99 protein-coding genes (2 of these 99 cut by a window edge) are annotated in these 115,343 nt (G+C 71.6%); 49 read left to right on the top strand and 50 right to left on the bottom strand.

All coding sequences use genetic code 11. The annotated features are described in order from the left end of the window. The 3 genes in view from HD597_RS45315 to HD597_RS45305 are tightly spaced (at most 48 nt apart) and all read left to right on the top strand, a layout consistent with a single transcriptional unit that may run on beyond the window. Positions 1-1,223 carry the 3' portion of a glycosyltransferase family 2 protein gene (locus HD597_RS45315; protein WP_253752577.1) on the top strand. 220 nt of this gene lie to the left of the window's left edge, so 1,223 of the gene's 1,443 nt are visible here — the last part of the coding sequence; its start codon lies beyond the left edge, outside the window; the stop codon is at positions 1,221-1,223. Positions 1,224-1,271: 48 nt separating this feature from the next. Further along, positions 1,272-2,198 (top strand): CDP-alcohol phosphatidyltransferase family protein, encoded by a 927-nt coding sequence (locus HD597_RS45310; protein WP_253752574.1) that lies wholly within the window; start codon positions 1,272-1,274, stop codon positions 2,196-2,198. A gap of 21 nt (positions 2,199-2,219) precedes the next feature. After that, positions 2,220-3,257: a sulfotransferase family protein gene (locus HD597_RS45305; protein ID WP_253752571.1), complete on the top strand. Its 1,038-nt coding sequence runs from the start codon at positions 2,220-2,222 to the stop codon at positions 3,255-3,257. Positions 3,258-3,326: 69 nt separating this feature from the next. On the opposite strand, the gene HD597_RS45300 is transcribed toward HD597_RS45305, so the two are convergent. The 8 genes from HD597_RS45300 to HD597_RS45265 all read right to left on the bottom strand — a co-directional run bounded on the left by HD597_RS45300 (position 3,327) and on the right by HD597_RS45265 (position 13,584). Then, positions 3,327-4,385, bottom strand: coding sequence for a glycosyltransferase (locus HD597_RS45300; RefSeq protein WP_253752568.1), 1,059 nt, complete (start codon positions 4,383-4,385; stop codon positions 3,327-3,329). Next, positions 4,382-7,015 carry a CDP-glycerol:glycerophosphate glycerophosphotransferase gene (locus tag HD597_RS45295; RefSeq protein WP_253752565.1) on the bottom strand — a complete coding sequence of 878 codons (2,634 nt, stop codon included), beginning with the start codon at positions 7,013-7,015 and terminating at the stop codon, positions 4,382-4,384. The genes HD597_RS45300 and HD597_RS45295 overlap by 4 nt, the downstream gene beginning before the upstream one ends. Positions 7,016-7,105: 90 nt before the next feature. Further along, complete coding sequence (locus HD597_RS45290; RefSeq protein ID WP_253752562.1) at positions 7,106-7,795, bottom strand: SRPBCC family protein; 690 nt, start codon at positions 7,793-7,795, stop codon at positions 7,106-7,108. A gap of 76 nt (positions 7,796-7,871) precedes the next feature. After that, positions 7,872-8,726 carry an FAD binding domain-containing protein gene (locus tag HD597_RS45285; protein ID WP_253752558.1) on the bottom strand — a complete coding sequence of 285 codons (855 nt, stop codon included), beginning with the start codon at positions 8,724-8,726 and terminating at the stop codon, positions 7,872-7,874. Beyond that, positions 8,723-11,056 (bottom strand): xanthine dehydrogenase family protein molybdopterin-binding subunit, encoded by a 2,334-nt coding sequence (locus HD597_RS45280; protein ID WP_253752555.1) that lies wholly within the window; start codon positions 11,054-11,056, stop codon positions 8,723-8,725. The genes HD597_RS45285 and HD597_RS45280 overlap by 4 nt, the downstream gene beginning before the upstream one ends. After that, on the bottom strand, positions 11,053-11,535 hold the full coding sequence (locus HD597_RS45275; RefSeq protein WP_253752552.1) for a (2Fe-2S)-binding protein: 483 nt from the start codon (positions 11,533-11,535) through the stop codon (positions 11,053-11,055). Before HD597_RS45275 ends, HD597_RS45280 begins: the two co-directional genes overlap by 4 nt. 71 nt (positions 11,536-11,606) lie before the next feature. Next, positions 11,607-11,810: a hypothetical protein gene (locus tag HD597_RS45270; protein ID WP_253752549.1), complete on the bottom strand. Its 204-nt coding sequence runs from the start codon at positions 11,808-11,810 to the stop codon at positions 11,607-11,609. Continuing rightward, entirely contained in the window at positions 11,800-13,584 is a 1,785-nt protein-coding gene (locus HD597_RS45265) for a PspC domain-containing protein (RefSeq protein ID WP_253752546.1), read from the bottom strand. The genes HD597_RS45270 and HD597_RS45265 overlap by 11 nt, the downstream gene beginning before the upstream one ends. A 114-nt stretch (positions 13,585-13,698) precedes the next feature. Between HD597_RS45265 and HD597_RS45260 the strand changes: the two genes are divergently transcribed. From HD597_RS45260 to HD597_RS45250, 3 genes are all read left to right on the top strand, one after another. Next, positions 13,699-14,907, top strand: coding sequence for an ATP-binding protein (locus HD597_RS45260; protein WP_253752543.1), 1,209 nt, complete (start codon positions 13,699-13,701; stop codon positions 14,905-14,907). Further along, on the top strand, positions 14,904-15,536 hold the full coding sequence (locus HD597_RS45255) for a response regulator (protein WP_080043096.1): 633 nt from the start codon (positions 14,904-14,906) through the stop codon (positions 15,534-15,536). Before HD597_RS45260 ends, HD597_RS45255 begins: the two co-directional genes overlap by 4 nt. Positions 15,537-15,778: 242 nt before the next feature. Further along, entirely contained in the window at positions 15,779-16,753 is a 975-nt protein-coding gene (locus HD597_RS45250; protein WP_253752540.1) for a L,D-transpeptidase, read from the top strand. Between the two features lie 55 nt (positions 16,754-16,808). Here the strand turns inward: HD597_RS45250 and pcrA are convergent, their stop codons facing one another. Continuing rightward, positions 16,809-19,040: a DNA helicase PcrA gene (gene pcrA, locus HD597_RS45245; RefSeq protein ID WP_253759746.1), complete on the bottom strand. Its 2,232-nt coding sequence runs from the start codon at positions 19,038-19,040 to the stop codon at positions 16,809-16,811. 124 nt (positions 19,041-19,164) lie between these two features. Here pcrA and HD597_RS45240 point away from each other — a divergent pair, with 124 nt between their 5' ends. Further along, on the top strand, positions 19,165-19,884 hold the full coding sequence (locus HD597_RS45240) for a PIG-L deacetylase family protein (protein WP_253752537.1): 720 nt from the start codon (positions 19,165-19,167) through the stop codon (positions 19,882-19,884). A gap of 20 nt (positions 19,885-19,904) precedes the next feature. On the opposite strand, the gene HD597_RS45235 is transcribed toward HD597_RS45240, so the two are convergent. From HD597_RS45235 to HD597_RS45205, 7 genes are all read right to left on the bottom strand, one after another. Continuing rightward, positions 19,905-20,333, bottom strand: a complete 429-nt coding sequence (locus HD597_RS45235; RefSeq protein ID WP_253752534.1) for a PIN domain-containing protein — start codon at positions 20,331-20,333, stop codon at positions 19,905-19,907. Next, positions 20,315-20,539 (bottom strand): type II toxin-antitoxin system VapB family antitoxin, encoded by a 225-nt coding sequence (locus HD597_RS45230; RefSeq protein WP_253752531.1) that lies wholly within the window; start codon positions 20,537-20,539, stop codon positions 20,315-20,317. The genes HD597_RS45235 and HD597_RS45230 overlap by 19 nt, the downstream gene beginning before the upstream one ends. 256 nt (positions 20,540-20,795) lie before the next feature. Then, positions 20,796-21,512 carry a CPBP family intramembrane glutamic endopeptidase gene (locus HD597_RS45225; protein WP_253752528.1) on the bottom strand — a complete coding sequence of 239 codons (717 nt, stop codon included), beginning with the start codon at positions 21,510-21,512 and terminating at the stop codon, positions 20,796-20,798. Between the two features lie 10 nt (positions 21,513-21,522). Continuing rightward, positions 21,523-22,647 (bottom strand): NAD(P)/FAD-dependent oxidoreductase, encoded by a 1,125-nt coding sequence (locus HD597_RS45220; protein ID WP_253752525.1) that lies wholly within the window; start codon positions 22,645-22,647, stop codon positions 21,523-21,525. A gap of 202 nt (positions 22,648-22,849) precedes the next feature. Next, a complete protein-coding gene (locus HD597_RS45215) occupies positions 22,850-23,290 on the bottom strand; it encodes an iron chaperone (RefSeq protein ID WP_253752522.1) in 441 nt (146 codons plus the stop codon). 60 nt (positions 23,291-23,350) lie between these two features. Beyond that, a complete protein-coding gene (locus tag HD597_RS45210) occupies positions 23,351-23,962 on the bottom strand; it encodes a VOC family protein (RefSeq protein WP_253752519.1) in 612 nt (203 codons plus the stop codon). 50 nt (positions 23,963-24,012) lie between these two features. Further along, positions 24,013-24,369 (bottom strand): VOC family protein, encoded by a 357-nt coding sequence (locus tag HD597_RS45205; RefSeq protein ID WP_253752516.1) that lies wholly within the window; start codon positions 24,367-24,369, stop codon positions 24,013-24,015. Positions 24,370-24,550: 181 nt separating this feature from the next. Between HD597_RS45205 and HD597_RS45200 the strand changes: the two genes are divergently transcribed. Further along, on the top strand, positions 24,551-27,631 hold the full coding sequence (locus HD597_RS45200; protein WP_253752513.1) for an ATP-binding protein: 3,081 nt from the start codon (positions 24,551-24,553) through the stop codon (positions 27,629-27,631). 416 nt (positions 27,632-28,047) lie between these two features. Here the strand turns inward: HD597_RS45200 and HD597_RS45195 are convergent, their stop codons facing one another. The 3 genes from HD597_RS45195 to HD597_RS45185 all read right to left on the bottom strand — a co-directional run bounded on the left by HD597_RS45195 (position 28,048) and on the right by HD597_RS45185 (position 30,504). Then, on the bottom strand, positions 28,048-28,305 hold the full coding sequence (locus HD597_RS45195) for a WhiB family transcriptional regulator (RefSeq protein ID WP_253752510.1): 258 nt from the start codon (positions 28,303-28,305) through the stop codon (positions 28,048-28,050). A gap of 98 nt (positions 28,306-28,403) precedes the next feature. Continuing rightward, complete coding sequence (locus HD597_RS45190; RefSeq protein ID WP_253752507.1) at positions 28,404-29,075, bottom strand: neutral zinc metallopeptidase; 672 nt, start codon at positions 29,073-29,075, stop codon at positions 28,404-28,406. Positions 29,076-29,094: 19 nt separating this feature from the next. After that, a complete protein-coding gene (locus tag HD597_RS45185; RefSeq protein ID WP_253752504.1) occupies positions 29,095-30,504 on the bottom strand; it encodes a glutamate-cysteine ligase family protein in 1,410 nt (469 codons plus the stop codon). A 332-nt stretch (positions 30,505-30,836) separates the two neighbouring features. Between HD597_RS45185 and galE (HD597_RS45180) the strand changes: the two genes are divergently transcribed. Then, positions 30,837-31,814, top strand: coding sequence for a UDP-glucose 4-epimerase GalE (gene galE / locus HD597_RS45180; protein ID WP_253752501.1), 978 nt, complete (start codon positions 30,837-30,839; stop codon positions 31,812-31,814). A gap of 51 nt (positions 31,815-31,865) precedes the next feature. On the opposite strand, the gene HD597_RS45175 is transcribed toward galE (HD597_RS45180), so the two are convergent. From HD597_RS45175 to HD597_RS45165, 3 genes are all read right to left on the bottom strand, one after another. Continuing rightward, positions 31,866-32,645, bottom strand: coding sequence for a hypothetical protein (locus HD597_RS45175; RefSeq protein ID WP_253752498.1), 780 nt, complete (start codon positions 32,643-32,645; stop codon positions 31,866-31,868). A gap of 66 nt (positions 32,646-32,711) precedes the next feature. Further along, positions 32,712-33,593 carry a hypothetical protein gene (locus tag HD597_RS45170; protein ID WP_253752495.1) on the bottom strand — a complete coding sequence of 294 codons (882 nt, stop codon included), beginning with the start codon at positions 33,591-33,593 and terminating at the stop codon, positions 32,712-32,714. Positions 33,594-33,664: 71 nt separating this feature from the next. After that, positions 33,665-34,477, bottom strand: a complete 813-nt coding sequence (locus HD597_RS45165) for a hypothetical protein (protein WP_253752492.1) — start codon at positions 34,475-34,477, stop codon at positions 33,665-33,667. A 280-nt stretch (positions 34,478-34,757) separates the two neighbouring features. Here HD597_RS45165 and sucC point away from each other — a divergent pair, with 280 nt between their 5' ends. The 3 genes from sucC (at position 34,758) to HD597_RS45150 (ending at position 38,826) form a co-directional block, all read left to right on the top strand. After that, positions 34,758-35,939 carry an ADP-forming succinate--CoA ligase subunit beta gene (gene sucC / locus HD597_RS45160; protein ID WP_253752489.1) on the top strand — a complete coding sequence of 394 codons (1,182 nt, stop codon included), beginning with the start codon at positions 34,758-34,760 and terminating at the stop codon, positions 35,937-35,939. 3 nt (positions 35,940-35,942) lie between these two features. After that, complete coding sequence (gene sucD / locus HD597_RS45155) at positions 35,943-36,818, top strand: succinate--CoA ligase subunit alpha (RefSeq protein WP_253752486.1); 876 nt, start codon at positions 35,943-35,945, stop codon at positions 36,816-36,818. A gap of 382 nt (positions 36,819-37,200) precedes the next feature. Beyond that, complete coding sequence (locus HD597_RS45150; protein WP_253752483.1) at positions 37,201-38,826, top strand: cell division protein PerM; 1,626 nt, start codon at positions 37,201-37,203, stop codon at positions 38,824-38,826. 146 nt (positions 38,827-38,972) lie between these two features. Here HD597_RS45150 and HD597_RS45145 read toward each other — a convergent pair whose 3' ends face one another. Next, positions 38,973-39,392, bottom strand: coding sequence for a hypothetical protein (locus HD597_RS45145; RefSeq protein ID WP_253752480.1), 420 nt, complete (start codon positions 39,390-39,392; stop codon positions 38,973-38,975). A 74-nt stretch (positions 39,393-39,466) separates the two neighbouring features. On the opposite strand from HD597_RS45145, the gene purN reads away from it, so the two are divergent. From purN to HD597_RS45130, 3 genes are all read left to right on the top strand, one after another. Continuing rightward, a complete protein-coding gene (gene purN / locus HD597_RS45140) occupies positions 39,467-40,096 on the top strand; it encodes a phosphoribosylglycinamide formyltransferase (RefSeq protein WP_253752477.1) in 630 nt (209 codons plus the stop codon). Then, a complete protein-coding gene (purH, locus tag HD597_RS45135) occupies positions 40,093-41,646 on the top strand; it encodes a bifunctional phosphoribosylaminoimidazolecarboxamide formyltransferase/IMP cyclohydrolase (protein ID WP_253752474.1) in 1,554 nt (517 codons plus the stop codon). The genes purN and purH overlap by 4 nt, the downstream gene beginning before the upstream one ends. A 130-nt stretch (positions 41,647-41,776) precedes the next feature. Continuing rightward, positions 41,777-41,959: a hypothetical protein gene (locus tag HD597_RS45130; RefSeq protein WP_253752471.1), complete on the top strand. Its 183-nt coding sequence runs from the start codon at positions 41,777-41,779 to the stop codon at positions 41,957-41,959. Positions 41,960-42,209: 250 nt separating this feature from the next. Here the strand turns inward: HD597_RS45130 and HD597_RS45125 are convergent, their stop codons facing one another. Genes HD597_RS45125 through HD597_RS45115 form a run of 3 tightly spaced genes read right to left on the bottom strand, consistent with a single transcriptional unit; the run spans position 42,210 to position 48,573 of the window. Beyond that, entirely contained in the window at positions 42,210-43,307 is a 1,098-nt protein-coding gene (locus HD597_RS45125; protein ID WP_253752468.1) for an ROK family protein, read from the bottom strand. Next, positions 43,307-44,251, bottom strand: a complete 945-nt coding sequence (locus HD597_RS45120; RefSeq protein WP_253752465.1) for a peptidylprolyl isomerase — start codon at positions 44,249-44,251, stop codon at positions 43,307-43,309. The genes HD597_RS45125 and HD597_RS45120 overlap by 1 nt, the downstream gene beginning before the upstream one ends. Then, complete coding sequence (locus HD597_RS45115) at positions 44,248-48,573, bottom strand: glycoside hydrolase family 38 N-terminal domain-containing protein (RefSeq protein ID WP_253752462.1); 4,326 nt, start codon at positions 48,571-48,573, stop codon at positions 44,248-44,250. The genes HD597_RS45120 and HD597_RS45115 overlap by 4 nt, the downstream gene beginning before the upstream one ends. A 210-nt stretch (positions 48,574-48,783) precedes the next feature. Between HD597_RS45115 and HD597_RS45110 the strand changes: the two genes are divergently transcribed. The 6 genes from HD597_RS45110 to HD597_RS45085 all read left to right on the top strand — a co-directional run bounded on the left by HD597_RS45110 (position 48,784) and on the right by HD597_RS45085 (position 54,809). Further along, a complete protein-coding gene (locus HD597_RS45110) occupies positions 48,784-49,635 on the top strand; it encodes a bifunctional methylenetetrahydrofolate dehydrogenase/methenyltetrahydrofolate cyclohydrolase (protein ID WP_253752459.1) in 852 nt (283 codons plus the stop codon). A 122-nt stretch (positions 49,636-49,757) separates the two neighbouring features. Then, positions 49,758-50,678: an SDR family NAD(P)-dependent oxidoreductase gene (locus tag HD597_RS45105; protein WP_253752456.1), complete on the top strand. Its 921-nt coding sequence runs from the start codon at positions 49,758-49,760 to the stop codon at positions 50,676-50,678. A 29-nt stretch (positions 50,679-50,707) separates the two neighbouring features. After that, entirely contained in the window at positions 50,708-52,015 is a 1,308-nt protein-coding gene (locus tag HD597_RS45100) for an MFS transporter (RefSeq protein ID WP_253752454.1), read from the top strand. Between the two features lie 10 nt (positions 52,016-52,025). Further along, positions 52,026-53,156, top strand: coding sequence for a C45 family autoproteolytic acyltransferase/hydrolase (locus tag HD597_RS45095; protein WP_253752452.1), 1,131 nt, complete (start codon positions 52,026-52,028; stop codon positions 53,154-53,156). Continuing rightward, entirely contained in the window at positions 53,149-53,976 is an 828-nt protein-coding gene (locus tag HD597_RS45090; protein WP_253752449.1) for a polysaccharide deacetylase family protein, read from the top strand. The genes HD597_RS45095 and HD597_RS45090 overlap by 8 nt, the downstream gene beginning before the upstream one ends. Next, positions 53,976-54,809 carry an SDR family NAD(P)-dependent oxidoreductase gene (locus tag HD597_RS45085; protein ID WP_253752446.1) on the top strand — a complete coding sequence of 278 codons (834 nt, stop codon included), beginning with the start codon at positions 53,976-53,978 and terminating at the stop codon, positions 54,807-54,809. The genes HD597_RS45090 and HD597_RS45085 overlap by 1 nt, the downstream gene beginning before the upstream one ends. On the opposite strand, the gene HD597_RS45080 is transcribed toward HD597_RS45085, so the two are convergent. Genes HD597_RS45080 through HD597_RS45050 form a run of 7 tightly spaced genes read right to left on the bottom strand, consistent with a single transcriptional unit; the run spans position 54,741 to position 62,770 of the window. Next, positions 54,741-56,462 carry an ABC transporter substrate-binding protein gene (locus HD597_RS45080; RefSeq protein ID WP_253752444.1) on the bottom strand — a complete coding sequence of 574 codons (1,722 nt, stop codon included), beginning with the start codon at positions 56,460-56,462 and terminating at the stop codon, positions 54,741-54,743. The genes HD597_RS45085 and HD597_RS45080 overlap by 69 nt on opposite strands. A gap of 22 nt (positions 56,463-56,484) precedes the next feature. After that, a complete protein-coding gene (locus tag HD597_RS45075; RefSeq protein WP_253752442.1) occupies positions 56,485-57,945 on the bottom strand; it encodes a benzaldehyde dehydrogenase in 1,461 nt (486 codons plus the stop codon). 19 nt (positions 57,946-57,964) lie between these two features. Then, positions 57,965-59,542, bottom strand: a complete 1,578-nt coding sequence (locus HD597_RS45070; protein WP_253752438.1) for a thiamine pyrophosphate-dependent enzyme — start codon at positions 59,540-59,542, stop codon at positions 57,965-57,967. Then, positions 59,529-60,308, bottom strand: a complete 780-nt coding sequence (locus tag HD597_RS45065; protein ID WP_253752435.1) for an ABC transporter ATP-binding protein — start codon at positions 60,306-60,308, stop codon at positions 59,529-59,531. The genes HD597_RS45070 and HD597_RS45065 overlap by 14 nt, the downstream gene beginning before the upstream one ends. Further along, positions 60,301-61,050, bottom strand: a complete 750-nt coding sequence (locus HD597_RS45060; protein ID WP_308210827.1) for an ABC transporter permease — start codon at positions 61,048-61,050, stop codon at positions 60,301-60,303. Before HD597_RS45060 ends, HD597_RS45065 begins: the two co-directional genes overlap by 8 nt. Then, on the bottom strand, positions 61,047-61,835 hold the full coding sequence (locus HD597_RS45055; RefSeq protein ID WP_372513554.1) for an ABC transporter permease: 789 nt from the start codon (positions 61,833-61,835) through the stop codon (positions 61,047-61,049). Before HD597_RS45055 ends, HD597_RS45060 begins: the two co-directional genes overlap by 4 nt. After that, a complete protein-coding gene (locus HD597_RS45050; protein WP_253752432.1) occupies positions 61,832-62,770 on the bottom strand; it encodes an ABC transporter substrate-binding protein in 939 nt (312 codons plus the stop codon). Before HD597_RS45050 ends, HD597_RS45055 begins: the two co-directional genes overlap by 4 nt. 102 nt (positions 62,771-62,872) lie before the next feature. Here HD597_RS45050 and HD597_RS45045 point away from each other — a divergent pair, with 102 nt between their 5' ends. Further along, the gene (locus HD597_RS45045; RefSeq protein WP_253752429.1) at positions 62,873-63,643 is read left to right on the top strand and encodes an IclR family transcriptional regulator domain-containing protein; all 771 of its coding nucleotides are present in this window, start codon (positions 62,873-62,875) and stop codon (positions 63,641-63,643) included. A 13-nt stretch (positions 63,644-63,656) separates the two neighbouring features. Here HD597_RS45045 and HD597_RS45040 read toward each other — a convergent pair whose 3' ends face one another. Together HD597_RS45040 and HD597_RS45035 are read right to left on the bottom strand one after the other, a co-directional pair. Continuing rightward, a complete protein-coding gene (locus HD597_RS45040; RefSeq protein ID WP_253752425.1) occupies positions 63,657-64,517 on the bottom strand; it encodes a MurR/RpiR family transcriptional regulator in 861 nt (286 codons plus the stop codon). Next, a complete protein-coding gene (locus HD597_RS45035; RefSeq protein ID WP_253752422.1) occupies positions 64,514-65,944 on the bottom strand; it encodes a glycoside hydrolase family 3 protein in 1,431 nt (476 codons plus the stop codon). Before HD597_RS45035 ends, HD597_RS45040 begins: the two co-directional genes overlap by 4 nt. A gap of 87 nt (positions 65,945-66,031) precedes the next feature. Here HD597_RS45035 and HD597_RS45030 point away from each other — a divergent pair, with 87 nt between their 5' ends. Continuing rightward, positions 66,032-67,564, top strand: a complete 1,533-nt coding sequence (locus HD597_RS45030) for a glycoside hydrolase family 10-like protein (protein WP_253752419.1) — start codon at positions 66,032-66,034, stop codon at positions 67,562-67,564. A gap of 215 nt (positions 67,565-67,779) precedes the next feature. On the opposite strand, the gene HD597_RS45025 is transcribed toward HD597_RS45030, so the two are convergent. Beyond that, entirely contained in the window at positions 67,780-68,430 is a 651-nt protein-coding gene (locus tag HD597_RS45025; RefSeq protein WP_253752417.1) for an FHA domain-containing protein, read from the bottom strand. 181 nt (positions 68,431-68,611) lie between these two features. On the opposite strand from HD597_RS45025, the gene HD597_RS45020 reads away from it, so the two are divergent. From HD597_RS45020 to HD597_RS45000, 5 genes are all read left to right on the top strand, one after another. Next, positions 68,612-69,733, top strand: a complete 1,122-nt coding sequence (locus tag HD597_RS45020) for a citrate/2-methylcitrate synthase (RefSeq protein WP_253752415.1) — start codon at positions 68,612-68,614, stop codon at positions 69,731-69,733. Then, positions 69,730-70,038: a DUF3017 domain-containing protein gene (locus tag HD597_RS45015; protein ID WP_253752412.1), complete on the top strand. Its 309-nt coding sequence runs from the start codon at positions 69,730-69,732 to the stop codon at positions 70,036-70,038. Before HD597_RS45020 ends, HD597_RS45015 begins: the two co-directional genes overlap by 4 nt. 53 nt (positions 70,039-70,091) lie before the next feature. Continuing rightward, on the top strand, positions 70,092-71,309 hold the full coding sequence (locus HD597_RS45010; RefSeq protein ID WP_253752397.1) for an NADP-dependent isocitrate dehydrogenase: 1,218 nt from the start codon (positions 70,092-70,094) through the stop codon (positions 71,307-71,309). Between the two features lie 233 nt (positions 71,310-71,542). Then, a complete protein-coding gene (locus HD597_RS45005; protein ID WP_253752394.1) occupies positions 71,543-77,005 on the top strand; it encodes an ATP-binding protein in 5,463 nt (1,820 codons plus the stop codon). A 133-nt stretch (positions 77,006-77,138) separates the two neighbouring features. Next, positions 77,139-78,167 carry a polysaccharide deacetylase family protein gene (locus tag HD597_RS45000; protein ID WP_253752391.1) on the top strand — a complete coding sequence of 343 codons (1,029 nt, stop codon included), beginning with the start codon at positions 77,139-77,141 and terminating at the stop codon, positions 78,165-78,167. On the opposite strand, the gene HD597_RS44995 is transcribed toward HD597_RS45000, so the two are convergent. Continuing rightward, positions 78,161-79,291: a saccharopine dehydrogenase family protein gene (locus HD597_RS44995; protein WP_253752389.1), complete on the bottom strand. Its 1,131-nt coding sequence runs from the start codon at positions 79,289-79,291 to the stop codon at positions 78,161-78,163. The genes HD597_RS45000 and HD597_RS44995 overlap by 7 nt on opposite strands. Before the next feature lie 163 nt (positions 79,292-79,454). Between HD597_RS44995 and HD597_RS44990 the strand changes: the two genes are divergently transcribed. After that, entirely contained in the window at positions 79,455-81,578 is a 2,124-nt protein-coding gene (locus HD597_RS44990; RefSeq protein ID WP_253752386.1) for a protein kinase domain-containing protein, read from the top strand. A 58-nt stretch (positions 81,579-81,636) separates the two neighbouring features. Further along, complete coding sequence (locus HD597_RS44985) at positions 81,637-82,623, top strand: malate dehydrogenase (RefSeq protein ID WP_253752383.1); 987 nt, start codon at positions 81,637-81,639, stop codon at positions 82,621-82,623. Positions 82,624-82,684: 61 nt separating this feature from the next. Here HD597_RS44985 and HD597_RS44980 read toward each other — a convergent pair whose 3' ends face one another. Both HD597_RS44980 and galE (HD597_RS44975) read right to left on the bottom strand, forming a co-directional pair. Continuing rightward, positions 82,685-82,837 (bottom strand): hypothetical protein, encoded by a 153-nt coding sequence (locus tag HD597_RS44980; protein ID WP_253752381.1) that lies wholly within the window; start codon positions 82,835-82,837, stop codon positions 82,685-82,687. 37 nt (positions 82,838-82,874) lie between these two features. Beyond that, a complete protein-coding gene (gene galE, locus HD597_RS44975) occupies positions 82,875-83,822 on the bottom strand; it encodes a UDP-glucose 4-epimerase GalE (protein ID WP_253752378.1) in 948 nt (315 codons plus the stop codon). An 86-nt stretch (positions 83,823-83,908) separates the two neighbouring features. Between galE (HD597_RS44975) and HD597_RS44970 the strand changes: the two genes are divergently transcribed. The 6 genes from HD597_RS44970 to HD597_RS44945 all read left to right on the top strand — a co-directional run bounded on the left by HD597_RS44970 (position 83,909) and on the right by HD597_RS44945 (position 92,257). Further along, a complete protein-coding gene (locus HD597_RS44970) occupies positions 83,909-85,222 on the top strand; it encodes a hemolysin family protein (RefSeq protein WP_253752375.1) in 1,314 nt (437 codons plus the stop codon). A 14-nt stretch (positions 85,223-85,236) separates the two neighbouring features. Beyond that, on the top strand, positions 85,237-86,241 hold the full coding sequence (gene trpS, locus HD597_RS44965) for a tryptophan--tRNA ligase (RefSeq protein ID WP_253752372.1): 1,005 nt from the start codon (positions 85,237-85,239) through the stop codon (positions 86,239-86,241). A 143-nt stretch (positions 86,242-86,384) separates the two neighbouring features. Beyond that, entirely contained in the window at positions 86,385-87,560 is a 1,176-nt protein-coding gene (locus HD597_RS44960; protein ID WP_253752368.1) for an MFS transporter, read from the top strand. Positions 87,561-87,572: 12 nt separating this feature from the next. Then, positions 87,573-89,009, top strand: a complete 1,437-nt coding sequence (locus tag HD597_RS44955) for a serine hydrolase domain-containing protein (RefSeq protein ID WP_253752365.1) — start codon at positions 87,573-87,575, stop codon at positions 89,007-89,009. Between the two features lie 96 nt (positions 89,010-89,105). Next, positions 89,106-91,487: an ABC transporter permease gene (locus tag HD597_RS44950; RefSeq protein ID WP_253752361.1), complete on the top strand. Its 2,382-nt coding sequence runs from the start codon at positions 89,106-89,108 to the stop codon at positions 91,485-91,487. Continuing rightward, complete coding sequence (locus HD597_RS44945; protein ID WP_253752357.1) at positions 91,484-92,257, top strand: ABC transporter ATP-binding protein; 774 nt, start codon at positions 91,484-91,486, stop codon at positions 92,255-92,257. The genes HD597_RS44950 and HD597_RS44945 overlap by 4 nt, the downstream gene beginning before the upstream one ends. Here HD597_RS44945 and HD597_RS44940 read toward each other — a convergent pair. Beyond that, complete coding sequence (locus HD597_RS44940) at positions 92,221-92,880, bottom strand: response regulator transcription factor (RefSeq protein ID WP_253759740.1); 660 nt, start codon at positions 92,878-92,880, stop codon at positions 92,221-92,223. The two genes, HD597_RS44945 and HD597_RS44940, sit on opposite strands and share 37 nt — an antisense overlap. An 11-nt stretch (positions 92,881-92,891) precedes the next feature. Further along, positions 92,892-93,989, bottom strand: a complete 1,098-nt coding sequence (locus tag HD597_RS44935) for a sensor histidine kinase (RefSeq protein ID WP_253752353.1) — start codon at positions 93,987-93,989, stop codon at positions 92,892-92,894. Between the two features lie 77 nt (positions 93,990-94,066). On the opposite strand from HD597_RS44935, the gene HD597_RS44930 reads away from it, so the two are divergent. Continuing rightward, positions 94,067-94,879 (top strand): alpha/beta fold hydrolase, encoded by an 813-nt coding sequence (locus HD597_RS44930; RefSeq protein ID WP_253752350.1) that lies wholly within the window; start codon positions 94,067-94,069, stop codon positions 94,877-94,879. Positions 94,880-94,924: 45 nt separating this feature from the next. Here the strand turns inward: HD597_RS44930 and HD597_RS44925 are convergent, their stop codons facing one another. The 4 genes from HD597_RS44925 to HD597_RS44910 all read right to left on the bottom strand — a co-directional run bounded on the left by HD597_RS44925 (position 94,925) and on the right by HD597_RS44910 (position 97,192). Next, positions 94,925-95,179, bottom strand: coding sequence for a hypothetical protein (locus HD597_RS44925; RefSeq protein ID WP_253752347.1), 255 nt, complete (start codon positions 95,177-95,179; stop codon positions 94,925-94,927). Further along, complete coding sequence (locus tag HD597_RS44920) at positions 95,176-95,370, bottom strand: hypothetical protein (protein WP_253752344.1); 195 nt, start codon at positions 95,368-95,370, stop codon at positions 95,176-95,178. The genes HD597_RS44925 and HD597_RS44920 overlap by 4 nt, the downstream gene beginning before the upstream one ends. 91 nt (positions 95,371-95,461) lie before the next feature. Beyond that, complete coding sequence (locus HD597_RS44915; protein WP_253752341.1) at positions 95,462-96,652, bottom strand: helix-turn-helix domain-containing protein; 1,191 nt, start codon at positions 96,650-96,652, stop codon at positions 95,462-95,464. 81 nt (positions 96,653-96,733) lie between these two features. After that, positions 96,734-97,192, bottom strand: coding sequence for a MarR family winged helix-turn-helix transcriptional regulator (locus HD597_RS44910; RefSeq protein ID WP_253752338.1), 459 nt, complete (start codon positions 97,190-97,192; stop codon positions 96,734-96,736). Between the two features lie 82 nt (positions 97,193-97,274). Here HD597_RS44910 and HD597_RS44905 point away from each other — a divergent pair, with 82 nt between their 5' ends. Then, a complete protein-coding gene (locus HD597_RS44905; RefSeq protein WP_253752335.1) occupies positions 97,275-98,132 on the top strand; it encodes a haloalkane dehalogenase in 858 nt (285 codons plus the stop codon). A 39-nt stretch (positions 98,133-98,171) separates the two neighbouring features. Here the strand turns inward: HD597_RS44905 and HD597_RS44900 are convergent, their stop codons facing one another. Beyond that, positions 98,172-98,675 (bottom strand): MarR family winged helix-turn-helix transcriptional regulator, encoded by a 504-nt coding sequence (locus HD597_RS44900; protein WP_253752332.1) that lies wholly within the window; start codon positions 98,673-98,675, stop codon positions 98,172-98,174. A 61-nt stretch (positions 98,676-98,736) separates the two neighbouring features. Here HD597_RS44900 and HD597_RS44895 point away from each other — a divergent pair, with 61 nt between their 5' ends. Beyond that, the gene (locus tag HD597_RS44895) at positions 98,737-100,017 is read left to right on the top strand and encodes an amidohydrolase family protein (RefSeq protein WP_253752329.1); all 1,281 of its coding nucleotides are present in this window, start codon (positions 98,737-98,739) and stop codon (positions 100,015-100,017) included. A 25-nt stretch (positions 100,018-100,042) separates the two neighbouring features. Next, positions 100,043-101,047: a YihY/virulence factor BrkB family protein gene (locus HD597_RS44890; RefSeq protein ID WP_253752314.1), complete on the top strand. Its 1,005-nt coding sequence runs from the start codon at positions 100,043-100,045 to the stop codon at positions 101,045-101,047. A gap of 79 nt (positions 101,048-101,126) precedes the next feature. On the opposite strand, the gene HD597_RS44885 is transcribed toward HD597_RS44890, so the two are convergent. Further along, on the bottom strand, positions 101,127-102,272 hold the full coding sequence (locus HD597_RS44885; RefSeq protein WP_253752309.1) for a D-alanyl-D-alanine carboxypeptidase family protein: 1,146 nt from the start codon (positions 102,270-102,272) through the stop codon (positions 101,127-101,129). Between the two features lie 83 nt (positions 102,273-102,355). Here HD597_RS44885 and HD597_RS44880 point away from each other — a divergent pair, with 83 nt between their 5' ends. Next, entirely contained in the window at positions 102,356-102,574 is a 219-nt protein-coding gene (locus HD597_RS44880; RefSeq protein ID WP_253752305.1) for an SCO4848 family membrane protein, read from the top strand. Here the strand turns inward: HD597_RS44880 and HD597_RS44875 are convergent. Continuing rightward, the gene (locus HD597_RS44875) at positions 102,546-103,898 is read right to left on the bottom strand and encodes a peptide ligase PGM1-related protein (protein WP_253752302.1); all 1,353 of its coding nucleotides are present in this window, start codon (positions 103,896-103,898) and stop codon (positions 102,546-102,548) included. The two genes, HD597_RS44880 and HD597_RS44875, sit on opposite strands and share 29 nt — an antisense overlap. A gap of 538 nt (positions 103,899-104,436) precedes the next feature. Here HD597_RS44875 and HD597_RS44870 point away from each other — a divergent pair. After that, positions 104,437-105,660, top strand: coding sequence for a M20 family metallopeptidase (locus HD597_RS44870; protein ID WP_253752299.1), 1,224 nt, complete (start codon positions 104,437-104,439; stop codon positions 105,658-105,660). A gap of 51 nt (positions 105,661-105,711) precedes the next feature. Here HD597_RS44870 and HD597_RS44865 read toward each other — a convergent pair whose 3' ends face one another. Continuing rightward, positions 105,712-107,595, bottom strand: a complete 1,884-nt coding sequence (locus HD597_RS44865; protein WP_253752296.1) for a Xaa-Pro dipeptidyl-peptidase — start codon at positions 107,593-107,595, stop codon at positions 105,712-105,714. Between the two features lie 289 nt (positions 107,596-107,884). On the opposite strand from HD597_RS44865, the gene HD597_RS44860 reads away from it, so the two are divergent. The 6 genes from HD597_RS44860 (at position 107,885) to HD597_RS44835 (ending at position 114,658) form a co-directional block, all read left to right on the top strand. Then, positions 107,885-108,952 carry a BMP family lipoprotein gene (locus HD597_RS44860; RefSeq protein ID WP_253752293.1) on the top strand — a complete coding sequence of 356 codons (1,068 nt, stop codon included), beginning with the start codon at positions 107,885-107,887 and terminating at the stop codon, positions 108,950-108,952. 82 nt (positions 108,953-109,034) lie between these two features. Next, positions 109,035-110,579 carry an ABC transporter ATP-binding protein gene (locus tag HD597_RS44855; protein ID WP_253752290.1) on the top strand — a complete coding sequence of 515 codons (1,545 nt, stop codon included), beginning with the start codon at positions 109,035-109,037 and terminating at the stop codon, positions 110,577-110,579. Then, positions 110,579-111,721: an ABC transporter permease gene (locus HD597_RS44850; protein ID WP_253752285.1), complete on the top strand. Its 1,143-nt coding sequence runs from the start codon at positions 110,579-110,581 to the stop codon at positions 111,719-111,721. Before HD597_RS44855 ends, HD597_RS44850 begins: the two co-directional genes overlap by 1 nt. After that, entirely contained in the window at positions 111,718-112,986 is a 1,269-nt protein-coding gene (locus HD597_RS44845; protein WP_253752282.1) for an ABC transporter permease, read from the top strand. Before HD597_RS44850 ends, HD597_RS44845 begins: the two co-directional genes overlap by 4 nt. Continuing rightward, positions 112,983-113,378, top strand: a complete 396-nt coding sequence (locus HD597_RS44840) for a cytidine deaminase (protein ID WP_185110143.1) — start codon at positions 112,983-112,985, stop codon at positions 113,376-113,378. Before HD597_RS44845 ends, HD597_RS44840 begins: the two co-directional genes overlap by 4 nt. After that, on the top strand, positions 113,378-114,658 hold the full coding sequence (locus HD597_RS44835; protein WP_253752279.1) for a thymidine phosphorylase: 1,281 nt from the start codon (positions 113,378-113,380) through the stop codon (positions 114,656-114,658). The genes HD597_RS44840 and HD597_RS44835 overlap by 1 nt, the downstream gene beginning before the upstream one ends. Before the next feature lies 1 nt (position 114,659). On the opposite strand, the gene HD597_RS44830 is transcribed toward HD597_RS44835, so the two are convergent. Next, positions 114,660-115,046, bottom strand: a complete 387-nt coding sequence (locus tag HD597_RS44830; protein WP_253752276.1) for a MarR family winged helix-turn-helix transcriptional regulator — start codon at positions 115,044-115,046, stop codon at positions 114,660-114,662. Positions 115,047-115,181: 135 nt separating this feature from the next. Here HD597_RS44830 and HD597_RS44825 point away from each other — a divergent pair, with 135 nt between their 5' ends. Beyond that, positions 115,182-115,343: the beginning of an MFS transporter gene (locus HD597_RS44825; protein ID WP_253752273.1), read on the top strand. Its footprint extends 1,200 nt past the window's final position; only the first 162 of its 1,362 coding nucleotides appear in the window; its start codon is at positions 115,182-115,184; its stop codon lies beyond the right edge, outside the window.

The raw sequence follows: 115,343 nt of genomic DNA, 5'->3' as shown, positions 1-115,343 counted from the left end.
GCAACCAGGGGATCAGGCAGGCGCGGGGCTCGTACCTGGCCTTCGCCGACGGTGACGACGTGGTGCCGCCCGAGGCGTACGAGCTGCTCGTCGGCAGGCTCTCCGAGACCGGCTCCGACCTGGCGTGCGGCGCGGTGCGGCGGCTGCTGGACGGCGAGCTGGAGGAGTCGATCCTGCACGAGAAGGTGTTCAGGCGCCCGCAGCTGTGCACGCACATCACCGACAAGCAGGTGCTGGTCAGGGACCGCACGGTGTGGAACAAGGTCTACCGGCGCGACTTCTGGGAGCGCGCCGGCCTGGCGTTCCCCTCGGGCATCTACGAGGACGTGCCGGTCGCCATGCAGGCCCACGTGCTCGCGACCAGCGTGGACATGGTGGGCGAGGTCGTCTACCACTGGCGCAAGCGCGAGGAGGGGGAGACCTCGATCACCCAGCGCCGCTCCGAGCTGCCCAACCTGGGCGAGCGGCTGGCGGCCATCCGCTCGGTGCGCGCCTTCCTGGACGACCGGGCGCCCGAGCTGCTCGACGGCTTCGACGCGCTCGTGCTGGAGAAGGACACCGTCTTCCTGTTCCAGGCGCTGGAGCACTGCGAGGGGGATCCGGGGCCGCTGCTGGAGCTGGCGCACGAGTGGCTGGCCGCGCTGGGGCCGCACGTGCTGGGCTCCGCGCCGTCGCTGCGCCGCCTGGAGCTGCACCTGCTCAGGCGCGGCCTGCTCGCGGAGCTGCGCACGGTGCGCGAGTTCCGGCGCGGGCGCGAGGACGTCACGCGCGTGGTGCCGCGCGGGATGCGCACCACCAACTGGTACGGCGACTACCCCTTCTTCCGCGACCGCCGCCTGCGCATCCCCGACGAGGTGTTCGACGCCCGCGAGGAGCTCAAGCTGATCGCCAGGGTCGAGTCGTGCGAGTGGACCGGCGCCGAGTACCGCCTGCGCGCGTACGTGGGCATCCACCGCGTCGATCGCAAGGTCCCCAAGGTCGGCCTGTGGCTCAGCGACGGCCGTCGCCGGGTCCCCCTGGAGACGCGGCGTCGCGGCCGCTACGGCGTCGTGGCCGCCGTCGATCCGCACCGGCTGGAGGGCGGCGGCCCCTGGAAGCTCCAGGTGCGGGCCGAGATGCGCGGGCTCGTCCTCAAGAACTGGTGCAGGGACGCCACGGGCGGCGCCGTGTGGCGGTTCTCCGTGCCGGGTTGGTCAAGAAGCGGCATGGACATCCCCCAGTAGTTCCAGACAGTAATCGTTCCGGCGCGTCGCGTGGTCATGCTGGGAGGCATGAGGACCTATTCGCTGGATGACGTCTACGAGACACGCAAGCGGAGAGACTCCTGGTGGACCGTGTATTTCGTGGACCCGGTCGCCTGCCGGGTCGCACTTCCCGTCGCCAACCGCACCCGGATGACACCCAACGGACTAACGGTGCTCTCACTGGTCCTCGGCATGGTGTCGGCCGCCTGTTTCGCGGCGAACCACCTCATAGCAGGCGCAGGCTTCTTCTATCTGAGCTTCATGATCGACTGCGTGGACGGCAAAATCGCCCGGCTCAAGGGCACCGGGACGCCGTTCGGTCTCTGGCTCGACTACGTGGGCGATCGCATCAGGGTGGTGCTGTGCGCGGGGGGCCTGGCCTACGGGCAGTACGCGCTGACCGGCGATGTGAGCTACGTCGTGCTCGGCGCGGCGGTGGCGGTCCTGGACCTGTTCAGGTACGTCAACGCGCCGCAGATGAAGCGCGTGCGCGAGGCGGTCAGGGAGGAGCGTCAGGAGCCGGATCTCCTGGCGGATGCGGATCCTCTCCTGGGCCCGGATCCTCTCCTGGGCCCGGATCCCCTTCTCGGCCCGGATCCCCTGCTTCACCCGGACCCTCTCACCGGGCCGGATCCCCTTCCCGGTCAGGAGTCCGAGCGGGCGGGGCTGGGGCGGACCTCCCGGCCGCGCGCCTTCTTCCGGCTCTTCAGGCGGCTCAACAGGTTCCTGGCCCGGCACCGCGTGCGATCGCACCTGGTGAGCGGCATCGAGTTCCACGCGGCGGTGTTCGTGATCGCGCCCATAGCGGGGGCATGGGCGCTGATCCCGCTCGCCGCGCTGTCGGGGCTCCTGCTGCTCGCCAACGAGGTCTTCCTTGTCTACCGGATGTGGCTCTTCACGCGCAGGCACGGCGCGGGCTCGCCTCAGGAGAGCCGAGAGCACGTTCTCGTCTAGATTTTCGGGGGTTAGTACGACATGTCCGACCGACCAGTCTTCGTCATCGGATGTCCGCGGTCCGGCACCACGATGCTCCAGCTCATGCTCCACTCGCACCCCCGTCTGGCGGTGCCTCCGGAGACGCGCTTCCTCGTTCCCGCTTATTACCGCCGCCGCACGTGGGGCGACCTCCGGGTCGCCCAGCGGCGCCGCGCCCTGGCGGAGTGGATCGCGACCGACCGCAGCACCAAGTTCCGCGAGCTCAAGATCGACAAGAACGAGTTCGTCCGGCAGTCCATCGAGGGCCCCGGCTCGCTCGGCTCGGTCATCGGCACCGCCTTCCGCATGTACGCCGACCGCTTCGACAAGGCCCGCTGGGGCGACAAGCGGCCCAGCTACGTCAAGCAGGTGGACCTCCTCCTGCGGCTCTTCCCCGACGCCCAGTTCATCCACCTCATCAGGGACGGCCGCGACTGCGTGGCCTCGCTGAAGGAGATGCCCTGGTACACCCTGGACTCCTTCCACGCCGTCTCCACCTGGGCGGAGGCCATCGACGCGGGCGGCAGGCTGAAGCGCACGCTGGCCTCGGACACCTACTACGAGCTGCGCTACGAGGACCTCACGGACGACCCGATGACCGAGCTGAAGAAGCTCTGCCACTTCCTGGAGGAGGACTTCTCGCCGGCCATGATCTCGCCGCGCGAGGCGGCCAGCGTGGCGGTGCCGCAGCACAAGGTCTGGCACAGCAACACGCACCGCGAGGTCACCCGCAGCCGTGTCGGGAGCTGGGCGAACCGGCTCGACGACTGGGAGATCGCGCTGTGCGAGCACATGCTGGGGGATCGGCTGGAGTCCATGGGCTACGAGCTGAGCGGGGTGCCCAAGCCGTCCAAGGAGCACGTGGTGGCGTGCCAGAAGACGATGCAGAAGCGCAAGGCGTCGCGCATGCGCAAGAGCATGCGTGACCGCTTCAACCGGCTCCGCGAGCCGAGCCCGGTCGCCGCGCTGCTCACCACCCGCCAGCGGTCGCTGGCCGGTGTCCCGCAGCAGCGCAGGGAGCTCACCGAACCCGTCTGACGGGCGGCGCTGGGAGTCGGCGCTCGACGTGCGCGAACAGCGGTCAGCGCTCGATGGCGCGAACAGCGGTCAGCGCTCGATGTGCGCGAACAGCGACTCCCAGCGGTCCAGCACGTGCCCCAGGCGGAAGGCCTCGACGCGGGCGCGGGCGTCGGCGCCCAGCCGGCGCCGCTCCTCCTCGTCGTCCACCAGCCGCCCCAGCTCCACCGCGAACGCGTCCACGTCCCCCGGCGGGACCAGCACGGGCCCCGCCGACCGCACGCCCCCCGACACGTCGAAGGCCACGGCGGGCACCCCGTGCGCCGCCGACTCCAGCAGCACCACGGGCAACCCCTCGTACTCGCTGGTCAGCCCCAGCACGGAGGCGCGGAGGTACTCGGCGGGCAGGTCGGCGGCCGGCACCCGCCCCCGGAACACCACCCGATCCGCCACCCCCTGCGAGCGGGCGTGCGCGCGCAGCCGTTCGAGCTCGCCGCCGTCCCCGATGAGGTGCAGCTCCCACGGCTCGGGCGCGCCCGACCGGGCGAACGCGGTGATCAGCCGGTCGAAGCGCTTGACGGCCTCCAGCCGCCCCACCCCCAGCACCCGGGGCGACTCCAGCACGGACATCTCCGCGGGCCAGGCGGCCAGCGGGTTCGGCAGCGCGCTGGCGTTGGGCAGCAGCGCGTGCTCCGAGAACAGCCGGGCGTCGTCCTCGCTCAGGAAGACCGCCTGGTCGAGGCCCGGGTAGTGGCGCCTGATCGAGGCCAGGTGCCAGCAGTCGCGAGCGTGGTCGTAGGACCCGTGGTACTGCCCGATCGGCCGCAGGGAGCCGGGCAGCAGCCGCGCGGCCCTGGCCACCACGGACGGCGAGGTCATGACCGCGTAGCCGGGCCCGATCTCCCCGAGCAGCGCCCTGAGCCGCCGGTCGGCCCGCCTGCGCGCCAGAGCGCCCGCCGCCGGCCGGCCGCCGACGACGTGGTGGTGGTAGAGCGGCCGGTCCACGTACCGGAACGGCGCGGCGGCCCGCTGCAGCCCGATCACGTGCACCTCGTGGCCGCGCCGCGCCAGCCCCTGGGCGAGGGTGTGGGTGACCTGCTGGACGCCGCCGAGCGTGTCGGCGTCCAGGCAGGTGAACACGACGGTCATCGCACGGCCTCCTCGAAGAAGTCGGAGACGATCCTGGCCGCCGCGTCCCCGTGCTCGTCGGCGCACCACAGGCGGTGGAAGGCCGCGTAGCGCTCGGCGTACGCCTCGTGCACGGCGGGCAGCGCGCGCAGCACCGCCACCAGGTCCTCGCTCGTGGTCAGGCACGGGCCCGGCGCGATGGCGGGCAGGTCGTGATAGACGCCGCGTTCGGAGAGCCGGTAGTCGTCCCAGTCGTCGATGAAGAAGATCATCGGCTTGCCCGTCAGGGCGTAGTCGCACATGACGGAGGAGTAGTCGGTCAGCAGCGCGTCCGAGGCCAGCATCAGCTCGTTGATGTCGGGGTAGGACCCGGCGTCGCGGACGAAGTGCCGCAGATGCTCGGGCGGGCTGTACCGCTCGACCGGATGCGTGCGCAGGACGACCACCCAGTCGTCGGCCAGCTCCTCGGCCAGCAGCTCCAGGTCCACCCGCACGGACCTGCCGCTGTGCTTCGCGCGGTCCCGGTAGGTGGGCGCGTAGAGCAGGACCTGGCGCCCGGGGGGCACCTCCAGCCGCCGCCGCACGTCGTCGGACGGCCGGGCCTGGACGAGCGCGTCGCACCGCGGCGTCCCGCACCGGTACACCTTGCCCGAGTACCCGTTCGACGGCAGGAACACCCGCGAGAACTCCTCGCTCGGCGACACCAGCGCGTCCCATCGCGCCACGGCGGCCCGCCATCGCGCGCGCGGCCCGTCGAAGTCGCCGCGCAGGTCCGGCGCGTCGAACCCGATCGACTTGATCCCCTGCCCGTGCCAGGTCTGCAGGTAGCGGGTGCCGCGCGGCTTGGGGTAGTCCAGCGGGAAGCCGTGGCTGTCGACCCAGATCCCGGCCCTGGCCATGGTGTAGACGTAGCGCCAGCTTCCCCGGCGCACGAGCCGGGCGTCGGCGGGGAAGTTCCCGCGCCCCCTGGCCACCGACCAGACGGCCTCGATGGGCAGGCCGCGCCGCCGGATCTCCTCGTAGATGGCGCGGGGGCTGCCGCTGTACCCCTTGCCCACGTCCGACTCGAACAGCGCCAGGTTCCGGCGCCTCGGCAGCACCCTGATCAGCACCTTGTACGCGCGCAGCTTGTTCGCCGGCGTGCTGACCCGCTTCATCAGCCGCCGCCTGACCCGCCGCCACAACACCCGGGGAGCGGGGTCGGGCCGCACGCACAGGTACGCGGCGTACCCCTCGGCCCTGAGCGTGCACCCGGGCAGCTCGATCGGCTCGGTGCGCGGGTCGGCGATGATCCGGTCGGTGGTGGTGTGCCCGTCGGAGGTCCTGGTGAAGCCGATGCGCGGCTCGCACCTGCCGCTGGGCGTGAACGTGACGTGGGTGACGTACCCGCCCTCGCCCGACGGCTCGGGCCTGATCGGCACGCGTTCCCTGCCGAGCAGCAGGAACGCCGTCCAGTCCACCGGCAGCGCGCCGAACGGGTCGTACGTGCGCACGGTCATCCGCACCCGCTCGCCGTCCGAGGACAGGGCGGCGACCTCGTGCCGCAGCCTGGAGGCGCTGAAGGGCAGCTCGGCCAGCCGCAGCGCGGTGATGTCCAGGCGGGGGGAGACCGCCGTGCCCCAGTACGTGCGCCCGTCGAGCTGCACCGCCGCCCGGGGCGCGGCCCGCGGCCCGGTCAGCGAGGCGGCCGCGACCCGCAGGTCCTCGGTCCGGTCGTCCAGGATGAGCTGGCAGCAGACCCGGTCCAGCGGGTCGACCCGCTCGAACACCTCGTCCGGGATCTCCTCCAGGTACGGCCGCACGATCGCGGCGAACTCCTTGACCCACACCGCGTCCCGCAGCGGCAGCGGGTTGAGGTAGACCCGCAGGTCCTGGCGGAGGAACCGGTACTGCCGGTGCGGCACCAGGTCCGCGGCCCCGTGCTCGCGCAGCAGGTCGTCGCTCAGGCGGGCCGCGATCATCCGCTGCCGCACGTTCGCCAGGTCGTCGATGCTCAGCGAGATGGAGTCGTTCGTGGGGGCCCGGTGCCAGTGGTAGACCGTCCACGGCACGATCGCGAACCTGCGCGCCACCGCGTACAGCTCGGCGGCGAAGACGTGGTCCTCGTAGTGGATGTCCTCGGGGAAGCGCAGCACGTGCTCGCGCAGGAAGTCCACGCTGTAGAGCTTGTTGGTGCTGAAGCAGTCGAGGAACAGCTCCGGCTCCTGCCTGATGCCCTCGACCACCCGCCGCCGCTCGAACAGCGACGGGTAGTACGGCCGCAGCCGCCCGCTCGGCTCGAACAGCCGGGAGATCTGCCCCGACACGAAGTCGGCCCCGGTCCGCTCGATCTCCGTGAGCAGGCTCTTGCACGCGTGCCTGGGCAGCTCGTCGTCGCTGTCCAGGAACATCACGTACGGCGAGGCGGCCGCGTCGATCCCGTCGTTGCGCGGCGCCCCGCAGCCGCCGCTGTTGACCGGCCTGCGCAGGTACCGCACGCGCGGATCGGCCCGCGCGAGCCGCCGTGCCACCTCCGGCGTGCCGTCCGTGCTGGCGTCGTCGGAGATGATCACCTCCAGGTCGCGCAGCGACTGCCGGAGCACGGAACGCACGGCCCTGGGCAGGCGGTCCGCGTCGTTGTAGGTGATGACGACAACGGTGCAGTCCGGCATCCGCAAGTCCTCCCCCTAGTTCCCCAGCGGGAGTGACACTTCCCCCAGAGCAGCGGAAGCGTCCGGACTTTAGGGAGTATTTGCTGAAAATCAGCGCATAAGCCGACGTATGACCCAAATAACGACAAATAGCAGCGCGAGGCCGCCCACGACGGGCGCCAGCCGCTTCAGCAGCGGCTGTCCGGCGATCTCCAGCAGGTCGAGCGCCTCCTCGTCGGGCGAGCGTGACGTGCGCAGCGTGCCCGCCGGCCTGGCGTCCTCCTGCTCCGGCACCGCGCTGAGATGCCGCTCCTCCTGCTCGTCCTGGGCGGGCGCCACCGGCTCGACCGTGGGCTCCGAGAGCAGGTCGGCCAGGTTCGCCGCGAACTTCTCGATGAGCCTGCCGCCGACCTCGGCCATCACGCCCCGGCCGAACTGGGCGGGCCTGCCGGTCACGTTGAACGACGTCTCCACCGTCACCAGCGTGGCGTCCTCGCGCGCCTCCATGCGCGCCCTGACCGTGGCGGAGGCCGTGCCGGAGCCCCGGGCCTCCTTGCCCGACGCCTGGATGGTGAGCGAGTAGGAGTCCTTGTCCACGTCCTCGAATCTGGCCGTGCCGCGATAGGTGACCGTGATCGGGCCGACCTTGACCTTCATCCTGCCGGTGAACTCGTCACCCTCGAAGATGTCCAGCGTCGCGCCGGGCAGGCACGGCGCGACCCGCTCGACGTCGAGCAACACGGCCCAGGCCTGCTCGATCGGTACGGGAACAGTGAACTCGTGCTCGAACCGCATCGCCATCGATCCGCTCCTTCTCCGATGCCAGTGACCCTACGACGGCACGGGGGCGCCCCGGAAGAGGCGCCCCCGACACAGATCAGGGCGATCCGGCCGCCGCCCGTACCGCGCGGTCGGTCAGCACCCTGGCCAGGTGCCGCCGGTAGTCGGGCTGGGCGTGCAGATCGGCCGGCGGCGAGGTGTCCGCCGCCGCCTCCGCGCACGCCCTGCGCACCTGGTCGCCCAGCTCCACACCCTCCAGAGCCGACTCGGTGGCACGCGCGCGCAGCGGCGTCGGGCCCATGTTCGTCAGCCCGATCCTGGCCTCGGAGATCGAGCCGTTCGAGCGCCTGACCGCCGCCGCCACGCCGACGATCGCCCACGCCTGCGCGGTCCGGTGGAACTTCTCGTAGTGGAAGCCCCAGCCCTCGCCCAGCTTCGGAATGCGCACCCCGGCCAGGATCTCGCCCTGCCGCAGCGACGACTCCAGGTAGTCGACGAAGAACTCCGCCGCCGGGATCTCCCGCTCGCCGTCCGCCGAGGCCGCCACGAACACCGCGTCCAGCGCCAGCACCACGGCCGGCAGGTCACCGGCCGGGTCCGCGTGCGCCAGCGAGCCGCCGAACGTGCCGCGGTGCCGGATCGCCGGATCGGCCACGTGCGCCGCCGCCAGCGCCACCAGCGGGCAGCCCGCCGTCACCACGGGCGAGCGCATGACCTCGTCGTGCGTGGTCATCGCGCCGATGTAGACGTGGTCGCCGCGGTCGTGCACGCCCTTCAGGTCGGCCAGCCGGCCGATGTCCACCAGCTTCGACGGGTAGGCCAGCCGCAGCCGCAGGAACGGCAGCAGCGACTGCCCGCCCGCCAGGACCTTGGCGTCCTCGTCGGAGCCGAGCTCCCGGCACGCCTCGGCCAGCGAGCCGGGCCGCACGTACTCGAACTGCGCGGGAATCATCGCCTGACTCCTTCCAGGGCACGCCAGACGCGCTCGGGCGTGCAGGGCATCCGGACGTCGGCCACGCCGCGCGGGCGCAGGGCGTCCACGATCGCGTTCACCACGGCGGGGGTCGAGGCGATCGTGCCCGCCTCGCCCACGCCCTTGACGCCCAGCGGGTTGCTGGTCGCCGGGGACTCGGTCCTGTCGAGGGCGAAGTCCGGCAGGTCGGCGGCCGAGGGGAGCAGGTAGTCGGCCATCGTGGCGGTCAGCAGGTTGCCGTCGGCGTCGTACACGGCCTCCTCGAACAACGCCTGCGCGATGCCCTGGGCGATGCCGCCGTGCAGCTGGCCGTCCACGATCAGCGGGTTGACGACCTTGCCGACGTCGTCCACCGCCACGTACGAGCGGATCTTCACCATGCCCGTCTCGGTGTCCACCTCCACGGCGCACAGGTGGGTGCCGTGCGGGAAGGAGAAGTTCTCCGGGTCGAACGTGACGTCGGAGTCCAGCCTAGCCTCCACCCCGTCGGGCAGGTCGTGCGCCGCGAACGCGGCCAGTGCCAGCTCCTGGATGGTCTTCTGCGAGCCGGTGCCCCGCACCGTGAACGCGCCCGCCTCGAACTCCAGGTCGTCCGGCGAGCATTCGAGCACGTGCGCGGCCAGCTTGCGGGCCTTGTCCGTGACCTTGTCGCACGCCTTGAGCACCGCGATGCCGCCGATCGTCAGCGAGCGCGAGCCGTAGGTGTCCAGGCCCTTGGGCGAGATCGCCGTGTCGCCGTGCAGCACCGTGACGTCCTCGAACGGCACGCCGAGCGCGTCGGCCACGATCTGGCTCCACGCCGTCACGTGGCCCTGCCCGTGCGGCGAGCTGCCGGTGACGACCTCCACCTTGCCGGTGGGCAGCACCCGCACCGAGCCGTGCTCCCAGCCGCCCGCTCCCGCGTTGTTCTCGCCGAACCACCGGGACGGGCCCAGCCCGCACATCTCCGTGTACGTGCTGACACCGATCCCGAGCTGGACGGGGTCGCCCCTGTCACGCCGGTCGTTCTGTTCCGCGCGCAGCTTGTCGTAGCCGAACAGGGCCGTCGCCCGGTCCGTCGCCGCCTCGTAGTTGCCCGAGTCGTAGGTCAGGCCCGAGATCGTCGTGTAGGGGAACTCCTCGTGCTTGATCCAGTTGCGCCGCCGCACCTCCAGCGGGTCCATCCGCAGCTCGGCGGCCAGCTCGTCCATCATGCGCTCGATGCCGAACGTGGCCTCGGGGCGTCCCGCGCCGCGGTAGGCGTCCGTCGGCATCTTCGTGGTGAACACGCCCGTGCAGGCGAACTCGTAGGCGTCCATCTTGTAGATGGCGTTGAACATCTGCGCCCCGAGCAGCGGGACCGCCGGCGTCAGCAGCACCAGGTAGGCGCCCATGTCGGCCAGCAGCTCCACCTGGAGGCCGCGGATGCGCCCGTCGGCGTCGGCCGCCAGCCGCAGATGCTGGATCTGGTCACGGCCGTGGTGCACCGTCAGGTTGCCCTCGGAGCGCGACTCCGTCCACTTCACCGGCCTGCCCAGCTTGCGCGCCAGCAGCAGGCACAGCACCTCCTCTGCGGTGACCTGCAGCTTCGAGCCGAAACCGCCGCCCACGTCGGGCGCCACCACGCGGAGCTTGTGCTCGGCCACGCCGGTCACCAGCGCCAGCATGGTGCGCAGGATGTGGGGGATCTGGGTGGACGTCCACATCGTGAACGAGTCGCCGTCGGTGTCGCACAACACCGCCCGCGGCTCCATCGCGCTCGGGATCAGCCGTTGCTGCACGAACGTGCGGTCGATCACCACGGGGGCGTCCCTGAACGCGGCCTCCAGGTCACCCGAGGTCTCCCTGAAGGTGAAGGCCTGGTTGCCCGTCTCGTGCACCTTGGCGGCGGAGTCGCCGAGCGCCTCGTTCATGTCGAGGACCGCGGGAAGCTGCTCGTAGTCGACCTCGATCGCCTCCAGGGCGTCCGCGGCGCGGTACCGGTCGGTGGCCACCACGCAGGCCACCGCCTCGCCGACGTAACGCACCTGCGAGACCGCCATCGGCGGGTGGTCGGGGACGACCGTGTCGCCGCTGCGCGGCCACGCGCACGGCAGGCTGCCCTGCTCGGCCTCGAAGTCCTGGCCGCTGAAGGCCGCCACGACCCCCGGCAGGCCGCGTGCCCCCGACACGTCGACCCTGGTGATCCTCGCGTGCGCCATCGGGCTGCGCAGGAACATCACGTGCAGCGTGCCCGGCCGCGAGAGGTTGTCCGTCCACTGCGTGCGCCCCGTCAGCAGCCTGGCGTCCTCTTTCCGCTTGCGCGGCCGTCCTACCTCCTGCGTGGTCATGGCGTGCGCACCGCCTGACCCATCTCCTGCGCGCCCCTGCGTACCGCGCGCACGATGTTGCAGTATCCGGTGCAGCGGCAGAGGTTGCCCTCCAGCCCCTGCCTGATCGTCTCCTCGGACGGATCCGGATCTTCCCTGAGCAGGTCTATCGCTGCCATGACCATGCCGGGCGTGCAGTAGCCGCACTGCAGCGCGTGCTCTTCGTGGAAGGCCTGCTGCATCGGATGCAGGGCGCCGTTGGCGCCCAGGCCCTCGATGGTGACGACGTCGCAGCCGTCGGCCTGGACGGCGAGCACCGAGCAGCTCTTGACGCTCTTGCCGTCGAGCATGACCGTGCAGGCGCCGCAGTTGCTGGTGTCGCAGCCCACGGGGGTGCCGGTCTTGCCCAGGCGTTCTCGTAGCAGGTGAACGAGCAGGAGCCGCGGCTCGACGTCCTCCTCGTAGTGGATACCGTCGACAGTGACGGAGATTCGGGGCATACGTCCTCCCTCAGGAGCAGGGGGAAAGGCGGACACTCCGAACCTACGCCGGTGTTTTTCCCGGTCAAGGGTTACTTACCGCGGACCACCCGCGCGACGATCGCCACCAGCCCTGCGAAGGCCAGTCCCAGCACCATCACCCCGACCAGGACCAGCGGATCCCTGATCGCGCGTGTCACCACCAGAATGCCCAGAACGACGAAGAGCACGCCGCTCAGCAGGGCCATCCAGTCCGTCCGGTGCAGGCGACGGGGCCGCTCGACGTCACGCGGCACGCCGCACCTCCATGTCGCCGAGGCCGCCCCTGAGGTTGAGCACGATGGTGGCGGCCTTGCCCTTCGGCTTCACCTCCGGCTCCAGAACCTTGTCCGTACGCACGTCCACGCCGCCCCGCAGGGACTGGTCGATCACGATGTCGCCGATCTTGTTGCTCGCGTGCACCTCGACCCTCGCCGTCGGCGGCACGATCACCACCAGCTCGCCGGCCGAGATCGCGGCGTTGACCGTCACGTTCGCGCCCGGTGGCAGCTCCAGCTCCGACAAATCCAGCGTGCCGTCGCCCACTCCCACGTCGAAGACCCGGCTCACCTCCGCGAGGCTGGTCGGGGTCCATTCCGCCGTGCCGATGTTCCTCGGCACGCCGCCGAGCATCAAGCCCATGCCCACGATCAGCGTCACCGCCGTGCCCGCGGCCACCAGCCCCGCGCCGCGGCCCCACCAGGCGGCCACCAGCAGGCCGGCGCCGATCGTGATGAGCATGGCGCCGCCGACGATGGTCGGGCTCACTCCCGCCGCAGACCTTGCTTGGACGGCCACGACGATCCCTCCGGTGATCAATGTCAGCAGGATGGTGATGAGGCCGATGAACGACCTCGGCCGCCGCCGCTTCCGGACGGGACGGACGTACATGCTCGGGTCGTACGGCGAGTAGCCGCCCGGCCTCCTGGCCGGGTCGAGCGGCCGGTAGGGGCCGTTCGGGGCGAACGGCTCGCCGTAGCTGCCGTAGTCGACGGTGGTGGGAGGGGCGGGGCGGTAGGTCGAGGCGGAGGGCACCTGGTGTTCCGCGGTGATCGCGTACGGGGAGACCGGCTCCTCGTCCCGCCGCTCCCGCCCTGCCGCTTCGGCGGCCGGCGGTGAGGTCGGCGCGTCCTGATCCGGTACGCCCTGGGCCGGTACGTCCTGGTCCGGCGCGTCCTGGGCCGGTGTGCCCTGCTCGGCCGGTACCTCCTGCTGGTCGGGGCGCCTCGCCTCGCCTACCGGCGTCACCGGCTCCCCGGCCGCGACCGCGTCAGGCACCGGCGCGGCGTGCGCGGCTTCTGCGGCCTGCGCGGCTTCTGCGGCCTGCGCGGCTTCTGCGGCCTGCGCTGCCTGGCCGGCAGGTGCGGCCTGCGCGGGCGACGGCGCCTCGGCCCTGGGCACGAAGGCGGTCGGCGGCGACTCGGGTGCGGCCGGCGCCCGCGGCGGCTCGGGCGGCGCCTGTGGAGGCTCGGGGGGTGCCTGCGGCGGCTCGGGTGCGGCCGGTGCCTCGGGCTGCTTGGGGGCGCGTACGGGCGGGGCGGCGCTCTCGTACGAGGCCGCGGGCCGCTCCGCGCCCGGCCGCCGGCTCAGCCGCTCGGGCATCGACCGGGCCAGCCCCCGCAGGTCCACCCCGCTGGAGTGCGCGGCCAGCAGCGACACGGCCAGGAACACCCCCACCACCAGCGTGCCCGTGTCCAGCCACACCGTCGCCAGGTTGATCGCCAGCCCGAACCCCAGCACCGCCGTCAGCAGCGCCATCACGGTCTCGGCGTCGAAGTCGCGCCGTGTCCACTGCTCGATGATCCCCGGCCGCCCGTTCGGCTCCTTCATCAGCAGGAACGCCGCGATGTAGAGGAACAGACCGATGCCGGAGCCGAGCAGGAGCACCGTGAAGCCCGCGCGGAACACCACGGGGTCGATGCCGGTGTGCCGCCCGAGGCCCGCGCACACTCCCATGAGGAAGCGCCCCTCGCTGCTGCGTCGCAGCTCCCGGGGAGGAGAGGCCGGCTGCCTGGGCGGAGCTTCTGTCATGCCTACCATCGTGGACCTACGCGTACGGTGCTCGCATCCGGGACACCCCTGAGCCGACCCGGGGGTTGTTCCCTGATGCCCGTATGGCCCCCGACATGTGACTATGGCCATGTTATGGCTGACCAGAAGACACTCGCCGAGCAGAGCGGCGACAAGCCCTACCGCCGGATGATGCGCCCCATGGAGGGGCGCCTGCTCGGCGGCGTCGCCCAGGGGCTGGCGGCGCAGCTCAAGCTTGATCCGGTGGTGATCAGGCTCATGTTCGTGCTGCTCACCGTCGTCCAGGGGGCCGGGGCGGTGGCGTACGCGGTGTTGTGGATGGTGACGCCGCGCCAGCCGTACCAGGGGCAGGCACCGCAGCGCGACTGGAGCCAGCTCGCCGCGTTCAGCGCGATCGGGGCGGCGCTGTTCTCGTTCGGCTGGCTGACCGGGGCCAACCAGGGCGGCATCGGCATGCTGCCGTTCGCGGTGGGCGGGATCGGCGCGCTGATCCTGTGGCAGCAGGCCGATCCGGAGCGCCGCAGCAGCTGGGTGAGCGGCGCCTCGCGCAGCATCAGCAAGAATCGCGTGCGCACGCTGCTCGGCATCATCCTGGTCGTGGTCGGCGCGACCGGCTTCCTGGCCGCGGAGGGCGAGCTGCCTCAGGTCAGGGACAGCCTGCTGTTCACGGTCGTGGTGGTCGGCGGCCTGCTGGTCATCGCCGCGCCCTGGCTGGCCGGCCTGTGGAAAGAGCTGCAACTGGAGCGGCGCGAGCGCATCAGGCAGGAGGAGCGGGCCGAGGTGGCCGCCATGGTGCACGACTCGGTGCTGCACACGCTCACCCTGATCCAGCGCGTCGCGCACGACCCGCGCGAGGTCTCCCGCCTGGCCCGCTCCCAGGAACGCGAGCTGCGCAACTGGCTCTACCAGCCGAAGCAGGACGCCGACGCCACGGTGGCGGCCGCCGTGCGCAGGATCGCGGCCGAGGAGGAGGATGCGCACGGGGTGCCCATCGAGGTCGTCTGCGTCGGCGACATCGCGCTCGACCCGTCCGGCAAGCTGGCGGCGATGCTGAAGGCGTCCCGGCAGGCGATGGTCAACGCCGCCAAATACTCTGAGAGCCCGTCCATTTCCGTCTACGCGGAAGTAGAGGGTGAAGAGGTCACGATTTTCGTGAAGGATCGGGGCAAGGGGTTCGACCTCGAGGCGGTGCCGCTCGACAGGATGGGGATCAGGGAGTCCATCATCGGGAGAATGGAACGTCACGGAGGTTCGGCCCGGGTGCGTACCGAGCCCGGCGAGGGCACGGAAGTGATGTTGACGATGAAGGTGGAGAAGGCATGACGCGCGTACTGATCGTCGATGACCACCGGTTGTTCCGATCGGGCGTGCGCGCCGAGCTGGGCGACTCGATCGAGGTCGTCGGCGAGGCCGAGGACGTGGAGACGGCCGTCCAGGCGATCGCCGCGCACCAGCCCGACGTGGTCCTGCTCGACGTGCACATGCCCGGTGGCGGCGGCCAGGAGGTGCTGCGCCGGGTGCTGGGCTCCGGCTCGCAGGTGCGGTTCCTGGCGCTGTCGGTCTCCGACGCGGCCGAGGACGTCATCGGCGTGATCAGGGGCGGGGCCCGCGGCTACGTGACCAAGAACATCAGCGGCAAGGAGCTGACCGACGCCATCAACCGGGTGGCCGAGGGCGACGCGGTGTTCTCGCCGCGGCTGGCGGGCTTCGTGCTGGACGCGTTCGCCTCGTCGGAGGCGCCGTCGATCGACCCCGAGCTCGACTCGCTGACGCAGCGGGAGCGCGAGGTGCTGCGGCTGATCGCGCGGGGGTACGCGTACAAGGAGATCGCCAAGGAGCTGTTCATCTCCGTCAAGACGGTGGAGACGCACGTCTCGTCGGTGCTGCGCAAGCTGCAGCTCTCCAACCGCCACGAGCTGTCCCGCTGGGCCACCGCGCGCCGGCTCGTCTGACCCTTACGTGCTTGATCTTCTACGCGCTGCCGTGGCTCGCCGCCCGCCGCACTCCGGCTGACGGCCCTCCAGGGAAACGGCCTCTGACCCTTCAGCGGTGACCCGCCGTTACGCGAGCCCAAGTTGGCCGATTACGCGGCTTTGGACCGTTACAGGATAGTTATCCCTATTACGCGCACGAATCAGTGCTCACAGTTGTCACACAAGGAGGTAGTCGAAGCACAAGTCCAGGAGTAACCCCTTTGAAGCGCGTCACCCGGATGCTTCCGGCACTGGTCGCACTGGTCGCCGCGACAGCGTGCGCGGCGGAGAGCGCCCCCGTCCCGCGGCCCCACGCGAGCATCGTCCAGGCCGCCGCAGTGGCCCCCACGCCGTCCCCCACTCCGACCTCGACTTCCTCCGGGAAGAAGATCAAGGTCGGCATCGCGGACATCACCCCGATGGGGGAGAAGACCGAGAAGGTGGGCGTCGGGTTTCCGATCATCGTCACGTTCGACCGGGACGTGAAGGACAAGGCGGCCGTCGAGGCGGTGCTGAGCGTCGAGTCCGAGGAGGCGCACGAGGGCGCGTGGCGCTGGGTGTCCGCCCGCAAGGTGATCTACCGGACGAAGACGTACTGGAAGCCGTACCAGAAGGTGCTCTTCACCGCGCGGCTGTCGGAGCTGCCCGGCAACACCGGCGCCAAGAACGTCTCCCGCAGGTTCGCCGTCGGCTCGAAGAACATCTCCGTGGTCGACACCCGCAAGCACACGATGAAGGTGTACAGGAACGGGAAGCTGGCCAAGAAGATCCCGATCAGCGCCGGCAAGGGCGGTCTCATCAGGAACGGCGTGGACGTCTACCTGACCACCAGCGGCGTGCACCTGACCATGGGCAAGAAGGCCGTGGAGACCATGACCTCCTCCTGGATGGGCGTGACGGATCCGAAGGACCCGCGCTACTACAAGGAGGAGATCCCGTGGGCGGTGCGCATCTCCGACAGCGGTGAGTACGTCCACCAGAGCGCCGGCTACTACCAGTACCTCGGCCGCTCCAACCAGAGCCACGGCTGTGTCCGCGCCACCCCCGCCGGGGCCAAGTGGTTCTACACGATCGCCCAGCGCGGCGACGTCGTGAAGATCACCGGCACCAAGCGCAAGCTCCAGTGGAACAACGGCTGGAGCTACTGGCAGCTCAGCTACAGCCAGTGGAAGAGGGGCAGCGCGCTGAAGGGCTGACGAAGCAGGCGACGATCGGGGGCCGCTCACCCGCGTGAGCGGCCCTCGGGCTGTCTCAGAGCTTCTCCAGCGGCGCGTACGCCAGCAGCAGCGTCTTCTCCCCGCCACTGCCGAAGTCGATCTTGACCTTGGTCTTCTCCGCGACCCCGTCCACGGACACCACCGTGCCCAGCCCGAACGCGTCGTGCGAGACCCGGTCGCCGGGCGACAGCGAGGGCACCTTGCGCCCGCCGCCCGAGGAGCTCTTGGCCGGAGCGGCGGGACGGGCGGGCTCGCGCCGCGTGGCCGCGTTCCAGGCCGACTTCTCCGGGTCGGTGCGCCAGTCCATGAGCTGGCCGGGCACCTCGTTCACGAACCGGGAGGCCGGGTTGAACGACGGCGCGCCCCAGGAACTGCGCACGGCGGCCCGCGTGAGGTAGAGCCGCTGCTGCGCCCTGGTGATGCCGACGTAGGCCAGCCGCCGCTCCTCCTCCAGCTCCTTCGGCTCGCCCAGCGAGCGGACGTGCGGGAACACGCCGTCCTCCATGGCCGTCAGGAACACGACCGGGAACTCCAGCCCCTTGGCGGTGTGCAGGGTCATCAGCGTGACGACCCCCTGCCCGCCGTCGGCGTCGGGGATCTGGTCGGCGTCGGCCACCAGCGACACCTGCTCCAGGAACTCCACCAGCGTGCCCTCCGGATTGGCCTCCTCGAACTCGGAGGCCACGGAGACGAGCTCGTTGAGGTTCTCCAGGCGGGACTCGTCCTGCGGATCCTCCGACGCCTCCAGCTCGGCGCGGTAGCCGGTGGCCACCAGCACCTCCTCCGCCAGCGCCGACGGCGGCACGCCCGCGCCCTTGGCGATCAGCTCCTCGATCAGCGCGACGAACTCCTTGACCGCGTTGAGCGAGCGCGTGGCCATGCCGTACGCCTCGTCGGCCCGGCGCAGCGCGTCCCAGAACGTGATGCCCTCGCGCGAGGACAGCGCCTCGATCATGGCCTCGGCGCGGTCGCCGATGCCGCGCTTGGGCACGTTCAGGATGCGCCGCAGCGACACCACGTCGGCGGGGTTGGCCAGCACCCGCAGGTAGGCCAGCAGGTCCTTGACCTCCTTGCGCTCGTAGAAGCGCACGCCCCCGACCACCTTGTACGGCAGCCCGGTGCGGATGAAGATCTCCTCGAACACGCGGGAGGCGGCGTTGGTGCGGTAGAAGACCGCGACGTCGCCCGGCTTGACGCCCTCCTCGTCGCTGAGCCGGTCGACCTCCTGGGCCACGAACATGGCCTCGTCGTGCTCGTTGTCGGCGACATACCCCACGATCTTGGGGCCGTCGCCCTGGTCGGACCAGAGGTTCTTCGGCTTGCGCGACTCGTTGCGCGCGATCACGGCGTTGGCGGCGGCCAGGATGTTCTGAGTGGAGCGGTAGTTCTGCTCCAGCAGGATCGTGCGGGCGTCGGGGTAGTCGCGCTCGAACTCCAGGATGTTGCGGATCGTCGCGCCGCGGAAGGCGTAGATGGACTGGTCGGCGTCGCCCACCACGCACAACTCCGACATGTCGGCACCCGAGCGCACCAGCTCGCCGTCGTTCGTGCGCAGCTCGGGATGCCCGACCAGCTCCCTGATCAGGATGTACTGGGCGTGGTTGGTGTCCTGGTACTCGTCGACCAGCACGTGCCTGAACCGCATCCGGTAGTGCTCGGCCACGTCGGGGAAGAGCTGGAACAACGTCACCGTGTTCATGATGATGTCGTCGAAGTCCATCGCGCCGGCCTCGGTCAGCTTGAGCTGGTAGGCCTTGTACGCCTGCGCGAGCGTCTTCTCCAGGTGCGAGCCGGCCCGATCGATCGCCGTCTCGTAGTCGATCAGCTCGTTCTTGAAGTTGCTGACCTGCGCCGAGAACGAGCGCGGCGGGTAACGCTTCGGGTCGAGCTCCATCTCCCGGCAGACCATGGCCATCAGCCGCTGCGAGTCGGCCTGGTCGTAGATCGAGAAGCTGGACGGGAAGCCCAGCCGCTTGGCCTCGCGCCGCAGGATGCGCATGCAGGCGCTGTGGAACGTCATCACCCACATCGCCTTGGAGCGCGGCCCGACGAGCTTGTCGATGCGCTCCTTCATCTCCCTGGCGGCCTTGTTGGTGAAGGTGATCGCCAGGATCTCGCCCGGATGCGCCTCGCGCTCGGCCAGCAGGTAGGCGATGCGGTGCGTGAGCACCCGCGTCTTGCCCGACCCTGCTCCGGCCACGATGAGCAGCGGACTGCCATGATGGATCACGGCCTCGCGCTGCTGCGGGTTGAGGCCATCGAGCAAGGGGTGGTCAACAGAGACTTGGGTCGGCACCCACCTAGGTTAAGACGCTCCACCGACAATCGGCGCCCGGAATGCCGTCGGCGGGGTTCCGGTTGTCCTCCACGTAAGATCCGAAAGGGGAGTCATGCTGCCGGAGAGCGAGATCAACCGCGTACTCGTCGTGACCGCCCACCCCGACGACGCCGACTTCGGCGCCGCGGGAAGCGTGGCACTGTTCGCCGACAGGGGCGTGGAGGTCACCTACCTGCTGGTCACCGACGGTGACGCGGGCGGCAACGAGCGCACCTTGGACAACTCCGGCATGGCGGAGCTGCGCAGGACCGAGCAACTGGCCGCCGCCAAGGCGGTCGGCGTGACGGACGTGCGCTTCCTCGGCTACTCCGACGGCCAGGTGGTGCCCTCGCTGGAGCTCAGGCGGGCCATCGCCAGAGTGATCCGCCAGGTCAGGCCTGACCTGGTCATCACCCACCACCCCGACCGCAACTACCAGTTCATCGCCCCCAGTCACCCTGACCACCGCGCCGTGGGCGGCGCCACCCTGGACGCGGTCTATCCGGACGCGCGCAATCCGTACGCGTTCCCGGAGCTGATCAAGGAGGAGGGGCTGGAGGCGTGGACCGTACGTGAGGTGTGGCTGAACGGCGGCTCCACGCCCAACCACTGGGTCGACATCACCGAGTCCATGGACCGCAAGCTCGCGGCCTTGCAGTCGCACGTGAGCCAGGTCGCGCACGTGGAAGGCTTCACCGACTTCGTCCGGAGCCGCTTCGCCGCCTGGGCCGAGCAGGCCGGGCTCGGCGAGGGCCGCTACGCGGAGGGCTTCCAGGTGGTCCCGACGGCCTGAGCTCCCGAGGCCCGCGGGGGCTAGGGCACGGAGCCGGGCGGCACCACCCACAGTGAGGGCTGCCCCGTCACCTCCGAGATGATGTCGAAGGAGTGCCCGTAGTGCAGGATCGTCGCCCCGTGCACCTCGGCGCAGGCGGCGATCAGCAGCTCGTTCGGGCCGATGCCACGGTGCTGGGAGATCTCCACGAGCTGCCGCTGCACGGCCATGGCGCGCGCCTGCACCTCCTGGTCCACGGGGAGCAGGACGCACTGGCGCTGGGCGTGCAGGATGCGCAGGTAGTGGGCGTAGTCGCGGGCGCTGTAGAGCACCTCCAGGTCGATGACGCTGCAGGTCGCCACCGACCGCGCGGCGAAGAGCGGCTGCAGCGCCTTGGAGATCACCTCACTGACGCGGATGCGAGCCAGGGCGCTCCTGTCGAGGAGGTACATCAGTCCTGTCGTCGCCACGCATGCTTCGTGATCTCCGGATCCAGCAGATCCGGGCTCCCCTCCGTGCGCCAGAACTCGAACGCTCTGATCGCACACGCTCTTTCCGCGTCCCGGTCCACGACCGCCCGCAGTGCGGCGTGGACCGTTTCTCTCATGGTCGGCGTACCCAGCGCTTGCTGAGCCGCTTCCAGGAGCTCCTTGTCGATGTCGATTACCGTACGCATGCAGCACCACCTCCGTACCTCCGGCTTGACGAGAACTGCGCTATATGAGGGCAGGCGCGCATCCCAAGGGGCGCGGCCTTGAAATGAGGCGCCTCGGAGACGGTAAGGCCTGCGGCGCAGCAGGCCACGGCCCGATGCGGGGGCGGGGGGAGAAAACGATGCCGCGGGGCGAAAACCTTCATCCCGCGCCGGTCGAATGATCCACCGGATCGTTACGTTTCGTGTTCGCAATCCCGGGCCGGGCGGGATGGACCGCTCATTTCGGGTGCGAAATCTTCTCGGCCCCGGGGTCCGGCAGCTTGGCCGCGAGCCGCGCGAAGGCGTAGCCGAGCGAGTTGGTGGCCAGATGCAGCATGACCGGGGTCACCAAGCCGCGGCGGCGGCGCAGCTCGCAGAACAGCACCCCGGCCGCCGCCGTGGAAACCACGCTCCCCGCCACCACCCGCGCGGTGTCCAGCCGCCCGGGGGACTCGCCGGCGGTCAGGGCGCCCAGGGCGGGGTTGGCGCGGGCCATGTCGATCGCGGGCAGGATGTGCCAGAGGCCGAACAGGGTGGAGGAGACCGCCGTGGCCGCGGCCGTGCCGTGCCGCCGGCGCAGCATCCCGTACAGCGCGCCGCGGAAACCCACCTCCTCCAGCAGGACCGTGCCGAGCGGAACCTGGATCAGCGCCTCCTCCAGGACACGGGCGCGGGAGAGCGACAGGGCGCGGTCGTCGTGGAAGAGCGGCCTGGTGCGGGGCATGGCGACGCCGGCCGCGTAGACCCCGGCCACCGCCGCCGCCAACACGCCACCGGCGACGGCGCCGCGCCGGCCGTGCTCGAAACCGAGCTCCTTCCAGGACACGCCGGACCTGCGCGCCATCGCGACCAGCGCGGCCGTGGCGACGGTGGAGGTCAGGGGCCCCAGCCGGGGGGCGATCTTGTTGTTCAGGATGTTCGCGGCGGTGAGGACGGCGATCGAGCGCAGCAGCACCCTTGCAAGGCTACGTCCCGCTCGCCACTCGATCGAGCCGGACGTCGGGGAACGAGCCGTCGCCGAACAGCACCCGCGCCGCCAGGGCCCGGCCGGCACGGCCGCGCAGCACGGTGATCGCGGCCTCGGCCGCGGCGGGGGAGCGGATGCCGGTGAACGCGCGGCGCAGCAGCAGCCGGCCGCGGAAGCGGGCTCTCAACGCGTTCCCGTCGTAGTGGCCCAGCACGCTCCGGTCGCCCGTACGCAGGTAGTCGGCCGTGACCGCCGCGGCCAGGTCGGACATGCGCAGGCACGGGTCCAGCCCGCCGGCCGTCAGCGGCGACACCGCGCCCGCGGCGTCTCCGACGAGCAGCCCGGCCGGGCACGCCAGCCGCCGCAGCACGCCGCCCACCGGGATGGGGCCGCCGCGACGCTCGACCGGACCGGCCGGCGGCGCGTGACCGGGGGCGTCCGCGGCGAAGGCGTCCAGCAGGCGGCGGACGCCGCCGCGCATCGCGGCCGGATAACCCGCGACGCCGACGTGCGCGTGCCGGCCGTCGTCCACGGCCCACCCCAGGTAACCGGGAGCGATCCGGGGGTCCAGCACGCAGTGGAAGGCCGGGGCGGTCGTGCCCGGCGCGATCGGGTGGACGAGCTCGGCGCCGACGATGAAGCGCCGGTTGAGGTCGAGGCCGAGATCGCGCGCCACCCGGGAACGGGCGCCGTCCGCGCCGACGACGAACCGCGCCGTCACCGGCTCCGCGCCTGCCAGCCGCACCAGGCCCGCCGAGGCCCCGGCGTACCGTACGCCCAGCAGGACCCGCGCCCCCGCCGACTCCGCCTCGTGGCGCGCGTGCCGGTAGACGGCCGCCATGTCCGCCACGCGGAACTCGTCACGGTCGCTGGTGAGCCGGATCGGCGCCCGCCTCGACGGCGGATACAGCAGCACGTCGCGGATGCCGGGGCCGAGCAGGTGATCCGGCAGGTCGAAGTCGTCGAGGGTGCGCCGCACGAAGATCCCCGTGGTGCGGATGCCCGCCGACAGCGACCTGCGACGGTCGACCACCAGCACGTCGAGCCCGCGGCGGGCGAGCAGGCACGCCGTACGCAGACCGGCCAGGCCCGCACCCACGACCAGTACGTCCACTCCTTGCATACCTGGCGACGCTAGGCGGGACTCCGTCACCTGCGCGATGCTTTGCACGGTACCTCCACACAGCTGCACTGAAAGGCAGGCGTTTCACCACCGCCGCACCCCGGACGGCGCGTTCTCCCTCGCCCTCGCGGGCACGTGGCCTTCGCGGGGCACGTAGCGCTCACGGGCACGCCGTCTTCGCGCCGCCGTCGCCGGGCGGGTCTCAGCTGACCGCCCGCTTGACCAGCTCGCTGATCCGCGCCTCCACCGCGGGCGTCACCTCGGTCAGGGCGAAGGCGGCCGGCCACATCGTGTCGTCGTCCAGGCGCGCCTGGTCGCTGAACCCGAGGGTCGCGTAACGCGTCTTGAACTTCGTCGCCGGCTGGAAATGGCAGACGATCTTGCCGTCGAGCGCGTACGCGGGCATCCCGTACCAGAGCCTCGGCGCCAGCGCCGGGGCGCTCTCCAGGACGACGGCGTGGACGCGCTCGGCCATGACCCGGTCGGAGTCTCCCATCTCCGCGATCTTCGCCAGGACGTCCGCGGCGGCCTCCGCCGCCTTGTCCGCCTGGGACGCGCGGCGCGCCGCCTTCTTCTGGTCCTGGGCGTGCTCCTTCATCGCGGCCCGCTCCTCGGCCGAGAATCCCTGGTACGTGTCGCTCATGGCAGTTTTCTCCCTCTTGCGGATGTGCTCGGGTGTTCGAAGTCGTGGATGATGCCTGGCTCAGGCGGACGCGCTCTCCCAGACGAACCCGTCCAGGTCGGTGAAGGCGCCGGTGCCGCCGCCGAGGACGATCCGGTGCGAGCCGGTGCCCTCCTGGGTGACGCCGGTGTCCTTGGCCAGGGCCCGGCGCGGGTAGAGCGCCAGCTTGACGTCCGTGGACGGGGCGTCGAACTCGACGTACTTGCCGCCGAAGCTCTTCGCCACGGCCAGGCCCTGCTCGACGTAGAAGCGCTTGCTCGCCTTGACGTCCGCCACGCCCAGCAGGAGCGCGACCTGGTCGATGCGCCGGGTGGCGGGGCCCGAGTCCTTCTTGCTGGAGGTGGCGACCTTGCAGATCGTCCCGTCCGGGGCACGGACGACGCCGCCGTAGCCCCAGAAGCTCTTCGTGGCCGGCTTCAGCGTGGTGGCGCCGGCGTCGACGGCGGCGGCGATGAGGGCGTCGACGTCGCCCGGCTGGGACGCCACGAGCGACAGGGCGAAGCCGCGGAAGCCGGTCGTCGGCGCGTCCGAGGCGCGTACGCGGACGTAGGGGTCCAGGCCGAAGGCCTGGTAGAAGGCCTGGGCGGCGGTGGCGTCGGGAACTTCCAGGGTGACGGACGCGAAGGAGGTCATGGCGGATCCTTGGGGAGAGCGAAGGGAGTCGGTCGGTCGTTCGGCGGGGCTCAGCGGTCCTGCAGGAGGCCGAGGACGTTGCCGTCGGGGTCGAGGACGGTGGCCACCACGCGGCCGGCGCCGACCTCGTGCACGGCCTCCTTGACGGTGCCGCCCGCGGCGATCACCTCGGCCAGCGTCGCCTCGATGTCGTGCACGTGCCAGTACGTCACGGGCGAGGTCATGCCCTGCGGGCCACCGTCCGGCACCAGCCCGATGTGCTGGCCCTCGGCCTCGAAGCCGACGTAGTAGGCGGTGTCGACCTGCGGCGCGAGGCCGAGCAGGGCCGCGTACACCGCCTTGGCCTTGCCCAGGTCGGACACGGGGTGCAGGACGGTCTTGATGCCCCGCGTGGAAGAGCCGGTCACGGTCGCTCCTGTCGGTCGTGGGTCTCGTCGACCCGCCGGGTAGGTGCTCACAGCTTCGCGTCCGGGCCCTGCGGACCACATCCGTGGCGGCCACGGATTCGCTCCACGGATCGGCACCACGGACCACGTACGGTGGCCGTCACGGATGGGCACTACGCAGGGGATAGGGCAAACTGGGACAGTGTTGGCAGCAGTGGACATCTCGCCCCGCGAGGCCGAGGTACTGGAACTGGTCGGCGCCCATCTGAGCAACGCCGAGATCGCCGCCCGGCTGTGCATCTCGGTGCGGACCGTGGAGAGCCACGTCTCCTCCCTCCTGCGCAAACTGGACGTACCGGACCGGCGGGCGCTCGCCCAGCGGGCGCCCGAGCCAGCCGGCGGCGCCGCCTCGCCCCACCCGGCGCCGGTGCTGCCGTCCCTGCTGACCTCGTTCATCGGCAGGGCGAGCGAGCGGGCCGAGCTGGCCGAGCTGATGAGGGCCCACCGCCAGGTGACCGCGGCCGGTCCCGGCGGCGTCGGCAAGACCCGGCTCGCGCTGGCCGTGGCCGCGCAGGCGGCCGGCGACCACTCCGACGGGGTGTGGTTCGTCGACCTCGTCCCGGTCACCGACCCCGGCATGGTCGCGACCGCGGTCGCGGGGGCGCTCGGCCTGGGCGAGCAGCCCGGCCGCGACATGACCGAGTCCGTGGTCGCCGCGCTGGCCGACCGCCACGCGCTGCTGGTGCTGGACAACTGCGAGCAGGTCGCGGACGGGGTCGCCCTGTTCCTGGAGCGGCTGCTGGCGGCGTGCCCCCGGGTGACCGTGCTCGCGACCAGCCGGGCCCGGCTGATGGTGCCGTTCGAGCGGGTGTATCCCGTGCCGCCGCTGTCACTGCCCGCCGAGGGCGGGTCGGACGCGGTCACGCTGTTCATGGAACGGGCGGCGGCGGTCGGCTGGCCGCTGGACCCCGCGCTGCGCGACCAGGTCGCCGCGATCTGCGAGCGGCTGGACGGCATGGCGCTGGCGATCGAGCTGGCCGCCGCCCGGTATCCCACGCTGGGCCTGGACGGCATCACCGCCGCCCTGTCCCACCCCCTGCGCATGCTCACCGGCGGCTCCCGGGCCGATCAGCGGCACCGTTCGGTGCGGGCGGCGCTCGACTGGAGCCACGCCCTGCTGGAGCCGGACGACCGGGCGCTGCTGCGCCGGGTGTCGGTGTTCGCGGCGCCGTTCACCGCCGCCGCGGCGGCGGAGGTGACCGGGGACGACGAAGGCCTGGTCATCGACGGCCTGGCCCGGCTCGCCGAACAGAGCCTGCTGGTGGTGTCGGCGTCCCCGGGCGGCACGGAGTACCGGGCGCTGGAGACCATCCGCCAGTACGGGAGGGAACGGCTGACCGAGGCCGGTGAGCTGGCCGACATCCGATCCCGGCACCTTCGCTGGTGCCTGGCCAAGGCCGCCGGGCTGGCGGTCGTCCGCGAGGACTGGCGGGCCGCCTTCGACCTGGTGGCCAACGACCTCCGCGCGGCCCTGGCCTGGGCGGCCGACCAGGCGGAGCATCGCGCGGAGGCGTACGAGCTGGCCCGGCACCTGGCCGGGCTGACCTTCACCCGCAACCTGGTCGGCGAGTCCCAGCGGCGCCACGAACAGGCCGCCGCGCTCGCCGAGGACCCGGGCTCGGCCGCCCCGGCGCTCCGGCACGCCGCCGTCGTGGCCGGCTGCCGGATGCGCGGCGACGACATGTTCCGCCTCCGCCGCGCGGCCGCGGACGCCGCCCGCCGGTCCGGCGACACCGCCGGCGCCGCCGCCGACCTCGCGGTCGCCGCCATCGCCACGTTCCGGTTCTCGACCATCTTCGTGCGCCTGCCGGAGCCTGAGGAGGTGCTCGGGCTGATCGATGAGGCGCGGGAGCTGGCGGGGGACGACCCGGCCGCCCGGGCCGCGGTGGCCACGGCCGAGGCCGGATGGACGCTCAACGCCGCGGTCACCGCCGGCGGCCAGGAGCCGGGTGAGGCGGGGGATGGCGGACGGGGGCGCGACGACGGTGCGGACGGCGGAGGGACACGCGGCGACGCCGTAGGCGGCGGGCCGGTGCGTGGCGGCGCGGGCCCTGCCGGACAGTCGCTCGGTGAGGCCGCCGTGGACGCCGGGCCGGTGCCCGGCGGTGAGGCCGCTGCCGGACAGATGCCGGGTGGCGGGTCGGTGCCCGGTGGTGAGGCCGTTGCCGGGCAGATGCCGGGTGGCGGGTCGGTGCCCGGCGACCCCGGCGTCGGGGGCGGTCAAGGCGGGCCTGACGGCTCCGTGCCGGAGACGATCGCGCGTGCGGAACGGGCCGTCGAGCTGACCCACCGTACGGGCGACCCCCTCGCCGAATCCACCGCACTCGACGTGCTGACCGGAGCCCTGAGCTGGGCGGGTGACACGTACGCCGCCGCCGCCACGACCCAGCGCCGGATCACGCTGCTGACGTCCGCCCCCGCGACGCCGGCCGCCACCCACGAGCTGATCGAGGCCCTCGGCGAGGCCGCCGAGGCCGGCCTCGGCACCGGCGACCTGCCCGCGGCCCGCCGGTGGGCACGACAGCTCACCGAACATCCGCTCCTGGCCGAGGTCGGTCACCGCGCCACGAACTGGCTGCTGGTCGCCGACGCCCTGGCGGGCAACGTGGACCAGGTGCTCGCCGGCAGCGTCCGCTTCCTCGACTCGTGGCACCGGGCAGGCAGCCCCGCCCAGTCGTACCTCGGCCGGGCGATGGCCGCCGTGGCGATGGTCCACGGCCTGCGCGACGACCATGACGCCCAGCGCGCATGGCAGGAGGCCCTGAACCAGCTCGGCCCCCTCCCCGCGCACGCCTACGGCTACGGCGCGATCTTCGACGCGATGCTCCTGCTGCACCGTGGCCAGGCCACGCAGGCGCTGGAACGGATGGCACCGGAGCCCGGCCAGGTGTGGAAGTGGGTCACCTGGATCTGGCACCACTGGTATGTCGCACTGCGCACCGAAGCCGCCGTACTCGCCGGAAGCCCGGACGCTCGCGACCACGTGACGCAGACCCGGGCCATCGTGGCCGGCAACCCGGTCGCCGGCGCCATCGTGGAGCGGGCCGCCGCCCTGCTCGACGGCGACGGTCAGGCGCTGCTCGCCACGGCGGACGCGTTCGAGGCCGCCGGCTGCCGCTACCAGTCGGCCCGCACCCTGGTCCTCGTCGGCGGCGACCACGCCGAGCGCGGCGCGACCATCCTCGCCGACCTCGGCCTCGCCCCCATGTCCCCTCACCGCTGACGTTCATCGTGATCGGGCCGGGATGCAGCCAGGACAGGCATGTCATCGCCCAAGCCCCGGGGTCCGAGCTCCGAGCCCGAGCGCGTGAGGCCTCAGGGCCTGAGGGCCTGAGGGCCTGAGGGCCTGAGGGTTTGAGGCACGGGGCCGAGGCCTGCGGGCTTGGGCGGCTTGGCGCGCGCCGGATCGGCGGGCGCGCGCCCGGCCGGGCAGCGGTGCTCACGGCATGGCCTTCCTCGGGCACGGCGAGCCACATGAGCCGCTGCGCCTGCGGGCCGATGAGCCGTGTGCCCTTGAGTCGTCGGCCCGTGAGCCCGCCCACCGTGAGCCTATGAGCCGTGAGCCTGCCCACGGTGCGCCTATGAGCCATGAGCCCGTTCGGCCTTCCGAGCTTCGGAGCCTTCCGGCGGCGCGGGGTGTCAGGAGGCGGCTGGGCGGCGCCAGCCTTCGGGGAAGCGGGTGCGGCGGCGTTCCTCAGGGGTGAGGCCGCCCCAGATGCCCTCCGCCTCCCCTGCGCGTAAGGCGTAGGAGCGGCACTCCTGCGCCACCTGGCAGGCCGCGCAGACCGCCTTGGCGCGGGCCTCCTGCAAGGGGGTGGGGGCGAGAGGGAAGAAGAGGTCGGGGTCGCTGGATCTGCATGCGCCCCTGCGCAGCCAGCTGATCTCCTCCGGTGCCATGGGTCAAAGGTAGAGCCAGGTCATGATCGGTGACATCATCCTGTGGGTTGACCTGTCGATACAACCGCAGGTTCGATCGGACCGAGGCTCGTACGCCCTCAGCAGGCCCCCACCCCGCCCCGGTACCCTCGCACGAACGCCGTCTGCCGTTGTTCCGCCGTCCCGTGGGCCGCCGGGTCGAGCCAGTCGTCCGTCGGGTCGCCCGCCGCCGCAAGGCTCGCGAACAGCTCGTACTCGTCCCCCTCGTCCGTCGTCAGCGCGCCCGAGGCGACCAGCGCCGACAGGGCGCCGCCCGCGTAGCAGTCGGCCTGGAGCTCCATCTGGACGTTGAGCGAGAAGTCGGTACGGAGCTGCGCCTGCACAGCATGCCCGAACTCATGCGGGATGATGACATAGACCGACCCGTCGCCCATCTCGTTCCACAGCGCCTCCATCCAGTTCTGGTCGAAGGCGATGAAGTGGCCGAGCGGGCAGTAGAAGGCGTTGTTCGGGACGGCGGGCTGCCCGCCGCAGCTCGGACCGGCCTCGCCCGAGTACGGGATGAAGTCGCTGATGGGGCGGTACGTGCGGCCGAGCTGCTGGAACTGCCGGCTCCAGAACTCCTCCGTGAGCGTGCGCGCCGTGACGATGTCGTCCTCGAACGAGTCGGCCCCCCGCTGGTCCATGGACGGCGAGCGGACGACACCGCAGGCGGCGACCAGGGCGATGGCGGCCAGACCGGCGAACAGCCTGGTGAGCGGGGGCAGGGCACGGGTCACGGCTTCACGCATCCGAAGAGGTCACGGGGCTTCAAACGTCCCAGGTGTGTACGGGTTCGTTGGTGTGCATGCGCTCGATGTACTCCAGTGTCATGCCCCGCAGAGCCTCGTGCCGGTCATCGCCGGAGGCGGTCTGCGCCCGTACCCGGTCGACCTGCCAGCTCGCCCCCGTGCGGCCGGATAGGCAGCGGCCCTCGATGACGGACAGCAGCCGGTCGGCGACCAGGCCGTGCACACCCCACTTGGCCAGCCCCTCCCGGGCCATGGGCAGCAGCCGCCGCAGGATCAGCTCGGCCGCCGGCACCTCGCCCGTCCCCGGCCAGTACAGCCGCGCGTCCAGCCCGTGCCGCGCCGCCGCCGCGAGGTTGTCCTCGGCGGCCCTGAACGACATCTGGCTCCAGATCGGACGCTCGTCGTACGGCAGCACCCGCATCAACCCGTAGTAGAACGCGGCGTTGGCCGCGATGTCGGCGACGGAGGGCCCGGCGGGCAGCACGCGGTTCTCCACCCGCAGGTGCGGCACTCCGTTCACCACCGCGTACACGGGACGGTTCCACCGGTAGACGGTGCCGTTGTGCAGGGTCAGCTCGTGGAGCTGGGGGACGCTGCCGCGTTCGAGCTCGGCGCGCGGGTCCTCCTCGTCGCAGAGGGGCAGCAGGGCGGGGTAGTAGCTGACGTTCTCCTCGAACAGGTCGAAGACGCTGGTGATCCACCGCTCCCCGAACCACACCCTGGGCCGTACGCCCTGCGCCTTCAACTCCGCCGGCCGCGTGTCCGTGGCCTGCTCGAACAGCGCGATCCTGGTCTCCCTGTGCAGCTCCCTGCCGAACAGGTACGGCGAGTTGGCCGCCACCGCCACCTGCGCGCCCGCGATGGCCTGGGCCGCGTTCCAGTGGGCGGCGAACGTCTCCGGGCTGACCTGGAGATGGAGCTGCACGCTGGTGCAGGCCGCCTCGGGGGCGACGCTGTCGGCGTGGGTGTCGAGGCGTTCGACGCCCTCGATGGCCAGGTGCAGGTCCTCGCCCCTGGCCGCGAAGATCTGCTCGTTGAGCAGGCGGTAGCGCGGGTTCGCGGAGAGCGTGCCCTCGCCGATGTCCTGCTCGCGCAGGGTGGGCAGGATGCCGATCAGGACCAGGTGGCCGCCCTCGGAACGGGCGCGTTCCTCGGCGTGGTTGAGCCGGGCCCGGACGTCGTTCTCCAGGCGCAGCGCGCCGTCTCCCGCCAGGCCCTGGGGCTCGATGTTGATCTCGACGTTGAACTGGCCCAGCTCCGTCGCCCAGTCCGGCTGCGCGATCGCGGCGAGCACCTGGGCGTTGCGCATGGCCGCCTCGCCGCGCGAGTCCACGATGTTGAGCTCGATCTCCAGGCCCGCCAGGGGCTGCTCGAACTCGAAACGTGATTCGCGCAGCATCTGGGCGAAGACGTCGAGGCATCGGTGCACTTTTTCGCGATATTTCCGGCGGTCTTCCCTGCTGAACACGACTACTGGAACGTCCCTGCCCATAGCTCGAAATGTCGCATGCAAATGCCGACTAGGCCATAGTGCGAGCGCCACAGGATCCGACTCGGGAGGCGCGGGGCGCTGGACCTGGCCGGGCCGGGACCCCACGGACGGCGAGGCCGAGGGCGTGGGCTGCGGGGAACGGCGTGGTGCGGGATCCGGACCACCGCGGAGGGGCGATCGGAGGACGGGACCCCTGGCGCGGCGCTGCCGTCGCCGACGTTGTCCACAGGCTGCTCACACCGATGGCCGCGGCTGGCTAGGGTTCAGGAATGCGCGTTTTGATTACCGGCGGAGCTGGTTATATCGGCAGCACGATCGCGTCGGCGTGCCTGGACGCCGGGATCGATCCCGTGATTCTCGACAGCCTCGTGACGGGGCGGCGGGAGTTCGCCGACGGGCGGGTGTTCTATGAGGGCGATATCAGCGACGGCCCACTGATTGACAAGGTATTCGCTGAAAATCCGGATATCGAGGCCGTCATCCACTGCGCGGCTCTCATCGTGGTGCCCGACTCGGTGGCCGACCCCATCGGCTACTACCGCGCGAACGTCACCAAGAGCCTCGAGTTCGTCGACCACCTGCTCCGCAACGGCTGCACCCGGATGATCTTCAGCTCCTCCGCGTCGATCTACCGCGCCGGCGCCGACCACACGGTGGACGAGGAGTCCCCGCTCGACCCCCAGAGCCCGTACGCGCGGACGAAGGCGGTCTGCGAGGGCATGTTCGCCGACATCGCCACCGGCCGCCCCATCAGGATCCTGTCCCTGCGCTACTTCAACCCGATCGGCGCCGACCCGGAGATGCGCACGGGCCTGCAGCTCCGCCGTCCCAGCCACGCCCTGGGCAAGATGATCGAGGCGTACGAGGACGGCGTCCCGTTCCAGATCACCGGCACCGGATGGCCCACCGGCGACGGCACCGGCATCCGCGACTACATCCACGTGTGGGACCTGGCCACCGCCCACGTGGCGGCGCTGCGGCGCTTCGACGAGCTGGAGGCCGACGTGATCAACCTGGGCACCGGCGCGGGCACCACGGTCCGCGAGCTGGTGGACGCGTTCAACCGCGTCGTCGAGCGCCCCATCGACGTAGCCGAGGCCCCGGCCCGCCCTGGCGACGTGGCCGGCGCCTACACCCGCAGCGACCGTGCCCACCGCCTGCTGGGGTGGCGGGCCCGCTACTCGATCGAGGAGGGGATCAGGCACTCGCTGGAGTGGGCGGGCATCCGCGACTCCCGGCTGGGCTGAACGACGGCACCCCGGGCCCTGCCCGGCTCCGGGGTGCGGCATCGTGGGGAGCTACCGGCGGGCGGAGGCCACCGCGTCGTCGGCGATCTCCAGATACTCCTCAAGCTCCCACTCGAGGGAGGAGGCGAGCTCGTCGAGGCCGACGACTTCGTGGTCGGGCGGATCGGTGATCGTGACGCTGTGCCCCCAGGCGCTGTACCTGGTGTCGACGTGCTCCAAAGGCCCGGAGTCGAAGTCCTGGGTGGTGGTGTGCAGGCGGGTGGGCAGACCGGTGGAGTCGGTGCTGAGCCGGAAGTCGAAGGTACCCGTGACCCGGCCCTCGCTGATCCGGTACCCCTGCTTGCCGGTGACCGTGCCCCGGCGAACCCCGTTCCGCACGGACTCGGCGTAGGAGAGCAGACCCTTGAGCTGAGGGGGCCGGAAAAGGTCCACAGGCTGGCTGGAGGGCGTTCGCAGGCTCTCGTCGTCCTCCATGCGCACCCAGGTCTTCCCTTCGGGAAGGTGGTCCTGTATGGCGTCGCTCCGCATGTAGGCACGCTTTCCCACCATGAGGAGGCGCATGGACGTCGGCTTGTCGCTGATGAGCGTGGTCCGGAGGGTGAGGTCCGCGGCGACGACGCCGGACGTGCCGAACCCGAAGGTGCCCGCCGTCTGGAAGTACACGTCCTTCTTGCCCTTGACCTGCGCCGAGACGGTCTCGGAGATCTTCACCCCGTGGCCCACCACCAGTTGCCTCTTCACCGCCCGTACCGGATCGGGAGCGGCCGCCTGCGCGGGGGCGGCGCCGAGCAGGGTCGCGGCGGCCACCGCCGCCGCCAGTGTCCTCTTCATTCGATGTCCTCAGCGAAGAAAAAGCCCTCCCCCGCCGGGCGGCAGGGGAGGACTCGATCGATCAGGTCAGCCGGCGATGCTGCCGAGCGGCAGGTCGAGGGTCTCGGAGATGTCGTCCTCGCCGTCCTTGAACTTGGAGGTGACCTCCTCCGCGGGCGGCGCCTTGATCGACACGGCGGAGCCCCAGCCGGTGTAGCTGGTGTCCACGCTCACGGTGCCCTTGCCGCCGGCCCCGAGCGCGGCCATCGGGAACGTCGTCACGAGCCGGGTGGGCAGGCCCGCCTTGTTCACGGTGATCCGCCAGCTGATGGCGGTCTTCTGTGCCTTGGCGGAGGGCTTGTCCAGCCAGGTGGCGCGCAGCCAGGGGGACGTCTTCCACAGGTCACCGAGGAGCGTCTTGCCCGTGTAGCCGCTGCCGGTGGTCTTGGCGCCCTTGAGCAGCGTCTTCAGGGTGGCAGGCTCGGCGAGGTTCAGTGGCTGGCCGAACGTGCCGAGGAACCCGCCGGTCGGGCCCTTCGGCGCCTTGAACCAGGTCTTGCCCTCGGGCATCTGGAGCGCCCAGATGTTGCCGGAGAGGTACGACGTGGTGCCGATCCTGATCGTGCGCTCGGGCTGGGCCATGGCCTTCAGCATCGAGGCGAGCTCGGCGTTCTCGCCGCTCTCGTCGAGGCCCTGGAGGTCGCTGGCCGAGATGTTCAGCTTGCCGGTGATGTCGGACGCGGCGATCCCCGACTTGCCGAACTGGAGGGTGCCCGAGCGGCGCAGGAACACCTCGCGCATGCTGCCGTCGTCCACGGTCGTGCGCTCGGTGAACTTCACGCCCTTGCCGGCGACGAGCTGCTTCTTGACGGCCACCACCGGGTCCTTGGGCGCTGCGGCCAGCGCCGGAGTGGCGGTCACCAACGCGGCGGTCGTGACTAACGCCACGCCCGTCAGGATTCGCTTCATGCGGATTTCCTTGAATGTTGAGGGGGAGTTGAGGTGTCGCCGGGGCCGGGGAGCCGGTCCCGGCGAACGGCTCAGCGGGCCGAGGGGGCCTCGACCTTGCCGAGCGAGTTCAGCGAGCCGTTCGGGATCTCCTGCGGGACATCCGTCTCGGTCCCGAGGTCGCTGTAGTCGACCACCTGGTCGGATGGCGGGGCCTTGACCGTGATCTTGGCGCCCCAGCCCGTGAACCGGGTGTTCACGGTGGCGGTCGTGCTCCCGAGAATGCCGAAGTCCATCGTGTACTCACTGCGGACCGAGGTGATCAGGCCCTTGGAGTTGAGGCCGAGGGCATAGTTGATCTTGATCTTGCCCAGCCTCTTGTCGATCTTCTCGCCGTAGAGCTTGCTGACGTCGGCGAACGTCAGCGTGCCCCGGTACGTTCCACCCTTGGAGCTCTTGGCCTTGGAGACGAGCGCCTTGAGCACCTTGGAGTCGAAGACGTCGAGCGGCTGGCTGGTGTAGATCACCGAGGGGTCCGCGTACCGGACCCACTTCTTGCCCTCGGGCAAATCCTGCGTGTATATCCCGCCCTGGACATACGTGTGCTTACCCACGGTGATACTCCGCGACGGCGAGAGGCCGGCCGCCCCGCCCTTCTCCCTGAAACGAAGATCGGCGGCGACGACTCCCGACTTACCGAATCCCAGGGCGCCGGTGGTCGTCCGCACCGTTCCGGTCTTCCCGTTCATGGTCGTTCGGGCCGTCTCCGAGACCCGCACTCCATGCCCGGCCACGTACTGCTTCTTCAGGGCCTTCACCGGGTTCACGGGCGCGGCCTGCGCCGGCGTGGCGGCCATGAGCGCGGCGCACGACGCCAGCGTCAGACCCGCGAGAATTCGCTTCATTCGGGTTTCCTTCAGCATTACCAAGAGGAGCGGGGGGCAAGCCTGCCATTGGAAGATCACGACCATATATCGAGCGCCGGGTCATATGGCGACTAATTCATGCAATTTCCGTGCAGATGCCATGCTGAGGAAGTGAGATCACCGTCACATAGCGGAAGAACCGCGACCCGGTGACCTGGGCAGGTCAAGCTTCGGGCTAGGCTTCACTGGCGGAAACGCCCGGCACGCACGGGTTGCCCGGGGCGTCGAACATCAGTCGGATAAGCAAGGACGGACCCTCGTGGACCTGTTCGAACATCAGGCGAAGGAGCTCTTCGCTGACTACGGCATCCCTGTGCCGCGCGGCATCGTCGCCCACACTGTGGAGGAGGTCCGGTCGGCCGCCGAGGAGCTGACCGGGCGCGTTGTCGTCAAGGCCCAGGTCAAGACCGGTGGCCGCGGTAAGGCCGGCGGCGTGAAGGTGGCCGACGACGCCGCCGACGCCGTGACCAAGGCCGAGGTCATCCTCGGCATGGACATCAAGGGCCACACGGTCCACAAGGTCCTCATCGAGGAGGCCAGCGCGATCGCGGAGGAGTACTACTTCTCCTTCCTGCTCGACCGCGCCAACCGCACGTTCCTCGCGATCTGCTCCGCCGCCGGCGGCATGGACATCGAAGAGGTCGCCCACACCTCCCCGGACAAGGTCGCCAAGGTCCCGGTCTCCGCCCTGGCGGGCATCGACCGCGCCAAGGCCCGCGAGATCGCGGTGGCCGGCGGCCTGCCGGAGAAGGCGCTCGACGGCGCCGCCGAACTCATCGAGAAGCTCTGGTGCTGCTTCGTCGACGAGGACGCCACGCTCGTCGAGGTCAACCCCATGATCCTGTCGGCCGACGGCCAGGTGAAGGCCCTCGACGGCAAGGTCACCCTCGACGACAACGCCGGCTTCCGCCAGGCCGACCACGAGGCGCTGGCCGACAAGGCCGCCGAGGACCCGCTCGAGGCCAAGGCCAAGGAGAAGGACCTCAACTACGTCAAGCTCGACGGCAACGTCGGCATCATCGGCAACGGCGCGGGCCTGGTCATGTCCACCCTCGACGTGGTCGCCTACGCCGGCGAGGCGTTCCCCGGCAAGCCGTCCCCCGCCAACTTCCTCGACATCGGCGGCGGCGCCTCGGCCGAGGTGATGGCCGCGGGCCTGGAGATCATCCTCTCCGACCCGAGCGTCAAGTCGATCTTCGTGAACGTCTTCGGCGGCATCACCGCCTGCGACGCCGTCGCCAATGGCATCGTCTCGGCGTTCAAGCTGCTGGAGAGCCGCGGCGAGGCCGTGACCCACCCGCTGGTGGTCCGCCTCGACGGCAACAACGCCCTGCTCGGGCGGCAGATCCTGGCCGACGCCGCGCTTCCGCGCGTCGAGCTGGTAGACACGATGGACGAAGCGGCCAAGCGCGCCGCCGAGCTCGCTGCGGTAGGTGCGTGACCCATGGCCATCTGGTTGACTGAGAACAGCAAGATCATCGTTCAGGGCATGACCGGTGGCGAGGGCACCAAGCACACCCGCCGCATGCTCGCCTCCGGCGCCAAGGTCGTCGGCGGCGTGAACGCCCGCAAGGCCGGCACCACGCACGAGGGCCTGCCCGTGTTCGGCACGGTCGCGGAGGCCATGGAGGCCACCGGCGCCGACGTGTCGGTCGTGTTCGTGCCGCCGAAGTTCACCAAGGACGCGGTCAAGGAGGCCATCGACGCCGAGATCCCGCTCTGCGTCGTGATCACCGAGGGCGTGCCCGTTCACGACTCCACCGAGTTCTGGGCGTACGCGGTCGAGAAGGGCAACAAGACCCGCATCATCGGCCCCAACTGCCCCGGCATCGCCTCGCCCGGCGCCTCCAACGCCGGCATCATCCCCGCCGACATCACCACCGCCGGCCGCATCGGCCTGGTCTCCAAGTCGGGCACGCTCACCTACCAGCTCATGTACGAGCTGCGTGACTTCGGCTTCTCCACGGCCGTGGGCATCGGCGGCGACCCCGTGATCGGCACCACGCACATCGACGCCCTCCAGGCCTTCCAGGAGGACCCAGGCACCGACGCGATCGTCATGATCGGCGAGATCGGCGGCGACGCCGAGGAGCGGGCCGCGGCCTACATCGAGCAGCACGTCACCAAGCCGGTCGTGGCCTACGTGGCGGGCTTCACGGCCCCCGAGGGCAAGACGATGGGCCACGCGGGCGCCATCGTGTCCGGCTCCGCCGGCACCGCCCAGGCCAAGAAGGAGGCCCTGGAGAAGGTCGGCGTCCGCGTCGGCAAGACCCCCTCCGAGACGGCCCGCCTCATGCGCGAGATCATGCAGGCCCGCTGACGGCCTTTCTCTCCGCGAAGCCCCGCCCGGCCTGGCCGAGCGGGGCTTTCGCGTGCGTGGGGGTGGCGGACCGGCCGATGCGGGTGGGGCGTCGCCTGGAAGTCCTCGCGGGCGGTTCGGGGGTTTCGTGCGCCCATGGCTCAGAGGTCGCCACGGCACCGGCCCACTGCGCGTCGTGACGGCGGCGCGCCACTGAACGGGTCAGAGGCGTCTCCCTGGACAGGGGCGAGCCCGCGACGGCGTGTGGGGTGAGCCCGCGAAGCCGTAACGGATGGAAGCGGGCGCGCCGTGACAGATGGAAACAGGCGCGCCGTAACAGATGGAGGGCCCATCCCGGCGCGTCAACCAAGCTTTGGTTGGGAAAGATTGAGAAAATCGCCGTGTGACGGCGATCCTCGACCAGCTTCGTACAGGCCCCCGGTCGATGCTTGGCAAGCTCGCGGGCGACGACGACGAGACCAGGCGGCCGCTGCCGGTCTCAGGCATGCTGGCCGCCGTCTTCACGCTGGGCGTCGGCCTGGCCGCGCTCACCACGCTCACCCTGGTCGGGTGGATCGCCGCGCCGCGCGGCACGCTGGGCGCCGGGCTGCCGGGAGTGTTCCGTACGGCGGCGCAGCTGTGGCTGGCCGCGCACCACGCCGGGTTCGCCATCCCCGGGGGGCGGGTCGGGCTGCTGCCTCTCGGGCTGATGATCCTGCCCGCCGTGCTGCTCTACCGCGCGGGCCGCTGGATGGCCCGTGACGCCGACCTGCGGCTGCGTCTGCCCGCCCGGCTGCCGAAGAACAGCCCCAAGGAGCAGGCGGGGGCTCGCCGCCGCGCCCAGCTCGTGCTGGTGGTGCAGGCCGGGGTGTCGCTGGCGGCCCCGTACGCGCTGCTCGCGGGCCTGATCGCGCTCGTGACGAGCAACGAGATCACCCAGCCGTTCATCGGGGAGGCGCTGCTCAGCCACTTCGTGCTGGCGTTCCTGGCGGGCTCGCTGGCCACGGCGCGCATGATCGGGCCGTGGCGGGTGATGTTGCGGCTGCTGCCCGAGCGCGTGCGCGCCCTGACGGTCGGCACGGCGGTCGCCACGGCGCTGCTGCTCGTGGCCGGGTTCGTGCTGGTGCTGATCGCCTTCGTGCTCAACTTCGACCAGGTCGAGGAGCTGTCGGGCGTGCTGTCGCCCGGATTCGTGGGCGGCGTGCTGCTGGCGCTGCTCCAGCTGCTCTACCTGCTGAACGCCGTCGTCTGGGCCTTCTCCTACATCGCCGGGCCCGGGTTCGCCATCGGCGCCGACACCCTGGTCGCGCCCACCGGCGTGCAGCTCGGCACCGTGCCCAGCCTGCCCCTGCTCGGGGCGCTGCCGGAGAGCGGCCCCGTGCCGGCGTGGATGATGGCGGTGGTCGCGGTGCCGTTCGCGGCCGGGGCCGTGGCGGGGGTGATGGTCGCCAGGATCTCGCCGTCGCCGTCGTACGAGGCGGCCCCGCTGTGGGGGTTCCTCACCGGGGTCACGACGGGGCTCGTCGCCGGGCTGCTGGCGGCGCTGTCCGGCGGGCCCATCGGCGGCGGGCGGCTGGCGACGGTCGGGCCCTCGCCGTGGGAGGTGGCCCTGTCGGTGGCGCTGGAGGCAGGCGTCGCCGCGGGCATCTCGGCGGGCGTGACGAACCTGCTGCTGCTCAACAAGAAGGCCAGGGCGCCGCTCGACAAGGCCGCCGCTCCCGTACGCAAGGCGGGCGCAGCGCTGGCGAAGGCGGCCAGCAGGGTGGGCCTGGCCGAGTCGGACCCGCGCCCGCTGCCCGGCCACTGGATGGACGCCACGGAGGCCGACACCCAGGAGATCCCGGTCATCAGGGACGACTGGCAGGACGAGCACGCGTCGGCCGAGGCGGAGACGCAGGCCCAGGCCCGTCCGCGCCCGCCGGAGCCGGCACCGGCCGCCCGGCCGCCGCGCAAGGACATCGTGGACGAGTCGGACGACCGCGGGGGACACGTGATCTACGTCGATCCGTATGCGTGGGACCGCGACTGATCTACGTCGATCCGTATGCGTGGGACCGCGACTGATCTACGTCGATCCGTGCGCGTGGGACCGCGACTGATCTACGTCGGCCCGTGCGCCTGGGCCGCGACTGGTCGCCCGTTGCGGGCTGATCGGACGTCGCGGCCTCAGGCTGATCACGGCTGCATGGCTCCGAGGACTTCGAGCACGTCCGCCGGCAGCTTGCGCTGCGCGGCGTCCCTGAACTGGGTGAAGCACTCGCCCTGAGCGGACACCGTGCCGGCGCCCTTCATGCACTCCTGGTAGGCGGAGTATTCGTCCATGAGGTAGAGCTGCATCCCCGTGGCCCCGGCCGACAGGGCCAGCGCGAGCGCAGAGACGGTGATGCCGCCCACCGCCACGCCCGTGGGCCGGCCCGCGCCCTTCAGCAGGGGCAGCGCCCGGACCCCGGCCACCAGCGCGAACGCCGCCATGACCAGGCCGGCCAGCGGCAACATGAACGTCATGGCCAGCGCTGCGATGGACAACCAGATCGCTCGGCGGCCCGCTGACTCCGCGGGCTGCTGGCCTGCCGGTGCCTTCACCGGTGTCGACACCTGACCTCCTCTGCGTCGCCGGGCGATGAACAGATACCCTGTGACCCCCACCCTGTTTCCTCATTGGAGTGTGTGTGTCTAAGGCTGGGCGGCTCGTCGTCCTCGTCTCCGGCTCTGGAACCAACCTACAGGCCCTGCTGGACGCTTCCGCCGACCCGTCGTACGGGGCTCGTGTGGTCGCGATCGGTGCCGACAGGGATGGGATCGAGGGGCTGGCAAGGGCTACCAGGGCAAATGTCCCGACTTTTGTCGAAAAAGTGGGCGATTATGCGACGCGGGTGGAGTGGGATGCGGCCATCGCGGCCAAGATCGCATCGTACGAGCCCGACCTGGTCGTGTCCGCGGGCTTCATGAAAATTTTGGGTACGCCGACACTCGACGCGTTCCCCGTGCTGAACACGCACCCGGCCCTGCTGCCGTCGTTCCCCGGCGCCCACGGCGTGCGGGACGCGCTGGCCCACGGGGTCAAGGTGACCGGCTGCACCGTGATGCTGGCCGACGAGGGGATCGACACGGGGCCGATCGTGGCGCAGGAGGCGGTGCCCGTGCTACCAGACGACGACGAGGCGGTCCTGCACGAGCGCATCAAGACGGTCGAGCGCCGGCTGCTCGTCGAGACCGTCGGCCGGATGGTCCGCGAGGGCTGGACGGTCAGCGGACGTACCGTCCGAATCGGCAACCACACAGGAGGGGAATCCACGTGACTCGCATCGCCATCCGGCGCGCGCTGATCGCTGTTTACGACAAGTCCGGGCTCGAGGAGCTGGCCAGAGCCCTCGACGGCGCCGGAGTGGAGATCGTCTCGACCGGGGGCACGGCCGCCGCGATCTCCTCCTACGGCATTCCGGTGACGAAGGTGGAGCAGCTCACCGGGTTCCCCGAGTGCCTGGACGGGCGGGTCAAGACGCTGCACCCGCGCGTGCACGCCGGGCTGCTCGCCGACGTCACCAAGCCGCACCACGTGGCGCAGCTCGAAGAGCTGGAGATCGACCCGTTCCAGCTCGTCGTGGTGAACCTGTATCCGTTCCAGGAGACGGTGGCCTCCGGGGCGTCCGACGAGGAGTGCGTCGAGCAGATCGACATCGGCGGCCCCGCCATGATCCGCGGCGCCGCCAAGAACCACAACACCTGCGCGGTCGTGGTCAACCCGAGCTTCTACGGCGACGTGCGCGACGCCCTGTCCGAGGGCGGCTTCACGCTGACCGAGCGGCGGCGGCTGGCGGGCATCGCCTACGCGCACACGGCGTCGTACGACGTGGCCGTGGCCAACTGGTTCGCGGGCACGTACGTGGGTGACGGCGAGGAGTTCCCCGAGTTCGCCGGGACGGCGTACGAGCGCAAGGCTACCCTGCGCTACGGCGAGAACCCGCACCAGCGCGCGGCGCTCTACGCGGGCGGCACGGCCGGGACCGGCGGGCTGGCGGGCGCCGAGCAGCTGCACGGCAAGGAGATGTCGTACAACAACTACCTCGACGCCGACGCCGCCTGGCGGGCCGCGTGGGACTTCGCCGAGCCCGCCGTGGCCATCATCAAGCACCAGAACCCGTGCGGCATCGCCATCGGGGCCGACGTCGCCGACGCGCACCGCAAGGCGCACGCCTGTGACCCCGTCTCGGCGTACGGCGGCGTGATCGCCGTGAACCGGGCCGTCACGGCGGAGCTGGCCCGGCAGATCGCCGACGTGTTCACCGAGGTCGTCATCGCCCCCTCCTACGACGAGGAGGCGCTGGAGGTCTTGCGCGCCAAGAAGAGCCTGCGCCTGCTGGCCTGCCCTGAGGGCCCCTCGTCGCCGACCGAGTTCCGCAGGATCGACGGCGGCCTGCTCGTGCAGACCGTGGACCGCGTGGACGCGAGCGGCGACTCGGCCGCGCAGTGGGAGCTCAAGGCCGGCGAGCCGGTCTCGCCGGAGGTGCTGGCGGACCTGGAGTTCGCCTGGCGCGCCTGCCGCTCGGTGAAGTCGAACGCCATCCTCCTGGCCAGTGGCGGCGCCACCGTGGGCGTCGGCATGGGCCAGGTGAACCGGGTCGACTCCTGCCGCCTGGCCGTCACCCGGGCGGGCGAGCGCGTGGCCGGGTCGGTGGCGGCCTCCGACGCGTTCTTCCCGTTCCCTGACGGGCTGGAGGTGCTGCTGGAGGCCGGCGTGCGCGCCATCGTGGAGCCCGGCGGGTCCATCAGGGACGAGCTGGTGATCGAGGCGGCGAAGAAGGCCGGCGCGAGCCTGTACTTCACCGGCACCCGCCACTTCTTCCACTGATCGCTACCAGGTCTGGCGATAAGGGGTGACATGATCAATATGTCACCCCTTATCCGTTTTTGCGGCGAGCACACCTGAGCTCGGGCTACTCTGAACTCCTTCCCCGGTCCTCGTCCCCCGGAGTTCACCTATGGCGCTCGACGCGATCCTGCAGGCCTTCGTCACCCTGAACGGCATGGCCACCAGCCCCATCGTGCTCGTGGTCCTCGCCTTCATCGGCGCCTACCTCGGCAGCCGCGTCGTAGAGGTCATTCCCTACACCCGCCGCATCATCGAGCGCCGCGAGGCCCAGGCGGCCGCCGAGCGCGAGTAGCCGTCCGGCTCCTCCCTTCGCCCATCACCCGGGCCGCGTTCCTCGCAGGCTGAACCACCGCCTGCGGCCGAGCGCGACCATCCCGGACAGCCCCGCACGCCGCTCCCGAAGCGACCCGCGATGCACAGCCCGCTCACGAGCCCACTTCCGGAGCGGCCCGCGGTCGTACGGCCGACTCACGAGCCCGCTTCCGGAGCCGCCCGCGCCGTGGGGCCGGCTCCGGATTGGTCGGCTGCCGTGGTGGCCGTTCTCAGGGTGCGATGGTCGACGGGTGTGGTCGCCACGCCAGTTGCGCCGCACCCGCCAGACTGGCCCGCACGCCCAGCGAGCTCTGCCTGACCTCCACCGCCCGTACGAAGGGCAGCCCGGTCACGTCGTCCAGCGCGTTCCGCAGCGGCTCGAAGAGCACCTCGCCGGCGGCCGACACGCCACCACCGATGACCACCGCCGTGAGCTCGACGGCCGCCGCGGTGGAGGCGATCATGCCCGCGAGGGCCCTGGCGCTCCGCTGGAAGGCCGCCACCGCGATGGGGTCGCCCGCGGCGGCGTCCTGGGCCAGCGTCCGTGCATCCGCTTGAGCCTCTTCCGGGTGTCGTGCCGGACTGCCGTGGTGGCGCTCCGCGTGGCCTGCCGGACTGTCGCCGTGGTGCGCCGGGTGTTCCATCGGGCCGTCGTGGTGGTGCTCCGAGTGGGTTGCGGGGCCGTCGTGGTGGTCCAGCAGTGCGGGTTCCGTACGGGGGGAACCGTCGGCGCGGGCGGAGGCGCCCGGGGACCAGCCGTTCTCCAGTGCCCAGCGGGCCATGTTGGGGCCGCTGGAGTAGCGTTCGACGCAGCCGCGGCCGCCGCATTCGCAACGCTCGCCGTAGGGGTCGATGCTCATGTGGCCGACATGTCCGGCGTTTCCGGTCGGGCCGAGGAGGGGGACTCCGTCGATCACCAGGCCGCCGCCGATGCCGGTCGACACGACGACGCCCAGCAACGACGTGCAGCCGCGGCCGGCTCCCAGCCAGTGCTCCCCGAGGGCGAAGCACTGCGCGTCGCCGGCCAGCACCGTGGGGAGCGCGGTCAGCTTCTGCACCTCCTCGCGCAGCGGGAAGCCGCGCCAGCTCGGCATGTTCACCGGGCTGACGGTGCCCGAGGCGAGGTCCACGGGGCCGGCGCAGCCGATGCCGACGGCCCGGGGCGGCGGGCCGCCGGCCATGACCTCCGTGATGAGGGCCGCCAGGGCGGACATGACCTCCTCCCGAGGCGTCGGACGGGTGGCGGAACGCAGGATCGAACCGGCCTCGTCCACCAGTGCGGCGGCGAGCTTGGTTCCTCCGATGTCGATGGCGAGTACGCAGGTCATCAGTGTTTGTGGTGGTTGTCGGGCTGGCGGGGGTCGCCAGGGTGCTCCAGTCCGGGCATGAGTCTTACTTTCTTGGCGCGCAGGTCGTCGAGCCACCGCGCGAAGGCTTTGCGCTGGGCGGCCCGTAGGAGGTCGTGTTCCTGACCGCTCGGCTTCCGGTCCGGCGGCGTGGGCTCGGGGACGGCGATGGCGACGTGCCAGCCGAGGGCGTCCTCGACGGGGCCGGCGGGCGTGCCGTCAGGACGGTGCCGGAGGGCGTCGGCGATCGCTGCCGGCAGGGACGCGAGCGTGACCGCGCCGAGGGGCTCCAGGTCGGCCGGGCCTGCCTCCTGGGCCTGGGCGAGGTCGGTGAACAGGCGGTGCCGTACGAGGTGGCGCGGTTCGGGCTCCGGCACCGGCCGGGGCCGCCACTCCGGAGGGATCGTGACCGCGGCCGTGACGTGCTCGAACACCGCCCGCACCCAGGGGTTGCCGTTGTAGGCGGCGGCGTTGATCGAGCCCAGCTCCACGGCGGACACAGGGTCCAGGAAGGGGTTTTCCGGGATGGCGGCTCCGAGTGCGGGGGCGGGTCGAGGTCGCGGAGGCAGGGTTTCGCTTCCGGGGGGTCGCAGGCCGAGGTCGGCGGCGGCCCGTTCGCACAGGCACTCCGTGAGGATGACCTGGGTCAGCCAGCGGGTGAGCTGGCGGTCCTCGGAGGTGCCCGGCTTCGGCAGGGTGGAGCTGAGCGGGCCGTTGCGCAGGTCGGCCAGGCGCTGGTCGAGACGCTCGCGCGGAACCGGCCGGTCGGCGACCCAGCCGATCGCCTCGGTGGGCGGCTGCTCGGGGGCGGCCCGCCGGCCGGTGGCTGAGCCGATCGTCCCGGACGGCGGAGGCGCGGTGGGGGTGGCGCTGTTCGCGACCGGCCGCTCGATCCGCTCGCCGGTCCGGGTGGGTGTCTCGGTCAACGGGTGACCTCCAGGCGGATCGCCGGTGAGTACTGGCAGCGGCCGAACCACATGACCTTGGCCAGCGCCCACGCATGGCCCGATGGCTGGTCGGCGGGGACCTCCACCGGGAACGTCACGTCGATCGCTTCTCCCGCCGAGACCGTGAAGCCCTGGATGACCTCGGGGAGCATCGCCCACGTGCCCCAGGGGGAGGCCAGCTGGGACTCGCCGCGGATCTCGTCAGAAGTGGTGTTGGTGAGCCGCAGCGTCAGCGAGGCGTGCTCTCCCGGGCGGAGGGAGAGGGCGCCGGTGCGGGGTTCCAGGGACAGGCCGGTGGCGCGGGAGCCGGTCGACCGGGTGCCGCGGACGGCCGTGCCCGGCTTGGGAGGCAGGCCCGTGACGGGGAGCTCGGGGAGGTCGCCGATGGCCACGGTGGTGATGTCCTCGATGAGCTGGCCGCCCGCTGAGGTGCGGGCCGAGACGAACGACAGGCCCGGGGTGGGAGCGGGAGTGATCGTTACCGGGAAGCGGAGGTGGCCGCTGGGAGGCAGGCGGTAGGGGCGCCGGGATGGGGTGGCGGCCCAGCCGTCGGGGAGGCGGATGTCGACGACGCCCTCGTGCGGGTCGTTCGTGAGGTGGGAGGCGAGGACGACCTCCACCTCGAACGGGCCCTGCGGCGAGGTGACGAGGCCCGGGGTGAGGGCGATGGAGATCGGCAGGAAGCCCAGCGGGGCCGGGCCCTTGTTGTGGAGCCAGTAGCGGCTGTAGACGGGCTGGGCTCGTTCCGTGGTGCGGGCGGATTCCGGGTGGGGTGGTGGGAGTGGGGCGGTGGCCAGGTAGGTGGCGATCTCGAAGCCGGTGAGGGTGAGGTCGTGCCCGGTCGCGGCTGTGGCGCCCGGGCGTTCCAGGAGGTCGGAAGGGGTGAGCGCGTCGAGCTGGAGGACGGGGGAGGCGAGCTCGGCCCGGGAGCCCAGACCGGTGGATTCGGCCAGGCGGATGGTCACGCCGTGCTGCGGGGCTGCCGGTGTGGTGGCGTGCGCTGGAGCCGCGGAGGTGGCGGCCTGAGTGGGGGCTGCGGGGGCGGAGGCGGGTCTTGGAGGTGTGGGGGTGAGGCCGTGGGCGAGGGGGTTGCCGGTGGCTTTGAGGGTGCTCAGGAGGACGTCTCGGGGTGGGGTGATGGTGAGCAGGGAGTGGGTCGCGGGGAGGGGGCCTTGCTGGGCGGAGGGGAGGAGGCGGGGGAGCAGCGGGGTGATGTGTTCCTGGGCCGCCGCCGGGAGCCGGAGGGCGCGCCAGTCTCCCGCTCCGGACACCAGGGAGTAGGAGAACTCGTGCGTCCAGTGCTGGAGCTGGAAGCCGGAGCCGTCGGGGGCGGTGCGGCGGGGCGGGTCGAGCCAGATGCCCGACGGCCAGCCGGTGCAGGAGCGCATGAGGGACAGGTGGAGCGCGCCCGACGGGTCCACCGCGAAGCCCGGCAGGCCGTACGTGAGCAGGGCGACAGTGCGGTTCTCCAGGCGTTCGGAGCCGAGGGGGCAGTGTGCCCGGATCGTGGCGTCGGCCAGGTCGGAGACCAGGTCGGCGATGGGGCCGGTGACGATCAGGGCCGGGAGGGCGCGGAGGTCGCGCAGGTCGGCGCTGGGCTGCCAGACCTCCTGGAGCGGGCGTTCCGCCGGGATCCAGACGCGGGTGGCGCCCGACCGCAGGGCCTTGGCGTAGGACTCGTCGGCTCGGGCGAGCAGGTCGGCTGCCAGCGGATTGGTGTCGGGGCCGCCCAGCACGATGCGTACGTCAGGGAGGTTGGAGTCGACGTCGAGCCAGCCGTACCGGGTGCCGTGCGCGGAGGAGGTGGTGGCCGTCACGCCGGCTCTGGCCAGCGCCACCACCAGGTCGCGGGCCTGAGGGGCGTCGTCCAGGGTGGGGACCACGACCTCCGCGACGCCCAGCGCCCGCGCGCCCGCCTCGCCGAGATCGACCTTGGCCGTGGCCGACAGCCCGAACCAGGTGTTGGCCGGGTTGTCGAGTGTCCACGGGTGCTCGGCCGTGTCCACGTCGGGCAGCGCGAAGCCGCGCCCGACCACGGCGCCCGCGACGTCGGAGACCGGGAGAGCGCCTTCGACCCGGGCCGGGAAGCGGACGCGGAGGAGGCGGTCGGCGCCGGAGTGGTCGAGGACGCGGGTGGTGAAGTCGATGCGGTCGGAGCCGGTCAGGAGGGTGACGGTCTGCTCGTAGGCGATCTCGCCGACCCGGCCGGTGACGGTCAGCCGCTCGCCCAGTGGACTGGACTCGGCGGTGGCGGAGGTCGCGTGCGCCTCGGCGGAGCCGATGACGTGGCCGGTGGGGATGAGGTGCCACGGGCCCTCGCCCATGTCGGGGTGCTGGGGATATTCGTCGTAGAGGCGTAGCTCGTTGCCGGGGCCGGTGAGGAGTTCCTGGCCGGTGCGGCGGTCGAGGATCGAGGCCAGCACACCGCCCCGGGCGGGATCGGCGGTGATCAGCCACCGGTCGTTGTGGATGGTGACGGGCGCGGGGACGGCGGTGACTTCGGTGTTCGGGGCGGCGGTGGCTCCGCTGGTCGCGGTGTCTCCGGTGGTGGCGGGGCCATGGGGGGCGGGGTGGTGGAGCGGGGCCGCGGCGGGGTGCCAGGGGCGCGGGGTGCCGGGGACGACGTCGTACGTGCGCCAGCCCATGGACGGCACGTCACGGGCGAGGAAGGTGAGAACACCGTTCTCCGTGACGGCGGGGACCTCGGCGCCCGACGGGGACGCGACGGCGTGGCCGGCGGGAAGCGTGACCCGGACGAGGCCGTCGCGGGCGAAGGGCAGCGTGTTGGTGACCACGACGCTCCGGCCGTCCACCGCGATCTGGCCGGTCAGGGCCGCGAGGGCGGTGTCGCGGGCCTGCGTGGCCAGGTCGTGGGCCTCGCGCCAGCCGGTGAGCAGGTCGATGTAGACCTGGTCGGACTCCGAGCCGGTGATCGCGTCGTGGTGCGCGCCGTAGGCGAGCTGGCGCCACACCTTGTCGAGCGCCGTGTGCGGATAGCCGCCCAGGCCCAGCAGGGACGCGAACGTGGACAGGCGCTCGGCGTCCAGGGCCGCCACCTCGGCGGCGCGCTGGGCCTGCTTCGTGTCGATGTAGGAGACGTCCTTGCCGGTGTAGACGGGGTTCATGTCGCGCGTCTGGGGGCTGAAGGACGGGCGGCCGGCGCGGACGGCGTCGAGGAAGTCGCGCGGGGTGGCGCAGACGAACCTGGGCCAGACGTAGCGGGAGGCCCACTCCCGGTGGATGTCGGTGACCCACTTGTTGGGCGGGGTGTAGTCGGTGCCGACCGGGAGCAGGATGTTCCTCGTCGCGGCCACGGGCTTGAGCGAGCGGTAGAGGTCGTATACCGCCTGGCAGGCCTCGTCGAGGGACGGCGTGGAGTCCATCCACCAGCCCGCCGAGTAGTGGCCCGGCATGTAGTGGGTCAGCACCCCCTGCCCCGAGGGCGCGATCCACTCGAACTCGCTGGGGAACTGCATCAGCGCCGCGTCGTTCTTGGCCTGCCTGAAGTTCTTGCTGATGGGCCCCCACTGGTGGAACGGCCCGCGCGCCCACGCGCTGCCCGTCAGCCCCGCCGCCGCCAGATAGCCGGGGAACTGCGGGTCGTGGCCGAACACGTCGAGCTGCCACGCCGTGCGCGGATCGCCGCCCAGGATGTCGCGCTGGTAGCCGATGCCGTGGACGAGGTTGCGGATGGTGGTCTCGGCGCCGGTCAGGTTGGTGTTGGGCTCGTTGTACGTGCCGCCGATCAGCTCGGCCCGGCCCTCGGCCAGCAGGGCGCGCAGGTCGGCCCGGCGCTCGGGGTGGGTGTCGAAGAACGGCTTGAGATAGTCGACCTCCGCCAGCACGAAGCGGTAGTCGGGGTCGCGCATGGCCAGCTCCAGGTGCGCCTCCACCAGGGCGAACGCGTTGCGCTCCCACAGCGGCCTGGTCGTGGCGTCGGTGGACAGGAGCTCCCACGGGCTGGTGTAGGCGGCCTGGGTGTTCCACCACACCGGGTCGTAGTGGAAGTGGGACACCATGAACATCGTCCAGCCCGGCTCCTCGGCCGTGACCGGGACCTCCAGCGTCTCCTCTCCCAGGGTGAGCAGGCACGGCACGGTGGTGCCCGGGGGCGCCGACACGATCAGCGGGATCTCAAGGGTCGCGGCGGCGGGCGGAACGGTGATCTCGGCGGCCAGGCGGACGCCCGCGCCGCGCAGCTCCAGCGACGATGCGTGATCTCCCTGGGCGACGGCGACGCGCAGCACCTGGTGCGGCTCGTCGGGCGGGCCCACGAACAGGTCGGTCGACTCTGCGGACAACAGGCGGAAAGGCAAGGCAACCTCCGTGCACGTGTTGCTGGCGCCCGTAACACTAAGCCCTTCCAAGATCAATGACAACGATGTCAGTACACGGCTGTGGATAACTCGGATCGACTGCCTGGGGCCTGTGGATAACCAGGTGCGGTGCGGTGTGGCGAGTGTGGGCGTGGTCGGTGCGGAGGAGCGGGGCGGGCATGGAAGGATTGCGGCATGAGCGCAGTGAAACTCGATGGCAAGGCGACCGCCGCAAAGATCAAGGCAGACCTCACGAACCGGGTGGCAGCGCTCAAGGAACGCGGTGTCACCCCCGGCCTGGGCACCGTGCTCGTGGGCGACGACCCCGGCAGCCAGATCTACGTCGCGGGCAAGCACCGCGACTGCGCCGAGGTGGGCATCGCCTCCATCCGCGTCGACCTGCCGGCGACCGCCTCCCAGGCCGACGTCGAGGCGGCCATCGACGAGCTCAACGCCTCCCCGGCGTGCACCGGTTACATCGTCCAGCTCCCCCTGCCCAAGCACCTCGACACGATGGCGTTGCTGGAGCGCATCGACCCGGCCAAGGACGCCGACGGCCTGCACCCGGTCAACCTCGGGCGGCTCGTGCACATGGTCGACGCCCCGCTGCCCTGCACCCCGCACGGCATCGTGCTGCTGCTGCAGGAGTACGGCGTGCCGATCAAGGGGGCCGAGGTCGCCGTGGTGGGCCGCGGCATCACGGTGGGGCGCTCGCTCGGCCTGCTGCTGACCCGCCGCAGCGAGAACGCCACCGTGACCCTGTGCCACACCGGCACCCAGGACCTGGCCGCCCACGTGCGCCGGGCCGACATCGTGGTGGCGGCGGCCGGGGTGCCGGAGCTGATCACCAAGGACATGGTCAAGCCGGGCGCGGCCGTGCTCGACGTCGGGGTCTCCCGGGTGAACGGCAAGATCGCCGGGGACGTGGCGCTGGACGTGGAGGACGTCGCCGGCTACCTCACGCCCAACCCGGGCGGGGTCGGGCCGATGACGCGGGCGCTGCTGCTGTCCAACGTCGTGGAGGCCGCCGAGCGCCGCCTCGGGTGACGTCCGGGGCCGCCGCCTCCGTCATTTGACGGAGGTCCGGGCGGTCTCGTCGCTCCAGGATGGGTCCTCAAGGGCTCTGCCAGCGCGAACGCCGGCGGGGCAGCCCTCTTGAGGAGGTGTCCATGGAGCTGGACGGGCTGGTCGCCGTCGTCACCGGCGGTGCCTCCGGGCTCGGCGCCGCCATCGTGGACGGCCTGGCGTCCCGAGGCGCGGACGTCGTCTACGGCGACCTCCGCGATCGCGCCGAGGAGGATCTCCGCGATCGCGCCGAACATGGCGTGCGCGACGGCGCGGGTGGCGGCGGGTACAACCCCCGGGACCGTGCGGATGGCCGCGGGCCCGGCAGCGCGGGTGGTGGCGGTTACGAGCCACAGGAGCGTGCAGGTGGCGGTGGGCGTGACCCCGAAGGCCTCCGGGAGCGTGAGGGCGGGCAGGCCTCGGGCCGCACCCGTTTCCACCCCCTGGACGTCCGCGACCCCCGCTCCTGGCAGGCCCTGGCCGCCGAGGTCCGCGCCACGTACGGCCGCCTCGACCTCCTCGTCAACAACGCCGGAGTCAGCACCCGCGCCGACCTCCTCACCACCACGGACGACGACTGGGACCGCATCCTCCGCACCAATCTGTGGGCCCCCTGGGCAGGCATCCGCACGTTCGTCGAAGAACTGACCGCCAGCCCCCGGGCCAGTGTCGTCAACATCGGCTCCGTCTACGGCCACATCCCGCCCCCGCCACCCCCCGCACCCCCGTCCTCGATCGCCTACCAGGTCAGCAAGGCGGGCCTGCACATGCTGACCAGAACGGCCGCGGTGGAGCTCGCCCCCAGGGGCATCCGCGTCAACAGCGTCCTGCCGGGCGTCTTCATCACCCCGCTCCTCCAGGACCTGCCGGCGGAGCACCTCCGCCCCCGCGTCGAGCGTGCCCCGATGGCCCGCCCCGGCGATCCGGCCGACGTGGCGGCGGCCGTCTGCTACCTGGCCTCTCCCCAGGCGTCGTTCGTGACGGGCGTCCTGCTGCCCGTGGACGGCGGATACACCGCGTCCTGACAAATCCCCCCATGAAGTGAGAGGTCGCGATGACCAGCGACAACACCACGACAACCCCGGCACCCACCTCCACCTCCACCTCGAACCTGCGCGCCGTCGTCGCGGGCAGCTTCGGCAACGTCATGGAGAACTACGACAACCTGGTGTACGCCTACACGGCCGCCACCCTGGGCAAGCTGTTCTTCCCCGCGTCGGACGGCCTGGCCGGCACCCTCTACACCTTCGCCGTCTTCGCCGTCGGCTTCCTCATGCGCCCGCTCGGCGCGATCACGTTCGGGCACATCGGCGACAAGTTCGGCCGCCGGATCGCGCTGGTCGTCAGCGTGCTCATGATGGGCGCGGCCACGACCCTGATCGGCCTGCTGCCGACGTACGAGAGCATCGGCGTGCTGGCCCCGCTGCTGCTGGTGGTCCTGCGCATGGTGCAGGGCTTCTCGGTGGCGGGCGAGTGGGCGGGGTCGGCGGCGTTCCTGGTCGAGTACGCCCCGCAGCGCAGGCGCGGCTTCTTCGGCAGCTTCAACCAGGTCTCGACGGCGGCCGGGTTCCTGCTGGCGTCCGGCGTCGTGGCGCTGAACAGCACGGTCTTCACCGAGCAGCAGGTCACCGAGTGGGCCTGGCGGCTGCCGTTCCTGCTGTCGGCGCTGACGGCGGTGGCGGCGCTCTGGCTCAGGTACGGCCTGGCGGAGACGCCGGCGTTCACCGAGGAGCAGGCCAAGGGCGAGACCGCGACCAGCCCGCTGCGCGAGGGCCTGCGCACGCAGTTCGCCGGCATCGCCCGCGGCTTCGGCTTCACGATGTTGTGGACCGTCGCGTACTTCTTCTTCCTCACCTACCTGCCCACCTGGCTCACCGACGTGGCGGGCGTGGACGCGGGCGTGGCCCGCGTCTCGAACCTCGTCGGCCTGGTGACGCTGACCCTGTGCATCGCGGCGTTCGGCGCGCTGTCGGACCGGATCGGCCGCAAGCCGCTGCTGATCGCCGCCGCGGCGGGCTTCCTGGTGCTGAGCTGGCCCGTCATGGCGCTCATCCAGAACGGGGGAGTGTTCGGCGTGTACGCGGGCCAGATCGTGATCGCGGTGATCCTGGCGATGTTCTCCGGCCCGGGCCCGGCGGCGCTGTCGGAGCTCTTCCCGACGAAGCTGCGGTATTCGACGATGTCCATCGGATACAACTTCGCGGTCATGGCCTTCGGCGGCACGGCGCCGTTCGTGGCGACCGGGCTGGTCCAGCTCACCGGCTCGGGCATGGCGACGGCCCTGCTGCCGATCGTGTCGGCGGCGGTCACGCTCGCGGTGGTGGCCGGCATGAAGGAGAGCGCCCACCGGCGCCTCCACTGAGGAGATCATCATGACGAAGCTGATCGCGGTCGAGGGCACGTACGAGGAGATGGGGGCCGAGCTGGGCCGCCGCACGAGCGAGCTGGTCGAGCGGAGCGTGCAGACCTACCTGCGGCGCTTTCGCGACGACGCGGGCCTGTCCGCGGCGGACGTGTCGCGCTGGGGCGCCGTCTACCTCGACGTGGCCAGGCGGTACGACGCCCGCGTCGCCGCCATGCTGGAGGGCCTGGCGGCCGGCGCCGGCCAGCCCATCGAGCACATCACCGCCCTGAACGCCCGCACCGAGATGTTGTACGGCACCGGCTACCGCGACGAGGGCTGCACCTCGGTGGCCGTGCTCCCCAAGCACACCAGGCAGGGCCACACCCTGCTCGCCCAGAACTGGGACTGGCACCCCGAGCAGGGCCCTGTCACGTTCCTGCTGGCGACCAGGGACACCGCGGGCTTCACGGTGCTCACGCTGGCCGAGGCCGGCATGCTCGCCAAGTCGGGGCTCAACTCGGCGGGCCTGGGCGTCTGCGCGAACCTCCTGGTCTCCGACCGCGACACCGGCGGCGCCGGGGTGCCGTACCACTACCTGCTGCGCGGCGTCCTGCAGTCGCGGACGATGAGCCAGGCGCACCGCAAGGCACTCGACGTGGTGCGCATCTCCTCCGGCAACCTGCTCATCGCCGACGCCGGCGGCGAGGCGATCGACCTGGAGGTGGCGCCGGGCGTCTTCGGCACGCTGCTCCCGCAGGACGGCCTGATCACGCACTCCAACCACTTCCAGGCCCCGCTGCCGCTGGTGGACAGGAAGGCCGCCACCTCGGCGCTGACCCTGCTGCGGCCCGCCAGGGCCAGGCACCTGCTGGAGGACGCCGCCGCGGCCAGGACCCTGGAGCTGAAGGACGTCGTCGCGGCCCTGCGCGACCACTACTCCTACCCCGACGGCATCTGCCGCCACGTGGACCCCGACGTCGGCAAGGGCGAGGAGATCGCGTCCGTCTACTCCGTGGTGATGGACCTGGACGCCCGCGAGCTGTACATCGCCGAGCACCCGCCCTGCGAGCGCCCGTACGAGAGGTGGCGGCTGGACGACCTGTTCACCCCCGGCGCCGGACCCGAGATCTGCTTCCCCATCGAGGAGGACCATGCCTGACCGTTCGACGATCTGCCTCACCTTCGACTTCGACGCGATCTCGCTCTGGCTCGCGCGGGGCATGACCTCGCCGGGGCCGGTGTCGCGGGGCGAGTTCGGGGCGCACGCGGTGCCGCGGATCCTGAAGATGTTGCGGGAGCGCGGCATCACCGCCACGTTCTTCATCCCGGGGCACACCGTGGACACCTATCCCGCCGAGTGCGCCGCGATCGCGGAGGCGGGGCACGAGATCGCGCTGCACGGGTACGCGCACGAGCCGGTCTCCAAGCTCGACCGGGCCGGCGAGCTGGCGGCGGCCGTGCGGGCGCGCGAGTCGATCGTCAAGGTCACCGGGTACGAGCCCGCCGGCAACCGCACGCCGAGCTGGGACTTCACCCCCTCGACCGTGGACGTGCTGCTGGAGGTCGGCTGCGAGTACGACTCCAGCCTCATGGGCACCGACTACACCCCCTACTACGCCAGGCGCGGCGACGTGGCCGACCCCGACGGGCCCTACCGGTTCGGCGAGCCGACCACGCTGGTCGAGCTGCCGGTTTCGTGGACGCTGGACGACTATCCGCAGTTCGAGTATCTCCGGCTCGACAGCGCCGTCCTGCCGGGCCTGCGGGAGCCGGCGGCGGTGTTCCGCAACTTCCTCGACGACGTCGACTACATGGTGCGGGACGTGCCGGGCGGGGTGTGCGTGCTGACCTTCCACCCGCAGGTCATCGGGCGCGGGCACCGCATGCTGGGGCTCGAACGTTTCCTCGACGCCTGCCTGCAGCGGCCGCTGGACTTCCGCACCTGCGTGGACGTGGCGCGGGCGTTCCGGGCGGCCTGATGCGGGCGCTGGTCATGGGCGCGAGCGGCGGGATCGGCTCGGCCGCCTGTGCCGCGCTGTCAGCGGCGGGCCACGAGGTCGTGACCGTGGACTCGCCGCGTGCCCAGGCGGAGGCGGGCGAGGCGGGGACGGCTGCACGCGCGGACGCGGCGGGGACGGCGGGCTCGCCGCGATCCCGTGTGCGGGTGGACGTGGTGGCGGACCTGGCGGAGCCGGGCGCGGCGCGGGCCGCGGTGACGCGGGCGTGGGAGTCGTTCGGGCCGCTGGACGCGCTCCTGCACGTGGCCGGCCTGTTCCCGGCGCGCCGCGTGCTGGAGACGACCGAGGAGCTGTTCGACACGGTGATGGCGGTCAACACGCGCTCGGCGCTGATGGCCGCGACGGCGCTGGCCGAGCTGTGCGTACGGCACCGCCGCCCCGCCACCGTCGTGTTCACCAGCACGGGCGGCGCCCTGCGCCCACGCCCCGGCACCACCGTCTACGCGGCCTCGAAGGCGGCACTGGAGGCGGTGACCAGGGGGCTGGCGCTGGAGCTCGGCCCGCTGGGCGTGCGCGTCAACGCGGTCGCGCCCGGCTTCGTGGACGTCGGCTCGCCGCTGAACCCCGTCCCCGCCGCGTACGTCGAGGCCGTGCGGGCGGCGAGCCCCGCGGGCAGGGCGGCCACACCCGGCGACATCGTGCCCAGCCTGCTGTGGCTCTGCTCGCCCGACTCCGCCTGGGTCAACGGCCACGTGCTGGCGGCCGACGGCGGCGCCGGGCTCGGCTCACCCGCCATGCCCTCCTGGCTGGGCGAACAGCGGCCGGAAGCGGTGCCGAGCCAGCTCGACGGGTGAGATGACCCGGCTCGTGCCGTCCTGCACCTGGTGGACGAGGTGTGCGTGGGCGAGCGAGGCGTCGAACGTGTCGTCGGGGTAGGCGAGCGCCCGCTGCCCGCGCCCGCCGAAGTAGTACGGCCCGGCGGCGCCCCGGTGCACGGTCTCCCGCAGCGAGCGCACCGTCGCGCCGAAGTCCCACGGCCGTCCCACCGAGGCCCAGGCCCCGGCCAGCAGGTGGATCATGTCGTAGTGGATGGCCGCGCTGCCGCTGCCGGGCTCGTCACCGAACGCCCGCCGGTAGCGCTGCATGAACCTGGCGCTCACCGGGTCGCCGTACGTCCCGATGACGGTGGCCCACAGCAGGCCCTCCGCCAGGCCGTCCATGCGCTCCTCGAAGCGGGGGATCGTGGGCGTCCAGACCGTGTAGACGAGCGAGCGGGAGCCGGTGGCGCGCAGCTCGCGCAGGAACAGCCGCAGCTCGTCCTCGACGTACGTGCAGACCAGCACGGCGGCGGGGTCGCCCGCTGTGAGGGCCGCCACGACCGAGGCCCAGGGCACGCCCGTGTCGGGGACCGGCACCACGCCGGTCAGCTCCCAGCCGCGGGCGCAGGCCAGCTCGTCGAGGCCGTGCGCCTGCCCGGTGTCGTACCCGTCGGCCCGCACCACCGCCATCACGCGCCGGTTGCCGGGGCGCCACTGGCCGGACGTCGCCAGCAGATCCAACGTCCTGATAAATCCGGACATGTAGGCGGTCTCTGTCGCGCACACCTGGAACGTCTGCCCGAGCACGCCCGGATTGTCGTGAACGTGTTCGGCGATCGACGGCGTGACCATGGAGTGCATGAGCGGCGCCCGGTACTCGGCGGCCCGCATGATCGCGTCGAGGTGGTGGCGCGGGCTGACGTTGCCCAGCGTGATGGCGTCCACGTCGTGCGAGCGCAGGTAGTCCACGGCCGCCAGCAGCTCGGCGTCGGTGTCGCCGGACACCTCGATGGCCAGGTGGTCCACGCGCCGTCCGGCCACGCCGCCCCTGGCGTTCAGCTCCTCCACCGCGATGGCCGCTCCGCGCCGCATGGCCAGCGCGTCGAACCGGCGCGGCCCGTCCAGCGGGTAGATCGCCCCCAGCCGGATCGGCCGCCGCCGCGCCGCCCCCTGCGGGGCGACCGCGCGCCGGGCGGAAGCCTCCGGACCCCGGCCGCCGGGCTCGGCGAACGGGGCGAGCAGCGCCTCCTCGGCCATGGCCAGCGCCGCGGCCGCCGCCCGCGTCGGCGCGCCCAGCTTGGCCAGCACGTTCTCCACGTGCGTGGCCACGGTACGGGCCCCGCAGCCCACCCGCGCGGCCGTCTCCGGGTTCGTCATGCCGACGGCCACGCACGTCAGCACCTCGTGCTCGCGCTGCGTCAGCCCCCACGGCGCCTCGCACCGCTGCGCCTCCAGCCCGGTCACCGGCCCGCGTTCGGTGTCGTGGCCCTCGACGGTCACCCGGTAGAGGTGGCGGTCGGCGCCCCGCCAGTAGTAGCGCAGCGTGCCCGCGCCGCCGGCCCGCCGGGCGTGGTCCACGAGGGCCTGGTTGCTCGCGAAGAACGCGCCGGCGCCGGTGAGCACGCGCCGGCCGCCGTCCACCGTGAGCCTGGCCCTGAACGGAGGCTCGGCTTCCAGACGTTTCCCCATTCAGCGACGATACCGGGTGTGCTCAGAACGGGTACCGGGCGATGTCCCCCTGCATGGTGACCCACTGCGTCTCGGTGAAGGCGCCGGCGTTGGCCCCGGTCCCGCCGAACCGCGCCCCCGTCCCCGACGCGCCCATCCCGCCGAACGGGGCCACGGCCTCGTCGTCCACGGTCTGGTCGTTGATGTGCACGATGCCCGTCGGCACCAGGTCCGCCAGGGCCAGGCCCTTCATCACGTCCCGCGTGAGTACGCCCAGCGACAGCCCGTAGGGCGAGTCGGCGGCCAGCGCCGCGGCCTCCTCCAGCGTGGAGAACGTCGTCACGGGCGCCACGGGCCCGAACACCTCCTCCGCGTACGCCGGCGCGCCGACCGGCACCTCCGCCAGCACCGTGGGCCGGTAGAACAGCCCCTCGTACGTCCCTCCGCACGCCAGCCTGGCCCCGGCCGACACGCTCTCCGTGACCAGCCGGTGCACCCGGTCCCGCTGCCCCGCGTCGATGAGCGGCCCGAGCGCGACCTGCCCGGTGGCCGGGTCGCCGACCGGCAGGGCGTTGGCCCTGGCGGCCAGGCGCGAGACGTACTCCTCGGCCACGGCCGCGTGCACGAGGTGCCGGCCCGAGGTCATGCAGATCTGCCCCTGGTGGAAGAACGAGGCCCAGGCGCCCGCCGACGCGGCGGGGTCGAGGTCGGCGTCGTCGAGGACGACCAGCGCCGAGTTGCCTCCCAGCTCCAGGTGCACCCGCTTGAGCGAGCGCGCGGCCAGCTCTCCGACCTTGCGCCCCGCGGCCGACGAGCCGGTGAAGGAGATCACGGGGATGTTCGGGTCGGCCACCAGCGCCTGGCCGGCTTCGGGGCCGCCGGGCAGCACGTGCAGCAGGCCGCCGGGCAGCCCGGCCTCCTCGAAGACGCGGGCGATGGCGTAGCCGCCGCAGACGGCGGTGCGCTGGTCCGGCTTGAACACCACCGCGTTGCCCAGCGCCAGCGCCGGGGCGACGGACCTGATGCCGAGGATGAGCGGGAAGTTGAACGGCGCGATCACGCCCACCACGCCGACCGGCACCCGCCGGGCGAAGCTGAGCCGCTTGCGCGCCGTCGGCAGCACCTCGCCGAGCGGCTGCGAGGCCAGCGCCGCAGCCTCGTAGCACTCCTGCGCCGCCACGTGCGTCTCGAACCCGGCCTTCCCCGGCACGCCGCCCGACTCGCGCACGATCCAGTCCTGGATCTCCTGCGCGTGCTCCTCGAACAGCCGCCCGGCCCGCCGCAGCAGCGCGGCCCGCTCCTCGTACGGGGTCGCGGCCCAGGCCGGCTGCTCCCGCCGGGCGCGGACGGCGGCGGCGGCCACGTCGGCCGCGCCGGCGGTGCCCGCGCGGCCGAGCTCGCCGCCCGTGGCGGGCTCGACGACGGGGGCGTCACCGGCCCGCGAGGCCGTCCAGCCGCCGTCGAAGAGCGATCCGGTCCAGATCTTGGGGTCCAGGAACGTCATGGTCAGCCTCCTCAGGAACCTACGGAGCCACGCTCACGACCACGTCGAGCAGCAGGGGAGTCTCGCGCGCGGCGAGCGTGGGCAGCACCTCGTCAAGGGCACCGGTCAGGTCGGCGTACGTCTCGATCCGTTGCGCGGGGCAGCCGAGCGACCTGGCCAGGGCGCCCATGTCCACCTCGTCGAACGGCGGCCACGGGCCCTTGCCGCCGCCGTGCCTGTCGGCCAGCCCGTCCATGACCGCGTACCGGCCGTTGGCGAGCACCACGAACAGCGCGCCCACCCGGTAGTGGGCCGCGCTCCAGAGGGCCTGCACGCCGTACAGCGCCGAGCCGTCGCCCACGACGGCGACGACGGGCCGGCCGGGCAGCGCCATCCGCAGGCCCACCGCGGCGGGCAGGCCGAACCCGAGCCCGCCGTTGGCCGCCGAGATGAAGCCGAACGAGGTCCTGGCCGGCACCATCGCGTGCAGGTCGGGACGCGCGGAAGGCGCCTCCTCGATGAGCGCGACGTCGTGCGGGAGCCGCGCGGCCAGCTCCCGCAGCACGTCCGTGTGCAGCAGCGGCCCGCCCGCGTACGGCTCGTGGCCGGACACGCGCGACCACGCTCCGCCGCGCCCGGGAGCGGGCAGGAGCGCGGCCAGGCGCGCGCAGACGGCCTCGGGGGAGGCGAGGTAGGCCAGGTCGGCCGGGCTGCGATGCGCCACCGCGGGGTCGTCCGTCACCAGCGCGATCGTCGTGCCGGGCTCGACCAGCGCACCCGGCTCGTAGGAGTACTGCCGGAACACCGGCGCCCCCACCGCCAGCACCACGTCGTGGGGCCGCAGCCGCTCCCGCAGCCCGCTCCGCCCGCCGGGCAGCACCCCGCCGTACTGCGGATGGTCCTGCGGGAACCCGGCCCGCCCGCCGAACGACTCCTGGTACACCGGGCACCCCAGCCGCTCGGCCAGCGCCACGAGCGCGAACCACCCCGGCCCCACGCCCGCGCCCGACACGATCGCCGGCCTGCGCGCCCCGGCCAGCAGCTCCACGAGCGGCGCGAGATCGGAGTCCGCCACGGCGGCCGGGCGCAGCAGCCGCGCCGGAGCCGCCACGGTCTCGCCGTCGAAGGGCGCCTGCCAGTCGTCCATCGGCACCACGACCAGCGCGGGCCCCCTGGACGTGGTCGCCTCGTGGACGGCCCTGGCCACGGCGCCCGGCACGTCCTGCGGCCGCACCGGCTGGTCGGCGCGCACCGGGTAGTCGCCGGCCAGCCCGGCCAGCCGCCCGGCCAGGAACGGCTCCAGCGCCAGGTGCCGCCGGTCCTGCTGGCCGACGAGGATCACCAGCGGCACCCGGTTCTCCCTGGCGGTGGCGATGGCGCTGACGGCGTTGCCCAGCCCGGCCACGCTGTGCAGGAGGGCCAGCGCGGGAGCCTCGCGCCCGATCGCCCAGCCGGTCGCCATGCCGACCACCGAGCCCTCGTGCAGGGCTAGCACGAACCGCAGGTCGTCGGGCAGCCCGGCGAGCAGCGGCACCTCGGTCGAGCCGGGGTTGGCGAAGATCGTGGTCAGCTCGTGGCGCCGCAGGATGTCGAAGACGGCGTCCCTAACGGTCCTCACTGTGCCCCCTCGCTCGCTGGATCTGCCGGTAGACGTGTCCGCGCAGCTCCCCGAAGCGGGGCAGCGACCGCGTCGTGAGCTGGTCGCGCTCGGCGGGCAGGTCGATCTTGAGGTCCTCCATGACCGTGGTCGGCGAGGAGGACAGCACCACGACCCGCCGGCCGAGGTAGACGGCCTCGTCGATGTCGTGGGTGACGAAGAGCGTGGTGATCTCGAAGCTCCGCCACAGCCGCAGGATCAGGTCCTCCAGGTCCGCCCTGGTCTGGGCGTCCACGGCGGCGAACGGCTCGTCCATCAGCAGTACCTGCGGCTCGTACGCCACCGCGCGGGCGATCGCGACCCGCTGTTGCATGCCGCCGGAGAGCTGCCAGGGGTGCGCGTCGGCGGCGTCGGAGAGCCCGACCGCGCGCAGGGAGCCGGCCACCAGGTCCCGCCGCCGGTCGGCGGGCAGCCGCTTCTCCTTCAGCGGCAGCTCCACGTTCTGGCGCACGGTCATCCAGGGGAACAGGCTGCGGCCGTACTCCTGGAACACCACGGCCATGGACGGCGGCGGGCCGGTCACGCGCCTGCCGTCCACCCGGACCTCGCCGCCGCTGACCGGCAGCAGCCCGGCCACGCAGCGCAGCAGCGTGGTCTTGCCGCACCCCGACGGGCCGACGACGCAGACCAGCTCGCCGGCGCCGACGCTCAGCGTGATCGAGCCGATGGCCTCGACCCGGCGGCCCGGGCTCTCATACACCTTGCGCAGGTCGTGGATCTCAAGCACGGGCGGCTCCACTGCCGTAGTACCAGGCCAGCACCCACCGCTCCACGCGGCGGAAGAGCAGCGACAGCCCGAGCCCGAGCAGGCCGAGCAGCAGGATCCCGCTCCACATCTCGGCGATCTGGAACTGCCGCTGGAACAGCACGATCGTGAACCCCAGCCCGCTGGAGCTGGCGAACATCTCGCTGATGACCATGAGGATGATCCCGATGGACAGCGCCTGCCGCAGCCCGGTCATGATCTGCGGGCTCGCGCCGCGCAGCACGAACCGCCGCACCCGGGACGCGCCCCTGACGCCGTACATGCGGCAGGTGTCGGCGAGCACCTCGTCCAGCGCCCGAACGCCCTCGACGGTGTTGAGCAGGATCGGCCACAGGCAGCCCGAGACGATGACCAGCACCTTCATCGGGGTGTCGATGCCGGCCAGCAGCATGATCAGCGGGACCAGCACGGGCGGCGGGACGGCCCTGAAGAACTCCAGGACCGGCTCCAGCGTCGCGCGCAGCCGCCGCGACAGCCCGATCGGCACGCCCAGCCCCACGCCGAGCAGCCCGGCCAGCGCGTAACCCGCCAGCAACCGGCCGGTGCTGGGCAGCACGTCGTCCACGAGCCGCTCGGAGAACCAGGTCTCGGCGAACGCCCGCCCCACGGCCGCCGGGCTCGGCAGGTAGAACGAGCTCCCGCTGACCGCCCACCAGAGCAGCACCAGCAGCGCGGGCAGGGCCAGCAGCCTGATCGCCTTCACGCCGCCACCTCCGAGCGCACGGCCGGATGCCAGGCCAGCACCCTGCGCTCCAGCAGCCGCACGGCGGCGTTCACCGCGATGCCGACCAGCCCGGCCAGCACGATCAGCGCGTACACGGAGGGCACCGCGCCGCTGCTCTGCGCCACCTGGATCTCCGCGCCCAGCCCGGGGCTGCCGATGACCAGCTCCGCCGTCACCGCCAGGATGAACGCGACCGCCGCCGCCAGCCGCAGCCCGGTCATCACGTACGGCAGCGCCGTCGGCCACACCAGGTGCCTGACCCGCGACCAGGCCGACAGCCGGTACGACCTGGCTGTGTCGAAGGCCACGGAGTCGACGGCCGCCACGCCGTACAGGACCTGGATGAGCACCTGCCAGAACGACGCGTAGACGACCAGCAACAGCGTCGAGCCCAGCGACGGCCCGAACAGCAGCGTGGCCAGCGGCACCAGCGCCACCGACGGGATGGGCCGCAGGAACTCGACGGTCGAGCTCGTCAGCGCGCGCAGCCCCGGCACGATCCCGATGACCACCCCGGCCACGACCGCGGCGCAGAACGCCAGGGCCAGGCCGATCGCCCAGCCGCGCAGGGTCTCACCCAGCGCGATCCACAGCTCCGCCGTGCCGAGCTGCGCGGCCAGCGTGGCGAGGATCTCGGAGGCGGGCGGCAGGAACCGCTCGTCCACCAGGCCGAGCCGGGGCACGGCCTCCATCAGGAGCAGCAGGCCGCCGAGCCCGGCGGCGCCGTACCCCAGCCGGGGGAGCAGCCCGTCGCGTCGGATCACGGCACCAGCGCCGACACGTCGACCTTCTCCTTGAGCACCCCGTCCGCCACCGCCAGGTCGGCGATGGTCTGCACGGACGCCTTGTTCACCTCGGCCGGCCACTTCGGCAGGTAGATCTTGGCGATCACCTCGGGTGCGATCTTCGTGTACGTCTTCAGCACCTCGCGCACCTCGTCCGGATGCGCGTCGGCGTACTCCAGCGACTTGCGGATCGCCGCCGTGAACCGCCGGGTCAGGTCGGCGTCGGTCCTGCCGGTGGTGAAGTACATGGCCACGGTCAGGTCGGGGGCGGCGTCGGCGAAGTTCCAGGCCACGGGGCGGGCGCCCTGGCTGATGGCCTGGCTGACGAACGGCTCGACCACCCAGATGGCGTCCACCCGGCCGCTCTGCAGCGCGGCGGGCGCGTCGGGGAAGGGCAGCTCGACGAACTCGATGCCGGACGGATCGCCGCCGGCGTTGCGGACGGAGGCGCGCACGGTCGTGTCGCCGATGTTCTTGAGCTGGTTGACGGAGATCTTCCTGCCCGCCAGGTCCTTGGCCGCCTTGATCGGGCTGTCGGGCTTGACCAGCACCGCGCTGAAGTCCTTGCCCTGCTCGCCGGTCGAGGAGACGCCGTTGGCGACCACCTTCACGTCCAGCCCCTGCTGCTTGGCGGTCAGCAGCGAGGTGGTGTTGGCGAAGGCGAACTGGAACTGGCCGCTCACCGCGCCGGAGACGGCCGCCGCGCCGCCCTGCACCGGGGTGATGGTCAGGTCGATCCGCTGCTCGGTGAAGAAGCCCTTGGCCTTGCCGAGGTGGATCGGCGCGGTGTCGACGATGGCGATCACCCCGGCGTTGACCTTGGTCGGGCCCGAGCCCTGGCCGGGCGTGGCGGGCTGGGCGCCGCCGCAGGCGGTCACGAGAAGAGCGGCGAGGATCACGAGAGCGCGACGCACGGCTGGCTCCTAGTTGTTCGCTATGCGCACATGTATTCTCAGATCGAACAACCCCGTATCGCGGAAGCTACGCCTTTGTCGGCTCCTGTCAAGGGGATCACCATGGTGGATCATGTGCAGTCGCTGGCCCGCGGGCTCGCGGTGATCCGGGCGTTCAGCGCCGCCGAGCCCGAGCAGACGCTCAGCCAGGTGGCCCGCGCCACCGGGCTCAGCAGGGCGGCGGCCAGGCGCTTCCTCATCACGCTCACCGAGCTCGGGTACGTGCGCAACGACGGGCGGCTGTTCGCGCTCACGCCCAGGGTGCTGGAGCTGGGGTACGCCTACCTGTCGGCCCTGTCGCTGCCCGAGGTGGCCGATCCGCACCTCGAACGGCTGGCCGCCGAGGTGCGCGAGTCGGCCTCGGTGGCGGTGCTGGACGGGGAGGACGTGGTGTACGTGGCACGGGTGGCCACGGCGCGGATCATGCGGGTGAGCATCAGCATCGGCACCCGGTTCCCGGCGTACTGCACGTCGATGGGGCGGGTGCTGCTGGCGGCGCTGCCGCCGGAGGCGCTGGAGGCCTACCTGGCGGGGGCCTGCCTGCGGCGGCTCACCTCCCGCACGATCGTGCTGCCGGCCGCGTTGCGGGCCGAGCTGGACGAGGTGCGGGCGCGCGGGTGGGCGATGGTGGACCAGGAGCTGGAGGAGGGGCTGCGCTCGATCGCCGCGCCGATCCGCGACCGGACGGGGCGGACGGTGGCGGCGGTCAACGTCTCGACGCACGCCACCCGTACGAGCCTGCAGGCCGCCGAGCGCGACCTGCTTCCGCCGCTGCTGGCCACGGCCACCAGGATCGAGGCCGACCTCGCCTCCCTGTCACCCGCCCGCGCCTGAGCCACCCGGGAGGTCACCGGTTGCGATAGCGGTCCGTGGCCAGGCGTGTGGCGCGGATGGCCGCGTCCGCCGTGTCGTAGCGTCGCTGTGCCAGCCCCACGAAGATGCAGTCCACGATCAGCAACTGGCTGATCCGGCTGGCCAGCGCGCCCGGCCGGAAGGCGGTCTCGCGTCCCGCCGACACCAGCGTGTGATCCGCCAGCTCGGCCAGCGACGACCGCGGGTTGTTCGTGATCCCCACGACCACCGCCCCCGCCTCCGCCGCCGTACGCGCCGGCACCAGCACGTCGGGCGTCTCCCCGGTGCAGCTGATCGCCACCGCCACGTCCCCGGCCTTCAGCAGCGCCGCGCTGGTCAGCGCCAGGTGGGCGTCGCTGAACGGATGGCTCGACAGCCCGATCCGCAGCAGCTTCTGCGACATGTCGGCCGCCACCAGCCCCGACGCGGCGACCCCGTACACGTCCACCCGCCGCGCCGCCGAGATCGCGGACACGACGTCCCCGAGCTGGTCGGGGTCGAGCTGCGCGGCCGTGTCGGCCAGCGCCTCCGACTCGGCCCGCGCCACCTTGGCGATCACGTCCGTCAGCGGGTCGTCGGGCCCTAGGTCGCCGGGCACCAGCCGCTCGGGCTCCTTGGCCACGGCCGCCGCGAGCGCGAAGCGGAGCTGCGAGTACCCGGAGAACCCGAGCGCCCGCGCCGTGCGCACGACCGTCGCCTCGCTCGTCTTCGACACCGCGCTGAACTCGGTGATCGTGCTGCGCACGACCAGCCCGGGATCGTCCAGGATGAGCCGCGCGATGGACTGCGCCGCCGGAGTCAGCGAGGGCAGCACGGCGCGTACGGCCGCGACCGGGTTCGCGGGCTCGGCGCTCACGCGAGCAGCCATTCCGCCGCGGCCAGCGCGGACACGCGGGAGATGCCGTGGGTGGCGACGTGGGTGGCGCCCGGGGGCGGGGCCGGCACGCCGGTGTCCACGATGATCGCGTCGGGCCGGACCGCGAGGGCCTTGGCCACGGTGTCGCGCACCCAGGGGTGCCGGGCGGCGTCGTGCACCACCAGCACGACGGGCCGGTCGCCGAATTCGGGCAGCTCCCCGTCGGGGCCGAGCCGCACGCTGTCGGTGTTCGGCAGCAGGGAGGTCAGCGCGGCCGTGACGCCGGTCCGGGTGGCGGGGTCCACGGCCTGGTTGAGCCGCGTGTTGATCTCGACGACCAGCGGCCCGCGGTCGAGCCCGGCGGTCCCGGACGTGGTGAGCGCCCTGCGGGCGGCCCGCAGGCCGACGCCCTCGTCGAGGTCGTCGTGCGCCAGCGCCCTCGCCTCTGCCTGGCCGGCGTACCAGCCTGACAGCGCGCGCACCCGGCCTGCCGCCTCCGCCAGCCGCTCCTCGGGCAGCCGGCCGTCGCGGACGGCTGCCACGATCGCGTCGCGCAGCTCGCGCAGCCCGTCCTCGGTGGTCAGGCCGACGCAGATGGCGTCCACGCCGGCGGCGAGCGCGTGCACCGCGATCTCGCCGGGGCCGAACATGGCGGCCACCGCCCGCATCTCGATCGCGTCGGTGACGAGCATCCCGTCGAACCCGAGCTCGCCCCTGAGGAGTTCGGTCAGGACGGTACGGCTGAGCGTCGCCGGCATCGACGGATCGAGCGCGGGCACGAGCAGGTGGCCGGACATGATCGAGCGCACCCCGGCGCCGATCGCGGCCCGGAACGGCGGCAGGTCGCGCTCGGCCAGCACCTCGCGCGAGGCGTGCACGGTGGGCAGCGCCAGGTGGGAGTCGGTGACCGTGTCGCCGTGGCCGGGGAAGTGCTTGGCGCAGGCCGCCACGCCCGCGCCCTGCACCCCGCGCACGTACGCGACGGTGTGGCGGGCGACCAGCTCCGGCTCGGGGCCGAACGAGCGCACGCCGATGACGGGGTTGGCGGGGTTGGCGTTCACGTCGGCGGAGGGCGCGTAGTCGAGTGTGATGTCGAGATCCGCGAGCATCCTGCCGATCTGGCGGCCCACCTGCTCGGTGAGCGCCACGTCGTCCACCACGCCCAGCGCCCGGTTGCCGGGGAAGGAGCTGCCGGCCATGACCTCCAGCCGGGTGACCGTGCCGCCCTCCTCGTCGATGGCGATCACGGTGCCGGGGTGCTCGGCGCGCAGTTGCCGGACGAGCCGCGCGTTGACGACGTTGCGGGCGAACAGCACCACACCGCCGAGACCCTCTCCCAGCGCGCGGCGCAGCCAGTCGGGGGCGGAGGTCCCCTCGAACCCCGGATGCAGCACCGTCATCGCCAGTCTGTACAGGTCACCGCTCATCGGCATTTTCCTTCACAGTTGTTGATCTGAAGGTAATTTTCTGTCATCGTCGGCCTCGACACAACCACTTCCGAGAGGCCACCCCCCATGCCCAGCAGAAGGACTCTCCTGAAGGGTCTCGCCCTCGCCGCCGCCGCTTCCGCCGTCCCGCTGCCGGCCTTCGCCGAGGCCGGCTACGTCCCGCCGTTACGGCAGATGCGGGGCATGTGGATCGCGTCCGTGGTCAACATCAACTGGCCGTCCAAGCCCGGGCTGAGCGCCGAGGAGCAGAAGGCCGAGTACCTGGCGTGGCTGGACGTGGCCGTCCAGAGGAAGCTGAACTCGGTGTTCGTGCAGATCAGGCCGACGGCCGACGCGTTCTGGCCGTCGCCGTACGAGCCGTGGTCGCAGTACCTGACCGGCACCCAGGGGCAGGACCCCGGCTACGACCCGCTCGGGTTCGCCGTGGAGGAGACGCACAAGCGCGGCCTGGCCTTCCACGCCTGGTTCAACCCGTACCGCGTCTCGATGCAGGCCGACCCGGCCAAGCTGCACCCCGACCACCCCGGCCGCAAGAACCCCGACTGGATCCTGCCGTTCGGCGGCAAGCTCTACTACAACCCGGGCATGCCGGAGGTCCGCAAGTTCTGCCAGGACGCGATGATGGACGCGGTCACCCGCTACGACATCGACGGCCTGCACTTCGACGACTACTTCTACCCGACCAACACCACGGCCTTCGACGATGCCGAGGAGTTCGCCAAGTACGGCGCCGGCTTCCCCGACCTGGCCTCCTGGCGGCGCAACAACGTCGACCTCATGGTGCAGGAGATGCAGCAGCGGGTGCTCGCCGAGAAGCCGGAGATCGCCTGGGGCATCAGCCCGTCGGGCATCTGGCGCAACAAGGGCACCGACCCGCTCGGCTCCGAGACCAACGGCGGCCAGTCCTACGACAATCTGCACGCCGACACCCGCGGCTGGGTCAAGAAGGGCTGGCTCGACTACATCGCGCCGCAGCTCTACTGGTACATCGGGCAGCCGCCGGCCGACTACTCCAAGCTCGTGCCGTGGTGGTCGGACGTGGCGAGCGGCACGAACACGCTGCTGTGGATCGGGCAGGCCGCGTACAAGGCGGGCGACCCCGCGCAGGCGCCCGAGTGGCAGGTGCCGGGCGAGCTGTCCAGGCATCTGACGCTCAACCGCGAGCACCCCGAGATCGGCGGCGACATCTGGTACAACGCCAACGACGTCAAGGTGGACCGGATCGGCTCCGTCTCCACCGCGGTCAACGACCACTACCAGCGGCCCGCGCTCGCGCCCGTGCTGCCCAGGCTGGCGGGCGGCGAGCCGCCGCGGCGGCCGGTGCTGGCCTACGCCAAGCGGGTCCGCTCGGGCGGGGTCGAGGTGCGGGCGGTGGCCACCGGCAGGGACGAGCCGTTCCTGTTCGCCGTCTTCCGCCTCGACCGGCACGCGGGCTCGGGTGACTTCGCAGACGCGCGCAACCTCGTCGCGGTCGTGCCCGGCGACAGGCAGGTCCACTGGACCGACCCCGACGGCGAGCGCGGCGACCACTACTACGTGATGGCGGTGGACCGGGCCAACCGGACGAGCAGGCCGAGCAACGGGTTCCGGGCGATCTGAGGGGTGCTGCCCGGGTGATCTGAGATGGGCTGAGGGCGTGCTACGCCTGCGCGCGTCGCCGGCCGGTTTCCTGACCGGCGACGAGCCCGGCGCACGCCCTCCTCGGACGCATCACCGCTGCTCGAATCCGTGCCGCGATCGGCATGGTGGGGGCTCAGGGCCCGACGCTGCCGGAACCCCTCGCCGTAGCCCCGGTCGCGATCTCAGAAGCCCTGTTAAGACGCCCTGCGCCCAGCCGCCGAAGGCTGCTCGGCCGCCGAGGCCCCCGACGCGCGCTGTGGCGGGACCACGGGGGTCGGGCGCACGAGTCCGAGCGCCACCACCTCGTTGGCCAGCCGGGTGCGCCGGTTGGTGCCTTCGGGGATCCTGAACTTCTGGTAGAGCCGCAGCAGGTGCTGCTTGACCGCGGCCTCGGTCACGACCAGGTCGTCGGCGATCTCGCGTGCGGTCGCCGGGGCGACGAACGCCTCGTCCGACAGCGCCGGCCGGCAGAGCGAGGTCAGCACGTCGACCTCGCGTCTGGTCAGCTCGGGCGCGGCCGCCCTGCGCAGCTCGACCTCAGGGGTGAAGTCCTCTCGGGGGACTCCACCGATGCGACCCCGCGCCGCGCCGAACGAGACGACGTCGCCGTCGTCAAGAACCCTCCGGGCGATCGGCCTGCCGTTCACCCGTGTGCCGTTCCTGGACAGGCCCAGGTCCACGACGTACAGGTAGGGTCCTCGTCTGACGAACTCGGCATGGAGTCGAGACACGCTGGGGTCGGTGAGCCGGATGTCTACACCCCGGCCCCTTCCGACCGTCGTGATCTCGGGGCGCAACGGGACCACCTCGCCAGTGTCCTCGATGCGTATGAACGGCCCCTCCACGGCAGTTCCTCCCCAGGTAGCCCGCCGTAACTATTACTACAGCTCCGGCTTACCCAACCGAGGGGATGCGGAATCTCCTTTGCCGAAAGGAGAATCCGACGTGAAATTGGTCTGGACCTTTGCGGTCGGTTTTGCCTGCTCACGGGTAGACTTCGGACGACGATAAGCGGAGGAAACACTCATGGCGGACAAGCCCACGAAAGGTCTGGCCGATGTCGTCGCGGCGTCCACAGCGCTGAGTGACATCGACGGAAAGGCCGGTCGCCTCTTCTACCGTGGATACGACATCCACGACCTGGCCGGCCGCGCGACGTTCGAGGAGACCGCACACCTGCTCCAGCGTGGCAAGCTGCCCACCCGCTCCGACCTCGACGCCTACGGCGCCGAGCTGGCGCGCGGCCGGGAGCTGGGCGCCCTGGTGTCCGCGAACGTCGCCGAGATCGCCGAGAAACAGAAACCCATGGAGGCACTGCGCTCGCTGGTCTCCCTGTCGGGCGCCGACGACCCCGACAAGGACTCCATCGCGCCCGACGCCAACCTGCGCAAGGCGGCCAGGCTGGTCGCCCAGCAGCCGCTGCTCGTCGCCCGCTACCACGCCGCCCGCACCGGCTCCGAGGCCCCCGAGCCGGACCCGTCGCTGAGCATCGCCGCGAACTTCCTGCTCCAGGTCACCGGCCGCACGCCCGCCCCGCGCGAGGTCGAGATCTTCGACGAGTGCCTGGTCCTGCACGCCGACCACACCATGAACGCCTCCACCTTCGCCGCCCGCGTCTGCGCCGCGACCCTGTCGGACATGCACTCCGCCATCGTCGCCGCCATCGGCACCCTCAAGGGCCCGCTGCACGGCGGGGCGAACGAGCAGGTCATGAAGACCCTGGAGTCGCTGTCGCCGGGAGGCGTGGCCCAGGCCGTACGCGACAAGCTCGCCGCCGGCGAGAAGATCATGGGCTTCGGTCACCGCGTCTACAAGACGGAGGACCCCCGCGCCACGCACCTGCGTAGGATGTCGGCCGAGCTGGGCGAGTCCAGCGGCGACGACACGTACTACCGGATGTCCAAGGAAATGGAGGAAGTCGTCTTCGAGACCAAGGGTCTCTACCCCAACGTCGACTTCTACGCCGCCTCGGTCTACCACTACCTGGGCATCCCCACCGACCTGTTCACGCCGGTCTTCTCCATCAGCCGCATGTCCGGCTGGACCGCTCACGTGATCGAGCAGCACGCCGACAACCGGCTGATCCGCCCCGACAGTGAGTACATCGGTGAGACCGACCAGAAGTGGAAGCCGATAGAAGAGCGTTGAGCAACCAACCTGGGACCGGACAACGCGAGAGCTGGGGGCCGTACCCGCTGATCCTGGCGGGTGCGGCCGTCGGCGTGCTCGTGGTCTTCGTCGCGAACCCGCGCTGGGGCGGGTTCGTGCTGGGCGCGGCCATCATGGTCGCCGCCGCGCTGCGCTTCGCCGGGTACGGCGGGCAGCTCGCGCTGAGGAGCAAGAGGATCGACGTCATCACGCTGTCCGTTTTCGGGTTCGTGCTGGTCCTGACCTCGCTCCTGCTTTACAACAACGAGCTGAAGGCGCTCATCCTGTCCCTTTTCGCACCGTGACCTGGCGGTCCGATAGCCTCAACGCATCCATTCATTGAAGGGGAACCATTCGCATGCCCAAGATCAAGGTGGAGGGCCCCGTCGTCGAGCTTGACGGCGACGAGATGACCCGGATCATCTGGCAGTTCATCAAGGACCAGCTGATCCTTCCCTACCTCGACGTCGACCTGAAGTACTACGACCTCGGCATCGAGCACCGAGACGCCACGGACGACCAGGTCACCATCGACGCCGCGAACGCCATCAAGAAGTACGGCGTCGGTGTGAAGTGCGCCACCATCACCCCGGACGAGGCGCGCGTCGAGGAGTTCGGCCTCAAGAAGATGTGGAAGTCCCCCAACGGGACCATCCGCAACATCCTCGGCGGCGTGATCTTCCGCGAGCCGATCATCATGTCGAACGTCCCGCGGCTCGTCCCCGGCTGGACCAAGCCGATCGTCGTCGGCCGTCACGCCTTCGGCGACCAGTACCGCGCCACCGACCTGAAGATCCCCGGCGAGGGCACGCTGACCCTGACGTACACGCCGAAGGACGGCTCCGAGCCGATCGAGCTCGACGTGTACGACTTCCCCGGCAGCGGCATCGCGATGGCGATGTACAACCTGGACGAGTCGATCCGCGACTTCGCCCGCGCGTCGATGCGGTACGGCCTCAACCGTGGCTACCCGGTCTACCTCTCCACGAAGAACACGATCCTCAAGGCCTACGACGGCCGCTTCAAGGACATCTTCGCCGAGGTCTTCGAGACCGAGTTCAAGGACGAGTTCGACAAGGCCGGCCTGACCTACGAGCACCGCCTCATCGACGACATGGTCGCCGCGGCGCTGAAGTGGGAGGGCGGCTACGTCTGGGCCGCCAAGAACTACGACGGCGACGTCCAGTCCGACACGGTCGCCCAGGGCTTCGGCTCGCTCGGCCTGATGACCTCGGTCCTGATGACCCCCGACGGCCAGACCGTCGAGGCCGAGGCCGCGCACGGCACCGTGACCCGTCACTACCGCCAGCACCAGCAGGGCAACCCCACCTCCACCAACCCGATCGCCTCGATCTTCGCGTGGACGCGTGGCCTGGCCCACCGCGGCAAGCTCGACAACACCCCCGCGGTGACCGAGTTCGCCAACACGCTGGAGCAGGTCTGCGTGGAGACCGTCGAGGGCGGTCAGATGACCAAGGACCTCGCGCTCCTCGTCGGCGGCGACGCCAAGTGGCTGACCACCCAGGACTTCCTGGCGGCTCTCGACGAGAACCTCAAGAAGAAGATGTCGGCTTAACTGCCGCCAAAGACGGCCTCTACCTGCGGTTGTGCCGCGTGGTAGGGGTCGTTCGGCTGTCTGCCGCCGTCTCGGGCGCGGTCGGCTTTTTGGGGGTTTCCCACAAAACGAGCCGCGTAGCGTGCGCTGTCTACGACATGGGCGTCACCGGCCGGCAGACGGGAGAGTTGATACTGCACGGGGCTGTCGTGCCGCAGGGCGCACATCGTTGGTCTACAGGAGGGCTCGGTCGGGTGTTCAGTCGTGTCGCCATCGTCAATCGTGGTGAGGCCGCCATGCGCCTCATCCACGCCGTACGGGACCTCGCCGCGGAGACCGGGACACGGATGGAGACGGTCGCTCTCTACACCGACGTCGACCGTACGGCCACCTTCGTCCGCGAGGCGGACCTGTCCTACGATCTCGGTCCCGCCTCGGCGCGCCCCTACCTCGACCTGAAGGTGCTGGAGCGCGCGCTGGTGGAGTCGGGGGCCGACGCCGCGTGGGTCGGGTGGGGCTTCGTCGCCGAGGATCCCGCGTTCGCGGAGCTGTGCGACAGGATCGGGGTCACCTTCGTCGGGCCGGGCCCGGACGCCATGCGCAAGCTCGGCGACAAGATCGGCGCCAAGCTGATCGCCGAGGAGGTCGGCGTGCCGGTCGCGCCGTGGAGCCGCGGCGCGGTCGAGAGCCTCGACGCCGCGCGGGCGGCCGCGGCCGGGATCGGTTACCCGCTGATGCTGAAGGCCACCGCGGGCGGCGGCGGGCGCGGCATCCGCGTGATCACCAGCGAGGCCGAGCTGGACGACGCCTACGAGCGCACCAGCCAGGAGGCCGAGCGGGCCTTCGGCAGCGGCGTCGTGTTCCTGGAGCGGCTGGTCACCGGCGCCCGGCACGTCGAGGTGCAGGTGATCGCCGACGGCCAGGGCACAGCGTGGGCGCTCGGCGTCCGCGACTGCTCGGTGCAGCGGCGCAACCAGAAGGTCATCGAGGAGTCGGCCTCGCCGGTGCTCGGCCCCGAGCAGACGGCCGAGCTCAAGGCGTCGGCCGAGCGGCTGGCCGTGGCGGTCGGCTACCGGGGCGCGGCCACCGTCGAGTTCCTCTACCACCCCGGCGAGCGGCTGTTCGCGTTCCTGGAGGTCAACACCCGGCTGCAGGTCGAGCATCCGATCACCGAGATCACCACCGGGTTCGACCTGGTCAAGGCGCAGCTTCACGTGGCGTCGGGAGGCCGGCTCGAAGGGCAGCCGCCGGCGGAGCGCGGCCACGCCATCGAGGCCCGGCTGAACGCCGAGGACCCCGACCGCGACTTCGCGCCGTCCCCGGGCCGCGTCGCCCGGCTGGACCTGCCCGCCGGGCCGGGCATCCGGGTCGACACCGGCGTCAGCGAGGGCGACACCATCCCCGCCGACTTCGACTCCATGATCGCCAAGATCATCGCCTACGGCCGCGACCGCGAGGAGGCGCTCGGCAGGCTGCGCCGGGCGATGGCCCGCACCTCGGTGATCATCGAGGGCGGCGCCACGAACAAGAGCTTCGTGCTCGACCTGCTCGACCAGCCCGAGGTGATCGACGCCAGCGCCGACACCGGCTGGATCGACCGCGTCCGCGGCGAGGGCAGGCTCGTCTCGCACCGGCACTCCGGCGTCGCGCTGGCGGCCGCCGCCATCGAGGCGTACGAGGAGGAGGAGCGCGTCGAGCGGCAGCGCCTGCTCGCGACCGCGTTCGGCGGGCGTCCGCAGGTGCAGCACAAGAGCAGCCGGCCGCTTGACCTCAAGCTGCGCGGCGCCGGCTACCGCGTGCGCGTCGCACGGGTCGGCGCGCACCGCTTCCGCGTCGCCGTCGAGGCGGGCGGCGAGGTCCGCACCGCCGACGTCGAGCTCGACCGCTTCGACCGGTACACCGGGCAGATCGTCGTCGACGGCAGCCGCTACCGGCTGCTCACCGGCACGCACGGGGCCACCCACCTGATCGAGGTGGACGGCGTGGCGCACCGCGTCAGCCGCGACGAGGGCGGCGTCGTCCGCTCGCCCGCGCCCGCCCTGGTCGTCGCCACGCCGCTGGCGGTCGGCGCCGAGGTCGAGGCGGGCGCGCCGGTCCTGGTGCTGGAGTCCATGAAGATGGAGACGGTGCTGCGGGCGCCGTTCAAGGCGCGGCTGAAGGAGATCTCCGTCTCCGTGGGCAGCCAGGTGGAGACGGGCGCGCCGCTGCTGCGGCTGGAGCCGCTGGCCGACGACTCCGCCGCCGCGCTCGACGAGGCGGTCGGCGCCGTCGAGCTGGACCTGCCCCCGGCGCCCGGCGAGCTGCCGGCGCGCGAGCGCGCCAGGCGCGGCCAGGAGGGCCTGCGCAGCCTGCTGCTGGGCTACGACCTCGACCCGCACGACGAGCGCCGGGTGCTCGACGACTACCTCGCCGCGCGCCGTCCGGTCATCGAGGCCGGCCACCGGCCGCTGGCCGAGGAGCTGGAGCTCTTCGAGGTGTTCGCCGACCTGGCCGAGCTGAGCCGCAACCGGCCCGCCGGGGAGGACGGCGGCGAGGAGCACGTCCACAGCCCGCGCGAGTACTTCCACACCTACCTGCAGAGCCTCGACGTCGAGCGGGCCGGGCTGCCGGGCACCTTCCAGACCAAGCTCGCCAAGGCGCTGCGGCACTACGGCGTCACCGACCTGGAGCGGACGGGCGAGCTCGAAGGCGCGGTGTTTCGCATCTTCCTGGCCCAGCAGCGCGCCTCCGCCGACGCCGCGGTCCTGGCGACCCTGCTGCGCTCCTGGCTGCGCGAGCCGCCGCCGGACGAGGCGCTGCGCGAGCCCGCCGGCCTCGTGCTGGAGCGGCTGCTCGCCGCGACGCAGGTCCGCTTCCCGGTGATCTCCGACCTCGCGCGCGGCGTCGTGTTCGCCTGGTTCGGCCAGCCGCTGCTGCGCCGCAACCGCGCCCGCGTCTACGCCGGCGTGCGCAAGCACCTGCGCCACCTCGACGCGCACCCCGCCTCGCCCGACCGCGCCGAGCGCATCGCCGAGATGGTCCGCAGCACCGAGCCGCTGGTGCGCCTGCTCGGCCAGCGCCTGGTCCGCGAGAACCTGGACAACGCGGTCATGCTGGAGGTGCTGACCCGGCGCTACTACGGCAACAAGCAGCTCATCACCGTCGGCACCCGCGAGGTCGCGGGCTGCACGTTCGTGATCGCCGAGCGCGCGGGCTCGTGCGTGGTCTCCGCCGCCGTGAGCTTCGAGGCGCTGGGCGGCGCCCTGCGCGGGCTGGCCGAGCTGGCAGGCGCCGGTGAGGACGTCGTGGACGCCGACATCTACCTCGTCTGGGAAGGCCAGCCGGAGGACTCCGACGCCGCGGCGGCCGCGCTGCACGAGGCCGTCGCCGCGCACCCGCTGCCCGGGCAGGTCCGCAGGATCACCGCCACCGTCGCCGGGCGCGGCGGGGCGGTCATGCACCACCACTTCACCTTCCGCCCGACGGCCGAGGGGATGGCGGAGGAGCGGCTGATCCGCGGCCTGCACCCGTACATCGCCGAGCGCATGCAGCTGGAGCGGCTGAACAAGTTCGACCTCACCCGGCTCCCGTCGTCGGACGAGGAGGTCTACCTCTTCCAGTGCGTGGCGCGGGAGAACCCGTCCGACGACAGGCTCATCGCCTTCGCGCAGGTCCGCGACCTGACCGAGCTGCGCGAGCACGACGGCAGGCTCGTCGCGCTGCCGACGGCCGAGGACGTCATCGCCGCCTGCGTCGACTCCATCCGCCGCGCCCAGGCCCGGCGGCCGTCGAAGAAGCGGCTCAACACCAACCGGATCGTGATCTACGTCTGGCCGCCCAGCAACCTCACCCGCGCCGAGATCGAGATGCTCGCCCGGCGCGTGCTGCCGACGACCGCCGGGGCCGGGCTGGAGGAGACGCTGTTCATCGCGCGGCAGCGTGACCCGGAGACCGGCGCGCTGACCAAGGTCGCCGTGCGCATCTCCCTCGACGCCACCGGCGCCCCCAAGCTGACCATCGGCCAGCCGTCGGACGCGCCGATCGAGCCGCTGGACGACTACCGGCAGAAGGTGCTGCGCGCGAGCAGCCGCAACACCGTCTACCCGTACGAGCTGACCGGCATGCTCGGCGACTTCGTCGAGCACGACCTCGACGCGGAGCACGCGCTCGTGCCGGTCGATCGGCCGAAGGGCCGCAACAGCGCGGCGCTCGTCGCGGGCGTGGTCACCACGCGCACCAGGCGGCACCCCGAGGGCATCACCAGGGTCGTGCTGCTCGGCGACCCGACGAAGTCGCTCGGCGCGCTGTCGGAGCCCGAGTGCCGCCGCGTGATCGCCGCGCTGGACCTGGCCGAGCGGATGCGGGTGCCGCTGGAGTGGTACGCGCTGTCGGCCGGCGCCCGCATCTCCATGGAGTCGGGCACCGAGAACATGGACTGGGTGGCCGCGGCACTCAAGCGCATCGTGGAGTTCACCCAGGACGGCGGCGAGATCAACATCGTGGTCGCGGGCATCAACGTCGGCGCGCAGCCGTACTGGAACGCCGAGGCGACGATGCTCATGCACACCAAGGGCATCCTGGTGATGACGCCGGACTCGGCGATGGTGCTCACCGGCAAGCAGTCGCTCGACTTCTCCGGTGGCGTCTCGGCGGAGGACAACTTCGGCATCGGCGGCTACGACCGGGTGATGGGCCCCAACGGGCAGGCCCAGTACTGGGCGCCGAACCTGTCCGCCGCCCGCGACGTGCTGATGTCGCACTACGACCACACCTACGTCGCCCCGGGCGAGCAGGGGCCGCGGCGGGCGCGTACCAACGACCCCGTCGACCGCGACATCTCCGACTTCCCGCACGTGGTGGAGGGCAGCGACTTCGCCACGGTCGGCGAGATCTTCTCCAGCGCGGCCAACCCCGACCGCAAGAAGCCGTTCGACATCCGCACCGTGATGCGGGCGCTGTCCGACCAGGACCACCCGGTGCTGGAGCGCTGGGCGGGCATGGCCGACGCGGAGACCGCGGTGGTGCAGGACGTGCATCTCGGCGGCATGCCGGTGTGCCTGCTCGGCATCGAGTCGCGGTCGGTGCCGCGGCGCGGCTTCCCGCCCACCGACGGCCCCGACACCTACACCGCGGGCACGCTGTTCCCGCGGTCGTCGAAGAAGGCCGCGCGGGCCATCAACGCGGCCAGCGGCAACCGGCCGCTGGTGGTGCTGGCGAACCTGTCCGGCTTCGACGGCTCGCCGGAGTCGATGCGGAAGCTGCAGCTGGAGTACGGCGCCGAGATCGGCCGCGCGATCGTGAACTTCCGCGGGCCCATCGTGTTCTGCGTGATCTCGCGGTACCACGGTGGCGCGTTCGTGGTGTTCTCCAAGGCACTGAACCCGAACATGACCGTGCTGGCGCTGGAGGGCTCGTTCGCCTCGGTGCTGGGTGGCGCGCCGGCCGCCGCGGTCGTCTTCGCCGGCGAGGTCAACGCCAGGACGGCGGCCGACGCGCGCGTGCAGGACCTCGAGGCCCGCGTCGCCGCGGCGGCCGGGGCCGATCGCGCGGCGCTGACCGCCGAGCTGGACGAGCTGCGGGCGTCGGTGCGGGCGGAGAAGCTCGGCGAGGTGGCCGCGGAGTTCGACCGGGTGCACAACATCCGGCGCGCGGTCGAGGTCGGCTCCGTCGACGCCGTCATCCGCGCCGCGGAGCTGCGCCCGCGGGTGATCGAGGCCATCGAGGCCCGCCTGGCCTAGGAGCCGCGCCGAAAAGGGCCGTCCCCTCGGGGGCGGCCCTTTCCCATGTCTTGACGCTCAGGGCGGCGTGGCGGTGTTGATCACGTGGGTATGAGGCAGCTCAGAACAGTCGTAAGCGTTTCGGGGGGTTCGGATGCGACTGAGAATTTTGAGTGGGCTGGGGGCGCTCACCGCCGCCGCGATCCTGACCGGCTGCGACTCTCAGCCGGACACCACCAAGCTGGCCGACACCAAGGTCGACGCCGCCGCGAAGCTCAAGGCGACCAAGGCCGCCAAGGTCAAGAACGCCGCCGCGGTGAAGGCGAACGAGCTGGGCCAGATCCCGGTGCTGATGTTCCACCGGATCGTGCCGAAGCCGCAGACGACGGACGACAGGTCGCCGCAGCAGTTCAGGTCGGACCTGGAGCGGCTGGTGAAGGAGGGCTACGTGCCGATCACGGCCGCCGAGATGGTGGCCGGCAAGATCGACATCCCGGCCGGCAAGCACCCCGTGGTGCTGACGTTCGACGACTCCTCGCCCTCGCAGCTCACGCTGAACCAGATGGGCGAGCCGCAGAAGGACACCGCGGTCGCGATCATGAAGGAGGTCGCCGCCGCGCACCCGGGCTGGAAGCCCAAGGCCACCTTCTACGTGACGCGCGACATGTTCGGCAAGACCGCGCGCGAGGAGCAGGCGCAGATGCTGCTCTGGCTCAAGGACAACGGCTTCGAGATCGGCAACCACACCAGCGACCACCTCAACCTGCGTGGCCGCTCGCACAAGGAGGTCGAGGAGCAGATCGGCAAGATCGCCGCGCAGATCAACTCCTTGTCCTACACCAAGCCCACCACGATCGCCCTGCCGTACGGCAACCAGCCGAACAAGAAGGACTGGGCGCTGCGCGGCAAGCTCTACAACCACCAGGGCGCCTTCCTGGCCGGGTACACGCCCGCGCCGGCCCCCTTCAGCAAGTCCTACGACGCGGCCGGGATCCCGCGGATCAAGGCCATGGACAAGAAGGGCGACTGCGCGCAGTTCTGCTCGCACGCCTGGCTCGACTGGCTCAAGAAGAACCCGGACATGCGCTACACCTCGGACGGGGACGTGAGCACGGTCGCCTATCCCAAGTACAAGGCGCCGTACCTGCGCAAGTCCTTCGCCAACTGGAGCCTGCCCTACTGAACGAGGACCCTGAAGGTGATCCCCGCGCGGTGCAGGCGGTCGATGAGGGGCTGCCCCATGGCCGAGGCCGTGGTGAGCTGGCCCGCGCGGTCGGGGACGTCGTCGAAGGCCAGGCAGAGGGCCGACTCGGCGAGCATCTTGGCGGTCTCGTCGTAGCCGGGGTCGCCTCCCGAGACCTCCGTGACCACGCGCACGCCGCCGCCCTCGCCGAGGAACGTGACCTTGAACCAGCTCCTGGCCCGCCGCGCGGGTGACGGCCCCTCGCCGGGGCGCACCCGGCCCTGCAGCCAGCGGCGCGCCGGCGGGACCTGGGCCAGCGCCGCGAGCGCGCCCGCACCCGCCACCGTGGCCAGCGCCCGGGGCAGGGTGCGGACCGCGTAGTGCTGGCGGTAGGTGAAGTCGGGGCCGTAGCGGTCGAGCAGCCGGGCGGAGTAGCCGACGATGTGCGGGTCGACGCTGGGCATGGGCAGCGCCCAGCCGCCCACGTAACGCACCCCGCCCGGCAGCGAGCTGATCGTGCGGCCCTTGGGCCGGGGCTCGGCGGAACGGCGCTGTGCGCCCTGCTGGACGGCCTGGCGGGCGCGGCCCATGACGGTCAGCGCGCTGGCCGCCGTGCCGCCCGACGGGCGGCCGTTGCCCCTCAGGAAGCCGCTGATCCTGAGCGGGACGCCCTCGGGCAACCGGGTGACCGTGTGCAGGACGCCGAGGTCGTACGGGACGGAGTCGAAGCCGCAGGCGTGCACCAGCTTGGCGCCGCTCCTGGCCGCCCGGTCGTGGTAGTGCACGTACACCCGGTCCACGAACTCCTGCTCGCCCGTGAGGTCGAGGTAGTGGGTGCCGGCGTCGGCGCAGGCGGCGACGAGGGGCTCGCCGCGCAGGACGTACGGGCCGACCGTGGTGGCCAGCACCCGGGTCTGGCGGACGAGCGCCGCCAGCGAGGCCGCGTCGGTGGCGTCGGCGGTGAGGACCGGCACGTCGAGCCCGAGGCGCTCCAGCTTGGCCCGGTCGCGTCCGGCCAGCGCCCAGCGGGTGCCGGGGCCGGCGGCCCTGGCGAGGTAGGCGGCCGTCAGCGCGCCGGTGAACCCGCTCGCGCCGAACAGCACGATGTCATAGGGGCGATCCATGATCCTGAGGCTTCCCCGAACGGGGTGCGAACGCAAGACGCGCGATGCCCGATTCACGAAAGACACGAAGCCGTGACGTAGCCAGACCTTAACCGATCCCTGAGAAGTTGCTGAGCGTCGTAAAGTTTGCGTCGATGGGGTTCAGCACACGTGGGGATGACGAATGCCGCAAATTTCGCCGCTGGTCGCCGGCGATCCCACCGAGCTTGGCTCCTTCCGGCTGTCCGGACGGGTCGGCGAAGGTGGCCAGGGCATCGTCTACCTGGGCGTCAACGACAAGGGTGAGCGTGCCGCGATCAAGCTGCTGCACGTCAAGTTCAGCGGCGACACCATTGCCAGGTCGCGTTTCGCCAGGGAGCTGAAGGCGGCGCAGCGGGTCGCGTCGTTCTGCACCGCCCGCGTGATGGAGGCCGATCTCGACGGCGACACGCCGTACATCGCCAGCGAGTACATCGACGGCCGGCCGTTGCGGGAGGTCGTCGAGACCGACGGGCCGCTGACCGGCACGGTGCTCGACCGGCTGGCCATCGGCACCGCCACCGCGCTCACCGCGATCCACCACGCCTCGATCGTGCACCGCGACTTCAAGCCCGACAACGTGCTGATCGCCGCCGACGGGCCGCGCGTGGTCGACTTCGGCATCGCCCGGATCATCGACTCCACCGGCACGATCACCAGCCGCGCCATCGGCACGCCCGCCTACATGGCGCCCGAGCAGATCGCCGGTGACGACATCGGGCCCTTCACGGACGTCTTCTCGTGGGGGGCGACGATCGCCTTCGCCGCGACGGGGAAGGTGGCCTTCGAGGGCAAGTCCATCGCGACGGTGCTCAACCGCATCCTCAACCACGAGGTGGACGTCGGCATGCTGCACGAGCCGCTGCGCGGTGTCGTGCGCGAGGCGCTGGCCAAGTCGCCGGCCGAGCGGCCGTCGGCCGACCAGATCCTGCTGCGGCTGCTGGGGCAGTCGTCCGCGGCGGGGGCGTCCACGGCGGTGCTCAGCCGGGGCGTTCAGGTGGCCAGCGAGGACACCACGCCGTTCATCAGGGTGTCGGCCCGGTCGATCACCGAGCAGCCGGGGCACAAGGGCTCCGTGGTGCCGTCGTCGCAGACCGGGGCTTCTCCCGTGCCGTCCCCGCAGACCGGGGCCTCTGCGGTGCCGTCCGCTCAGACAGGCGCCTCCGCGGCGCCGCAGGGCCGGACCGCCGCCACCGGGGCGGCGCCGCAGGACCTGCAGAACACAGCCGGGCCGCACACAGGCGGGCAGCACACGAGCGGGTCGCACCCAGGGGGGCAGCACACCGGCGGGCGCGCCATGACAGCGCCGTCGGGGCCTCATGGGCCCACGGCGCCGCCGGAAGGGGGCGGGGCGCCGTACCCGATGCCCGAGCCCGTCCCGCCGGCGCGGCGCCGGCGGGCGAAGGTGTGGGTGGCGCTGGCCACCGCGATCGTGCTGATCGCCGCCGCGGCCGTCGCGCTGGTGCTGAACGGCAGCCTGGCCAACCTGACGTTCCTGCGGGGCTCGGGCCCGGCCGAGGAGACGCCCGAGCCCACCCCCACCTTCTCCACGGTGGCCGATAAGGTGGCGCAGACCGGGAAGATCGTGATCGGCGTCAAGGGCGACCTGCCGGGCGTCGCGCTGAAGAACGGCGACGACTTCCAGGGCTTCGACATCGAGATCGCCCAGCGGATCGCGACGGAGCTGGGAGCCAGGGACACCACGCTCGTCCAGGTCGGCCGGTTCGACCGCGCGGACGCCCTGTCCGAGGGCCGGGTGGACCTGGTCGTGGCGACGTACTCGATCGACCGGAGCGAGACGCAGTTCGCCGGGCCGTACTACCTGGCTCACCAGGACCTCCTGGTGCGGGCGGGCGACGGCATCGACGAGATCGGCGACCTGAAGGGCAAGCGGATCTGCGCCCCCAACAGCCCGTCGGTCGGCGCCGTGCAGGACCGGGTGAAGGTCGTGCCGGTCACGGCCAGCGACTACGCCGCCTGCATGAACATGCTCAGGAGCGGCAAGGTGGACGCGGTGCCCGGCGACGACCTGATCCTGGCCGGCTTCGCTGCCAGGGAGAACATGCGCTACAAGATCCTCGGCGCCAAGCTCACCAACGAGCGTTACGGCGTCGGCATCAGGCGGGGTGACGTGCGCACCTGTCAGGCGGTGGAGGCGGTGATCGCCGACTTCTACGCCAGGGGCTACATCCAGCAGCTCCTGACCAGGTACTTCGAGAAGGTGGACTTCGACGCGGAGTTGAAGGTGCCCGCGATGGAAACCTGCTGATGACGAGCGGGTAACATCCCAGGCGTCAACGATTCTTGCTGGGAGTTAGGGGAAGGCCATGGCGTCGTCAGCCACTGTGCCCGTAAAGGTGACCGTCACCGGAGCCGCCGGCCAGATCGGCTACGCGTTGCTGTTCCGCATCGCGTCGGGGCACCTGCTCGGCGCCGACGTGCCGGTCAAGCTCAGCCTGCTGGAGATCCCGCAGGCGGTGAAGGCGGCCGAGGGCACGGCGATGGAGCTGGACGACTGCGCGTTCCCGCTGCTGTCCGGCATCGAGATCACCGACGACCCCGACGTCGCCTTCGCCGGGGCCAACGTCGCCCTGCTGGTCGGCGCCATGCCGCGTAAGGCCGGCATGGAGCGCGGCGACCTGCTCGGCGCCAACGGCGGCATCTTCGGCCCGCAGGGCAAGGCCATCAACGACCACGCCGCCGACGACATCAAGGTCCTGGTCGTGGGCAACCCGGCCAACACCAACGCGCTCATCGCCCAGCGCAACGCGCCCGACGTGCCGGCCGACCGCTTCACCGCGATGACCAGGCTCGACCACAACCGCGCGCTGTCCCAGCTCGCCGCCAAGCTCCAGGTCCCGGTCACCGAGATCAAGAAGATGACCATCTGGGGCAACCACTCCGCCACGCAGTACCCCGACCTGTTCCACGCCGAGGTGGGCGGCAAGGTCGCGGCCGAGCAGGTCGACAACGAGTGGCTGCGTGACACGTTCATCCCGACGGTGGCCAAGCGCGGCGCCGCCATCATCGACGCCCGTGGCGCGTCCTCGGCGGCCTCGGCCGCCAACGCCGCGATCGACCACGTCCACGACTGGGTCAACGGCACCGAGTGGACCTCCGCGGCCGTGGTCTCCGACGGCTCCTACGGCGTGCCCGAGGGCCTCATCTCGTCGTTCCCGGTGCGGGCGGCGGGTGGCAGGTTCGAGATCATCCAGGGTCTCGAGATCGACGCCTTCTCCCGCGAGCGCATCGACGCCAGCGTCCGTGAGCTGGAGGAGGAGCGCCAGGCCGTCCAGGAGCTGGGCCTCATCTGAGCCGCCTCGCCGAACGCGCGCCCTCCAGGCCGGGGGCGCGCGTTTCGCTTCTCGCGGGTGCCTACGGGGGAACCTCTGCGGGGCAGGAGGCCGGCTGGACGGCCGGAGCGGGCTGCGGGGTGGCGAAGATCACGCCCGCCGCGGCCAGCGCGCTGCACACCACGATGAGGGCACCGAAGATCAGCTTCGTGACCCTTGGTGAAAAGCTCCTCACATTTCGGTATCACAGCACACATTGACGCTCCGTATGGTCATTTCGCAGAAAGCGCTCCCCAGGCGTCGGAGACGATGTCGCGCAGCGCCGCCCGCTCGGGCTTCCAGCCCAGCTCGCGCTGGATCCTGGCGGACGAGGCGACCAGCACGGCCGGATCGCCGGGCCGCCGGTCGCCGACGACGGCGGGGATCTCGTGCCCGGTGACCTCGCGGCAGACCGAGATGACCTCCTGCACGGAGAAGCCGGTGCCGCTGCCCAGGTTGTAGACGCGGTGCTCGCCGGGCGTGGCCGCGTCCAGCGCCAGCAGGTGGGCCCTGGCCAGGTCGGCGACGTGGATGTAGTCGCGCACGCAGGTGCCGTCGGCGGTGGGGTAGTCGGTGCCGAACACGCTGACCGACTCACGCTCGCCGGTCGCCACCTTCAGCACGTTCGGGATGAGGTGGGTCTCGATCGCGTGCCGCTCGCGGAAGCGCCCGTAGGCGCCGGCCACGTTGAAGTAGCGCAGGCTCACCGCGCCCAGCCCGCGCTGCCGCGCGTACGCGCTCAGGGCGGTGTCCACGGCCAGCTTCGAGGCGCCGTACGGGTTGGTCGGCCGGGTCGGGTCGTCCTCCTCGATCGGCGAGCGCTCCGGCTCCCCGTACGTGGCCGCCGTCGAGGAGAACACGATCCGCCCCACGCCCTTGTCGCGCATCGCGTCCAGCAGGCCCAGCGTGCCACCCAGGTTGTTGGCCCAGTAGAGCCCCGGCTTCTGCACCGACTCGCCCACCAGTGACTTGGCCGCGAAGTGCAGCACCGCCTCGACGCCGTCGAGCGCCTGCCCGGCCTCGGTGATGTCCGCACGGACGAAACGCGCGCCCTCCGGCACCGCGTCCTCATGCCCGGTCGACAGGTCGTCGAGTACGGTCACCTCGTGCCCCGCCTCGATGAGCTGCGCCGCGACCACGCTTCCGACGTACCCGGCGCCTCCGGTGACCAGTAGCCTCATGTGTACTCCTGTTTGCATATGTTTGATTTTGTCAGGCTTGCCGTTCAGCATACGCGGGAAAGCCGACGAGTACGCTGCCAACCACCATGTTTGACACCGTCGCGGCCAACATCGCCCTGGTCCTGTTGTTCATCCTGATCGGGGGCTTCTTCGCCGCCGCAGAAATCGCCATGGTCTCCCTGCGCGACAGCCAGGTCCGCAAACTCTCGCAACGGGGACGTCGTGGTGAGCGCGTGGCCAAGCTGGCCCGCGACCCCAACAGATTCCTGTCCGCCGTCCAGATCGGCGTGACCGTGGCCACCATGCTGTCGGCCGCGTTCGGCGCCGACCGCCTCGCGGCGCAGCTCGTGCCCGTGCTGGAGGGCTGGGGGGTGCCCGTGGCCGTGGCGCCCGTGCTGGCCCTGGTGCTGGTCACGCTGGCCATCTCGTACGTCTCGCTGGTGCTCGGGGAGCTGGCGCCCAAGCGGCTGGCGCTGCAGCGGGCCGAGGGGCTGTCGCTGTACGTGGCGCCGTTCCTGGACCGCATCGCCTCCTTGTCGCGCCCGATCATCTGGATGTTGTCCAAGTCCACCGACGGCGTGGTGCGGCTGCTCGGCGGCAACCCGCAGGCCGACAGGGAGGAGGTCACCACCGAGGAGCTGCGCGACATGGTGGTGGGCCACACCGACCTGACCGCCGACGAGCGCAAGCTCATCGGCGAGGTGTTCGCCGCGGGCAAGCGGCAGCTCAGGGAGGTGATGCTGCCGCGCACCGAGGTCGAGTTCATGGAGGCCGACACGCCGCTGACCCAGGCCGCCCGGCTGGCCGCCACGCTCCCGCACTCGCGCTTCCCCGTCTACCGCGACACCTACGACGAGGTGATCGGGTTCGTGCACGTCCGCGACCTGCTGGACCCCGAGCTGACCGGCCGCACCGAGCCGATCAGCGCCGTCGTGCCGATCAGGGCCGCCAAGTTCGTGCCCGCCTCCAAGCGCCTGCTCACCACGCTGAACGAGATGCGCGACGAGGGCCAGCACCTGGCCATCGTGGTGGACGAGTACGGCGGCACGGCCGGCATCGTCACCATGGAGGACCTGGTCGAGGAGCTGATCGGCGACATCAGGGACGAGTACGACGTCGAGGAGGACGTCGTGATCCTGCCCGCCGGCGAGATCGAGATCGACGGCCTGACGAACCTCAACGACTTCGCCACCGAGACCGGCATCCGGCTGCCCGACGGCCCGTACGAGACGCTGGCGGGCTTCGTCATGGCGATGCTGGGGCACGTGCCGGCCGTGGGGGAGCGGGTGGAGTTCTCCGGCTTCGAGCTGGCCGTCACCGAGCTGGACGGCCGCCGTATCGCCAGGGTGAGGGTGAAACGCCGACCGGCCGCCGAGTCGCCGCCGGAGCAGGATTCCTGACACAATTGCGGGCTATGGCCAGACCTCGTGTACTCTCCGGCATCCAGCCCACCGCGGACTCCTTCCATCTGGGCAACTACCTGGGTGCGGTCCGCCAGTGGGTCACCATGCAGGAGACCCACGACGCGTTCTACTGCGTGGTCGATCTTCACGCGATCACCGTGCCGACCGAGCCCGACGCGCTGCGCCGCCGCAGCCGCGTGGCCGCGGCGCAGCTCTTCGCCGCCGGGCTCGACCCGGAGCGTTCCACCGTCTTCGTGCAGTCGCACGTGCGCGAGCACACCGAGCTGGCGTGGGTGCTGATCTGCCTCACCGGCATGGGCGAGGCGGGGCGGATGACGCAGTTCAAGGACAAGTCGGCCAAGTTCGGGGAGAGCGCGGCCAGCGTGGGCCTGTTCACCTACCCGATCCTCCAGGCCGCCGACATCCTGCTCTACCAGGCCAACCTGGTGCCGGTCGGGGCCGACCAGAAGCAGCACCTGGAGCTCACCCGCGACCTGGGCCAGCGCTTCAACCACCGCTTCGGCGACACCTTCACGCTGCCGGACCCGTACATCCTCAAGGAGGTCGAGAAGATCACCGACCTCCAGGACCCGACGGCGAAGATGTCGAAGTCCTCATCCAGCCCCGCGGGCATCCTCGACGTGCTGGAGCAGCCGGGGCCGCTGCGCAAGAAGGTCATGCGGGCGGTGACCGACACGGGCTCCGAGGTCCTGTTCGACGAGGCCGGCAAGCCGGGCATCTCCAACCTGCTGCGCATCCAGTCGGCGCTGACCGGCACGCCCATCCCCGAGCTGGTCGCCCGCTACGAGGGGCAGGGTTACGGCACCTTCAAGAAGGACGTGGCCGAGGCCGTCGAGCAGACGTTCGCGCCGATCAGGGAGCGCACGGAGAAGCTGCTGGCCGACGAGAAGGAGCTCGACCGCATGCTGGCGATCGGCGCCGAGCGCGCGTCGGCGGTGGCGAAGGAGACGATGGCGCAGGTGCGCGACAGGGTGGGCTTCCTGCCCAAGCTGTAGGGATCCGTTCGGAGGGCCGGGCTGTGCAGCCCGGCCCTTTTTCGTGCCCTCGTACGTACGCCGTTCGCGGAGTTGCGCACGCTTGGCAGTCGTGCGTACAGTGTTCGCATCTGCGAAACGATGTGCGCGAGAAGGTGAAGGTCATGTCTCATCCGCGACGGTGGTTGATCCTGGTCGTGCTCTGCCTGAGCACGGCGGTGCTGGTGATCGACAACATGGTGCTCAACGTGGCGATCCCGCCACTGGCCGGCGAGCTGGGCGCGAGCGCCCAGGACATCCAGTGGATCACGGAGTCGTACATGCTGGTGTTCGCCGGCCTGCTGCTCACCGCGGGCAGCCTGTCGGACCGGTACGGGCGCCGCAGGGTCCTGATCATCGGGCTGGCGCTGTTCGGGCTCGCCTCGCTGGCGGCCACCGTCGCGGGCGACCCGGGGCAGCTCATCGCGGCCCGCGCGGTGATGGGCGTCGGCGGCGCGCTGATCATGCCGAGCACCCTGTCGATCCTGATCACCGTGTTCGACGAGGAGGAGCGGCGCAAGGCCATGGCCGCCTGGAGCGCGGTCGCGATGACCGGCATGACCGCGCTGGTCTGCACGATCATCGAGCTGCCGGAGCACGGCCCGTTCCAGGCGAGCGCGCTGCCGGCGGTGGCGGCGCTGGCCGCCTTCGTGATCTGGGAGCTGCGCACGCCGCACCCGATGGTCCCGCTGGGCCTGTTCAGGAACCCCGACTTCAGCGGCGGCAGCCTCTCGCTCACCCTGGTCCAGATCGGCAACGGCGGCCTGCTCATCGTCCTGACGCAGTACCTGCAGTTCGTGCTCGGCTACACGCCCACGCAGGCCGGGCTAGCCTTCATCCCCATGGCCGTGGCCTCGCTGGCCTGCAACGCCCTCGGCGCGACGCTCGGCGCCCGGGTGGGCAACCGGGCGCTGGCCTCCGGCGGGATGGTCGTCGTCGCCGGGGCGTTCGCGCTGCTGGCCACCGTCTCGGCCGGTGACGGGTTCTGGGTGACCGGCGCCGCGCTGTTCCTGCTCGGGGCAGGCGGGGGCCTGGCCGCGCCGGCCGCGATCACCGCGCTCATGGGCGCCGTGCCGCAGGAGCAGGCCGGGGTCGGCTCCGCGCTCAACGACACGATTCAGCAGATGGGCGCCGCGCTCGGCGTGGCCGTCCTGGGCAGCGTGGTCGCCGCCGGCTTCACCGGCGCCATGTCCACCGGCTTCCTCATCAGCGCCGCCGGGGTGCTGATCGCCGCCGCGCTCGCGTACGCGGTCATGCGGTCCCGTACCGAGCAGCCCGTCCCCGTCCTCACCACGCGCTAAAGGGAGATCATCATGACGAACGTGAACCACGACGAGCAGGGCGGCCGGGATGCGGCCGGCTCCCGGGGGCGCAGGCTGGACCTGGCCCGCTGGCAGGCCCGCCTGGACGAGCTGCGTGACAGGCACCACGTGCCAGGCGCCCAGCTCGCCATCCTGACCGGCGGCACCGTGCACGAGCTGGCCGCGGGCGTCCTGCACCGCGGCACGGGCCAGGAGGTGACGACCGGCTCGGTCTTCCTGAGCGGCTCGATCGCCAAGGTCTACACCGCCGCCCTGGTGCTGAGCCTGGTGGACGAGGGCCTGCTGGAGCTGGACACGAAGGTCGCGGACGTGCTGCCCGAGTTCGGCACCCCCGACCCCGAGGCCACCGCGACGATCACCGTCAGGCAGCTCCTGTCCCACACCGGCGGCGTGACCAACGACTTCAACCACGACACCGGTCGCGGCGACGACTGCCTGGCCAGGTACGTCGAGGCCGCCAGGACCGTGGCCCTGGACTGCCGACCCGGCACCGCGGTCTCGTACGGCGGCCTCGGCTACGTCGTCCTGGGCCGGCTCGTCGAGGTGCTGACCGGCCTGACCTGGGACCAGGCGCTGAAGGAGCGCGTCTTCACCCCGCTCGGCCTGGACCACTCGATGACGCTGCCGGAGGAGGCGCTGCGCTTCGGGGTGGCGATGAGCCACCTGGGCGAGCCCGGCGCCTACCCCGACCCCGCGCCGGTCTGGGACATGATGCCGCGCTCCGCCGGGCCGGCCGGCCGCATCATCAGCTCGGCGGGCGACATGGCGCGCTTCGCCCGGATGCACCTCGACGGCGGCCTCGCCCCCGACGGCACCCGCGTCCTGTCCGCCGGGTCCGTCGCGGCCATGCAGCACAGGGAGACGGACGTCCCGGACAAGTGGACCGTCAGCGCCGACGGCTGGGGCCTCGGCTGGACCCTGTACGACTGGGACGGCGTCACCGGCTACGGCCACGACGGCGCCGCCATCGGCCAGTACGGCTACCTGCGCGTTGTCCCCTCGGCCGGCGTGGCCCTGGTCCTGCTCACCAACGGCGGCGCCGCCCGCCGCCTGTACGCCGACCTGTTCGCGGAGCTGCTCGGCGAGCTGGCCGGGATCCGCATGCCCGAGCCGTTCGCCCCGGCCGCCGAGCCGCCCGCGATCGACTGGGCGCCGCTGACCGGCGTCTACCGGCGCGAGGGCGTGGTGATCACCGTGGCCGAGGGCCGCATGCGCTACGAGTTCGTGGACGGCATGAAGGACCTCTCGCCGCCCCTGGACATGGAGCTGGCTCCCGTCACGGAGACGGTGTTCGCCGCCTCGGGCGCCGGCCCGTCCTTCAGCGAGGACCACATGCCCGTCGTCTTCTCCACCCTCGCCGACGGCACCCGGTGCGTCTACGTCGGCATGCGGGCCACGCCCGAAGGCACGCCCGAAGTCACGGCCTAGGCGGGCCCCGGGTACCGCCCGCGGTTCCTCCCCGCGCCCGACGACCGCGGCCGCCGCCCCCAGCAGGCTGGAAGGAGATCGCGGAACCGGGGAGGGATGACGTTGGTGTGGCTGGCCTGGCGGACGTTGCGCCGGCATCCGGGGAGCGCGCTCGGCGCGCTGGTGACCCTGGTCGCCGCCGCCGCCATGGTGGGGGCGTTCTGGTTCGTCATCGACTCGGCGCAGCGGGCGCGGCCCCACGTCGAGCGGTTCGCGGGAGTCCCCCTGGTCGTCGGGACCGGCGGCGTCGCGGGGGCGATCCCGCCCGAGCTGGTCGCGGCCGTGCGGGAGCTGCCGGAGGTGGGCGCGGCGGTCCCCGAGATCACGTTCCCCGTCGGGCCGGGAGCCGGGGGGCACGGCTGGTCCAGCGCCCGGCTGACACCGTTCCGGCTGGTCGCGGGCCGGCCGCCCAGGGCCGCGGGCGAGGTGGTCGTGGACGCCGCCAGGGCGGGGACCGGCGTGGGGGACCGCCTCACGGTCGAGTCGGCCGGCGTCGTACGGGCTCACCGGGTCGTGGGCGTGGCCGCGGCGGCCGGGCCGTGGCGGCACCAGACGGCGCTGTTCTTCACCGACGAGCACGCCGCCGCGCTGGCGGGGCGCGGCACGGGGGTGGACGCGCTCGGGGTGTACCCGCGGCCGGGCGTCGGGACGGCGGCGCTGGAGGCGGCGGTCGGGCGGGCCGTGGCGCCGTACGAAGGGGGCGGGGTGCGGGTCGCCACCGGTGCGGCGCGCGGCCTGGAGGAGGGCAACGGTATGGCCTCCGGCTCGCTGAACGCCCCCTGGTTCCTGCTGGGCACCACGGTGCTGGTCGCGACCGGCATGGTGGCGGCGGCCATGGGCCTGTCGGTGCGGCGGCGGGGCAGGGAGCTGGCGGTCCTGCGGGCCGTCGGCGCCTACCCCCGGCAGCTCAGGCGGATGCTGCTCGCCGAGGGGCTGATCCTCGCGGCCGTCGCCACGGCGGCGGGCATCCCGCTCGGCATGCCGGTCGCGGCGGTGCTCGCGGACCGGCTGCGCGGCTTCGGCACGCTCGGCACGGCGTTCGAGCTGACCTACCGGCCGCAGCCGATGGTGTGGACGCTGGCCTTCACCGTGGCCGCGGCGCTGGCGGCGAGCCTCATGGCCGTGGCCCGGGCCCTGCGGATCCGGCCGGGCGACGCGCTCGGCGAGGCGCCCCAGGAGGGCCGGCGCATCGGCAGGGGCCGGCTGCTGACCGGGCTGGCGCTGGCCGCCGTGGCCACCGTGCTCTCCGCCCTCCAGCTCTGGCAGCTCACGGACTTCGGCGGCGAGACGGGGACGCTGCTCGCGCAGTTCCTCATGTTCGCCCTGGTCGTGGCCGCCGCCGGGCTGGTGGCGCCCTGGGTCGTCCTGGTCGCGGGCCGGCTCGTACGCGGCGCCGCGGGCCGCTGGTCGCGGGTGGGCGGCTTCCTCGCCACGGCGAACGTGATCTTCAACCATCGCAGGTTCGCCGGGGCGGTCGGGGCGATCACGCTCGGCGTGACGCTGGTCGGCGTGGTCACCGGCACCCAGTTCTTCTACGACTGGCGCGCGGCGGCCCGGGCGGCGGAGGAGGTCTCCGCCGGCCACGTGCTGCTGTCGGAGACCGGGCTGTCGCAAGAGCTCCTCCGGGGCGGCGCCGTCGGGTTGCGCGCCATGCCGGTCACGATGGACGGCCGCACCACGGACGCCACCGTGGTCACGGGGGACCTCACCCGCGTGCTCGACCTGCCCGTACGCGGCCGGCCGCTGAACGACCTGCGCGGGGGCGAGGTCGCGCTCCGGGAGTCGCTGGCGGCCCGGAACGGCGCCGTGCCCGGCACCCGGGTGCGGATCCGCTTCCCCGGCTCCCGCGAGCCCGCCGCGTACACGGTGGCGGCCGTCTACCCGGACACGCCCGAGCTCGCGTCCCTGCTGCTCCCCGGCCTCGACGGCACCGCCGCGCACCTGGCTAGCGGGCCGTACCTGCGGATCTACACCTACGGCGAGGTCACGCACCCGGCGGCGCTGACCCGGCAGGAGTACGTCTGGCACAAGGCGCAGGAGAACGCCGGGCGCAACCGCGTGCTGCCCTACGTCTCCGTGCTGATCGCGCTGTTCAGCCTGGTGGCGGCCGTCAACAGCCTCTGCCTGGGGCTGCTCGACCGCGGGCGCGAGTTCGTCGGCATGCGGCGGCTCGGCATGGGTCGCGGCCAGGTCACGCGGACGGTCTGCTGGGAGAGCGTGCTCACCGTCGTCCCCGTGCTCGTCCTGGCCCTGGCCGCCACCGTCTGGACCGTGCTGGTGTGCGCGGCGAGCGAGCCCGGCGGCCTGGCCGCCCTGACGTCCTTCATCCCCTTCGGCTGGCTGGCGCCGCTGGGCGCCGGCGCGATGCTGGCCGCGCTGGCAGGCTCGGGCCTCGCCGTACGCGCGGCCATGCGCGACGAGAGGCAGGCACTCACATGAACGCGGTACGTCTCGATCACGTCACCAAGGTCTACGGCACGGGCGGGTCCGCCGTGACCGCGCTGGAGGACGTCAGCCACGGCTTCGCCCGCGGCTCGTTCACCGCGGTGACGGGGCAGTCGGGGTCGGGCAAGACGACGCTGCTGCAGTGCGCAGCCGGGCTGGTCCGGCCCACCTCCGGCGCGGTCAGCGTGGGCGGCGACGACCTCGGGGTGCTCGGGGAGCACGAGCTGACGACCCTGCGCAGGGAGCGGATCGGATTCGTCTTCCAGACCTACAACCTGCTGCCCGCGCTCACCGCCAGGGAGAACATCGAGCTGCCGCCCCGGCTCGCGGGCCGCGCGGCCGAGCCCGGCTGGGTGGCGGAGCTGATCGGCAGGACCGGCATCGCCGCCCACGTGGACCGGCGCCCGCACGAGCTTTCAGGGGGCCAGCAGCAGCGGGTGGCGATCTGCCGCGCCCTGGTCGCCCGGCCCGACGTGGTCTTCGCCGACGAGCCGACGGGCAACCTCGACAGCAGGTCGGGGCGGGAGATCCTGGCCCTGCTCCGCCTCGTCGTGGACACGCTGGGGCAGACCGTCATCATGGTCACGCACGACGCGCACGCCGCCTCGCACGCCGACCGCGTGCTCGTGCTCGCCGACGGACGGGTGGCGGAGACGACCGAGGGCGCCGGCCCGCGTCCGGGCTCACCAGGCGTGACCAGCCGGGACGCGGGAGACGCCGGCCCGCGTCAGGGCTGGCCGGGTGTGACCAGCCCGGCCTCGTAGGCGGCGATCACCGCCTGGGCCCGGTCACGAACCCCGAGCTTGCCGAACAGCTCGCTCACCCGGTTCTTCACCGTCGAGACCGACAGCCCCAGCTCGCCGGCGATCTGCGTGTTGGACAGCCCGCGCGCGACCAGCTCCAGCACCTGCCGATCCCGCCCGGTGAGCTCGGGCAGCGGCCCGGGCTTGACGGCCCTGGGCCTGGCGGGGCGGACGAACGTCTCGATCAGGCCGACCAGCAGCCGCGGCGCCACCGCCGCCTCACCTCTGTGCACCACCCTGATGCCCTCGATCAGCTCCTCCGGCGAGGAGTCCTTGGGCAGGAACCCCGACGCTCCCGCCCGCAGCGCCGCCACCACGTGCTCCTCCAGGTCGAACGTGCTCAACGCGAGCACCCTGACCTCCGGCAGCTCCGCGGTGATCCGCTCGGTCGCGGCCACGCCGTCCACCCGGGGCAGGTACAGGTCCATCAGCACCACGTCGGGGCGCAGGTCGTGGGCCCGGCGCACCGCCTCGGCGCCGTCGCCCGCCTCGCCCACCGTGGCCAGCCCGGGCGCGGTCTCCAGCAGCAGCCGCAGCCCGGTGCGGACGACGGCGTGGTCGTCCACGATCAGCACCTTGATCACGTCCTGAGGGATCACGTCTTCTTCTCCATCAGTGGGATACGAGCGTGCACGACGAACCCGCCCCGCGGTGACGGCCCCGCGCGCAGCTCGCCCCCGCACAGCGACACCCGCTCGGCCATCCCCGCCAGCCCCAGCCCCACCCCGACGTCGCCGGGCCGGGGCTGCCCGTCGTCGCCGACCTCCACCTCGACCAGCCCCGGCCGGTACGCCAGCCGCACCCGCGACCGGGCGCCCGCCGCGTGCTTGCGGGTGTTGGTGAGGGCCTCCTGGACGATGCGGTACACCGCGTGGTCCACGGTCGTCGGCAGCTCGACGGCCTCGCCGGCGACCTCCAGCGTGGCGTTCCCCGACGCCTCGACCAGCGCGGGCAGCCGCGCGACGCCGACGTCCGCCTGGTCGTCCACCGGCTCCCCGTCGGTGCGCAGCACGTCGAGCAGGTGCCGCATCTCGGCCATCGCCTGGCGGGCGGTGTCCTCGCCGGTGCGCAGGGTCTCCTGGGCGCGCTCGGCGTCGAGGGGGATCGTGCGCCTGGCCACGCCCATGTAGAGGGACATCACGCTGACGTGGTGGGCGATCACGTCGTGCAGCTCGCGGGCGATGCGGCGGCGCTCCTCGCGTACCGCGAGCTCGGCCGCCTGCTGCTGCCGCCTGTGCAGGAGCTCGGCGCGCAGCCGGACGATGTGCCCGCCCGCGATCGGCGCCGCGGGAGTCAGCACGACGGTCAGGAACGCGGCCAGCGACGCGTCGGTCATGAGCCCGGAGGACACCGCGCCGACGGGCAGGGCCAGCGCTCCCACCCCGATCGCCACCCGGCCGGAGGCGTGGCGGCCCACGCTGTACAGGGCGATCATCACGGCGCTGACGGGGGCGTCGTACTGGGGCGGCTGGGCTCCGATCAGGTAGAGCACCCCCGCCGCCACGGCCACCCAGGCGGGGTGCCGGCGCCGCAGCAGCATGAGGCCCGCGCCGGCCACGGTGAGCAGCACGACCCTGACGCCGAGCCCGTAGTGCGCCAGCCCCAGCTCCGCGGCCAGCACCACCGCGGCGGCCCCGGCGTCGCTCGCCCAGGAGGGTAAGCGCCACCGCCCGCGTACGGCCCCGGCGATCACATCCCCAACCTAACCCGCTGTTGCCAGCCCTCCTTAGCGGCGCTAAATTGCCCTTGGCGACGCTAAGGAGCGGGCTTATGATCATCACAGCGAAGGCCGCCGACGGGACGGAGGCGCGAGCCGTCGACGAGGGCGCCGGCCCCGCCATCCTGATCCTGCACCCGGGCCTGGACGACGGGTCCTCCTGGGCGGCGGTGGCCGCGCGGCTGGCCCCGCGCCACCGGGCGGTCCGCCTCCACCGCCGCCGTTACCGGCTGGACCTCGACCAGGGCGCCCCGTGCACGGTCGCCCAGGAGGTCGGGCACGTCCTCGCGGTGGTGGAGGCCGCCGGCGGCGGGCCGGTGCTGCTCGCGGGCCACTCGTCGGGCGCGGTGATCGCGCTGGAGGCCATGGTGGCGGCGCCGTCCGCCTTCGCGGGCGCGGTCCTCTACGAGCCCCCGGTCGTCATCGGCCCGCCCCTGGGAGGACCGGACGGCGAGGTCCACCGCCGCACCCGCGCCGCCATCGCCGCGGGCCGCCCCGGTCGCGCCATGCGGGTCTTCGTGCGCGACACGGTGGGGTTGCCCGGCTGGGCCGCGCTGTTGGTGGGCTGCTTCGTGGCGGTGACGCCGAGGATGCGCGCCCTGGCCCCGCGCCAGATCGAGGACAACGTCGCCATGGACTCGCTCGGGGTCCGCCTGGACGCGTACGCGGGCATCCAGGCTCCGGTGGTCCTGCTGGGCGGCGACCGCAGCCCTGCACACCTGGGGGAGCGCCTGGACGCGCTGGAGGGCGCCCTTCCGCACGCGCGGCGCGTGCTGCTGCCCGGCCAGGGTCACTCGGCCCACGCCAAGGCCCCGGACCGCGTCGCCGCCGTCGTGGCCGCCCTCGCCGCCGAGGTGCTCGCCTAAGCCGGGCCCGGCCTCGGGGAGGCCGGGCGGAAGGGGAGGCGGGTGTCAGCCCTTGTGGAGGAGGCCGGACTGGCGGGCCAGGGTGGAGGCGAGCGTGATGGCGTCGGGGCACCCGACGCGTTCCCGCACCCCGTGTGCCGACAACCGCGCGGTCATGGGCCGCAGCAGGACGGCCGTCCAGCGGGCAGCGCTGGGCGCGTCGACGCGGAAGTGGATCTCCCACGCCGGGTACGTGCTGCGCAGGGCGTCGAGCTGCCGCCCCGCCAGCGGCCACTCGGCCTCGAACGGCGCCGCCGTCATCTTCTCCGTGCCGCCCGGTGCACGCGCAGCAGGGCACGCAGGGCGGCCAGGCTGGGCCTGGTGAGGCGGATCTCGTCGTGGACGGCGGTCCATCCGGAGTGATCTCGTTCGAACGACCACCCGGGGAACTCTCGCGTGGCCTCCTGGAGCAGTCGTTCCATGACGAAATCGGCACTCGGCGCTGTGGTCATGGACGCAGAGTCGCACCGGCGCGCCACTGCGTGACGAACTCTGGCGAAAGATCTCCCCGTTCGTATCGCGCGAACTCAGAGTTCGGCGCGCTCAGATGGGGATGTCGTGCCGTTCGGCGAGGTAGCGCACCTCCGGCGCCCACGACGGCCTGGCCCGCCGCGCCAGCGACCGGACCATCTCGCGCAGCAGCAGCTTGTGGTCGAGCTCCTCGGGGCATTCGCGCTCGATGCGCAGCAGGTGGAGCAGGCTGGCGGCGTCGTCGCCGGTGTCCTCGCAGGCGCGGGCGACGTGGCCGAGGTGGGTGGTGCGGCGCTCGATGGACGGCGTGCGGCGCAGGTCGATGTCGTCGGCCAGGTGCAGCACCGCCTCGGGGCGGCCGGTGTCGTTCTCGATGCTGGCCATGTGGATGGCGACGTTGGTGGGGCCGAAGAAGGCCAGGTCGTAGGCGCCCGAGGAGTCCTGGACGCGCTCGGCGAGCCGCGCCGCCGGGCCGCGTACCCGCTCCCTGGCCTCGTCGTCGGCCCCCATGCGGGCCTCGCCGATGGCGGCGAGCAGGTGCAGCGCGCCCAGCGCCTTGATGTGGCGCTCGTCGCCGTCGCCGACGTGCGGTTCGAGCTGCTCGATGCCGCGCCGCGCCACGTCGTAGGCGATCTGGTGCATGTCGTCCGACAACATCGACTGCCCCAGGTTCCAGTACGCCCACGCGATCATCAGCGGATCGGCGGACTCCTCGGCGAAGCGCATCGCCCGGTCGGCGGCCAGATGCGCGAGGTCCACCCGCCGCAGGTGCTTGAGCACCCCTCTGGCCAGCAGGTACGCGTCCGTCGCCACGCTGTACGAGCGGTGCGTGCGCTCCAGCGCGAGGCTCTCGGCGTCGGTGACGAGCGACGGCAGCGCCGCCATGAGGATCGAGTAGCGCCGCTGCGAGGTGAACCAGGCGTTGCGGGCCGCCGCCACCCGCTCGGAGAGCTGCTCGGCGTCGGGCGGCTCGATGTCGGGCCCCAGCGACCGGCTGGTGAACAGGGCTCGCTCGATGTCGCTGATCTGCGGCCTGCTGGGCTCGTGGGAGTCGCGCGGGGTCTCTCCCAGGAGCACCGCGGTGCGCACGCCCAGGACCTTGGCGATCTCCCGCAGCAGGGGGAGCGAGGGTGTTCTCTTGCCGTGCTCGATCAGCTCGATGTGCCTGGGGGTGCAGCCGGACTGGGTGGCCAGCGCGGTGGTGCTCATGCCTCGGCGCTCGCGCTGGAGCCTGACCATCTGCCCGGTGCTGATTTCGGCCATGGGCGTGACGCCTCCTGGATCGGTCCCAACTGCACTCAGGCTAGGGCTCCCGATGTGTGGCTGCCATGGTTTCCGCGCTGCTCAGCGCCGCGAATGATGGGCCAGCAGGCGGGCGAGCAGAGCGGAGAACTGTTCACGTTCCGGTCCGGTCAGGGGCGCGAGCAGGTCGTCCTGAAGGCTCTCGATCAGCTTGTCGAGCCGCTCCAGGTGGCGGCGGCCGGAGGCGGTCATGCTGATGACGTTGCGGCGGCGGTCGGCGGGGTCGGGGGCGCGCTCGACGTGACCGCGCTCTTCGAGCTCGTTGACGACGGCGACCATGTCGCTGCGGTAGATGCCGGTGCGCCTGCTCAGCTCGGCCTGGCTCACGGGGCCGGCCTCGCGCAGCGCGGCGAGCGCGGCGTAGTGCCACCTGCGGGCGTCCACCGCGCCGAGGCCCTCGTTGAAGAGCCGGTCGGAGTACATCGCGACCAGGGACAACGTCCGGCTGGGCAGGGCGCGGAGCGCCTCAGGGGTGGCCTGCTCGTCCATCTCGTGCGTCACGTGCCGAATCCTATCCGCTTGCGTTAGTGGCACTAACGATGTAACTTCGTTAGTGCCACTAACGGTTTGGAAAGGACCGATCATGCCTGAGATCAAGGTGCTCGACTCCGAGATGCACTACGAGGAGTCCGGGCAGGGTGTCCCCTTCGTCTTCCTGCACGGCAACCCCGCCTCCTCCCACATGTGGCGCGAGGTGCTGCCGGGCGTGGCCGGGCCCGGCCGCCGCCTGCTCGCCCCCGACCTGATCGGCATGGGCAGGTCGGGCAAGCCCGACCTGGCCTACCGCTTCGCCGACCACGCCCGTTACCTCGATGCCTGGTTCGACGCGCTGGGGCTCGACGAGGTGGTGCTCGTGGGGCACGACTGGGGCGGCGCGCTGGCGTTCGACTGGGCGGCCCGCCACCCGGGGCGGACGCGCGGCGTGGCGTTCCTGGAGACCTTCGTGCGGCCCCTGAGCCTGGCCGAGCTGGGTGAGGGGCCGCGGGCCAGGTCGAAGATGATCAGGAGCGCCGAGGGCGAGACGCTGGTGCTCGACCAGAACCTCCTGCTGGAGACCGCCTTCACCGGAGGCGTGCTGCACCCGCTGAGCGAGCAGGAGCGGCGGCCGTACCTGGAGCCGTACCCGACGCGGGAGAGCCGCCGGCCGCTGCTGCAGTGGGCGCGCTCGCAGCCGATCGACGGCGAGCCCGTCGACGTGGTCGAGCGGATCGAGGCCTACAGCAGGTGGCTGGCGGGCAGCGGCGAGGTGCCCAAGCTGCTGCTCACCTTCGACTCCTCGCCGACGCTGCTCGTCACCGAGCCGATGGCCGCCTGGTGCGCGGAGAACATCGCCGCCCTGGAGATCGAGCACTGCGGCCCGGCGGGCCACCACGCGCCGGAGGACAGCCCGCACGCCATCGCCGCCGCCGTCACCGCCTGGGCGGCCCGGCAGGGTCTGTGAGGCCGGCGGTGGCGACCGCGACCCGCAGGGTCTGTGGGGTCAGCGGTAGCGGCGGCGGCCCAGGTGGGTCAGGACCTCGCGCAGGTCGTCCGCCGCCTGCCGGACGACCTCCTCGGGGACGCCGGCGCTGACGTCGTGATAGGCGCCGGCGGTGGTCTCCAGCGCGGCCGCCGCCATGCGCCGCCCCTCGCCGGTGAGCCGTACCCAGCGGCTGCGCGCGTCTCCCTCGTCCGCCTCGCGCTCCACGTAGCCGGCCGTGCTCAGCCGCTGCAGCACGTTGCTGATGCCGCCGGAGGTGAGGAAGAGCGACTTGGCCAGCTCGCTGGGCCGCATCCGGCGGGAGGGCGCGCGCAGCAGCGCCGCCAGCACGTCGAACTCGGCGTACGTCAGCCCCAGCTCCGCCAGATCGTTCTTGATCGCCTGCTCGAACAGCATGTTGAGCCGCGAGATGCGCTTGCCCAGCTCCAGGGTGGCGATGAGCGACGACGACAGGCCCGCCTCACGCCAGCGGGGCACCATCGCGTCGATCTCGTCCGGTTTCACGAGATCGAGGATACCCATCAGCGGATTGCTTTTTGAAAAGCTTCTTCTTAAGCTTTCCGCTATGACATCCACCATCCTGATCAAGAACGGGGTCGTCATCGACACCGAGCCCGAGCCGGTGGTGCTGGGCCGGGCGGACGTACGCGTCGACGGCGACACCATCACCGCGGTCGGCCCCGACCTGCCCGCCGAGCCGGGCGCCGAGGTGATCGACGCGACCGGGCGGCTCGTGCTGCCCGGATTCGTCGACACGCACCGCCACACCTGGCAGGCCGGCATCAGGGCGGTCGCGCCCGACATCGACTTCGGCGGCTACATGCGCCGGATCATGACCGAGCTCGCCCCGCGCCACCGCCCGCGCGACCTCCACGCGGGCAACCTGGCCGGCGCCCTGGAGTGCCTCGACGCCGGCGTCACCACGCTGCTCGACTGGTCCCACGCCCAGTACAGCCCCGAGCACACCGAAGCCGCCGTACGAGCGCTGCGCGAGTCCGGCATCAGGGCCGTCTTCGGCTACTGCCACGCCGGCCGGCACGGCGTCCTGGCCGAGGAGACCCGGCGCGTCCACGACACGCACTTCGGCACGCCCGGCCTGGTCACGATGGCGGTCGCGGCCCTGGGGCCGGAGATCACGAGCGAGGAGCACGCGCTGGCCGAGTGGCGCGTGGCCGCCGAGCTGGGTCTGCCGGTCACCGCGCACCTGGGCGGGCGCGGCAGGCAGAGCGCCGTCAAGGGGCTGGCGTTCCTGGAGGACCACGGGCTGCTGGCCACCCCGACCACGTTCGTGCACGCGCTGTACTACACCGACGAGGAGCTCAAGCGCCTGGCCGCCGCCGGCGCCACCGCCTCGATCGCCCCCGTGGACGAGATGAACCTCGGCATCGGCTACCCCACCACCGGCGACCTCAGGGCGGCGGGCATCCCGACCGGGCTCGGCGCTGACACGGTGGTGTGCTCGCCCGGCGACATGTTCAGCCAGATGCGCACCGCCCACCTCCTCGAACGCGGCCGTCCCGGCGGCGCGGGCCTCGGCTTCACCACCCGCGACGCGCTGCGCATGGCCACCATCGAGGGCGCCCAGGTGCTCGGGCTCGGCGACGTCGTCGGCTCGCTGCGGCCGGGCAAGCAGGCCGACCTGCAGCTCCTGCGTACGGACACGCTCGGCATGGCCGCCGCGCACGACCCCATCGGCGCGATCGTGCTGAACGCCGACACCGGTTGCGTGGACACGGTCATGGTCGCGGGGCGTGTGCTGAAGAGTCGTGGGCAGATTCTCCATCACGACCTGGCGGCGGTCCTGGCGAGCCTGGCGGAGAGCGCCGGGGCGGTGGTCGCGGTGTGACCGCCGCCGCGGGAAGAGGAGTGTGATGGCGAGTCTGACCGAGCGCGTCGAATCGGTGAAGGCCTGGGGCCGCGCCAAGCTGGACTACTGGAGGGTGCGCAGGCTGTCGCTCGACCATCTCATCCGGGCGGCGCAGCGCTACCAGCTCCAGTCCGGCGACCGGCTGGCGGGCGCGGTCACCTACTTCACGTTCCTGTCCTTCTTCCCGCTGCTGGTGCTGGGGTACTCCCTGCTCGGCTTCGTGGTGGCCACCAGCGACGCCACCCGCAAGGCGATGAACCAGGCGATCGCCGAGCGGCTGCCGGGCATCATGGACAAGCTCGACTTCAACCTGGAGCAGATCGCCGAGGCCAAGATGACCGCGGGGATCATCGGCCTGCTCGGCCTGCTCTACGCCGGGCTCGGCGCGCTCGACGCGCTGCGCGGGGCCCTGCGCGAGATGTCGATGACCACCACGCCGCCGCTCGACTTCTTCCTCGGCAAGCTGCGCGACCTGGCCTCGCTGATCCTGCTGGGCGTCACGGCGATCTCGTCCGTGCTGGTCGCGGGGTTCGCCACGACCGCCACCGACCACTTCATGAAGTTCGTGTTCGGCGGGGACTCGCTGGCGGGCTCGCTGACGTTCCGGGCCGCCGGGGTGGTGGCGAGCGTGGGGGCCGACTGGCTGCTGTTCGTGATCCTGCTCGGCTGGGTGGCCCGGCCCACCCAGCCGTTCCGGGTGATCGCCAAGGGGGCCCTGCTGGGCGCGATCCTGTTCGGGGTGCTCAAGCAGATCGCGACGCTGCTGCTGGCGACCACGATGGGCAACGTGGTGTACGGCGCGTTCGCCGCCATCGTCGGCCTGCTCGTCTGGATGAACTTCTCGGCCAGGCTCATCCTCTTCGTCGCGGCCTGGACGGCGACCGCGGGGCTCTGCCCGCCGCCGTCCCCTTCGCCGATCCCGTCCACGGAGGTGGGCAGCCCGCCCGGTGACGGCCCGGCGCCCCTGCCGGAGCGGCCGTCGAGGGCGGGCGAGCGCTCGGAGGCGTGATCTCCCCGCCCCCGGTCGCGGCCTGAGCTCATCGCAGGCGTGAGGTCTGCGCCCGTGGCAGGCGTGAGGTCTGCGCCCGTCAGAGGCGGGGTCGGCCGCGCTTGCGGCGGATGCCGTACCCGAGCCAGATCAGCCCGAACAGCAGCCCTCCGCCGATCACCAGCGAGCCGACCGTCCTGGTGGAGTCGGTCTGCTTGGAGGCGGCGGTGTCCAGCAGCGGCGGCTGGGCGGCCGGCGTGACGGAGACGCCGGGAGAGGCCGACGCGTTCGGCGCGCCCGGCGCGGCGGACTGCTGCTGGGGCGCGGCGAGCGCCGAGGCGGGCAGCGGGTCCACGAGCCGGCCGACCGGGGCCGTCCTGCCCCGCACCGAGAAGCCCCAGTCGAGGAGCTGGGTGACCTCGTCCCAGAAGCCGCCCTCGTGCCGCATGATGCTCACCACGATCGTGTGGCCGCCGCGGGTGGCCGCGCCGACGAAGCTGGCCTGCGCCTTGGAGGTCCAGCCGTTCTTCACGCCGACCATGCCGTCGTAGCGCCAGAGCAGCTTGTTGTGGTTGCTGATCTCGTAGTAGCCCTTGGGCGCCGGGAACCGGGCGGTCTTCGTGCTGATGTACTGCCGGAAGTCGGGGTTGGCCAGCCCCGCGCGGGCGATCAGCGCCAGGTCGTACGCCGAGCTGCTCTGCCCCGGCTTGTCCAGCCCGCTGGGCGTCTTGGCCACGGTGTCGTTCGCCTGCAGCCGCTTGGCCTCGGCGTTCATGTCGCTCATGGTCTTGGCCAGGCTGCCGTTCGTCTCGGCGAGCGCCATGGCGGCGTCGTTGCCCGACGACATCATCAGCGCCCTGAACAGGTCCTCGACCTTGTACGTGGCCTTCGGCGACAGGCCGACCGCGCTGCCCTCCTGGTTGCACGCGTTGTGGCTGGGCCGGACCTTGCGGTTCTTGTCCAGCTTGGGGATCAGGGTGACCGCGGTCAGCGTCTTGAGCGTGCTGGCCGGCAGGTATCGCCCGTGAGGATCCTTGGCGGCGAGCACCTCACCCGTGTCGGCGTCCGCGACGACGTAGGCAGTAGCCTTGCTCTTGGGCGGCTTCCTGACGCCCGTGGGGGCGACCAGGCCGCGGCTGCCCAGCGCCTCGCCGCCGATCGGGGTCGTCGGTTCGGCGTGCGCGGTCCCGCCGGTGAGCGCGACCGAGGCGATGAGTGCCGTGACCGGCACGAGTTTCGTCCACATGGCGGTCTCAGCGTAGCTCCGTGTTAATGCGCATGTGGCGACACATCCCCCGAAGATCGACGTTCGATGCTAGAGAGGTACATGTGTCACGAAAGATCGCCGTTTTCCTCATCGTCCTCGGCGCGTTCATGATCTTCGAGTGGGTGAACCTGGGGTTTAACTTGGCCGATGGGCACCCGACCGGCTTCTACGTGGTGCACGGCGTGCTGATCGTGGTGAACGTCATCCTCGGCGCCGTGCTGGCGGTGATCGGCTGGCGCGGGCTGCGCCAGGTCAGGGACCGCACAGGAGCCGCCGGGTGAGCGCGTGCAGCTCGTCGGCCTCCTCCCGGGAGTCACCGATGGAGGTGAAGCCCAGCTTGCCGTGCTCGGGGATGGCGCCGAGCAGGTGGAAGACGTTCCCGGTGCGTCGCCCGGCGTCGAAGCCGATGCCGAGCCGATCGGCGGTCCGCATCACCTCACCGGGCGTGCGCCCGCGAAGGCAGCCGGAGGCGCAGTTGTCGGTCGCGGTGTAGAACTTCGGCTGGTCACCGCACATGAGGTGGCCGGTGGCCGGATCGTAGGTGGCCCCGGTCGTCAGCACGGCGGCGCCGAAGGGATGCGTGGTGCCGCCGATCCGCAGGTTGATCTCGCACAGCAGCGCCGCGTACCCGGCGTCGGCCTTGAGCGCGAAGAAGTCCATCCCGAACAGCCCGACCACGCCGCGCCCGGCCAGGACCCGCGCGATCCGCGCGGCCGACTCGCCCACCTCGGCGCGGTACTCGGGCGCCGCGGGGAACGTGCAGCCCTGGTAGACGTGCCCGTTCGGGCCGCCGAGCACCTGGTCGTGCGTGGCGAGCACCTGGGCATGTCCGCCCGGCGTGATTTGAGCCAGCGCGCTGGGGTAGTAGAGCGGCCTATGTTCGATGAACTCCTCCACCACCGCCCCCCGGTCCCGGATCTTGCGCAGATAGTTGTCCCAGCTCTCGCCCGCGGCGGAGAAGCTGGTCAGCGATCTGTCGGCCTTGGTGACGACGGCGTTGCCGAGGCCCGAGTAGGCGTCGTTCAGCTTGACGATCACCCGTTCGCCCGGCAGGGCCTCCAGTGCCTCCTCGATCTGGAGCTCGGAACGCACGTCGCCGAAGCCGCGCGCCATCGGCACGCCCGCCTCATGTCCCACCTCCCGGGCCCCGCTCTTGGAGCCGTAATAGGAAAGGGACGTGGCGGGTCCGTAGAGGGGAACGTTGAGTAGCGATGCGAGCTCCTCCTCCAGCTCGCTCAGCACGAACGGGACGAGCCAAGCGTCGCCGTCGATCGCCGCGCGCAGCTGCTCGATGACGTCGGGCCGGTCGAGCAGGGTCCTGGTCAACGGCTGGGACCAGGGGTCGTCGAGGCTGATCAGCGTCAGACGCTTGGCCGCGTCATCCGGGTCGGGCAGGAAGGCGAAGTAGTAGTCGATGATGTCGGGATCGACGGGCGCGGATGACAGGTAGACCACCTTGACCCCGGGCTCGCGGAGCGTGAGCAGGAGGAACAGCAGACGTTCCTCGTACGACCTGGCTCCCGTGATCCGGCGGAGCTCATCCTGCGGGAGGGAGAGCGAGGGCACGACCACCAGGGTCCCCTCACTCGGCTCGAAGATGCTCAACCCAGCACTCTTCTCCCCGAACGGGATATTAGTGATCATATAGCGAGTGAAACACGCATTCTTCTCAAATGCAGCCATCGCTGAAGTGTGATGACCATGACAGAAGGTGACAGGATTCGGAATCGCTGACCACGTTTGAACTGACAGCATCGGGTCACGATCTACTGATCCCTTGTGACTATTTCCGGATCAGCCGTATGCCTACGGAACGTGACCCACCTGCGGTTACGGGCCTGCCGTCAGGCAACTTTTGGTGTATCTGCCGTCGCGAAGCGGCACGGGAGCGATAAAGTCGAAGCATCGCCATCGGGCTCACGGCCGACCGCTGTGCTCCCGGGCTGCAGCGGCACTCGCGACAGTTCACTGCGAAGCCCGTGCTGACGATCTCGCGCACCGAAACCACCGGGTGTGTCTTTTGATTCGCCGAGCGGCCGCTCAACCCGGGTGGCCACCGCGGGATGGAGAGTTTTTCTTGGAGCGCACGAGCCGCGATGGCCAGTACGTGTGGGGCGCGCGGCATGGGACGGGACGGTGACATATGCGGGGACGTGAGCTTCGGGGGGAACTCGACGCGTTCCTGGCGGAGACGGAGCAGGAGCTGGTGGCGTTCCGCCGCGACCTGCACATGCATCCCGAGCTGGCCTTCGCCGAATATCGCACGACACAGCGGATCGCCGAGCGGCTCACCGCCGCCGGGCTGACGCCCTCGGTGCTGCCCAGGGGCACGGGGCTCATCTGCGACGTGGGCAGCGGCGACGGGCCGACCGTCGCGCTGCGCGCCGACATCGACGCGCTGCCCCTGCAGGACGAGAAGGACGTGTCCTACCGCTCGACCGTGGCCGGCGCCTGCCACGCGTGCGGGCACGACGTGCACACCACGATCCTGCTCGGCACCTCGCTCTTCCTGGCCCAGCAGGCCGCCGCGGGGCTGCTGCCCGGCCGGGTGCGCCTGATCTTCCAGCCCGCCGAGGAGCTGCCCGGCGGCGCGCTCGAGGTCATGGCCCAGGGCGGCATCAGCGGCGTCGACCGCATCTTCGGCCTCCACTGCGACCCGCGCGTGGACGTGGGCCAGGTCGGCCTCAGGAGCGGCCCGATCACCTCCGCCTGCGACAAGATCGTCATCCGCGTCTCCGGGCCCGGCGGCCACACCGCCCGCCCGCACCTGACCGCCGACCTCGTCTTCGCGCTGGCCAAGATCCTCACCGAGCTGCCCGCCGCGCTGTCGCGCCGCGTCGACCCGCGCTCGTCGCTCAGCCTCGTCTGGGGCCGCGTCGAGGCCGGCTCCGCCGCCAACGCGATCCCCGACGACGGGGTGGCCGAGGGCACGGTGCGCTGCCTCGACGAGAACGCCTGGCACGCCGCGCCCGACCTGATCAAGTCGCTGCTGGAGTCGGTGGCCGGCGCCTACGGCATCGAGGCCACGATGGACTACACGCGCGGGGTGCCGCCGGTGGTCAACGACGAGGTCAGCGTGGAGATGCTGGCCGAGGCGGCCGAGCGGGCCCTCGGCGCCGGAGCCGTCGTCCCCACCCAGCAGTCGCTGGGCGGGGAGGACTTCGCGTGGTACCTCGAGTCGATCCCCGGCGCGTTCGCCCGGCTGGGGACCCGCTCGCCCGACGGGCTCACCTACGACATCCACCAGGGCACGTTCGACGTGGACGAGCAGGCGATCTCGATGGGCGTGCGGGTGATGGCCGCCACGGCGCTGACGGCGCTGTGGGAGGTCGGCCCGCTCGACTCGATCACCTCCGCGATGGCCTGACACCCCCGGGCGACCCCCGCCGGATTCCGGCGGGGGTCCGTCGTTCTCCGGCTACGGCAGCCTGCCGAACACCACCGGGAGCCGCAGGGCCGACTTGCCCGGCGACACGGTGACCTTGGTGCCCGGCGGGTAGCGCAGGGTGTAGTCGTAGTCGGTCGAGATGATCACCAGGCCCAGCCGGTGCCCCTTCTTGAACAGGTAGTCCGTCGGCTGGAAGTCCCAGGTGAAGGTGTACTCCTTGCCCGGGCGCACCGGCTCCGTCCGGTCCGCGCGATGGCGGTTGCGCACGTCGAGCCAGCCCCGGGTGACGATCTTGTACGGGGTGGTGGCGGTGCCGAGCGTCCTGAGCGTGGTGCAGCCCGTGTCACCGGGCACCCCCTGCCCGTAGCAGTAGCTCTGCCCGGTGGAGACCAGGGTCCCGTTCGGGCGCACGTCCGTGCCGTAGTCCACCAGCAGCGCCGTCAGGTACGGCGAGGCCCCGTCCTTGAGCGACGCCCGCACCGAGACCGTCGGCGTCCCCGAGATCCGCACGTCGGCGGGCAGCGCCCCGGTGGTGTACGCCAGCCGGTTCGGATCGGCCCCCGTCGCCTCCACGAGCTGCTCGGCCGTCCTGACCTTCTGGTCCACGAACGTCTCCGGCGCCGACCGGGGACGCGGGATCAGGCCGAGCGAGGAGCCGGCGCCCGGGAAGAGCGGGACGGTCGCCGCGCCGGGCAGCGGCCACGAGGCGTGCTGGGCCCACTGGCCGGGCCCGATCTCCACGTCCGCCTGCGGCTCGCGCATGATGCCCGAGTCGATCCCGTACAGCCAGTGGTCGAACCAGCCGTGCAGCTGGCGCAGCCACTCGGTGGTGCGCAGGCTGAAGGGGTTCATGTGGGTGCCCTGGTGCAGCCAGATCTTGCGCGGCACGTGCCGCTTGGACAGCGCGTACCACCACTGCGCGAACTGCTTGGTCTTGACGTTCCAGTCGTTGAGCCCGTGCACGACGAAGACGCTGGCCTTCACCTTGCGCACGTCGTTGAGGTAGTTGCGCTCGTCCCAGAGCCGGCTGTAGTCGCCGGTGATCCGGTCCTGGGTGGCGGTCAGGTCGTCCATCACCGCGCCGCACGCCTCCTGGCCGTTCTGCCTGGTCAGCACGTACTTGGCGAGCACGTCCAGGTCCTCGCCCTGGAAGCCGCCCGGCGCGAGGACGCCGCCGTTGGCGCGGTAGTAGTCGTACCAGCTGGAGATCGCGGCGATCGGCACGATCGTCTCCAGGCCCTCGACGCCGGTCGCGGCGACGGCGTTGGGCAGCGTGCCGTTGTACGAGACGCCGATCATGCCGACCTTGCCCGTGGACCAGGTCGCCTCGACGGGGTTGCCGGCGGTGTCGAAGCCCTTGGCGCGGCCGTTCAGCCAGTCGATCGCGGCCTTCGGGCCAGCGGTCTCGTTGAGGCCGCCCGAGGTGGGGCAGCCGGTGGCGCGGGCGCTGCCCAGGTTCTCCACCAGCGCGATGGCGTAGCCGCGGGGCAGGAAGTAGTTGTCGTAGTAGCCGTCGAACGGGCCCGCGGCGTCGAGCTTGGCCGACAGCGCGGTCAGGGCGGGCAGGGGGACGCCGTTCTCGTCCACGTCCACGGGGTGGTTGGCGACGTCGTTGCCGGGGGCGTAGTAGGGGCTCGCCTCCATGATCACAGGAACCTTGAGCCCCTGGTCGGTCTCCTTGGGGCGCAGGATGTCCACGGCGACCCGGTCGTCGGCGCCGTCGTTGTCGCTGTCGGTTCCGGCGACCTCGACGAACACGGTCTGCAGGATGGCGTCAGCCCTGGAGAAGGTCGGCTGGGTGGCGTTGTTCTCGATCTTCACAGCCGGGGTGTCGGCTGTGGCGGGTGTGGTGCCGGTCAGGGTCGCCACGAGTAAGGCGACCAGCGGCACGGAGAGGGCTTCCCACGGGTGCATGCGGGGCTCCGATACGAAGTTTTCCACCGTCTGTGGGAATCTCCGTCACGAGGGGGGCCGAGGGCAAGAGGTGATCGACCACCAAAGTTGGGCAAAACTTTCCGAAGGTGTCCGAAGTGCCTGTATCGCCATTCAGGTCACGGACGCGAGTGATGTCGGTAACGGAGCGGTTGCGACCCTGTGTCCCAGTTTGGTTGTCCCTGGTCAAGCAACTATCTTCCGTGCAGGTGCCGTACGTTCTGTCGCGCCTGCGACCAAATCGGCGGCGGGGAAATGGAAGGGAGTCGCCTTGCTCGGCAAGCGATTCAACAGTGTGGCGCTCGGTTCGGTCGCCGGTGTCCTGCTCATGGCGGCGGCCGCGTGCGGCGGTGGCGGTGGGGGGACCACGGCCAGCCAGGAGCCGACCGGCGCGGCGAGCAGCGAGGCGTCCAAGGGCGCACTCAAGGTGGGTCTCGCGTTCGACATCGGCGGGCGCGGTGACAAGTCCTTCAACGACTCGGCCTACGCCGGCCTGGAGAAGGCCAAGACGGAGCTCGGCGCGGAGATCAAGGAGCTGAGCCCGGCCTCCGACGGCTCCAACCGCGGCGACCTGCTGCGCCAGCTCGCGGACGCGGGCTACAACCCGATCATCGGTGTCGGCTTCGCCTACGCCGAGGACGTCAAGAAGGCGGCCGAGGAGTACCCGGACATTCAGTTCGCGGTCGTCGACTCGGCCTCCAACGCCCCCAACGTGACCGGCCTGCTGTTCGCCGAGGAGCAGGGCTCCTACCTGGCGGGCGTCGCCGCGGCGACCAAGTCCGAGGGCGGCCACGTCGGCTTCGTCGGCGGCGTCGAGAGCGACCTGATCAAGAAGTTCGAGGCGGGCTTCGTGGCGGGCGTGAAGTCGGTCAAGGCGGACGCCAAGATCGACGTCAAGTACCTCACCCCCGACGGTGACTTCTCCGGCTTCAAGGCCCCCGACAAGGGCAAGGTCGCGGCCGAGAAGATGTACCAGGACGGCGCGGACATCATCTACCACGCCTCCGGCGACTCCGGTCTCGGCGTGTTCCAGGCGGCGGCCGCGGCGAAGAAGAAGGCCATCGGCGTCGACTCCGACCAGCGCCAGACCGTCAAGGAGACCGACCTGCAGTCGGTGATCATGACCTCGATGCTCAAGCGCGTGGACGTCGGCGTGTTCGAGTTCATCAAGGCCTTCCAGGGCGGCGCCAAGGGCGGCACGAACACCACGTACGACCTGAAGGTCGACGGCGTGGGCCTGTCCACCACCGGTGGCGAGATCGACGACCTCAAGGACAAGCTCGACGCTGCCAAGAAGGACATCGTCGACGGCAAGATCACGGTTCCTGCCAAGCCGTAAAACGGGGTAGGAGAGACAGCTGAGGGCCCGGAGTCCGAACTTCGGGCCTTCTGTCTATGCCGCCCCCTGTAGGAGAGGCGAAATGAGTGCTGACACCCTGGCCACGGTGAAACCCGCCGTAGAGCTGGAGGGCATCACCAAGCGTTTCCCCGGCGTCGTCGCGAACCACGACATCCGCATCACCGTCCAGCCCGGCACGGTGCACGCCATCGTCGGGGAGAACGGCGCGGGCAAATCCACCCTGATGAAGATCCTCTACGGCATGCAGAAGCCGGACGAGGGGACGATCAAGGTCAACGGCACGGAGGTCAGCTTCCGCACGCCGAGCGACGCCATCGCGGTCGGGATCGGCATGGTGCACCAGCACTTCATGCTCGCCGACAACTTCACGGTCCTGGAGAACATCGTCCTCGGGGCCGAGCCGAAGCGGCTCGGCACGCTCGACACCGCCGCCGCCCGCAGGCGCATCGTCCAGCTGGCCGAGACCCACGGCCTGCGCGTGGACCCCGACAGGCTCGTGGAGGACCTCGGCGTGGGCGACCGCCAGCGCGTGGAGATCCTCAAGGTGCTCTACCGCGGGGCCCGCATCCTCATCCTGGACGAGCCGACGGCCGTGCTGGTGCCGCAGGAGGTCGAGGAGCTCTTCCAGAACCTGCGCGAGCTGAAGGCCGAGGGTTTGACGGTCATCTTCATCTCGCACAAGCTCGACGAGGTGCTCGACATCGCCGACGCGATCACCGTGATCCGGCGCGGCACCACGGTCGCCAGCGTGAACCCGTCCGACGTCACCGCGCGGCAGCTCGCGGAGCTGATGGTGGGCAGCGAGCTGCCCACGCCCGAGACCCGCGAGTCCACCGTGACCGACACCGTCACGCTGAAGGTCTCCCAGCTCACCATGCCCGGCGAGGGTGAGCGCCTGGTCCTCGACGACGTGTCGTTCGAGATCCGCAAGGGCGAGATCCTCGGCATCGCCGGCGTCGAGGGCAACGGCCAGTCCGAGCTCATCGAGGCCATCATGGGCATCCGGTCAGCCCAGGGCCGGATCGAGCTCGCCGGCCAGGACATCACCGCCTGGTCCACGCTCAAGCGCCGCGAATCCGGCATCGGCTACATCCCCGAGGACCGCCACCGCCAGGGCCTGCTCCTGGAGGCGTCGCTGTGGGAGAACCGGGTGCTCGGCCACCAGACCAGGAAGCCCGCCCGCAGCGGCATCTGGGTCGACCGGCGGGCCTCCAAGGCCGACACCGAGCGCATCGTCAAGGACTACGACGTCCGCACGCCCAGCGTGGACACCCTGGCCCTGGCCCTGTCGGGCGGCAACCAGCAGAAGCTGATCGTCGGCCGCGAGATGAGCGGCGACCCCTCCTTCCTGATCGCGGCCCACCCCACCCGGGGCGTGGACGTCGGCGCCCAGGCCGCCATCTGGGACCACCTGCGCGACGCCCGCGCCGCCGGGCTCGCCGTGCTGCTCATCTCGGCCGACCTCGACGAGCTGATCGGGCTGTCCGACACCATCCAGGTGATCTACCGGGGGCGGCTCGTGGCCGCGCTCGACCCTTCCGACATCACGCCCGAACGGCTGGGCGGTTACATGACCGGCGCCATCGCCGGCACTGAGGAGACGTGATGCCCGCCGGGCTCAACCGGGCGCTGCTCACCGTCGCCGGCGCAGTCGTCGCCGTCATCCTGGCGATCGCGATCTGCAGCGTGGCCATCGTGGCCGCGGGCGGCAGCCCGCTGGACGCGCTGACCGCCTTCTTCAACTTCGGAGAGACCCCGCGTGCGGTGGCCAACTCCTTCGCCACCTGGCTCAACCGGGCGGTGCCGCTGTTCATCGCCGGTCTGGCGGTGGCCATCGGCTTCCGCATGAACCTCTTCAACATCGGCGTCGAGGGCCAGTACCGCATCGCGGCCATCTGCGCGGCGTATGTGGGCTCGACGTTCACCGCGCCGGGGCCGATCCAGATCGCCGTGATCATCCTGGTCGCGGCGCTGGCGGGCGGCCTGTACGCGCTCATCCCCGCTGTCATGAAGGTGACCAGGGGGGTGAACGAGGTCATCGCCACGATCATGCTGAACTACATCGCGATCAACCTGGCGTCCTACCTCGTTCGTGGCCCCTTCGCCGGCCAGCGCGCCGAGGGGGACCTCTCCACGACCACGCCGAAGCTGCCCGAGTCGGCCATGTTCCCTGACCTCAACTTCGTCTTCGGCTGGTTCGGGATGACGCCGCCCAGCCGCGAGGGTGGCCTGTGGGGCTTCCTCATCGTGGCCGTTCTGCTCGGTGTGGTGGTCTGGGTCGTGCTGGAGCGCACCCGGTTCGGCTTCAACGTCAAGGCCAGCGGCCTCAACGCTCCCGCGGCGCTCGCGTCAGGCGTCAACCCGAAGACGATGGTGATCGCGGCCATGGTGATGTCCGGTGCGGTCGCCGGGCTCATCGGCCTGCCGGAGATCCTCGGTTACCGTGGCGCCTTCAACTCCAACTTCACCGCCGGCCTGGGCTTCCTCGGCATCGCGGTGGCCCTGCTCGGCCGGAACAAGCCCGGCGGCATCGCCGTGGCGGCGCTCCTGTTCGCCTTCTTGGACCGAGGGCAGGGCGCGCTGCAGTTCGCCGACATCCCCGCCTCCGTCGTCACGATCATCCAGGGCGCGATCGTCCTGCTCGTCGTCGTGGCCAACGAGGTGACCAACCGGTTCGCGCTCCGACTCGAAGAACGACGGGCCGCCCAGCAGCTCGGCAGGAACACTCCGGTTGAGGTGACAGCATGACCCGGGTCGGCAAGTACCATGTGGCGCTCATCGGTGTCGCCGTGCTCATCCTGCTGATGGCGCTGGTGCGGATCATCTCCGGCCAGGACGACCTCACCTCCTCCGGCTTGATCGCCTCCGCCCTGACGCTCGCGGTGCCGATCGGGCTGGCGGGACTCGGCGGCCTGTGGGCCGAGCGTGCGGGTGTGGTCAACATCGGGCTCGAAGGCATGATGGTGCTCGGCACCTGGTTCGCCGGCTGGGCCGGCTATCAGTGGGGGCCTGTGGCCGCGCTGGTGGCCGGGCTGCTCGGCGGCGCGCTCGGCGGGCTCCTGCACGCCATCGCGACCGTGACGTTCGGCGTGGACCACATCATCAGCGGCGTCGCCATCAACCTGCTCGGCCCCGGCATCACCCGCTTCCTGTCGGAGGTCCTGTACAAGGAGGGCACCCCGGCCGCCGACGCGGGCGCGGGCATCACGACCTCGGCCGCCGTCACCGGGTCCACGTGGGAGGTCAGCCTGCCGGTCCTGTCCGACGGCCCGGACCTGCTCGGCAAGCTGGAGAGCACCCACTGGTTCCTGCTCGCCGACGTGGCGGGCATCCTGCGTGGACTCACCCACAACGTCAACATTCTGGTGATCCTGGCAGTGCTGCTGCTGCCGCTGACGTTCTTCGTGCTCTGGCGCACGGCCTTCGGTCTGCGGCTCCGATCGGCGGGCGAGAACCCGTGGGCGGCCGAGTCGCTGGGCGTGAACGTCTATCTGATCAAGTACATCGCCGTCGTCATCTCCGGTGCCTTCGCCGGTCTCGGCGGGGTGTTCCTGGTCTTCGGCGCCGACAAGTACGTCGAAGGTCAGACGCAGGGGCGGGGCTTCATCGGCCTGGCCGCCATGATCTTCGGCAACTGGCGGCCCGGCGGTCTGGCGGCCGGCGCCTCCCTGTTCGGCTACACCGAAGCTCTGCGGCTGCGCACCTCCACAGCGGTCATCTCGTTGTTCCTGTTCGGGGCGTTGCTGCTGCTGATCTACCTCGGGATGCAGATCCGCCGCCTGACCTCCGCCGAGTTGGAGGCCAGAGGCGTCAAGCAGTACACCTTGATGGCCGCATCCGCCCTGGGCATGGTCATCCTGTTCTGGCTCTGGCTGACCGTCGACCAGTTGCCGGGCGAATTCGTCTTCATCACACCACATGTGGTCACGCTGCTCGTGCTCCTGGTCGCCTCCCAGCGCCTGCGGATGCCCAAGGCCGACGGCGTCGTCTATCGCCGGGGGGAACAACATTGAACATCGACTGGAACGGCCTGCGGGACGAGGCGACCGAGGCCATGCGGCACGCGTACGCGCCGTACTCCAAGTTCCCCGTCGGCGCGGCGGCGCTGGTGGACGACGGCCGCATCGTCACCGGCTGCAACGTCGAGAACGCCTCCTACGGCCTGGGCCTGTGCGCCGAGTGCGGCCTGGTCTCGGCGCTGCAGCGCTCGGGCGGCGGCAGGCTGGTGGCCTTCACCTGCGTGGACGGCCACGGCGAGCTGCTGATGCCGTGCGGGCGCTGCCGCCAGCTCCTGTACGAGTTCGGCGGTGAGGACCTGCTGGTCGAGACCGAGGACGGGCCGAAGCGCATGGCCGAGATCCTGCCGTACGCGTTCGGGCCGCAGGACCTCAGCAGGAGCGCCTGATGGACGCCATCGAGGTCATCCGCGCCAAGCGCGACCGGGGCGAGCTGACCACTGCCCAGATCGACTGGGTGATCGACGCGTACACGCGCGGCGACGTGGCCGACGAGCAGATGTCGGCGCTGGCCATGGCGATCCTGCTGAACGGCATGGACCGGCGGGAGATCGCCGACTGGACCCAGGCCATGATCCGCTCCGGCGAGCGCATGGACTGGTCCGCCCTCGACCGGCCGACGGCCGACAAGCACTCGACGGGCGGCGTCGGCGACAAGATCACGCTGCCGCTGGCGCCGCTCGTGGCGGCGTGCGGCGCGTACGTGCCGCAACTGTCCGGGCGCGGTCTCGGGCACACGGGCGGCACCCTGGACAAGCTGGAGTCGATCCCCGGCTGGCGGGCCTCGCTGTCCAACGCCGAGATGCTGGACGTGCTGCGCTCGGCCGGGGCCGTGGTGTGCGCGGCCGGGTCGGGCCTGGCGCCCGCCGACAAGAAGCTGTACGCGCTGCGGGACGTCACCGGCACCGTCGAGTCGATCCCGCTCATCGCCTCGTCCATCATGTCGAAGAAGATCGCCGAGGGCACCGGGTCGCTGGTCCTGGACGTGAAGGTGGGCTCCGGGGCGTTCATGAAGACCGTCCCGGCGGCTCGCGAGCTGGCCGAGACCATGGTCGCGCTCGGCACCGACGCGGGGGTGCGCACCGTAGCGCTGCTGACCGCCATGGACCGGCCGCTGGGCCGGGCCGTGGGCAACGCGCTGGAGGTCGCCGAGTCGGTCGAGGTGCTGGCCGGCGGCGGGCCCGCGGACGTGGTGGAGCTGACCGTGCGGCTGGCGCGGGAGATGCTGGAGGCCGCCGGGATCTCCTCGGGCAAGGACCCGGAGAAGGCGCTGGAGGACGGCTCGGCGATGGACGCGTGGCGGCGCATGATCTCCGCCCAGGGCGGGGATCCGGACGCGCTGCTGCCCGGGGCCGCCGAGACGATGACCGTGGAGGCGCCGGAGTCCGGCGTGCTGGCCCGGCTGGACGCGTACGCCGTGGGGCTGGCCGCCTGGCGGCTCGGAGCCGGGCGGGCCCGCAAGGAGGACCCCGTCTCGTTCGGGGCCGGGATCGTGCTGCACGCCAAGCCCGGCGACCTGGTGCGGGCCGGGCAGCCGCTGATGACGCTGCACGCCGACGAGACGTCCCGCTTCGAGCGGGCGCTGGAGGCCCTGGACGGCGGCTACGCCGTGGGCGGGTCGGCCGCGGAGGAGCTTCCCCTGGTCATCGACCGCATCACGGCACGGTAGCTCAGGGGACCGGGACCGGGGCGTCGGCGAAGACCTCGGTCAGCACCGCCCGCTGCGTCGGCAGAGCTTCGGCGTGGCGGGCGCGGCCCTCGTCCGTGATGCACACGAACACCCCGCGCCGATCGCTGTCGCACACCCCGCGCGTGACGAGCGCGGCCTTCTCCAGCCGGGCCACCACCCGCGACAGCGCGCTCTGGCTCAGATGGACTTCCTCGCACAGCTCCTGGATGCGGAGCTTCCTGTCGTGGTGCACGATCCGATCCAGCACCTCGAACTCGCTGGGGCCCAGCCCGTGCCGGTCGCCCAGCTCGCGCTCCAGCTGGCACATGGCCTTGGCGTGTTTCGCCAGGACGTAGTGCCAGGTGTCCACCACGAACCGCTCGTCCATGTCGCGGAGGTTACCACTTCGGGAAAACTCATGCAACGGAATTAAATGCGCTTGCATTAGATGTGTGTGCATGTATTGTTCTGACCCATGTCCTCTTCCTCATCCCGTTGGGGCGCGCTCGCCGTGCTCTGCGCTGTGATCTTTCTTGATGCCCTGGACGTCTCGATGGTCGGAGTCGCCCTCCCGGCCATCCAGCACGACCTGGGCCTGACGACGTCCTCCTTGCAATGGGTGGTCAGCGGCTACGTGCTCGGCTATGGCGGTCTTCTGTTGCTCGGGGGCAGGACCGCCGACCTG

Source organism: Nonomuraea thailandensis, from assembly GCF_024172165.1.
GTDB classification, from domain to species: domain Bacteria; phylum Actinomycetota; class Actinomycetes; order Streptosporangiales; family Streptosporangiaceae; genus Nonomuraea; species Nonomuraea thailandensis.
The sequence above is the reverse complement of the archived record's forward strand: the minus strand, read 5'-3'. Positions and strand labels throughout refer to the sequence as shown.

Bases quoted from the DNA above. Each gene is read 5' to 3' on its own strand.
- HD597_RS45310 (WP_253752574.1), top strand. From the start codon at position 1,272: ATGAGGACCTATTCGCTGGATGACGTCTACGAGACACGCAAGCGGAGA.
- HD597_RS45305 (WP_253752571.1), top strand. From the start codon at position 2,220: ATGTCCGACCGACCAGTCTTCGTCATCGGATGTCCGCGGTCCGGCACC.
- HD597_RS45300 (WP_253752568.1), bottom strand. From the start codon at position 4,385: ATGACCGTCGTGTTCACCTGCCTGGACGCCGACACGCTCGGCGGCGTC.
- HD597_RS45295 (WP_253752565.1), bottom strand. From the start codon at position 7,015: ATGCCGGACTGCACCGTTGTCGTCATCACCTACAACGACGCGGACCGC.
- HD597_RS45290 (WP_253752562.1), bottom strand. From the start codon at position 7,795: ATGGCGATGCGGTTCGAGCACGAGTTCACTGTTCCCGTACCGATCGAG.
- HD597_RS45285 (WP_253752558.1), bottom strand. From the start codon at position 8,726: ATGATTCCCGCGCAGTTCGAGTACGTGCGGCCCGGCTCGCTGGCCGAG.
- HD597_RS45280 (WP_253752555.1), bottom strand. From the start codon at position 11,056: ATGACCACGCAGGAGGTAGGACGGCCGCGCAAGCGGAAAGAGGACGCC.
- HD597_RS45275 (WP_253752552.1), bottom strand. From the start codon at position 11,535: ATGCCCCGAATCTCCGTCACTGTCGACGGTATCCACTACGAGGAGGAC.
- HD597_RS45265 (WP_253752546.1), bottom strand. From the start codon at position 13,584: ATGACAGAAGCTCCGCCCAGGCAGCCGGCCTCTCCTCCCCGGGAGCTG.
- HD597_RS45260 (WP_253752543.1), top strand. From the start codon at position 13,699: ATGGCTGACCAGAAGACACTCGCCGAGCAGAGCGGCGACAAGCCCTAC.
- HD597_RS45255 (WP_080043096.1), top strand. From the start codon at position 14,904: ATGACGCGCGTACTGATCGTCGATGACCACCGGTTGTTCCGATCGGGC.
- HD597_RS45240 (WP_253752537.1), top strand. From the start codon at position 19,165: ATGCTGCCGGAGAGCGAGATCAACCGCGTACTCGTCGTGACCGCCCAC.
- HD597_RS45230 (WP_253752531.1), bottom strand. From the start codon at position 20,539: ATGCGTACGGTAATCGACATCGACAAGGAGCTCCTGGAAGCGGCTCAG.
- HD597_RS45220 (WP_253752525.1), bottom strand. From the start codon at position 22,647: ATGCAAGGAGTGGACGTACTGGTCGTGGGTGCGGGCCTGGCCGGTCTG.
- HD597_RS45215 (WP_253752522.1), bottom strand. From the start codon at position 23,290: ATGAGCGACACGTACCAGGGATTCTCGGCCGAGGAGCGGGCCGCGATG.
- HD597_RS45210 (WP_253752519.1), bottom strand. From the start codon at position 23,962: ATGACCTCCTTCGCGTCCGTCACCCTGGAAGTTCCCGACGCCACCGCC.
- HD597_RS45195 (WP_253752510.1), bottom strand. From the start codon at position 28,305: ATGGCACCGGAGGAGATCAGCTGGCTGCGCAGGGGCGCATGCAGATCC.
- HD597_RS45190 (WP_253752507.1), bottom strand. From the start codon at position 29,075: ATGCGTGAAGCCGTGACCCGTGCCCTGCCCCCGCTCACCAGGCTGTTC.
- galE (WP_253752501.1), top strand. From the start codon at position 30,837: ATGCGCGTTTTGATTACCGGCGGAGCTGGTTATATCGGCAGCACGATC.
- HD597_RS45175 (WP_253752498.1), bottom strand. From the start codon at position 32,645: ATGAAGAGGACACTGGCGGCGGCGGTGGCCGCCGCGACCCTGCTCGGC.
- HD597_RS45170 (WP_253752495.1), bottom strand. From the start codon at position 33,593: ATGAAGCGAATCCTGACGGGCGTGGCGTTAGTCACGACCGCCGCGTTG.
- HD597_RS45165 (WP_253752492.1), bottom strand. From the start codon at position 34,477: ATGAAGCGAATTCTCGCGGGTCTGACGCTGGCGTCGTGCGCCGCGCTC.
- sucD (WP_253752486.1), top strand. From the start codon at position 35,943: ATGGCCATCTGGTTGACTGAGAACAGCAAGATCATCGTTCAGGGCATG.
- HD597_RS45130 (WP_253752471.1), top strand. From the start codon at position 41,777: ATGGCGCTCGACGCGATCCTGCAGGCCTTCGTCACCCTGAACGGCATG.
- HD597_RS45125 (WP_253752468.1), bottom strand. From the start codon at position 43,307: ATGACCTGCGTACTCGCCATCGACATCGGAGGAACCAAGCTCGCCGCC.
- HD597_RS45110 (WP_253752459.1), top strand. From the start codon at position 48,784: ATGAGCGCAGTGAAACTCGATGGCAAGGCGACCGCCGCAAAGATCAAG.
- HD597_RS45105 (WP_253752456.1), top strand. From the start codon at position 49,758: ATGGAGCTGGACGGGCTGGTCGCCGTCGTCACCGGCGGTGCCTCCGGG.
- HD597_RS45100 (WP_253752454.1), top strand. From the start codon at position 50,708: ATGACCAGCGACAACACCACGACAACCCCGGCACCCACCTCCACCTCC.
- HD597_RS45095 (WP_253752452.1), top strand. From the start codon at position 52,026: ATGACGAAGCTGATCGCGGTCGAGGGCACGTACGAGGAGATGGGGGCC.
- HD597_RS45090 (WP_253752449.1), top strand. From the start codon at position 53,149: ATGCCTGACCGTTCGACGATCTGCCTCACCTTCGACTTCGACGCGATC.
- HD597_RS45085 (WP_253752446.1), top strand. From the start codon at position 53,976: ATGCGGGCGCTGGTCATGGGCGCGAGCGGCGGGATCGGCTCGGCCGCC.
- HD597_RS45080 (WP_253752444.1), bottom strand. From the start codon at position 56,462: ATGGGGAAACGTCTGGAAGCCGAGCCTCCGTTCAGGGCCAGGCTCACG.
- HD597_RS45075 (WP_253752442.1), bottom strand. From the start codon at position 57,945: ATGACGTTCCTGGACCCCAAGATCTGGACCGGATCGCTCTTCGACGGC.
- HD597_RS45045 (WP_253752429.1), top strand. From the start codon at position 62,873: ATGGTGGATCATGTGCAGTCGCTGGCCCGCGGGCTCGCGGTGATCCGG.
- HD597_RS45035 (WP_253752422.1), bottom strand. From the start codon at position 65,944: ATGAGCGGTGACCTGTACAGACTGGCGATGACGGTGCTGCATCCGGGG.
- HD597_RS45030 (WP_253752419.1), top strand. From the start codon at position 66,032: ATGCCCAGCAGAAGGACTCTCCTGAAGGGTCTCGCCCTCGCCGCCGCC.
- HD597_RS45020 (WP_253752415.1), top strand. From the start codon at position 68,612: ATGGCGGACAAGCCCACGAAAGGTCTGGCCGATGTCGTCGCGGCGTCC.
- HD597_RS45010 (WP_253752397.1), top strand. From the start codon at position 70,092: ATGCCCAAGATCAAGGTGGAGGGCCCCGTCGTCGAGCTTGACGGCGAC.
- HD597_RS45000 (WP_253752391.1), top strand. From the start codon at position 77,139: ATGCGACTGAGAATTTTGAGTGGGCTGGGGGCGCTCACCGCCGCCGCG.
- HD597_RS44995 (WP_253752389.1), bottom strand. From the start codon at position 79,291: ATGGATCGCCCCTATGACATCGTGCTGTTCGGCGCGAGCGGGTTCACC.
- HD597_RS44990 (WP_253752386.1), top strand. From the start codon at position 79,455: ATGCCGCAAATTTCGCCGCTGGTCGCCGGCGATCCCACCGAGCTTGGC.
- HD597_RS44985 (WP_253752383.1), top strand. From the start codon at position 81,637: ATGGCGTCGTCAGCCACTGTGCCCGTAAAGGTGACCGTCACCGGAGCC.
- galE (WP_253752378.1), bottom strand. From the start codon at position 83,822: ATGAGGCTACTGGTCACCGGAGGCGCCGGGTACGTCGGAAGCGTGGTC.
- HD597_RS44970 (WP_253752375.1), top strand. From the start codon at position 83,909: ATGTTTGACACCGTCGCGGCCAACATCGCCCTGGTCCTGTTGTTCATC.
- trpS (WP_253752372.1), top strand. From the start codon at position 85,237: ATGGCCAGACCTCGTGTACTCTCCGGCATCCAGCCCACCGCGGACTCC.
- HD597_RS44960 (WP_253752368.1), top strand. From the start codon at position 86,385: ATGTCTCATCCGCGACGGTGGTTGATCCTGGTCGTGCTCTGCCTGAGC.
- HD597_RS44955 (WP_253752365.1), top strand. From the start codon at position 87,573: ATGACGAACGTGAACCACGACGAGCAGGGCGGCCGGGATGCGGCCGGC.
- HD597_RS44950 (WP_253752361.1), top strand. From the start codon at position 89,106: ATGACGTTGGTGTGGCTGGCCTGGCGGACGTTGCGCCGGCATCCGGGG.
- HD597_RS44945 (WP_253752357.1), top strand. From the start codon at position 91,484: ATGAACGCGGTACGTCTCGATCACGTCACCAAGGTCTACGGCACGGGC.
- HD597_RS44930 (WP_253752350.1), top strand. From the start codon at position 94,067: ATGATCATCACAGCGAAGGCCGCCGACGGGACGGAGGCGCGAGCCGTC.
- HD597_RS44925 (WP_253752347.1), bottom strand. From the start codon at position 95,179: ATGACGGCGGCGCCGTTCGAGGCCGAGTGGCCGCTGGCGGGGCGGCAG.
- HD597_RS44920 (WP_253752344.1), bottom strand. From the start codon at position 95,370: ATGACCACAGCGCCGAGTGCCGATTTCGTCATGGAACGACTGCTCCAG.
- HD597_RS44915 (WP_253752341.1), bottom strand. From the start codon at position 96,652: ATGGCCGAAATCAGCACCGGGCAGATGGTCAGGCTCCAGCGCGAGCGC.
- HD597_RS44905 (WP_253752335.1), top strand. From the start codon at position 97,275: ATGCCTGAGATCAAGGTGCTCGACTCCGAGATGCACTACGAGGAGTCC.
- HD597_RS44895 (WP_253752329.1), top strand. From the start codon at position 98,737: ATGACATCCACCATCCTGATCAAGAACGGGGTCGTCATCGACACCGAG.
- HD597_RS44890 (WP_253752314.1), top strand. From the start codon at position 100,043: ATGGCGAGTCTGACCGAGCGCGTCGAATCGGTGAAGGCCTGGGGCCGC.
- HD597_RS44885 (WP_253752309.1), bottom strand. From the start codon at position 102,272: ATGTGGACGAAACTCGTGCCGGTCACGGCACTCATCGCCTCGGTCGCG.
- HD597_RS44870 (WP_253752299.1), top strand. From the start codon at position 104,437: ATGCGGGGACGTGAGCTTCGGGGGGAACTCGACGCGTTCCTGGCGGAG.
- HD597_RS44865 (WP_253752296.1), bottom strand. From the start codon at position 107,595: ATGCACCCGTGGGAAGCCCTCTCCGTGCCGCTGGTCGCCTTACTCGTG.
- HD597_RS44855 (WP_253752290.1), top strand. From the start codon at position 109,035: ATGAGTGCTGACACCCTGGCCACGGTGAAACCCGCCGTAGAGCTGGAG.
- HD597_RS44850 (WP_253752285.1), top strand. From the start codon at position 110,579: ATGCCCGCCGGGCTCAACCGGGCGCTGCTCACCGTCGCCGGCGCAGTC.
- HD597_RS44845 (WP_253752282.1), top strand. From the start codon at position 111,718: ATGACCCGGGTCGGCAAGTACCATGTGGCGCTCATCGGTGTCGCCGTG.
- HD597_RS44835 (WP_253752279.1), top strand. From the start codon at position 113,378: ATGGACGCCATCGAGGTCATCCGCGCCAAGCGCGACCGGGGCGAGCTG.
- HD597_RS44830 (WP_253752276.1), bottom strand. From the start codon at position 115,046: ATGGACGAGCGGTTCGTGGTGGACACCTGGCACTACGTCCTGGCGAAA.